This is a genomic window from Natronorubrum texcoconense (genome assembly GCF_900100335.1).
Lineage (GTDB): Archaea > Halobacteriota > Halobacteria > Halobacteriales > Natrialbaceae > Natronorubrum > Natronorubrum texcoconense.
This window is the reverse complement of record NZ_FNFE01000003.1, coordinates 1-112,263: the sequence shown is the minus strand read 5'-3', so window position 1 is coordinate 112,263 and position 112,263 is coordinate 1. Positions and strand designations below refer to the sequence as shown.

Genomic DNA, 112,263 nt, shown 5'->3' with positions numbered 1-112,263 from the left:
GATCGCTCGGCGGCGAGGTCCGCGTCGGTCCACCGGTTCGTGATGCCGACGAAGACCCCGTGTTCGTTGTATCCGATCCAGGTGCCGCCGGCTTCGACGTCCTGCGGGGCGACGATCGACGGCTCCTCGCGATAGAGATCCGGAGGGAGAGAATCCCGGTCGATCGACTCGTCCCTGTTCGCGGCGACGGCGACCGGCGCGTCGTCGAAGACCTGCCAGGCGAGGGTGAGTGTACACACGCTCTCTACTAGCAGCGCGACCGTCTTAACTCCGGTTCTGACGGCTACAGTCGCCGTTATAGTAACAACTGAAACGATTTACACACTGATCGCAACGCAGTCCAGCGATCAGGTGTGCATTGACTTTCAGTGGCTACTATAGCCGATCAGGACAGCTCCGAGACGTCCGTCCCAGACTCGAGCAACCGATCCCGGACCGCCTCACGATCGACCGTCCCCGACGCCGTCCGCGGGAGCGAGTCGGCGACCCTGATCGTCTTCGGTCGTTTGAACCCGGCGAGGCGCGTCTCGCAGTGCTCGAGCAGCGACTCGAGGTCGATCGTCCTCGGATCGGCTGACTCACCACCGGCGTCTGCGGGCACGACGAGCGCCGCCACGCGCTCGCCCCACTCGGGGTCCTCGAGGCCGACGACGGCGGCGTCCTCGACGGACGAATGCGACCGCAACGCTTCGATCACCGCGCCGGGATCGACGTTTTCGCCCCCGGTGACGATCCGGTCGCTTCGCCGGTTGAGCACCCACAGTCGGCCGTTTACGTCCCTATAGCCGATATCGCCGGTGTGCAACCCGTACTCGCCGAACGCCGCTTCCGTCTGCGCCTCGGTGAGATAGCCCGGCGTCACCGTCGGTCCGGAGACGACCAGTTCGCCGGTCTCGCCGGCCGGAACCCGCTCGCCGGCGTCGTCGACGACCGTTACGTCCGTACAGACGAGGGGCTGGCCGACCGTTCCCTCGTGGGTCGCAGTCTCCCCCGGAGTGGCCGTCGCGATCTGAGAGGCCGTCTCGGTCATCCCGTAGGTCGGGTAGACGGGCACGTCGGCCGCCCGACAGCGCTCGAGAAACTCGCTCGTCGCCGGCGCGCCGCCGAGCAGAACGAATCGCAACGAATCCGCCGGATTCCAGCCGGCGTCGAGCAGCCGTTTGCACATCGTGGGGACGAGCGAGACGCCCGTAATATCGAACTCCCCCATCACGCGAGCGGTTTTCTCGGGATCGAACGCCCGCTGGATCACGACGGGTGTGCCGTACAGCATCGAGCGGACGACCGGGGCCAGCCCGCCCATGTGGTACATCGGCAGACAGCAGAGCCACCGATCGGCGGGCGTGACGCCGAGGCGGAACGCCGACGCGGTCGCGCTCGCGACGAGGTTGCCGACCGTCAGTCGAACGCCCTTCGGGGTGCCAGAGGTCCCCGACGTGAACATGAGCAGGTGGGTCCGGTCGCGCTCGAGCGGAACTGGTGTCGCGTTCGCATCGGCCGCCGACTCGAGCGAGGAGAGCGAACGAACGCCGTCGCGGCCGGACTCGTCGACGGAGAGGATCGGGCAGTCCGCGACCTCGAGCGCCAACGCCTCCGTCCCCGACTCGCAGACGATCGCGTCGAGATCGGTCCGATTTGCTTTCGACTCGAGTTCGGTGACCGTCTCGCGGACGTTCAGCGGCACGACCGTCACCCCGCGGCGCATCGCGGCGAGGTAGACCTCGGCGAACGCGACTCGCGTCTCCATCAGCACGCCGAGTCGTCGCTCGGTATCGGCCGTCCCACTCTCGGGATCGGAGAGAACCGTCTCGAGCCGTTTCGCGACGACGCCGACCCGCTGGTCGAACTCCCCGAACGTCCACGACTCGTCCGCATCGGCGTCGATTACGGCCGTCGCGTCCGGCGTCGTCGAGGCGCGGTGGGACAGCAGGTCCCGCGTCGGCCACTCGACCGGGGAGCCGGTCACTCCTGCCACACCCCCTCGACGCCGAGTCCCTTCGCCTGCGGGACGACGGCCGAGCCCTTCTCGAGGAGGACGGGATCTCGCCCGAGATCCTCGGCCAGCAACTCCGCCGTAGCCACGCCGCAGGCCGGCACGTCCGGAATTGACGCCGCGAGGTGAACTGCACCGGTCCTCGCGACGACGGCATCGATCGTCGTCGTCACGATGGGGGTAACCTCGAGCATTCCAACCCAGGCCGCGACTTTCCGGGCGACGTCGACGCCGCCGAGCGCCATCGGCTTGAGCACGAGCACGTCGGCCGCCTCCGCGTCGCAGATCGCGTCGACGCCGTGCTCGAGCAGCCCTTCGTCCAGCGCGATCGCGACGCCGTCGTCGCCCGTCCGTCGCCTGAGATCGGCGTGGCCCTCGAGCGCCCCCGCCGGCAGCGGTTGCTCGAGAATCGCGACGTCGAGGTCGGCGAACGCCTCGAGCGCGGTCGTCGCCTCGTCGTAGGTCCAGGCCTCGTTCGCGTCGGCCCGCAGTTCGACGTCCGGACCGACGGCCTCGCGCGTGCGTCTCACGCGCTCGATGTCCGTTTCGAGGTCCCTGCGACCGACCTTCAGCTTACAGCAATTGAACCCGCGGCCGACGGCAGCGGCCGCCTCGCTCGCGGTTTCGGTCGGCGAACCGTCGCCGACGGTCGCGTTCACCGGCACCCGGCCGACCATCGGCCCCTTGCCGATGTACCGGTACAGCGGGGTCGACTCGCGGGTCGCTTGCAGATCCGTGAGCGCGAGCGTGATGGCGTGGCGAGCCGCGACCTGGTCTTCGACCGCCTCGAGGGCGGCGTCGGGAGTGGTTCCGATCGCCTCGCTGGCCCGTTCGAGGGCGGCCTCGCAGTCCGCGCGGGACTCCGTCCAGCCGGGAAGCGGCGTCGCCTCGCCGTAGCCGACCACCGGGTCGCCGTCGTCGGGCGTCGTGTCTAGAATGCGAACGAGAAAACCGTCCCGTGTTTCGATCGTCCCGTCGGCCGTCTCGAGCGGGCTGGAAAGCGACAGCGAGAACGGCCGGTACTCGAGTTCGAGGTCTCGAGCGTAATCGCAGTCGTTGCTCACAGCACCACCCCCGCGGCGAACAGAGCCGCGTAGATCGCCAGCAGTTTCCCGGTGCCCTCGAGCGCCGGATTGAGCGCCTCGCCGTCGGTTCGCGTACAGACGGTTCGGGCGATCACGGCCGCGTAGGGCAGCGTGACCAGCGGGAGCAACACGCCGGGACCGAAGCCCTCGCCGAGCCAGAGCCAGACGGGCGTGACGTAGCCGAGCCCGATCATGACCACGTACTCGGCGCGACTCCACCGGTAGCCGAGCCGAACCGCGAGCGTGCGCTTGCCCGTCTCCGCGTCGGTCTCGAGATCCCGAACGTTGTTCACCACCAGAATCGCCGTCGAAATCCCGGCGACCGGAAGACTCGCGAGGAACGCCTCGCGGGTTACCGTTCCGTCCGGAATTCCCACGGCGAGCGGTTCCGCGAGCGTCGCCGCGGCCTGGACGTAGAACGTGCCCATCACGGCGACGATACCGAAGAAGACGAAGACGAACAGATCCCCGAGACCGTGGTAGCCGAGCGGGTAGGGACCGCCGGTGTACGCCCAGCCGCAGAAGACGCTCACCAGTCCAACGACGAGGATCGGGACGCCGCCAATATAGACGAGATACGTTCCGGTGACGATCGCCAGCGCGAACGTGACGATCGTCGCCAGTTTGACCCGTTCGGGTTCGATGATTCCCGCCTGCGTAACCCGCGTAAAGCCCTCTCGGTCGTCCGTGTCGGCACCCTTGATCGCGTCGTAGTAATCGTTCGCGAAATTGGTGCCGACCTGGATCAGTGCCGCCCCGACGAACGCCATCACCGCCGGCAACAGGGCGAACACGCCCTCGTGGATCGCGAGTCCCGTGGCGACGATTATCGGCGCCGCCGCCGCGGGCAAGGTCTGGGGGCGTGCAGCCATCAGCCACGCCTTCGTCCGTGAAATGTCGACCTCCGCCGTACTCATTGCTCGAGAGTCCGACTCGCGGGAGTGTCAACGTTGGCATTGCAGCCGACCAACTCGATCCGGTCAGAGTCGCGACGTTCGATCCAATAGGCGTAGCTGGCGGAATTCCGACGCTCGAGAGCAGTACGGCCTATCGACGCCCGAACCAGAACAGCGCCGCGACGATCGCGGCCACCGCCAGTAGCGCCGTGAATCCGGGAATCGTGTCGTCTCCGTCGGCGTCCGATTCGCCGCCGTCACCGATCGTGATGGTCGCGTCTCGCTCGAGCGACGCCTGCGGATAGCCGGTGACGAGGGTCGCCTCCGCGTCGGTGATCTCGAGGGTCGTCGTCGACGGCGCGTCCTCGGCGACCTCGAGCGTGATGGTCGCCGCCGTGTCCGTCCCGATGGCGCCGTCACTCGAGGGCTCGCGCTGCTGTTCGATCGTCACCGTTCCGTGCTCGTCGTCGATATCGACCGAGCCGTCGACGGTGGCTGAACCTCCGCCGTCGGTCGCGTCGTCGCCATTGGTCACGTCGCCGTTAGCCGAGCCGTTCGCGTCAGCGCCCCCGTTCTCGGCCGCCAGCATCGGGCCGTGTTCGACGTCGGTGACGGTCAACGCATCCGAATCGTACGCGAGATCCATCGACAGTTGGTCGATCCCTTCGCCGCCGTAGCCGCCGTGCGTGCTCGCCACGAGGTCGAGGGTCACGGTCTCACCCGGCTCCGCCTCGAGTTCGTGCGGATCGAACTGAAACGTCGTCGCGTTGTCTCCGGCGGTGACGACCACCGGCGCGAGCAGGACGCCGACGAGTGCGCACGCGACGATCACCGCGAGCGCGGCCGTCCGGCGTGGCGTCGGTGGTTCGGTCATCGTCGCTACGGCACTCGCAACTCGATCGGCGGCATCTCGAGAAACGCCGTCTCGTACCCCTGATGGCGAGCCACCTGCGGCGGCGACTCGATCTGGATCGCCACCGAATCACCCGATCGGACGTCGGCGAGCGACGTCCCGTAGTGCAGATCGTACTCGCCGTCGATCGTCTGCTCGAGTGTCGCGTCGTCCGTGACCGTCTCGCCATCGCGCTCGACCGCCGCCCGCAGAGACATATCCGCGAGCGGGACCCGATTGTACGGCGTTCGCGGTGAGACGAGCACGTAGTAGTCCTCGCCGTCAGCTAAACGGGAGTCGGACTCGAGGAGCGTCGCGACGAACGCCGCGTCGCCGCTTCGCGGAAGGTCGTCCGCCTCGGGGCCGCCGTCGTCGCGCGAACTAGATTCATTGGAGTCGTCGACCGGCTCGAGGTGGGTCCCCGGATACGCTTCCGCCGGCGGAAGCGCGGAATAGGGAATTGCGGCGTGGTGGTCGTGGTCACCGTGATCGTGCTCGTCGCCGTGGCCGTCCCCATCGTGGTCGTGATCGCCGTCGTCTCCATCGCCATCGCCGTGTTCGTCGTCCGCGTGCGCTCCGTGGGCCATCGGTTCGAGCGCGCCGGGTTCGCCCCACTCCGCTTCGTCGAGATACTCGACGCCGTCGGTCACCTCGAGCATGAACTCCCGGTCGTACTCGAACTCGAACGTCGCGGTCGCCGACTCGGTGAATCGGCCCTCGAGATCGCCTGTGGTTCGGACCGAAAGCGGCGGAATCTCGACCTCGATGGCGTAGGTGCCCTCCTCCTCGAGCGGGACGTTGTCACCGAAGTGAAACCCCATCTCCTGTGAGATCATCGGCCACGCGGATTGGGGCGAGCCGACCCGCTCGCCGTCCAGCGAGACCGCGATCTCGGCGCCGGTGTCGACGGGGAGGACGACGTTCGTCTCCTCGTCCCAGACGACGAACATCAGGTGGACGCCGCCGCTCTGCTCGGGGTCGACGCGCTGAACACCATCTTCGCCGCCGCTGCCGGTTACGAGCCAGAACGGGTGCGGGTAGGAGAGCATCGGCGCGAGGGTGTAGTCGCCGGCTTCGACCGGCTCGAGGACTCGCATCGACTCCCTGTGCGTCGGGAGGTAGACCGCGTCCGGCGGGTCCTCGACCTCTGGGAATGCCGGCGTCGGCAGTTCGTCGTCGCCGGTCGAATCGTCGGCTCCGTTTTCGTCGGAGTCATCGGCACCGAATCCCGCACAGCCCGCCAGCGCGAGCGCTCCGGCTGTCGCACCTGTCGATCGAACGAACGTCCGCCGGTCGATATCGCGTTCGTGCATTGTGTATTCGTGGTTTCGCTGTCCGATCGTCACGCTTCATCGGGCGCCGCCGCCGGAAGCGCTCGCAGCGACCGGGGTGGGACCAGGTAGTTGCCGCGCTGATTCGGAAAGATGTAGCTCCGAATCCCGTTGTTCGCGTTTGGTGCGTCGAGGTCGTCGCCCTCCATCGCCTCGCGGACGCGGACGAACTCCTCGATGCCGGCCTGCAGCGAGAGGAAGTGGAGTCCCGGCGTGTCGCCGTCGACGGTGTTGAAGTCCCGGCGGAGCAAGAGCGGATCGCCGTCCTCCCTCGCTCGAGCGGCCTTCTGGGCGTGGCCGACGACGCCGCCGCGAGCGTCGGACTCGGTCGCCTCGATCCGTTCGTCGGTCAGCCCGCTCGAGCCACCAAGCGCCTCGCCGATGTCGCCGGTCAGGTCCTCGTCGGCGTGCTCCGGGCTAAACATCTTCGCGACCCGCTGGTAGTGGCTGTCCTGCTCGAGCCAGGTCCGGAGCTGGATGGTCATCGATTCGACGTGTTGGGTCGTCGCACCAGCGAACGGGCCGTCCTCGATCGTCACCCGGTCCTCGGTGGCCTGGCTCTCCGCGAAGCCGGACCGAAAGCCCATGAAGAACGGGGCGTCCTCCGGCACGGAGTCGGGAACGCCCGAGATGTCGGTATGCTCCGCGGGGAGTCCCGGGCCGACGAAGCCGGTTCGGCGGTGGTCGTCGACGCGCTCGAAGACGTCCATTAAATCGGTTTCGATCTCTTGGCCGTTGAACTCGTCAGCCTCGCCGAACAGTCCCTCTTCGGCCTCGAGGACGACCTGCGAGTGATCGCTCGCGAGGTGGAGGAGGGCGTCGAACTCGTCGAACGCGTCGACATGGCCGATGACCGCCCTCGGCTCCGGGAGGTCGACTTCGTCGGGTAACGAGCCGTCGAACCGGTCGAAGTACGCCGGCGTGTAGCCCAGCGTAAAGAGCAGCCCCTCGTTGCTCCACTCGTAAGCGCGCTCGAGTTCCTGCAGGGCGGCTTCGACCCGCTCTCGAGCCTCGTCGGTCGGGTCGTCGACCAGCGAGAGCGCGACCAGGACGTGGTGTTCCGGCGGCCGGACGTTGCCGTCGTCGTCCCGCGTGAGGGCGTCGTTCCAGGCGTGCTGGCGCTCGGGGAGCGAGTCCGGGTCGTCCGTTCCCGAGGGAATTTCGACATCGTCGCCCTCGGAGGTACAGGCGGCGAGCGCGCTCGCGCCGCCGACGGCGACCAGCGACCGGAGGTAGTCCCGACGGGATAGCGCGGACCGATCGGGGAGTGTCACTGGCTGCGTGTCGGTGCTGGAAGACCCAAAGCGTTACTCTTCCTGACGATGCTACCGCGATCGTGCCGAAGGTATAGAGCGGGCGTGCTCGAATGCAACGGCGGGCAGTACTGGAGAAGGAAGTTGCCTGGATCGGTCAAACACTCTGCGGTGGCGCGCGCTGTCGTTCCGACCGAGCGACGGCGAGGTCGGATGACGATACTGCGCGAGGGATGAACGAGCAACGCGAGTGAGTCGGTTGGGGAGGGCGTGGTACTCACTGTCGCCAGCATGAGCAGTACGCTCGAGGAGACGTCCCTCAAGAGGGGACAGACACTCGCTACAAAAACTGACCCAGAATGTTCACAACCGAACGCGACGGTGACCGATCAAATCGCTACGCTCAGTAGTGCCACGGGTAGTCGTCGAACTCGGGATCACGGCCCTCGACGAACGCGTCCCGGCCCTCCTTCGCCTCGTCGGTCATGTAGCCCAGTCGCGTCGCCTCGCCGGCGAACACCTGCTGGCCAACCATCCCGTCGTCGGTCATGTTAAACGCGTACTTGAGCATCCGCATCGCCGTCGGACTCTTCGCATTGATGCGCTCGCCCCACTCGAGTGCCGTCGCCTCTAACTCCTCGTGTGGAACCGCCTCGTTGACCATCCCCATCTCTGCGGCCTCTGCGGCTGAGTAGGTTTTCCCGAGGAAGAACACCTCTCGAGCCTTTTTCTGGCCGATCTGCTTGGCGAGGTAGGCCGAGCCGAAGCCGGCGTCGTAGCTGGCCACGTCGGGGTCGGTCTGGAGGAACTTCGCGTGTTCCGCGCTCGCGAGCGTGAGGTCACAGACGACGTGCAGCGAGTGGCCGCCGCCGACGGCCCAGCCGGGGACGACGCAGACGACGACTTTCGGAATGTGTCGAATCAGGCGTTGCACCTCGAGAATGTGCAGCCGTCCCTGCTCCGACGCCCGTTCCTCGTCGCCCTCGTACTGATAGCCGTCCTCGCCGCGAATCGTCTGATCCCCGCCGGAACAGAAGGCCCAGCCGCCGTCTTTCGGCGACGGGCCGTTTCCGGTCAACAGGATACAGCCGACGTCGGTCTGGCGCTTGGCGTGGTCCAGCGCGTCGTACAGTTCGTCGACCGTTCCCGGACGGAAGGCGTTGCGCACCGCGGGTCGATCGAAGGCGATCCGGACCGTGCCGGCGTCGACCGCTCGGTGATAGGTGATGTCCTCGAGCTCGTCGTTCAGGTCGGCGACCGGCTCCCACTGTTCCTCATCGAAGAGTTCCGAAACCATTGCTCGTGTTTGGTGGGCAGCGCGTGAAATAGGTTCGCGTCGTGCCTCGAGGCCGGTCGAGGGCGTGGGCGGACGAACGGTTTGGGGTGTCGAGACGCTGCGATGGGAACGGAACCACCGTGAACGCCATATCCGTCGGTGTCGTGTAGCACGGACGATGACAGCCGATCAATCCGACACCGACGAGCGGACGACGATCCGCGCCGGTCGTAACTTCGAACGGGAATACCGCCTCGACGCGAGCGACGCCGGCGAGTTCCTGATCGCGCTCGGCGAACAGCTCCGCGACGAAGAGGAACTCACGATCGGCGACGACGAGTGGGTGCTCCCGTTCGCGTTCGGCGGCCCGGTCGCACTCGAGATCGACTTCGACGGGATGGACGAGCCGGAACTCGAGATCGAACTCGAGCTTCCCGGTCGGACCGACGAGACGGGTCCCCGGATCGAATAGGCGATATTCGACCCGCTCCGCAGCGATGGCCGGTCTGTCGTACGCCGGTAGCCGTCTCGCTTCGAGAGTGACGACAGTCTCTCCATCCTGGGTTGCCGTTCCACTGGTGAGAGAGATGGTTTAGGCAGTACGAAAAAATATTTGTAAATTGAAAAGTTATAAGAGGTGAGAGAACCGACTATGAGCTGTGATGAACACGCAAAAGACCATCCGACAGCCCGCAGATACCGTCGAAGCGAACGCCCTTCGGCTCGACACCGAAAAGGCAGCACAGATCGTCGACGCGCTCAACACCGACCTCGCCGACGCGTACGTCCTCTACCACCAACTCCACAAGCACCACTGGAACGTCGAAGGGGCCGAGTTCCTCGAGATCCACGTCTTCCTCCAGGAGGTCTACGAGGACGTCGAAGATGCGGCCGACGAACTCGCCGAACGACTGCAGGCGCTCGGCGGCGTCCCACACGCCAGTATGACGACCCTCGCGGCCAACGCGACGGTCGAACCCGAAGACGAAGACGTCTACGACGTCCGGACCTCGCTCGCCAACGACCTCGAGATGATGGGCGATATCATCGAGAGCTACCGACAGCACATCGAACTCGCGGAGGGACTCGGCGACTACGCGACCGGAGAGATGCTTCGTGAGCAACTCGAAACCATCGAGGAGCACACCCACCACATCGAACACTACCTCGAAGACGACACGCTGGTCCTCGAGTCCGCGACGAAGTAGCACGGACGCCTCGGACGGAGGCCGTGCCTCGAGTGGTGTCCCGTCGGTTCGCCTCGAGCGTTTCAGCTTAAGTATCGATTTTTCGCCGTAGAAGTCCGCCGGAGTCAGAACTCACCGAGTGACGTCCACGATACGGCTGCTCGAGATCCATCCCTCGGTGTTCCCGGATTCGATGAACACCAGCGTGTCGGGGCCGCTTTCACAGACTGCGATCTCGGGTCCGTGGTTCGGAGCCGGTTCGGAGTCAGGGTCGCCATCCGAACGAGTACCGGTTGCCATTGCCATTGTTTAGGTAGACCTAAAACAAAAAGCGTGTGGTTTGGCTCGGACCGACGGTACCGGTTGGACCGCGGTGCACGCGAGCCGCTACCGGGAGTCCGAGAGGGCGGACGGAAGCGACGCCCGTGTCTCTCCGGACGAATCGCCGACGGTGAGAAGCGTCGACTCGAGACGGTCGATGACCGTTGGACTGACCGCTCCCGCGAGTTCCATCGCCTCGCGCTCGTACTCCTCGAGTTCGAGCACGTCGCGAAAGAACCGCGAGAGTGTCTCGTAGGCCTCGTACAGCTCTGCAGCGGTGGCTCGTCCCTCGTCGGTGAGCGTCGCTCCGTCGTACGGCTCGTAGGTCACGAGCCCTCTCGATTCGAGTCGTTGGAGCATCTCCGTCGTCGCTGCGGGCGACCGACCGAGCGCATCCGCGACGGCGCCGGACGAGACCGGCGGGCCGTCCCGTCGTTCGACGAGGAAGACCACGAGGAGGTACTGGGGGCCACCGGTCATCTGTCACTGGATCGGCTCCGGATGATCTCCCGACCATCCGACACCCGACGTATAGACGCGAGCGTTCCTCACCGCCGAGAACGGGTGGACGACTGGATCGAGGTCGTCCGGCGTTTCGAGAGCCGACGATTCGATGGTGGGCGTGATGCTACTCGCCTCCCATTTCGCGTTCGGCGTCGATCTCGCGCGCCGCCTCGAGGATCAACTCGTCCTCGATGTGCTCGAGCAGCCGCCTGTGACCGTGCTCGATCCGCCGTTCGATTTCGTCGTCGGAGAGATAGGTCGCGAGCCGGCGGTCGATCTCCTGTTCACGTATCTCCTCGAGTCGCGCCTCCTCGAGGTCGTGATCGTCGGGGAGTTGGGTGTCGACGTACTCCCGCCATCGGCTCCGATCGCGCCACTCGTCGTCGAGTTCCCGCTCCCGACGCATCCAGTCGTAGTGATTCGCCAGGGGTTCGGGTAAGCCCCGTTCTCGTCGAACGTCTTCGACGAGGGTTATCCCGACCCGCGTGCCGTGTCCGGCGGCCATGCTCGCCTGATAGCCGGTGTCCCCGTACGGCGACGCGATGAACAGGTCATCGACCGGCGTCCTCCCGTCGCTTTCGGCGTAGCTCTTGTCGAAATGCTCGTGTTCCTCGCCGTCGTGGTCGTGGGTCTCGAACATCGCCGCCTCGTCGTCGAGACCGCGCATGTACTCGCCGTCGTAGCGCGTGGCCGCAACCACCCGCCGGGCGGTGACCGACTCTCCCTCCTGTGGAGTCACGACGAACCCCTCGCCGCTCTCGACGCGTTCGAGCGACTCGACGAGGTCGGGAACGATCTCACAGCCCGCCGTCTCGGCGTGGTCGTGCATCAGTCCGTACAGCGTCTCGATGTCGATCCCCGCTGGGAAGCCGAGGTAGTTCTCGAGGTAGGCACAGCGCTGAATCGAGGAGCGTCCGCGGTCGAAGATCGCCGTGTCCAGGCCGGACCGAGCCGTGAAGACGCCCGCCGCACAGCCTGCGGGACCGCCGCCGACCACGACGACGTCGTGATCGAACGCCGTCTCCGCCCCCGTGGACTCGAGCGCGCTCATTGGTCGATCTCCCCGTTGATGATGTCCGCAACCCGTTGGCGGTCGAACAGCCGTTCGTCTGCTGGAACGTCGGGGAAGTTCTCCGGATCGAACGTGCCAAACTCGTCCGGATACAGCAGTCGTGCGGTCAGCTCCGTCTGGAAGAGGTTGACGATCGGCCCCTGCTGGAAGTGTGCACCCGGATAGATATTTCGCGCTGCAACCGCGGTGAGCTGACTGCCTACCGCGTCGGCTTCCATCGGCGCGACGAACTGCTCGTGGAACGCTGACGCGTCGTACTCGCCGTCGTCGTCCGTGAGCCGAACCCCGCCGTGAACGATGAGAATCTCGGGATCGATCTCGAGCATCGACTCGTAGTCGAGCTCACCCTGGTCGGCCGTGAAGGTGCTCTCCACCTCGAGGTTGCGGTAGGTCTTCATCTCGACGCCTTCCCCCTCGGTCGTCATCGGAGCAAACGTTCCCTCGCTCGGCGCGGATCCGAAGTTCACGAGCCCGACTTCGGGCCGTTCGCTTCCGGCGGGGAGCCGCGAGTCGATCTCCGCCAGCATCTCGTCGTGGATACTGGCGAACGCCTCGTAGCGCTCGCGCTCCTGAAAGAGGTCGGCCAGTCGGTCGAACGCCTCGTACAGCGAGGGGAGTTCGTAGGTGTGAAACTCCCGCCGCCGCACGATGTTGTTCCCGAAGAAGGGTGCGACGGTGTCGACGAGTTCCTGCGTATCGGATTCGTCCCACGAGCCGTCGAAGCCCGACCCGTGGAAGTAGTTCGGATCGCAGAGAATAACCTCCGGATCGAGTTCGTAGAACAGTTCCTTGTCCCAGCCGTTCGAGAGGGGCGACGGAACGTCCGACGGCATCGACACGCCGACGCGATCGAAGAAGTACGATGGCGCGTACCACCCAGCGGGCTTGAATCCGTCACGCTGACCGAGTGCGATCGCCATATCGGCCCAGGGTCCGGTGATGGCCATCCACGTCTCGGGGACGTCCTCGAAGGAGAGACAGCCGACGGGCTCGAGGCACGCCTCGTACGATCCGCCCGTGTCAGTCCGTTCGGTGGTATCCTCCTGTCCGACCAGCTCCGAACAGCCGGCCAGGACGCTCCCCGTAAGTATCGTTCCGCCGTACTTCAGCGTCTCTCTGCGTGTCAGTATCGCTGTCGCGTTCTCAGTAGCGTCTCTCATGGTTCGGTGGGTCCGTTGGTGCTGTTTCCAGCCTGCTGTCGGTCGACTCGTTGTTCGCCTTCGTGCAGTCGTGAGAGCCGTCTTTCAGGTGTCGTGTCGGTGGTGGCGTCGATCATGGGTTGTCGTTATCGTCTGACTGTCACTGGTCGATCGGCGGCGATGAACGGCTCCTCGTCCCCGTCGGCGAACGCCAGCCCGCCACACTTGTTGCGACGAACTCGCCACGACGGTAGGTCGGGGATGTCGTAGTCCGCTGGCACGCGGAAGGATCCCGCAATCGCCCACTCTCGAGCGCGCATTCACCGATCACCCGTGATGATGTCCGCAACCCGCTGGCGGTCGAACAGCCGTTCGTCGCCGGTCACGTCGCCGAACTCCTCGGGAAACAGTTGCTTCGCCGCTCGCTCGGTCAGGAAGAAGTTGTGAATTGGTCCCTGATTGAGGTAGCCGCCGCGATACACGCGTCCGTTCTGGACGGCGGTAAGTTCGCTCCCGACGGGATGACTCTGCATGTACTCGAGAACGGTGTTGCGGAACTCCGTAGCGGACTTTCGCTCGTGCCCGCGGACGAGAATTACGTCGGGGTCGACCTCGAGCAGGTTCTCGTAATCGAGTTTGCCGCGGTTCGTGGTGCTGAGATTCTCGGTGCCCGTCCCCGCAAGCGCGTCGTGGACGCCGAGGTCGCGCCACTGTTTCTTGCTCGTTCCCCCGTCGTCGAGTCGATACGGCGAGAACGCTTCCGGCTCGTCGGCCCCCTCGAACGTGAGGAACGCGGTCGGCCGTTCGTCACTCGGCGGGAGCCGCTCCTGTATCGCCGCGATGTACTCGGTGTGCAGTTCGCTGAACGCCTCGTAGCGCGCTTGCTGTTGGAACACCTCGGCCACTTTCTCGAAGGCTTCGTACAGCGTGTAGTAGCGGTAGTCGTGCCACTCGTCGGAGCGCCGGAAGATCAGATTCCCGACGAACGGCGCGACGTTCGACGCGATTTCCTCGACGTCGTCATCGTCCCAATCGAACCAGTTGACGAGCATCTGGGGATCGTACAGGTGGACGTCGCTCTCGAGTTCGTAGAACTCCTCTTTGGTTCGGACTTCCGGATACTGCTCGAGGACGTCCCGGTCGACGGTCACGCCGGGGAGCTCGTCGTAGACGGCGGTGTAGTATCGATCCGCGCCACCGATACCCGCCAGACCGGCTGCCTGCCCCAGTGCGACGGCCATATCGGCGTAGCCGCCGTCGTACGCGATCCAGCGTTCGGGCACCCGGTCGAACGCAACGCTCCCCATCGGTTCCATCGACACCGAGTACGATTCGCCCCCGGTCGTCTCAGCCGCCTCGTCTCCGTCCTGTCCGACTAACTCCGAACAGCCCGCGAGGGCGGCACCGGTTGCGAGCGCCCCGCCGTATTTCAGCGTGTCTCTGCGCGTCGGCGTCTCGTGTGTCGTGTTGGTGGTGTCGTCGCTCATGTTCAGAACTCCCCGGTGATGATATCCGCGACCCGCTGGTGATCGAACAGTCGTTCGTCGGGACCGAACGCCGGGTAGACATCGCCATCCTCGTACCCCGGCCACGTGCCGAACTGCTCCGGGTACAGTTGCTTTGCGGTCATCTCCAACTGAAAGAGGTTCATCAGCGGTCCCTGCCACCGCGTTCCTTGGACGTACACCCGATCGTTCTGTACCGCGGTTAGCTCGCTTGCGACGGGATCGTCTCGCAGGTTCCGGACCAGCTGTTCGAAGTCGACTGTCTCCGTGACCGTCCAGAGTGCGAGTATCACGTCCGGGTCAGACTCCAACAGCGCCTCCGAATCGACTTCGATGAACGGCCCGTCGAACTCCTGCTCGCCGAAGGCGTCGACGGCACCGAGCGGCCTGGTGTGGGTGTTCCAGTATCCTGGAGCGTTCAGCGGGAGCACGTGGATCGCGGACAGGTCCGTCTCGAGAGAGAGGTACGCGACGGTCGGTCGTTCAGACTCCGGCGGAAGCCGGTCTTCGATGGTCTCGAGGAGGTCGTCGTGAACGGCTGCGAACGCTTCGTACCGCGACCGTTCGCCGTACAGGCTGGCGACGCCGTCGAACAGTTCCCACAGTGTATTGTACTCGTAGCCGTCGGCCCACTCCTCGGGCGGCGTGGCGTGATTGGAGCTGTAGTAGTTCCCAAACCACGGTCCGACGTTGGTTGCGATCTCGTCGACGTCAGCTCGTGTCCAGTTGTCCTGTGTCGTCACCCAGGCGGGGTCCACGAGGTGGAGGTCGCTGTCGAGTTCGTACAGCTGTTCTTTCGTGAACCCGTACGCTCCCGGTTCGTCTCTCCACGCAATTTCGACGCCGTCCATTCCGGCGGTGAAGTACTCGAGGGCCGCCGCGGTTCCATCCCACCAGAGATAGTTGACGCTCTCGCCGCGACCGAGTGCGGTGGTCATGTCCGGGAACCACGGGAAGTGAGTGAACACGCTCGTCGGCGGCGTTTCGAGCGTCACGGTACCGACCGGCGCGAGCGTCGCGGTGTAGGAGCCGTCGTCCGTCTCCGTCGTCGACTCCGATTCGTTCTGATTGACGATGTCCGAACAGCCGGCCAGTAATCCGCTACCGATGGCCGTGCTGCCGTACGCGACGAACGCCCGCCGCGTCGATTCCCCGCGTGCCGGTTTCTCTCTACCCATGGATTTAGGCCCACCTAAAACATAATAAACGCTCCGATTTTTAGGTTGGCCTAAAAGTGATCGGTCGCCGTCGATCGTCCCGTGAGTGACGGTATCGACGAACGTCTCGGGCAAATCGTCGATCTCGCCGGTTTGTACGCCCCACAAATTGGCGTACAGGCCGTCCCCCGCGAGCAGTTCCTCGTGGGTACCGCGCTCGACCGCCTCTCGATCCGCGTCAGTGACGGTCTCGAAAAAGCCTCGATGGAGATAGCGGCCGTGATCGACGAGCCCCTCGACGGTGATACTGCTGTGCGACGTCCTCTCCCGGGAGAGGGTGCGTCCCATTTAGATCTCACCCATATTCTGCTGTTTTCGCATCAAGTAGAGGAAGTACGGACCACCGATGAGTCCGGTGACGATGCCGACGGGGATCTGAGTGGGACTCAACGCCAGTCGCGCGCCCACGTCGGCACTGACCATCAACGCCGGACCGACGAACAGACAGCCGACGATCAACTTCTTGGAGTCGCTTCCGACGAGGTTCCGGACCATGTGGGGGACGATAAGGCCGACGAACCCGACGATGCCGGCGACGGCGATGCTCGCCGCCGCTGCGAGGACGGCGACCCCGGACAGCGCAAAGCGGACTTTCTCGATCGACATTCCCAGGGATTTCGCGGTCTGCTCGCCCAACAGAAGGACGTTCATCTGGCGCGAGCCGGCGATAGAGAGGACGACGACTGCAATCGTCCACGGGAGCACGATTCGAACCTGCTCCCAATCGGTGCCGGTGAGCGAACCGGTGGTCCACGCGATAGCCGACTGAACGACGCCGATGTCGTCCGCGAAGAAAAACAGCCCCGTCTGCAGCGATCCGAAAACCGTACCGACGATGACGCCGGCCAGAACCAGTCGAACCGGTGACGTCCCGTTTTTCCAGGCGATAACGTAGACGATGAGAAACGAGATGGCTCCGCCGAGCGCAGCGATCAGCGGCAGAAACGTCGTTAGACTTCCGAACACGACGAGCGTGAGCAAGATCATGAGCCCCGCGCCGGAGGAGACGCCGAGAATGAACGGACTCGCGAGTTCGTTCCGGGTGACCGCCTGGAAGATCGCCCCCGACACGGCGAGGTTCATGCCGACCAGCACCGCGACGAACACCCTCGGAAGACGGATATTCCAGACGATGAGGCTCTCGGTGCTCATGTCTGGCATCGGTTCGCCGAGCAAAAACGCGTCCCACGCCTGCGGATTGAACAACACGTTCGGGTTGAACACCGCCCGCCACGCCTCGGCGAACGTCATCGAGTACGCGCCGTAGCTCACCTGAATCAGCGCGCCGACGAAGACGACGACGAGGCTCCCGAACACCACCGTGAGGAGTTTCGGATCGAAGAGCCACCGGAACCGCGTGCCGTCCGATACCGACCGCTCGGCCTGATCCGTCTCGAGATCCGGTTGCGTTCCACTCATCGCGGACTCACATCGACTGAGTCGATCAGGATAGTATCCACGGAGCTGCCGAGCGGACCGATCGGTGGCTCGTGACGCGCTCCAGCGGGTTCCGAACGTCGCGGAAGCGATACGTCGCCAATCGTTTCGGAGATCCTGCACTCTCGTCGAACCAACACGTCGATTTCACGGAGTTCGTCCGCCATATTGGTTTAGGCCAACCTAAAAGATAAAACGGTTCCGATTTTTAGGTCGGCCTAAGACCGTCATCACATCAGCGGGGACCACCACATCGCGGACAGATCGGCGGCCCCGCCTCGGGCAGCAACTGCCCGCAGTGGGGGCATTCGTCGCCGTCAGGGCTGGTAATAGCATCGACGATCTCGTCAGTTCGATCGCGAATGCCGTCGACCGTCCCGATTCCGCCGGAGCCGATGTCGATCGACTCCTCCTCGCTCGCGTGCGTCGCGAACCGAACACGGTCACGGAGGAACTGTTCGGCCTCGTCGTCCGCGTTCGAACTCACGTCCGGCTCTACGGCTCGAGTGACGTCCGGTACCGACACAGTGGCATCTGAGCGGGCGAGCAGACCGAACGCCTCGACCGCCCGTCCCCGCACGAAGTGGCTCTCGTCGTCCAGTCGATCAGCCAGGGCGGTGGTACACTCCGACACTACGTCCGGATACGTAGAGCCGATCGCAACGAGGGCGGTACAGAGGTGGTACCGAACGAGTTCGTTCGAATCGTCGAGGTGCCGAGTCAGGTCCGAGACGTGGTGACGGAGTCGACGCTGGTCGGCCAGCGCCAGGTACTCGAGCGCTTTCGCCAGTTTCTCCCGCACCTCGGGTTCGTCGAACGACAGCCCGATTCGTAGATCCGCCAGCACTTCGTGCGAGGCGACTGCATCCGGCGCTTCCAGCGCGACGTAACCCAACGCCTCCGCCGAACGGGCCCGCACGTAGTAGAACTCGTCCTCGTCAGCCAGCCGGGCGGCGAGCACCGGAACGAGCGACGAGGCCGCTTCCGGTTCAGTTTCGGCAGCGGTCACGAACAGTTTCGCGGTCGTCAGACGGATCGATCGCTCCTCGTCGGTAAGAAACGGCGTGAGCGCGCTCAGTACGGGCTCGAGTCCGTCTGGCCTCGTTTCGGCACCCGTACGCAACGCTCGAAGCGCCGTCTTCCGCGTCTCGGCATCGGCTGTGGTGAGCCGTTCGAGGGACGCAACGGCTTCCTCGTGGCTGTCAGCCTCGAGGAGCGCATCGAACTGATCGGCCGGTAGTGGCTGTGTCGAATCGTCCATTGGTGTGACGGACCGTATTCGTCGAATCCGCCACAGCGACTGATAAAATCCACCGTCGACGGTGTCCGCTGGCGGTTCGACGTACTCCGAAAGCGGGGGCACGCTAGACACCATTCCATATAGCAATATACAGTTCATTTGGCGGAGCAGAGTCAGTCGACGAACTGAGAAACAACCGCTCGAGTGGGAGCGAAGAGCCGCAATCAGGTGAATCACCGTGTTCGGAGAGCAAACAGATTAATTGACAATGGGTCAATCAGTGATGTTTTTTGACTGGGCTCCGAACTCCACCGCACTCGATGGGGCAGACGTACTACGATATCCTCGAGGTCGACCCCGACGCGACCCGCGCCGAGATTCAGACGGCCTATCGCGAGCGCGTCCTCGAGACCCATCCTGATCACAACGACGCCCCCGACGCCGCCGCCCAGTTCAAACGCGTCTCGACGGCCAGATCCGTCCTTACTGACGGCACCGAACGAGCGCGGTACGACCGCCTCGGCCACGACGCCTACGTTCGCCTCGCCGAGCGCTCGAGCGGGGCGAGTTCTCCGGACTCGAGTGCGTCCGACGGAACTGGCGACAGTACCAGGGAGCCAGACTCTAGTTCGGAGACCGAAACGACATCGTCGACCCGTTCGGGGTCCACCTCGCGAGGGAGCACCGGTGGGGGGTCTGACGGCCGTAATCGACGCGGGGACGGGCGACGCGGAAGTCACCACGCCCGCCAGCGCGCGAGACGTCAGCGGAAGACGGCCCAACAGCGAGCCGGTGGCGGATGGACGTTCGTGACCGAGGGCGGCGGCGACTCGAGTCGCGAGTCGTCCGCGAATAACGGCTCGGCTGCCAGCAACACGGCGTCCGCGGCCGGTGCGTCAGGAGCGACCAGCGCCGGAGCGACTGCCGGTACCCGGGCGGCCGATGCTTCCGGGTCGACGAGTGGCGCAGGGATGTCCGCGGGATCGAACGCGTCCGACGCCGACGCTTCCTCGGGCTTTCGGTACACCGTCCACGACTGGGAGGGGGAGGTCGACCTCGAGTGGGAGGGGCAGGCGATGCCGCAGACGACGGCGGTGACGATCGGCTGTCTCTGGCTGCTGTACCCGCTGTTCGTCGCGGCGAGCGTGACGCCGCTGTTTCCGCTCGCGATCAACGCCATCGTCGCCGCCTGCACGTTCGCCTTCGTCGGCTATCTGCTCACGAGACCGCGTATCGCGACCGCGGTGTTCGGGTTCTGGAGCGTGTTGTTCCCGCTCGGGATCGATCAGTTGGCGTCCGTTTCGGCGTTCTCGATCACCGGACTGGTCGCGCTCGGCTTCGCCTGGGTTCCCTTCGGCTACGCGGTCGCGCTCTGGTGGGCGCTTCGGCCATGAATGGGTGCGAGACCTGGATCGGTTTTTGACCAAATCAAGTGTCCTGCCCACGCTGGCGGCGATGATTTCCACGTCCTCCCCAGCCGATTCACTCGCTACGCTCGTTCATCCCTCGCACGTCAGTATCGTCCGCCCTCGCTTTCGCTCACGGTTCACTCCGTTCACCGTTCTCCTTCCGAGGTTCTCACTCCGCTCGAACCTCGTTTCGCTCGGACGGCCGACAGCGCGCGCCACTGCACCAATTCGGCGGCTCGAGTACCACGTAGAGAACCGCGGTTGGCACTTGCCGGAAAATTCGACTGCCCTGTAACGAGCGTTATTCGCTCTTACGTCGAACTTCGTCACGAACCCGATCCTCGAGCGCCTCCCGCCGTCGATGGCTCGCTTCCGAGTCGAACTCGAGGGCGAGCACTTGCGTTCCGTCGCGCTCGAGCGAGTCGCAATAGGCGTCGACGAAATCGACGGGGTCGACGCGCTCGTACTCGAGGCCGTAGAGCTCGGTCAGGTGTTCGAACTCGAGGCCGTGGGGGGTCTTGAACTGGTCCGTAAACGGCGGCTCGAACTCCTCGATGGGGAGTTTGTGGAAGATCCCGCCGCCGTCGTTGTCCAGCAGGACGATTGTGGCGTCGACGTCGCAGCGTTCGACCGCGAGCAGGCCGTTCGAATCGTGGTAGAATGCCAGATCGCCGGTGACGAGGACGAGCGGGTCGTCGGTCGCGCTCCCGGCACCCAGCGCCGTGCTCGCGATGCCGTCGATCCCGCTCGCACCCCGATTCGCGAGCACCGTCAGCTCCGCCGCTCGCGGCTGCCCGAACCGATCCGCGTCCCGGATCGGCATGCTGTTCGAGACGAAGACGGTAGCCGGGTCTGGCGCGTGCGCGAACACCGACGCGAGGATCCCACCTTCGAAGGGGTCGATCTCGAGTGCGTCCGCCGTGAGCGCGTCGTCGCAGACGTCCCAGTGACGACGTTCGGCGGTCTCGAACCGAGTGTGCCAGTCGTCGTTCGGTGCGGGTGTGGCTCCGTGGTCGCCGTCGTCGGATTCGGATGCGAGTCGGTCGCACAGCCCCTCGAACACGCTCCCGGGCGACGCCGTGAGCAGGTCGGTCGCGGTGAACGTCGCCTCGCGCCACGCGCCCGCAGGATCGAGCAGGAACTGCCGGGCCCCGCTGTCGCGCAGGGCGTGGCGAAGCGGTTTCGAGGTCGGCGACGCGCCGAAGCGGACGACGACGTCCGGCGACGGGAGATCGGTGATATAGCCGTCGTACCCGCCGTAGACGGGCCCACTGCTGGCGGTCCCCGGGACGTGATCGCCGAATCGAAGGCTCGAGAGCGGATCCGCGAGGATCGGCGCGCCGACGCGTTCGGCGACGGCGACGACCGCGTCGGGATCGAGTTCGGGCAGGTCGACCGGATCGGCCGGGCCAGCGACGATCAGCGGGCGGTCGGCCTCCTCGAGCGCCGCTACAAGCGGTCGGTACTGGCCGTCCTCGAGCGTCACCGTCCCGGAACTCGTCTCGACGAACGCGCCGTCTCGTCCCTTGCCGGCCAGCGTCTCCGAAAAGGAATTCGGGACCGCGTCGGCTACCTCGAGCGGCTCGAGCGGCTTTCGAAACGGACAGTTCAAGTGGACGGGGCCGGGATCGGTTCCGCCCGTCTCGGACAAGGCTCGCGCTGCGGTCGTCCGAAGGCTTCGGACTTTTCGCTCCTCGGCTTCGGGCTCCGGTAGTTCCGCGTCCCACCGAACCGCGTCGCCGTAGAGGCCGACCTGATCGACGGTCTGGTTCGCGCCGCTGTCGCGGAGTTCGTGGGGTCGATCGGCCGTGAGCACGAGCATCGGGACGCGAGCCCGATCGGCCTCCATCACGGCGGGATGAAAGTTCGCCGCCGCGGTTCCGGAGGTGCAGACGAGCGCCGTCGGCTCGCCGGTTCGCCTCGCGCGCCCGAGCGCGAAGTAACTCGCGGAGCGCTCGTCGAGGTGTGAAAAGACGCGAACGTCGGGGTGATCGGCGAACGCAACCGTCAACGGCGTCGATCGACTCCCGGGGGCGATACAGACGGCCTCGAGGCCGCCCTTCGCGAGTTCGTCGACGAGGACGCGGCCCCACAGCGTCGCGCGATTCGGTGCGGTCACTGGATCACCTGTACGTACATTGTCTCACCGCAACTCGTCGAGGATCGGGCGGAACTTCAGCTGTACTTCGTCCCACTCGTCGTCGGGGTCGCTGTCGGCGACGATGCCGTTGCCCGCAAAGAGCGTGACCGTCTCCTCGGTCGCGATCCCCGAGCGAATGCCGACGGCGAACTCGCCGTCGCCGTCGCCGTCGAACCAGCCGACCGGGGCCGCATACCAGCCGCGATCGAACGTCTCGGCGTCGCGAATCGTCTCCCAGGCCGCCGCCGGCGGAACCCCGCCGACGGCCGGCGTCGGATGCAGCGCTTCGACGATCTCGAGGACGTGTCGATCCCCCTCGAGCGTCGCCGAGATCGGCGTCTGGAGGTGCTGGATGTTCGCCAGTCGCCTGATCGTCTGGTCGCCAATTCGGAGCGCCGACGCAAGCGGTTCGAGCTGGTCGCGGATCGCTTCGACGACGAGTCCGTGCTCGCGCTGTACCTTCTCGCTGTCGCGCATCTGATCCGCGTACGCCTCGTCCTCTTCGGGGGCGTCGCTTCGGGGCACCGAACCCGCGAGGGCTTCGGTCTCGACCCGAGCGCCGCGTTTGGAGACGAGCCGCTCGGGCGGCGCGCCGAAGAACGTTCCACCGACCTCGTGGCCGATCAGGAACCGATAGCAGTTCGGATACCGCCGACGCAAGCGCTCGAGCGTACCGGGGATATCGACCGGCTCGTCGAGCTCGACCGACAGCGCCTGCGCGAGCACGACCTTCGTGAGCGCGCCGCGTTCGATGCGTTCGAGTGCGGTTTCGACCTGCTCGGTCCAGATCTCGCGGGAAGTCGTCCGTTTCGTCGAGTCGATGCCGGGCGCCGTCCCGCTGGGTTGCATCGTCGGCATCTCGTCCAATCGCTCGGTCCAGTGCTCGAGGCGAGCCGTCGCCTCGTCGGCATCGTCTCCGACGGTCGTTAGCCAAGTGCCCTCGTCGCTGCGGACGACGAGCGTCCGCGGGACGACGAACGAAGCGGCACCGAACCCGGTCCACGGCGGGCCGGACTCGTGTCCGTCGTGAAACGAAACGCCGCCGAACGCACGGGGTCGCGCGACCGCAGGGCCACCGTGATCGAGCGCGTCGAACACCCGAGCGGTCTGCGCTCGGATCCGGTCGAAACGCTCCGGCCCGCTGGCGGTGACTCGAGCGGCGACACCGCGACCGACGACTTCCAGTCCGTCCGGCGTGGCCCACAGAATACGTGAGTCGGTGGTGGTGCCGACGATCGCGCCGAACGACACGTCCTCGAGTTCGCGACTCCGGCTGGTGAGGGTGGTCGGACCGTCGGCTGGCCTGGTCCCCGTCTCACCCGCCAGTCGACGCTCACCCGACGATTGGTCCATCGAACACAGTTCGGGACTGCCGTGCCTTCAGCCTAACTATCCCGGTCACTGTGTGGGGGTTGACAGGAACGTACGGTGTATCCGATCGACAGAAACGGACGGCGGCGTGGGGGCGAACGGGTATCGATCAGCTGTATCGCTCTTCCTGCCACGGGTCCGCCGTCTGAGAGTAGCCGCGTTTCTCCCAGTAGCCGCGTTCGGTCTCGGTGAGGAACTCGATGCCGTCGACCCACTTCGCCCCCTTGTAGGCGTACTTGTGGGGCGTGACGACCCGAAGCGGGCCCCCGTGATCCGGCGGGAGCGACTCGCCGTCGTACGCCCACGCGAAGAGAGCCTCCTCGCGCAGGCAGTCCTCGAGCGCGAGGTCGGTCGTGTAGCCGTCCAGCGCGGAGAACATCACGTGGACGGCCTGACCGGACTCCGTCGGGTTGCCCGACGACCCTCGCTCGTCGACGTCGTCGATGACCCCCGCTCGCTCGGCGAGCACCGGGAACGGGACGCCCGTGAACTCGCAGTCGAACTTGCTCCAGCCGGTGACGCAGTGAAAGTCCTGTCGCTGCGTCTCACTGGGGAGCGCCTGAAACTCCTCCCAGGAGAAGGACAGTTCCTCCTCGACCGCACCGGTGACGGTGAACTCCCACGTTTCGGGGTCCCAGTCGGGCGTGGGGCCCTTCGAGAGGACGGGAAACGCCTCGGTCTCGCGCTGGCCGGACGGGAGTCGGTCGTCGCCGAACTCCCGGTACAGCTCCGTGACGTCGGTGACGTCGTTAGTCATACGCGTGTGTTAGTGCCGACTGACGTAGATGTGACGCTCGACGACGACCGGTCTCCGCGGTCGTGTTGGGCGGCGCGACGTTCGATCACCGCTCCCGCCCGCTCGAGCCGCGTGCTCGGTGACACCCGACTCGAGTGATACGATCGTCGACACGTAACTCCGGTTTTCGGGGACGGCGCCGCGGTTGGAACGGAGTGGAACAGTCGAGTCGACATCACAATTCACGCCCTTCCTCTCGAAACCCTCGCCACCCCTTAGTACAGTCTCGACCACCCTCACAGTGTATGGCGAGCAGACAACAGCTATCCGAACGGGACGTAAGCGAACAGACAGCAGAAGAAGTCAGCGAAGAGGCCATGGGCCCCGCATTCATCGCGTCGGCCGCGTCGGTCGGGCTCTCGCTCTACTACTTCTTCATCCGCGGAGAGCGCCAGCTCGGCGCCTTCATCGGCCTCTGGCCGCCGACCATCCTCGCGTTCGCGAGCTACTTCAACCAGCGAAAGATGCGCAACCAGCTCGAGACGGTCACTCAGCCGGGTACGTCGCTCAAGAACGCGTTCGACTCGATGATGGGCAACAAGTAAGACGATACCGACGCCGATCGCGCCGCTTCGATCGTGGCACCGAGACGCAATCACCGGCCCACGTACCGACTGACGACCCCCGGTTTTCTCCGTTGATTTCACTCGAGCGATACTGACACGTTCGTAGATCGGTGTTCCGATGGTCCCCACAGTGGCGGTAACACACCCAACACGGGCAGTACATTCTGTACAACGACGACGATTCGCCGGCCAGCCGAGAGCCACCGCGGTGGCCCAATTCCGGACACCGTACAGTCCCCGTCAAACCTAAATACCCCCTCGCCGAAAGCCGAATCAGATGCCGAAAGTAGAGATCACCATACCGGAACACCTCGAGATGCAGATCGCCCAGATGGTCGAACGCGGCGAGTTCGTCAATCGCGAAGAGGCGATCGAGGACCTCCTGTCGACCGGTATTAAAGCCTACAAGACCAGTGGACCGATGGACGAAGACGAGGGTGGCCCTGGCGGCCTCGAAGACGACGGTATGATGGGTCACGACGACGAGTACGTCTTCTAACGACCACGTTTCCGCACCGCGTTCTGTCTTAGGGAGCGACGGCGATCAGTGGAACCCCGAACGCGATAGCGACGCCGATCAACACGATCACGAAGCCGATACCCGCTTCGCGTGCGGTAAACTCACTCATCGGAGCGGTCGTCCGTTCGGCCTCGAGGTCGTGGCCGACGTCGGCGGCCGTATCCGGTTCGTCTGCTGGGTCCGTGTCGTCTGCCATACCCGTCCGTTAGCGTCTCGACCCCTTAAAAACACCTACACGGAGCCAGCGTCGGGTCGCCAGGTCGTCGGTTGGTCCATCTCCGTCGCTTCAACAGGAAATATTTACCAATAGGCCAACAACTGGGGTGTAATGCCCTCCAACGGGACGATCTCTCGCAGGCGGATTCTTGCCACTACCAGCGGCGCTCTCGGGGCGGTACTCGCCGGCTGTGCCGACGAGAGCGAAGGCGAAAGCAGTTCGACGACCGAGTTCGACGAAAGTGATGGAGCCAGGGACAGATCGAGCCACGAGTACGAGGTACTGACGGTACGCTCGAGCGACGATGAACATTTCATTCACCCGAGCGAAGACGAGGCCTCGGCGGCTGAAGACGACGATGACGGGCTTCCCTCACGGTACAGGCGGACGCTACAGTTGGTGCTCGACGAGGACGACGCTGACGCGCTCTGGATCGAGGGCGACAGCGACGACGGACGAGAGCTTCGGGAGTTCGTCGATGCGACCGACTTCGACACCCAGACGATCGTCGTCGACCAGCGAACTATCGAGGACTGCTACGAACGCCGCGTCCGAGGCATTCTGGCCGAGAGCGACAGTCTCCGGACACGTTACTGCCAGCACCTCAAACCCCCCGACGCGCCCTGTGAAGCAGATAAATCGGTGATGGAAGCGGTCGTCTTCAGAGTCAACCGGCGGTACGAGGAGTCGCCCTCGAGTCGCGGCAGTTCCGAAGGAATGTCGTGTCACGGGCCGGGCGTAGCCACTCGTTCCGATGCTGGCGCTGATGCCGATGTCGACTCTGACGTCAACGAGGGGAGCGAATAATGAGGGAATCTGACGAGCGAGGCGGACACGAACGAGACGACACAGGATCCCACCGCCGTCAGTTCCTCGCCGGCGTCGGCGCAGTCACCGGCGTCGCCGTCGCCGGCTGTAGCGACCTCCCCCTGATCGGCGACGAGACCGCCACGACGTTCCCTGCCGGCGAGGTCGGCACCATCCTGCGTGAGGAGGAGCCACCGATCGAGTGGCCGGTTCCGGTCCAGCCCGATTCGAGCGCACTCGAGGGCGAACTCGAGCGCGTCGACGAACTGCTGGCCGCGGTCCCGGAATCGATCGGCCGCGAGGACGTTCCGAACGGCGTCGTCCGGGAGACGATCGAGGAGCAGCGAACCGAATCAGCGACCGCCCGCGGGGAAGCCGCCGAAGCGGAGCGGACGGAGCGCTATCACGCACTTCGAGAGCTACGAGACGTCCGCGAGACAGCCCGCACAGCCGCAGTCACGTGGCTCGCTGTCGACGCGGACACGGAGCAACTCGGTGGCGAACTCCGGGACGAACGCGACGCGGTTCGGTCGGCGATCGCCGATCGACTCGAGGGGGTCGAGTACCGCGGCGCTGATACCGACGAGAGACGGCTCCGGGGGGCGCTGTATTTCTACCAACGCGAGGCGGATCTCGAGCACGCCGAGCGGAGCCTCGGCCGAGCGGGTGCAGACCAGCGCGATACCGTCCTCGATATCGGCGAGTCGGCGGGGACCCTCGAGTTCGGCGCGGCGACGGCCGGTGTCTGGGAGCAGTTCGACGAGCGCTACGACGCGGCGTTCGACGACGGAGTCGCGCTCGAATCCGCCTTCGAAACGGCTCTCGAGCGATCGATCGACCGTACCGAGACCGTCGACTTCCCGGCACAGGACGGCGAGGAGTGGTACGAGGCGGTCGGCGTCGGAGAGTTAGAAGACGAGCAACTGGAGTGGACACTTTGGCAGGCCGGCAGGGACGTGTTGAACGCCCAAGACCGGATGCGCGATGCCGTAGACGGGGGCAACCTGGGAACGGGACTCTACGGTGCCGTCCAGTTCGAACAGCAGTTCCGGGCGTTCGAGCGACTTCGTGACCGGATCGCGGACGGGGCGGTGGCCACGCCGGAGACCGTCGCCGAGATTCGGGAGGAACGTGAGCGAGCGCTCGAGGCTGCGACCACCGCACGCGAGCAGCTTTCGCAGCCGTCCCTCGGCGCGTACGCACTCGCCGAAACGCTGCAGTCGCTCGCGTGGATCGACGACGGCGTTCACCGTGCCGCCGATACCGATCCCGAAGCGAGCGTCTCGATCCAGGACGAGTACGGCGACTACGCTTGTCGGGAAGCAGAACTCGCCGTCCTCCCTGACGCGATCGATGCGTTTCGGGCGCGGTTCACGGACTGATCGGGGCGGCCCGGTCGGAATTGTTCGATGCAGACGCCTTTACTATCCTCGGTGCGAACGGTCGGCTAACGACTACATGTTGACCAAGCGCATCATCCCGTGTATCGACGTAGATTTAGACGAGGACGGGAACCCGGCGGTCTACACCGGCGTTCACTTCGAGGACCTGCAATACACCGGCGACCCGGTCGAGATGGCCAAGGCGTACAACGAGTCCGGGGCCGACGAGTTCGTCTTCCTCGACATTACCGCCTCCGCGGAGGGACGAGAAACCATGCTCGACGTCGTCAACGACGTCGCCGACGAGGTCTTTATTCCCCTCACTGTCGGCGGCGGCATCCGCACCACCGACGACATCAAGGAGACGCTTCGCGCGGGCGCGGACAAGGTCTCGATCACGACCGGCGCGCTCGAGCGACCCGAACTCATCAACGACGGCGCGAAGGCCTTCGGCAGCCAGTGTATCGTCATCAGCGTCGACGCCAGACGGCGCTTCGACGAGGCTGGTGAGCACTACGTCGAGATCGACGGCGAGTCCTGCTGGTTCGAGTGTACGAAGAAAGGCGGCCGCGAGGGGACGGGGATCGACGTCCTCGAGTGGGCCAGCGAGGCCGAGTCCCGCGGTGCGGGCGAACTGTTCGTCAACTCGATCGACAAGGACGGCACGAAAGACGGCTACGACCTCCCGCTGACGAAGGCCGTCTGTGACGCCGTGGATACGCCGGTCATCGCCTCCTCGGGCTGTGGCGGTCCCGAAGACATGTACGACGTGTTCACCGAGGCCGGTGCCGACGCCGGGCTCGCGGCGTCGATCTTCCACTTCGACGAGTACTCGATCGAGGAAACCAAACGATATCTGGACGAGCGAGGCGTGCCGGTCCGACTCTGACTTCGATACCAACCGGTTTGAGGGTGGTCAGCGGCCAATTTTGAGGGACTCCGCGTCTCGAGGCCACGGTTCCTTTCACTCCATCCGTTTCGGCTTCCAATACGCTTATATCTACCCGGTCGTGCTCTACTACCAGTGAAGTGGCGGTGTACGTGGTGTGGGAAACCACACGAGTCGAACGATCCGCCCTGCGATAGCTGCGGCCACAACACGTTCGAGGAGGCGGTCGTCCGCGAACAGGAGTTCGAGACCGTCGACACCGGCACGCAGTACATGTGGGTCTGTTCGAACTGCGGTCGCCAGCACATGAAGAACAACCCGCCCTGCTCGCGCTGTGGCGACCACGATCTGGAGAAGACCGAGCAGCGATACAGCGACGTCGACGGGGACCTCGAGGTCCCGAGCTGGTTCGAGGTCGCCAAACCCTACGCGCCGATCGTCGTCGGCTTCGCCCTGATCGTCGCCCTGTTCGCGACGGGGATCGTCTCGACGTCGATCATCCCCGGTATCGGAACGCCGTCGCCGCCGGACGCGCCCGGCGAGGGAACGGAGGCTGCCGGAATCGATCTCGAGGCGACCGAAGGCGAGGTTCACGATCGACTCGAGGCAGAACGGGACGCGGACGAGTCGCGGTCCTACGACGACGGACTAGCGGCGTACGCAGAATACGTAAACCGCGCGGACGTGGCCAGAACGTACGAGAACGCGAATCCGGATTCGGTGGATGGGAGTGACTTTGGCGTAGAATGTCGCAACGATCTCGTCGGCGGGAGCGTGCCGATCTCCGGGTCGATCGACGACTACGACGACGAGGCTGCGCTCGCCGAGACTGTTGTCGAAGCGGTAGTAGCGAGCGACCGTCTGAACGAGTCCGGACTCGAGTCCGAAGGACTCGACCTCCACGTCGGTCCCGACGGCGCGCTCTACGGCGTCTATCTGACGTGTTGAACGAGAAGTGCGAGACGCGTCGGCGATCGGTCCTGCTTAGGCGGCCGCTTCGAACGCGTCGCGGAACGCCGTCGTTTTCCCGCGGACGTCGGCGGCAGCCTCCTCGAGCGCCTCGAGAGGATCGACACCTTCGACTGTTTTGATGGTCAGAATCGGCTCCGTCTGGCCACCAGACTGTTCGGGGTTGACGTCGTAGGTGGCGGCCGTGATGTCGTCGTGCTCGAGCAGCGTCCCCTTCAGGACGTTCATAAACGTGTGATCCTCGCCGGCGATCTCGATCGAGAGTTCGTTCTCGGTGCTCTCGGTGACCCGCAGTTCCATGTCGATGAGTCCGGTCGTCGGCCGCTTGTACCTTTCTGTTCGGACTGGAGCGGTCAGCGAGACGCGGCGACAGTGGCTCGTCTGCAGTTGTTCGAACGTCCCGGCACCCGTTTGCGGTGGTTGGGAGTCTCTGAGCACCCCTGCTCACACTGGCCGTTCTCCCCGGCAGATCGGTTCTCACGGGCACTGCGGAACGGCTTTGCCGTCGTCTCACGGGCGCTCTATGCCCGTCTGCTCGCGACGCGAGGCGCCGTTACCTCGCAGCCAGCACGCGCCACAGTACGCGGTTCGATCGACTCACGAGCGTCGTGAAACCAGTCGAACCGACCGTCACAGAAGTAAATCCATATACACGCTCGCTCGAACGTCTGGATATGCCCTCGCTCGAGACCGTCCAGTGGGTCCTCCTGACGGTCGTCCTCCCGATCATCACGGTGGCCACGGTGCTCCTCTCCGTCGCGGTCGTCAGTCGACTCCATCGAGCCGACGCTCGGTGGGGCGACGTAGCCCGCTCGAGACTCGTGATGGGCGTCCCGTGGGGGTCGCTGATCGTCATCGCGCTCGTCTGGTGTGTCTACCTGTTCGTCCAGGACGGAATCACGGCGTTCGACGATCCCGTGACGATCCCCTACCGGGCGTACTCGTACTTCTATCCGCTGGGGATGCTGACGGCGTCGTTCTCGCACGCCGGACCGAACCACATCCTCGGAAACCTCGCTGCTGCCGTCGTCGTCGCGCCCATCGCGGAGTACGCCTGGGGACACTACCCCGACGAACGCGGCGCTGAGTCGTCCGACTCGTGGCGAACCGACCCGTGGTTCCGCGCGCTCTTGCTCTTTCCGCTCGTCGTCGTCGCGATCACGATCATCACGAGCCTGTTCGCGCTCGGGCCCGTGATCGGCTTCTCGGGGGTCGTCTTCGCCTTCGCCGCGTTCGCCCTCGTTCACTACCCCATCGTGACGATCGTCGGCGTCCTCGGCGTCCAGGGCGTGTTGCTGACGCTCTACCGCGCGCTCCGGAATCCGATCGGGATCTACGTCGCCGAATCGAGTCCCCCCTCCGCACCGTCGTGGGCCGGCATCGCCATTCAGGGCCACGCGCTCGGATTTTTCATCGGTCTCGTACTCGGAATCGCACTGCTTCGACGACGCGGACACCGCCCCGACGCGCTTCGAATCTGGATCGCGATCCTCATCTTCGGCTTCGCACAGGGGCTCTGGCAGATCTACTGGTTCGGCGGCGGGAACGTCTTCTACCTCTTCCAGGGTCCCGGCGTGTTGATCGTCACGGTGCTCGCGCTCGTGGTTACCGTCGCGATCACGGCCACCGAGCGACCGCTCGTCCCGGAACGCATCAGCCGGCGATTCACTCGGGTCCGCGGGCCCCCGTCCGAATCAGCCGTCGCCCGCCCGCTCGAACTCGCTCGAAACAGCGATGATCGGTCCGAAACCAGTACCGACGCGACAGCCCTGACTGCTCCCCTCGAGCGAATCAGCGAACTCGCCGCCACGCCTAACTCTCGCGACTCGAGCCGGCTCTCGAGTATCGGACAGCGACAGGCCGCGTTCACGCTCGTGCTCGTGGTTCTCGCCGTCCTTGCGGGCATGGCGATCCCGGTCAACTTCTTCGTGCTGGACGACGCGAACGTCTCCTCGGACGCGGCCGTCGAGATCGAGGACTACACGATTCAGTACGCCGAGGACGTCGAGTACGAACTCGTCTCACCCGTCAGGGTCGGGCCGCTGTCCGACGCCGTCGCCCTCGATGCCAGCGGCGTGATCGTCACGAGCGAGGAGCGACAGCTCTGGGCGGAGGTGGTCCCGGCCCGGCAACTCGAGTTCTCGAGCGAGGAGTCGATCGCCGTCGGCGGACCCGGCTGGCGCGAGACCGTCCACGTCGAGCGGATCGGCTGGGAGCCGGTCGGCAACGACAGCGTCTACCAGGTCGAAATCTGGGCCGAAGGTGACGATCCACAGCTCGCCCACGAGTCGAACGGGTCGCGTGCGGACGTCCGGATCGACGACCAGAACGTGACGATGTCGTCCGTGGACGGCGAGTTCACCCTCGAGGTCGAGTCGATCGAGACCGGAGAGGTCGAGACGACGACGGTGCCGGAGTCGAACGAGTCCACTACAGCGGGCGGACTCGCCTTCGAGCGGGAGGACGACACCATCTACGCCGCCGCCGACGGAACGCGGATCGCCATCGCGAACGAGGAGTAGCCGCTCCCGATTTCGCAACCGAGTACGAGTCTGCCGACGGATGCGACGGCCTGAACTCCGTATGCCGTCCGTTCGTGACAGCGATCGATCCGGTTCGGAAGAGCGAGTGCGATGGGATGAAACCGGGCGTGCTGGTGCTTCTATCGCGAATTAGACCGCGGTTTCGCTCAGTTGATGCCAACAGAAACGGCTAGTCGAGCGAGACAGTCAGTATTACAACGACGTTTCGCCAGACAGGCCTCCGATCGACGCTGGCGAACCAGTCGAAACTCGAGACCGTCGCGTACCGATTACTGTGGTGGCTGAGAACCAGTTTGGCGGTTTCGATCGAGTCGTTAACGGCTACGTGGCCGAGAGAAGCCGGAGAGAAACAATATCCGGCTCCGACGTTCGTTCGATCGAGTTGAACTTTGGACCGATGAGCAACCACGCACTGCGGCAGACGACCGCCTCGGACGACGACTCGAGTACCGACGACGTCGAATCGCCGACGGCCGTTCGGCTCGAGTCCGTCACCCACGAGTACGGGGCGAACGGCGGCCGAGGCCGCTCGGGCGACGATCGAACCGTGACCGCCCTGCGGAACGTCTCGTTCGACGTGCGGGCGGGCGACATCGTCGGTCTCGAGGGACCGAGCGGAAGCGGCAAGTCGACGATCCTCCACGCGGTTTCGGGACTGCTGGTTCCCTCCGACGGCGCCGTCGAACTGCTGGACACCGATCTCACGGCCTGCTCGAACCGGGAACGAACCCGGTTGCGACGTCGACACGTCGGGATCGTCTTCCAGCGCTTTCATCTGCTCCCGTCGCTCTCGGCCCGCGCGAACGTCGCCTTACCGCTCGTGCAGGCTGGAATTCCTCGAGCGAAGCGACGCGAGCGCGCCGAAACGCTGCTCGAGAAGGTCGGCCTCGGCGACCGGATTCACCACCTTCCGGGCGAACTGAGCGGGGGTGAACGACAGCGCGTCGCGATCGCGCGGGCGCTCGTCACCGACCCGGACGTGATCGTCGCCGACGAGCCGACGGGCGAACTCGACACGGCGACGGGGGAGGACGTGCTCGACCTCCTGATGGATATCGGCCGCGATCGGGCCCTGCTGGTCGCCTCGCACGACGAGTCGACGCTCGCCGTCGCCGACCGCGTGGTCACCCTTCGCGATGGACGGGTGGTCTCGGATGGAGGCTGACGACGAGTTCGACGCCGCGCGCGACGGCTCCCGCCGAACGCGCTGGCGCGGCCTCGTCGGTATTTCGGTCGTCAGACTGTGGAAGCGTACGGTTCGAACGCGCTCGAGTCGCGTCGTGGCGACGGTCGGTGCCGTCGCCCTGACGATCGCCCTGCTGGTGGTCGTGACCGGAGTCGCGCTCGGGCTCGCCGGCGGCGGCGCGGTCGACGACACCGACGCCGACGTCCAGATCGTTCCCGAAGAGAGCGGTGCGCTGTCGGCCGTCGACGGCGTGGAGGGGCCGCGACTCGGCGACGCGAACGAGCGTGCGGAATCGATTCGCTCGAGCGACGACGTCGACCACGCCTCGCCGGTACTGGTTGAACCGGTGAAACTCGAATCCGCGGGCGACGACGAACCGAAGACCGTCCTCCTCGTCGGCGTCGTCCCCGACGACGAGCCTCGGACCGTTGGCGGGCTTCCGACCGACGCCCTCGAGCCGGGCGATCCACACTACGCCAACGGGTCGTACGACGGCCCGCGCGAGGGCGAACTCGTGCTCTCCGAGGCGGCCGCAGAACGGCTCGAGGCGGAGACCGACGACGAGCTGACCGTGGGTGGGTCGCAGGTGCCGGAGAACGCGTCCGCGCCGACGGTGACGGCCACTGCCGTCGAGGAGGCCGGTGACGGTGACGACGAGACGCCGGTCGCGCTCGTCCATCTGAGTGAACTCCAGACGCTTTCGGGCGCGGATAACGACCAGCTGGCCGACCAGGTGCTGATCTGGGGCGACACCGACGCGGCGGAGTCGGCCGCCGCAGACGAGTATCCCGACGCCGCGATCGAATCCCACGACGGAACCGATCCGTCTGCGCTGTTCGGCGACGGGCTGGCGTTCGCGACGAGCCTGCTCGCGTTCGTCGTCGGCATCGCCATCTGCGCTTCGTTCGTCGCGACCACCGCGGGGATGACCGTCACCGAAGACCGACGAACCCTCGCCGTCCTCGAGGCCGTCGGCTACCCCGCGCGGAGTCGGCTCTCGATCGTCGCCGTCTCGACGCTGCTGACGACCCTCGCGGGCGCACTGGTGGGGATCGTCCTCGGCGTCGGCGGCATCTACGCCGTCAACGCGCTGGCCAGCGCGACCGTCGCGCCGGGTGCCGTCGCGGTCGTCCACCCGATACTCGTCCCCTACGCGCTCGCCGTCGCGCTCGTCTCGGGGCTCGTCGCCATCCCCTACCCGCTCGCCGTCGCCGCGCGAACCTCCGTCCTCGAGGAGGTGGGTCGATGACCTCGACGCTCCGTCGAGCGGGCCGCCGGCTACGAGCCGTCGTCGGACTGGCGGTCGCACAGCTTCGGCGTTCGCCCGGACGGACCGCACTCACCGTGTTCGCGGTCGCGCTCGCGGTGCTGTCCGTGACGCTGCTCGCGAGTCTCGGCGTCGGCGTCGTCCAGACCGGCGAGGACGGACTCGACAACGCCGATCGGGATATCTGGGTCTCGAGCGACCCGATCGATCCCTCGGCCAGCGGCACGGCAAACCCGATCGTCGGCTCCCACGCCCTCGCCGCCGAGATGAGCGAGCGCGACGACGTCAGTTCGGCCGCGCCGATCGCCATGCACGATATCTACGTCGGGACCGAGAGCGACGAGCTCGAGCGAACGTCCGCGGTCGGGGTCCACGAGACCCACGACGGCTTCGGCTTCGAGGAGGGAGGCGGGTTCGAGACGGAGATGAACCACTCCTCGGGCGAGTACGCCGACGGCGAACGGCCCAGCGAACCTGAGAACGAGGAGATCGTGCTCGATCCCGATACCGCCGAGGCGCACGACATCGACGTGGGCGATACGGTCTACGTCGGGACCAGTCGAGAGTCAGCGGCGAACCACGAGTTCACCGTCGTCGGGATCTCCGCGTACTACTCGCAGTATCTGGGCTCGGACACGGAGACGATCCCGCTGACGGATCTCCAGGCCATCGCTGGGACGACCGGAACGGATCGGGCGACGTTCATCACCGCCAGCGTCGAGGACGACGCCGATCGCGACGTCGTCGTCGCGGAACTGGACGAGGAGTACGCGGCCTACGACGTCCGGACCAGCGACGAGCAGATCGGTGCGATGTTCGAAGAACAGCCGCTCGTCCTCGCCAGCGGCGCGACGCTGATCGGCCTCGCCGTCGTCGGCGGGATCGTCCTGACGGTCAACCTGTTCGCCCTCGTCGCCTACCAGCAGCGGGACGAACTCGCCGCCCTCCGGGCGATCGGGCTCTCGCGGTGGGTGCTCGCGGGAACGATCGCCGTCCAGGGGCTCGTCATCGGCGTTCTCGGCGGAATCCTCGGGCTCGTCCTGACACCCCTGCTCGCGGCCGGGCTGAACTACCTCGCGTCGTCGGTTATCGGGTTCGGGAAACTGCTCCAGACGCCGCTCGAGGTCTACCTGCTCGGACTCGCGCTGGCCATCGTCGTCGGAACGGTCGTCGCGCTCGTCACCGGTTGGCGGGCGAGTCGCTACGCGCGAATTCAACATCTCAGCGGCTAATAGAGTCTCCGGAGCCACCCCCGCGCTCGAGCCGTCCACACGAACCCGGCCGATCACTGCCACTCGATACGGAACACTTCCGCCTCGAGCGTTCGCTCGGCGTCGGTGTGGAACTCGAACCGGTTGGCGATGGGGAACTCGGCCCGGAACGCGTGTGTCACGTCGCCGCCTTCGTCCGCGGCGAACGATTCGACGAACTCCTGGCTCCCCTCGTTGTGGATCGTGTAGGAGACATCGGCGATCGATCGGGCCGTCTCGAGGAACTCGCGGTCGGCGTGTCGATTGCCGCGTTGGGCGCCGAACGGCGGGTTCGAGACGACCGTCACGTTGGTATCGCCCACCGAGAGCGGCGGTCGAGTCGCGTCGCCGCGGACCCACTCGAGGAGTCCGTTACGCCCCGCCTCGTCGATCCGTGCGGCGTTCGCCTCGGCCAGTGCGAGCGCGTCGGAATCGACGTCGACGCCGACGACGCGTTCGGCCCCCGCGAGCGAGGCCCCGATCGCGAGCATCCCGGTTCCGGTGCCGAGATCGACGACCCACCCCGACAGATCGTCCTGCATCCGCGCCTGGTGACAGACGTGGGCGGCGATCTCCGGCGGCGTGAGATACTGCTCGAGCGCGGCTGACGGATCGGAAAAGTCGGCGAGCGCTTCGAGCGCTCGAGCGAGGGTACGTCGCGACGGGCCGGACATTACCGCGTCGTTAGGAGTCGAGCGTGATAGCCCCGTCGAGTTCGAGCGCGAGTCCCTCGCGCTCGGCGCGTTCGGCACAGGCGGCCAGCGCGGGACGCACTTTCTCCGGATCGGCGATATCGTCGATCTCGAGCGTGACGGTTCCGACGCCGAGGAAGGCACCGGCCCGCACGTACCCTCGCACGCGGTCGATCTCCTCCTGGGTCGCGAGCGAGCAGTCCTCGTCGAAACAGGCGTCGACGGCCAGCTCCGCCGGAATCAGCCCGTCCGCGGTCAGGTCGCGCTTCAGATCCCGGAGGTAGCCGGGCGCCGTCGACTCGAGCGTCGGCGCCTCGAGCGTGACGGGCGTCACGTCGGCGGGTCGACAGTCGCTGATCGTCCGATCGGCTTCGGGGGTCGGTGACGTACTCATTGCAACCACATACATGAGTCGCATACAAAAACCTTTGTAAATGCTCAGTAGTAATATGGCGCGTGAAGTACCTCGGATCGGTCGCGTCGCTCGAACGATTCGAGTGTGCCGGCTTCATGACAAATGTGGATAGAGTTAAGGAGAGACCGTGTGAGAGATAGGTATGGACTGTCCACGGTGCCAGGGGTCGCTGGAGGAATACTCGCTGGGTGACGCCTCGACGGTAACCTGTCCACACTGTGATTTCGCGGACGTCCCGGTCGACCACGTCCAAGAGGGGGAAGAGACGGAGTCCTGGCGAGACGCGTTCAATCGATTTTACGAGCAGTGAGCGACCGGTGCCAACGGGGCGGCGGCTGCTGACGGCTGACTGGGCGACGCTGCCGACTGATTCTCTCGCGATCGAACGCGGCTACGCAGTGATGACTCTCACGAGAGGCTGAGGAGACGGAAAAACCGGGTCGCTTACTCGGCTTCCGCTTCGACTTCTTCGTCGTCCGCGCCGGTGTCGTGGTCAACGTCCTCGTCGGAACGCGCAGCGACGAGGCCACCGCGTGCGACGCTGTACAGCGGCTCGTTGGCGTGTGAGACGCCGCTGATCGAGAACGGAATGTTCGCGTCCTCTAAGTGGTCACGGAACAGCGCCTCGAAACCGCTTGGGCTCGAGGTGCCGCCGGTGACGACGACGGGAACGTCGAGTCCTTCCTCGACGTCCTCCTCGTCGACCTCCTTGACGATGTTCTCGATGACGTAGTCGAGCAAGTTCTCGTAGTAGATCGAGAGCGCACCCTCGACGCCGCCGACGTCCGTCGTGAAGTCCAGTTCGAAGTCGTCCTCCTTGATGGAGGTGACCTTGTCGACGGGCGTGCCCGTCGCGCGGGCGGCCTGCTCGTCGACCCAGTCGCCACCGCGGGCGACGGAGAACTTCATGACCGGCACCGCGTAGTACGCCAGACAGACGTTCGTCATCCCGGCACCGAACGAGATGCCGAGTCCGGTGAAGTTGTTGTCCGCGAGTTCGCTGTAGATGACGGACATCCCTTCGTTGATCGGTTCGGAGTCGTATCCCATATCGTCGAGGAACGACTCGATCGTCTTCTGGTGGTACAGCGTCGAGAGATCCGAGTCGATCGGATCCGCGGGCGAGGAGAAGTACAGTTTCTCGTCCGGATACGCGGGCTCGCCGACGACCTGCTCGATGATGAGCTTCATCATCGGGATCGCGCTCTTCTCGTCGTTCGAGAGGATCCCGTGTTTCATCGGGCGCCGCGTTTCCTTGTTGAAAATGTTCGCAAAGTTGAGGGCGTCGTCGCCGACGACGTACACCTTATCGTCCTTACGAATGTGAAGCACTTCGCTTCGAGAGAGCATCTGCTCGGCCATATCCGAGTATTCGATCTCTACGAAGGAGTTACGCTGTTGCACGAAAACCGTATCGTTCCCATCCTGCTGTGCTGACAGGATGTTCATCGTTCCAACGTCTAGGCCTTTCGCCATAGTTTGGCAAGGCGGCCGATGGATTATAAATCTATGTGAATAACTTACAGCTCAGACTGCTAGACAATAAGAATGGTTTAACGCAGGGCAGCAGCCGATTACTTTCGGCCGAAAAGCTCTCGAAGCCGATCGAGCAGACCAGAGAGCGGTGAGCCGTCGTCCTCGGCCGTCGCCAGCTCCTCCGCTTGCTGTTGTTCGCGCAGTTCCTTGAGTTTCGCCGTCTGATCGTCGACCGTCGATTGGGAGGTCGTAGTCTTCGTCTCGCCGCCTTTCAGTCCCTTGAGTCCCGCGACCTGCGCGTCGACGCCCGTCGAACGTGCCGTCTTCGTTCCGGCGTCCGTGTTGACCGACACCGCGTCGAACTCGTCCTCGGAAAAGCTGAGACGCTTGTGCTCGGTCTTTTCGACGCCACCCCAGGAGAGTTCGACGTCCTCCATCGCCTCGTCGATGTCCTTGCGGACGTCCGCATCGGAGAGTTCGTCTTCCTCGTCGGTTTCGTCGTCCGGGTCGACGGTCCGGACCTGCTGGGCCATATCCAGATAGTGGGCGATCAGCGCCGCCCCCGTGGACGCGGTGATGCCGGCGAGACCGACGGCGTAGGTCGCGACGACTTCGACTGTGTAATCGTTTCCGTAGCCGTTCCAGTCGTCCGGGTACGCACCGATGAAACCGATGATCGCACCGATCGTGATCGCGACGCCGGCGATCGACGTGTACAGCATCCGCCGTTCCGACGGCAACAACACCACGACCCCGAGCATGAACACGGGGAGTGAAATCATTACGAGCGCGTACGCGGGTTGTACCCAGGCGATGTACGATGCGGACCGAGTCTCGAAAGTCCCGCTCCACACGAAGAGTAACAGAGCGACGATCGCGAGTCCGATTCCGCCGAGAAACAGGCTGAACCCGACGTAGACGTCGGTTCGGTCCTCCGGTTCGCCGATGTATCGACGATAGATATCGAAGAGATACCCGTCTGCAGGCTGTTCCGCTGGCATTGCTACCGGGTTTATACTCCAGTACTATGACTGTTGGGTCGCGCTACCAGTTCGATAGTACCGCCGTCGTGGCGTGATAGCTACCGCCGTCAAATTGGGTCACTTCGAACCGTGCGGTCGGATACGGTCCGCTCGAGTCAGACGCGAATTCAGCCGATACGGCGTCCAGTCTGCCGTATTCCTCACAGCGTGCAGTATTTACGTCCGTGGTCGTTAAGACGGTCAATGAGTCAAGAGTCGGAGTACACCGAAGGTGACCTCCGAAACACCGGGATGCGGTTGAAGCACGATCGGGAGTGGGACTACGAACTCGAGCAGATCGTCGACGCCATCGAGGAGCGAGACGCGACGAAGGTCGGCCTGCAGTTTCCCGAGGGACTGAAGCGACGCGGTCCCGCGGTCGCCGACGACCTCCGAGAGCTCACGGACGGCGTGACGTTCATGCTCTCGGGGCAGCCGTGTTACGGCGCCTGCGACCTCGACACCTACCTGATGAAACGCACCGACGTCTTCGTCCACTTCGGCCACTCGCCGATGAAGGATACGGACAAGGTGATCTACGTGCCGCTGTTCTCGAACGTCGAGGTGCTCCCCATCATGGAGGAAGCGCTCGACACCTTAGAGCCGCCCGAGGAGACCGAGGGCGTCGGTCTCGTCACGACCGCCCAGCACATGAACCGCTACGAGGAGATGTGCGAGTTCTTAGAAGAACAGGGCTACGACGTCCAGAGCCGCCGCGGCGACGAACGATTGACCCACGAGGGACAGGTGCTCGGTTGTAACTACGCGAGCGCGGACGTACCCGCGGACCAGGTGCTCTACGTCGGCGGCGGGAAGTTCCACCCGCTCGGCCTGGCGATGGAACACCCCGACAAACACGTCGTCATCGCGGATCCGGTCAACAACGTCGTCACACCAGCGGACACGGACAAATTCATGAAGCAGCGCTACGGCGCCGTCCACCGCGCGATGGACGCCGAGAAGTGGGGCGTCATCTTCTGTACCAAGATCGGCCAGGGCCGCTGGGAGATCGCCCAGGACATCATCGACGACAACGAGAACGCCTACCTCATCACCATGGACGAGGTGACGCCGGATCGACTGCGAAACTTCGATATGGACGCCTTCGTCAACACCGGCTGTCCGCGGATCACCACCGACGACGGGCCGCAGTTCCACAAACCGATGCTCACTCCCGGCGAGTACCGGATCGCGGTTGGCGACGAGCCGCTCGACAGCCTCTCGTTCGACACCTTCCACGGCACCTGGTAACGACTGCGGGCTCCCGTCGGCCTCGGAAAAAGATTGAATCAGTCGACTCGGCGGTGCTACGTTCCTTCTGCGTCTCCGTGCTCGAGATCCGTTGGCCCGTCGTCAGCCTCGGGAGTGGGCTCGGCTTCGTCGTCGGGCAGCCCGCCCTCGTCAGCCGCGGGTTCCGACGGCCCGTCCTCGGACTCCGTTTCCTCGTCGGCCCCGCGTGCGCCCGTAAGTACTTCATATCGCCGGGATACGTCCGCCCAGTCGACGACGTTCCACCACTCCTCGACGTAGGCCTCGCGGTCGTTCTCGTACTGGAGGTAGTAGGCGTGCTCCCAGACGTCAAGCGCGAGGATCGGAATCGCTCGCTGGTGGGCCAGTTCGTTCTGGCCTTCGACCTGGCCGATCACGAGCGCGTCCACGAGCGGCTCGTAGAACAGCATCGCCCAGCCGTCGCCCTCGACGGCGTTCGCCGTCGCCGTGAACTCGTCCTGGAAGTTCGTGAACGAGCCGAACTGCTCGTCGATCGTGGCCGCGAGGTCCCCGTCGGGCTCGCCGCCGCCGTCGGGACTCATGTTCTCCCAGAAGATCGTATGGTTGACGTGGCCCGAAAGGTTGAACGAATAATCGCGCTTTGCGGCGCGAATTCCGTCGAACTCCCCGGTCTCACGCATCGTCTCGAACTCGTCGAGCGCCTCGTTCGCGCCATCGACGTAGGCCTGATGGTGCTCGCTGTGGTGTAACTCCATGATCCGTTCGTCGATGTGAGGCTCGAGTGCGTCATACTCGTACGGCAGTTCCGGGAGTCGATACCGGGCTCGTTGCCCGTCTCCGGTGTCGGCATCGTGTTCGTCCGCCGCGACCGTCGTCGCACCGGTTCCGAGCAGTGCGACGCCCGCCGCACCGCCGAGCGTCTGGAGGAGCTGTCGCCGTCGAGGACTCGAGCCCAGTAGTTTGTTCGACATACAGTAGAACGCACGTGTCGGCAATCGTCTCAACGTTGCCCCAGCGAGCAAATGCGTCGGAAGCAGTGGACCAATGCGACGTCAGTCGAGAGACGGATACATCGAGGAGAAGCGTCGATGGCGGACTCTGTTGGATACGGCGATCGGTATTATCCGGCCCGTATTTTTCTCGAAATACACGGCTACCGTTCACGGAATATTGAATTTATTCGGGAGAAGGTCACCATTCAATTAGTAATTTCGGACTGATTCCAAACTGATTTGGAGCAGTTCTTTTGCCCGATAGCCACCGATCAGTAGTCGATGAGTAATCCCGACGTCAGCGACCGGTCGCCGCGATCTCGAGAAGAGGTCTTCGACGCGCTCGCAAACAGCACTCGGCGCGAAATAATCCGTATTATCCACGAGCGATCGTCGGATGAAATCCCGAAATCGGATCTTGCCTTTCGGCTGGCCGCAGTAACCACCGATACCCCACTGGCGTCGGTGTCCGACGAGGACCACCAGCGAGCGCTCCTCGGCTGCGAGCACAAGTACCTGCCCGCGCTGATCGACGCCGGACTCGTCGTGGAGTCCGACGACGGTTCGCTCGCGACGACCGACCACTGGGCGTTCGACGACCCAGAGATCGAAGCCGTCGTCACCGGCCGGACCAACGGAGATGCCGACCTCGACGCGCTGTTCGGCGCCCTCGCCGACTCGCGTCGTCGAACGATCCTTGCCGTTCTCGCGAACCAGTACCACCCGATATCGACCGAGACACTGGCTCGGGACGTCGCGGCTCGCGAGGCGGGGATCGCCGAGCGTGACGTGTCTCGGGAACGCCTCGAAACGGTACTGACGTCGCTCGTCCACGTCCACCTGCCGAGACTGAACGACGCCGATCTCGTCGGCTACGATTCCGAGACGAGCAGCGTCTCCTACGAGGGCCACCCGGAACTGCGTGTCGAGTGGCTCGGGGACGAATCCGACCGCGTGGAGTCGGCCACCGAGTCGACGTCCGGCGAGTCGGTGTCCGACTCGAGCGACGACGTCCGAACGCTTCGTGGACGCGAGTCGATCGTCACGGCCGGCCAGTCGCTCTGCGAGCGGGCGGAGGACGAACTGTTTATGATGTTCACGACGACGGGGCTGCTCGAGGAGGGCTGTTTCCGTCGGGTCGAAGACGCGATCGATCGCGGGGTCGACGTCTACGTCGGGTCGCGGGATCCGCGCGTTCGCGAGATCGTTCGCGACCGCGCCCCGGAGGCCGTCCTCTGGGAACCGCAACAAAACTGGCTCGATCTGCCACCGAACGGCGAGTCCGTGGGCCGGCTGGTGTTTGCGGACCGCGAAGCGGTTCTGCTCGGGACGCTCGGGACGCCGGCAGCCGACGGCGAGTACGACGAGACCGCACTGCTCGGTGAGGGGGCGGACAACGGTTTCGTCGTGCTCATGCGACAGTTGCTCGGCTCGAGACTCGACCAACTGGACGTCCCGATCGAAACCGGGCAGTCAGAAATTCCGCTGTAACGCGCCGGACGGTCGCGACGGCCGATCGCACACTGACCGACACGGGATTGGATTACTCACGATCCCCGTTGCTTCGGCCCTCCCCTCGTTTCTCGCGGCACTCGTCTCACCTCCTTGGACTTTCACTCGTCCAGCCGTTGGCACCCACGGTCCGTCGAGACAACAACACTTACGCAGTCGGTCCTCGCACGAACGCACATGATCCAGAGTGACTGGGGAGACTGGCTCGTTCGTGACATCGAAGACGCTTCGCCCGACGGAGTCGCAGTCTGGTACCTCGGCTGTAACGGCTTCGTTCTCAAGGGAAACGAGGGAACGACCGTCTACATCGATCCCTACCTCGGGCTGGGCGATCCGCCGCGAACCGTCCGGATGATTCCCGTTCCGTTCGATCCCGAAGACGTCGCCGAAGCCGACGCCGTTCTCGCGACGCACGAACACACCGACCACGTTCACGGCGCGAGTCAGGCGCCGATTCTCGAGCAGACCGGGGCCACCTTCTACGCACCCGACGACAGCCTCGCCGTCGCCCGAGACGACGAGGAGTGGACCGCAGAGTGGGATCTCGCGGACGATCAGTTCACCGAGGTCGGCGAGGGCGACACCGTCGAAATCGGCGAGTTCACCGTCCACGTTGAGGACGCCAACGATCCCGACGCGACCCACCCCGTGAGCTACGTCTTCGAACACGACGCCGGGACCGTTTTCCACGGCGGCGATACGAAGCCGTCCGACGAGTTCGAACGGCTCGGTGACGAGTACGATATCGACCTCGGCGTCCTCGCCTTCGGCACCGTCGGTCGAATTCCGGACAAGGAGACCCGCGAGCCCAAACGAACCCGCTGGTACAACGACGAGAATCAGATCGTCGAAGCCGCGTCGGCGCTGCAACTCGAGCGACTCCTCCCAAGTCACTGGGATATGTGGCGCGGACTGACCTCGGACCCGAAGGTGCTCCACCACCACGCGAAGAGCTTCGAGTACCCGACGCGACTCGATCTGGTCGAGATCGGCGATCGAGTCGACCTCTAGTCTCGCTACGTGAACCAGATCTGATACTGTCCGTATCATTTATAGTAATGGTGTGGTAACGTTGGCCTCATGAGTAGCACCGCCGACACGGACGACGTGATCGAGGTCGATGCTGACGGGTTATCCGTCCGGAAAACGTTCGCGGCGGACGAGTTTCCCGTACCTGCGATCCGCTTCGAGATCGAATCTGAACGTGACGAACAGGTTGTATTTCGACTCTCCGAATCGATCCCCGAATCGTTCCCGATGGACAAAGTCGGGTTCCACCCCGAGTACAACAGCGACGACTGGACCGCCTTTCAGGACAACCACGTCGAGTTCACCGGCACGCTCGAGCCCGACGAAGAACTCGTTACGGTCTACGGCATCCGTATCGACGACGAGAGCGATGCCGATCAGTTCCTGACCGAGCCGGAGATCGTCGAGGTCAGTTCCGACGGCGACGATGGCGGAACGGAGGCCGAAGAGGTCGCCGACGACGTCATCGGAAACATCGTCTCGGAGGACCGAAATCAGGCCGTCAAGGATATGATCGCCGGCGAATCCGAGTCCGTTCCGGGCCTCGAGGACGACGAATCGGCCGAAGCCGACGGAGACGACGGCGACGTCGAGGCCGCTGACGACGCGGACGAACTCGAGGACGAAGCCGGCGGACTCGATCTCGACCTCGGCGACGTCGATCCCGAACCGGAGCCGGTCGAGGACGAGACCGACACGGACGAAGACGATACGCCGGACATCGATCTCGGTTTCGAAGAGGACGAGATTCCGGAACCCGACGACGCTGACGACGAGGAGACCGATCTCGAGATCGATCTCGGTGTCGACGATGAAGACGACGCGACGGACGAACTCGACCTCGAGGACGAGGAGGAGACGGACGCCGAACCCGAGATCGAACTCGATCTCGAAGCCGCTGCAGCCACCGTCGAGGACGACGACTTGGAGATCGACGACGGTGTAGACGAAGCGGACGACGACGGTGCAGACGAAGACGAACCGCCGCTGGCTGAGTCGAGCGAGGACGTCGAGACCGATGTCGACACGCCGTCGACCGACGATGGCGACCTCGCCGACACGGAGCCCGACTCGTCCGTCGACGAACCCGAACTCGAGGACGACGAATCGACGACCGAAGAGACGGACGTCGACGAGCCATCGACCGCCGTCGACGAATCGGCCGTCGATGCCGAGGCGGACACCGTAGACGCCGCAGCCGACGGTCAAGACGGCGAAACGGGCGCGACTGATGCGACCGACGCCGACTCTGGGACGGACAGCTCAGAAACGGCGTTCGACGGCTCCGTCGCTGGCCGACTCGCGACGGAAATTCGCGAGGGAGACGTCGACGACGACGATCTCGAGGCGCTCCGCGCCGAACTCGACCTCGAGCCGTCGGGTCCGGATATTGCCAAAGTCGACCACCTGCAGCGCCGCGTCGAGGAGGTCGCCGCCTACACCGACGCACTCGAGCAGTTCTTAGCGGAGAACGGGACCGGGAAACAGCTCATCGAGGAGCTCACTGCCGATATCAGTAGCCTCGAAGACGAGTTCTCGGCCATGGACGACCGACTCGACGAGACGGCAGCGACCGTCGACGACGTCGAAGCCGACGTGAGCGATCTCTCCGACTGGAACGCCGACCTCGAAAGCGGGATCGGCGCCGTCGAAACGGACGTCGACGAACTCGGGGACGACCTCGACGACGTCACGGAGGACGTTTTGGCTATCGAAGCAGACGTCGGGACGGTCGCGGACGACGTCACCGATCTCGAGGAAGACCTCGACGACGTCGAAGCCGACGTTGCAGACGTGGCCGAGGATCTCGACGATGTGGTCGACGACGTCGAAGACGTGGAGGACGACGTCGAAGCGATCGAAGGTGACCTCGAGGACGTTCAGGCCGACGTTTCCGACATTCAGGAGTGGCGCGATCAGCTCGGCTCGATGTTCACGGACTGAGATGGGCTACTGTTCCTGGATATCGGTGTGACCGCAGGACGGTTCGCGGTCTTCAGAACTGACTGTCAATTGTCAACACGAACGACGCCGTTTTTCGAGGACGGTCTCGACCCGAATTCTCACTCTCGTTTTCGAAACGCAACGCGTTTATCCGTCGCCGGTCGAGGATTCGTCGATGGGCGAGACGATACCGATCGCTGTTCCACGCAAGGGGCGACCGCTCGAGTCGGTGCTCGACCGATTCGCGCGTCGACTCGACGTGGCCGATCTCGCGGACGATATCACGTCGACGCTTCGTCACGAGAAGGCACTCACGAAGGGGACGGTCGACCCCGAAGACGACGCCGAGGAACACGTCTACCATCGTCTCGCCGACTACAGCACCGTCGAGGATCCCACCGAGCCCGAGTACACGCTCCTGCGAGACGATCGGGCCGGTAAACCCCGACGGATCGTCTTCGACAGCGTCACGATCCCGCTCGAAGGGATCGACGGCGTCCCGGACGAGACGGAGATCCAGCTCGTCGGTCGTGAGGAACCGTTTCGAGCCCTGCGGACCCACGAGTTCGCGCTCGGATTCGATAGCGCCGATCTCGTCTTAGAGGAGGTCGTCGAACTCCGTCCGGAACCGCTCGACCGGATCGCCGACATCAACGCCCGAATCGATCCGTCCGATACCGACGTTCGCGTCGTCACCGGCCTCGGCGACACCGTCTATCACACGTTGATGGCCACCCCTGCGGTGTCACCATCGACGGGACCGCTCGACCGGGATTTCCTCGAGTCCTACGAAGGTCCGCTCTGCATCGAACCGCGATACGAACGGCTCGTGCAGGCCGTTCTCGGAACCCGAACGCTCGACGGCGTCGACTTCACGTATCCCGAGGAGGGCCGCGAGGAGGAGGCCGCGATCGCCGACGCCGGGCTCGGTGTCTACCTGACGGTGACGGGATCGACGGCTCGAGAACACGGGCTGTTGCTGGGCGAACAACTGTTCCCGAGCGAGACCGTGCTCTTGGAGAGTACGCCGGAAGTGAGCGAGACGGTCGACGGCGTGCGCGCGCTGTTGAACGGAGCCGACCTCGAGACGGCGCTCGCGGTCGAACAGTAGAACACGCCTCGGAACTGCCCTTTCCGCGAAGAGCGGTTAATTCCACTCAGCTGACACCGCCGACGAGTCACGTACTCCAAACGTCGGTACACGCCACCTCCGTTATTCGTCGAGAAGCTACCAGAGTGGCCCCTATCGTCCGATTTCGAACACTCGAGCGTCGAACAGCTCACCATCAATTAGATATAGCGATATGCAATTTATTAGGCTGTTTTCGACCGTGGTCAAATACTACAGTAGTAGTAAATAATGAAACTGGTACAGTCGATCGGCCGAGAATTGTCGCGAGAGAGTCTGGGCTTCGGTGACGCTTACGGGCTACGCCGCGGTCGGTCGATAGCGCTCTCCGCGATTTATCGGCTGACGGAGTAAATGTGCTCGAGGTACGTCTCTCGAACGCGATCACCCCAGTTGTGGGTGTAGGTATCGATCACGTCACCGGCGACGTCTCCTCGGAGATACTGGACGATACCTCGATCGCCCGTCCGATCTCGGAGGTGAGTCGTGAAGAAGTGTCGGAAGTAGTGGGGAGTGACGTTCTCCTGTGTCCCGCCACCCGTGCGATACCAGCCGCGTTCTCGAGCGTGTTTCTCGACGATATAGCGCACGTCCGACGGCGTCAGGCGCTCACCCCACGATTCGCCGGTATCGAGAAAGAGCGGGTCGGCGTCCGAAACTGGGTCCGGGCGGATCGCCAGCCACTCGAGGAGCGCCCGCCGGAGTTCGTCGTCGACGGGAACGACCGTATCCCGCTTGCGTTTGTTCGACGCCGTTCGCTCCTCGCCGTTGACGGTCGCACCACGAGCGGGCGCCGCGGCGACGAACACCGACGAGGGTCGCCGCTCGAGGCCGACGCGGGGGTCCCACTCGCGTTCGATTTCCGGCATCTCGAGGTTCAGATCCTGCAAATCGAGGTTACAGCACTCGCCGACGCGCATCCCCGTTTTCAACAGCGTGACGACGACGGCCCGCTCGAGCGGGTGGTCGATTTCGTCGACGAACTCGCGCATCTCCGGAACCGAAATGTCCCGTCTCGTCGGGTTCGTATCGATCGATTCGGACAGCTCCTCCATCACCAGGGCCATCGGATTGTCGTCGAAGACGCCGACCCGGTTCATGTAGTCGTAAAACCGGTTGAGATACGAGGCGTAGGTCGCGATCGTGCTCGGTTCGAACCCCCCTCGAAGGGAGTGGATCCAGGCCATACACTCCCGTCGCTGGGCCGATCCCACCCGATCGACGTCGAAGCGCTCGCTCACGAACGCCTCGAACCGCCGAAGGACGCGCTCGTAGGCCTCGAGTGTCCGTTCGCTCTTGCCGTGATAGCGCTGGTCCTCGAGGAAGTACGCGATCGGATCCGTCACGTCCGCCGGGACGTCGGTTCCGCGTTCAGTCGCCATCGACACCACCGTCGACGGCGGTGTATCCGCCGTGGCGTCCGCTGTATCGAACCCGGTTGTTCGCCTGGAGATTTTCGAGCGTTTCGTCGAGTCGCGATTCGATGTCGTCCGACACCGCTTCCAGCAACTCGTCCCACGAATACGTGTCAGACTCGAGTAGTTTGAGGACCCGTGTTTCGAGGCCGTTACCCCCAGGGTCTGAGTCCGGAGAATGGGGTTCCTCTCGGTCGCCATCGAACCCCGATCGACCGGCCTGCACCATCGTCCGAACGAACTCGGCCTGACTCATCCCCAGATCGTCGGCGTGAGACTGCCATTCAGATTTCTGGTAGGACGGGACGTAGGTCTTGACGGTGGTTCGTTCGGTGTCCGCCGAATCGCTCATACGGCACCAATCAAACGCGGTGATAATCAATCTACCCATTATTCGGGCTAAGTGTTTTTATCTCTTCTCGCGGGCCGAGTTTTGCGCCAAATGCGGGCCCACCTTTTCGGATTGGATCTTGAAAGAGGATACGGTTTGAGATTGAAATCGGGTGATTTTGGGGCCACAGTTTGAGATATCAGATGTAGTTGCGGCAGTTGAAGTTGGCTATTGGGCGAGCAAACTCGAGAATAGACGCCTGATTAGCGCGCCAAAATAACTATCATACATATGGTAGCTCGTGTGTTTTCGAGCGATAAATGCACGTGAACATCCGTGAAAATTACCACATTATTCCAAGTATGGATGTGAGAAAATATTCTCGGATTCGTCTCTCGATCAAGCGAGAACGGTGGGGTGTTTTCGCGGTGAATTTCGGCGAGCGATCGCGACCCAATTCAGCCCGCTGATGGGGCCGGAATCTCACTCGAGATTTCGAGACCGTCACTGAACCGACACCAGGGAGACCACTTGTCAAGGACTTCGTCGTGACGGGCCGATATCGTCACGGCCGGGGCCGCCACATCCGCCGCTCGGTCGGTCGTGGCGCTCGAGGGCTTTCGGTTCACGAGAGTCACTCGAACGAGACTGAGCCGGTTCGACGCTCGGGAGGCGTCGATCAGCCTATGCTCGGGCGGCCGGAGCCAACTCGAGTCGTATCTCCAACCCGTAGCGAACCGGCGGTGTCGGTCCACGACGTTACGCGGTAGATGTGGTGTACATTCCTGGCTCGGGACGACCCATTTCACTTCGATCGGCGGGGGCTGACTGCGACTTGGCCTCAGCTGAGCCCGTTCTCGAGGTTACGTAGGGCGTCGAAACGCAGTTCCACACCCCACAGGTTCGGAGATCGATAAAATCGCCTCAGCGGCCATATAGCGACGTTAGGAGTGACTGGTGCGATACAGCACCGATACGAGACGGCAGATCGCGTACTCTGGTGGTGTTCGAGAATCAATTCCATCTTCATCGGTGGCTCCGTCGAACCGGCGGAGCACGCTGAGATCATCGCGGAATCAAGCAGGGTCGCGTTCCGCTGACTTTCCGAAGTGGTGTTCTGAACGCCTCGAGGCGTCCTCGGCGATTGTCCACCACTACTGACGGGGAACGGGTTCACGGACGAACAGACGCGGGCTCGAGCCGTCTGGAACGGGATCTCCCCTACCGACTGTGAGGCCAACGAAACAGTTCGTCGACCGAACACCGTCACGATCTCCGTGAAATATTTACTTTCCTCGCGAGCAGACGGCAGTAGTTCGTGTGATAACAAGGTAGGGAACGCGATAGGCGAGTGCGACCAGTGAGCCAGTGTCGGTCGTTTCAATATCGGTCTCGGCTCGGGTCTCGAGAAGAGCAATAGTGCCACCGTGATTCTGGTTCCGTACCACGTATCCGGACGAGATCTTTCCACCGTGTCCCGACGTGGTATAGTGCGCTTCAGGGAGAGAGCCACAGTATCGGTAGCAGCCCGTTCGTGTACGGATGTGGTCCGGACTGGTGTACTATCGCCACTACCTGTTCTGCTGTCGGCTGCCAGAAACCGTCTTCTGTATCGTGGCAATCGTTCCTGGAATACAGTCCGTCTCTGACGGCCGATACCGGCATCGATTGCGTTATGTTACCATTTCATTCTTCTTGTGCCAGACGGTAGCTACACGTCTAATAAACCATATAATGCTATATCGAAACAAGCCCCGGTAGCCTAACTGGAACACCCACAGGGATCGAAAAACGGATTCACTCCCGGAGTAACGATGGGGACCGACAGCCTCCGTTTTACAGGCCCTCCGATTAGCGGACGATAGCTGGCCTACTGACGAGATGGGGGTTTCAACCCAAACTAAATAGTATTCCTTGTGGTTTGATAGCATAGCACCGATATGTCTCTTCCTTATCTAGCACTCCAGTGGACGCCCCATACGCCGGTACTCTTCGCGTCGTTTGTGATCTGTAGCGCCCTCGCGATCGCTGGCTGGTGGTACCGCGATCAGCCGGCCACACGCCCGTTTGCGATTATGATGTCCGGCTGTGCGTTCTACGCCGGGACGACCGTCATCGAGTACTCGATCGTCGCTCTCGAACCGAGCCTGTTCTGGTGGCGCGTCCAGTATCTCGGCTGGGTGCTCATTCCGCCGGCGACGCTCGTGTTCGTCCTCGAGTACACCGGACGAAACCGCTGGATAACGCCGAAACTGCTCGTCGCCCTGGCGATCGTCCCGACGATCACGCTCGTGCTCGCGTTCACTCCGCTGGCTCCCGATCTCATCGTCCAGAACCCGCAGTTGGTCGACGAGGGTGGTATCGCATACATGGATTACGACGTCGGTCCGTGGTACACCATCGACGGACTGTACGGTGACGCCGTGATCACGGTCGGCTTGCTCCTCCTGGTGCGAACGTACCTTCGGACCACAATGGGACAGCGGAGTCAGATCGGGGCTCTCGTGATCGCTCTCGCACCGTACGCAACGCTCGTACCCTTTTATTACTACGTCGGGCCGGCCGTGTTCGACTTCGGAGCGACGTACGAACTCGAGCCGTTCCTGTACGCGTTCACCGGCTCCATCTTCGCGTGGGCCCTGTTCAAGTACCGATTTCTCGACACCGTCCCTGTCCCGTTCGACATGATGCTCGAGACGACGCCGAACGGGGTCTTAATCGTCGGGACGGAGCGTCACGTCGTAGAGTGCAACCGGACTGCGCGCGAGTACTTAGACGTAACCGGCCCGATCGCCGGACGACCGCTGAGAACGCTCTCCGAAGCGGCCGAATGGGTCGACGCCATCGTTGCGAACGGGGGAGAGTCGGAGTTGTGGATCGACGATAACGTGTACGCCGTCTCGACGACGCGACTCGTTGACCTCCGGGGTGTCGAGTACGGATACCACGTGGTCATCCAGGACGTTACCAAGCGCGTCCAGTACGACCAGCTCCTGGAGCGTCACAACGAACAGCTCGAGACGCTAAACCAGATGCTCCGTCACGATATCCGGAACGACACGATGGTCGCGCTCGGCTGGACCGAAATTCTCGACGAAATGGTCGAAGAGTCGTCGCTCGAAGCGGACGCGGCACCCATTCTCGACCGTATCGATACCTCCGTCAGGCACATCGCAGACCTCACGGAGATCGCGTCGGAGCTGTCACAACCGCTCGAGCAGCCGGGTGAGGACTGGACCCACTCGATATTGCTCCAACGGGTACTCCGAGAGGAGGTCGAGAAGGCGGCCGAGGCGTTTCCGCACGCAGAGTTCACGCTCGAGGAACCACCGGACGTCGAGGTCACCGCGGACAGGGCGCTCGCGTCCGCGGTCAGCAACGTGCTTCGAAACGCGGTACTGCACAACGACAAGGAGGTTCCGACGGTCCACATCTCCGTCGCCATCGACGACGGTCGTGCGTGCGTTCGAATCGCGGACAACGGCCCCGGAATTCCAGCGGCGTTACAGGATCAAGTCTTCGACCGAGGCGTAAAGGGCGAACACAGCGGCGGCAGCGGACTGGGATTGCATCTGGTACAGACGTTTCTGAGTTGGTACGGCGGATCGGTCGAGATGGAGGACAACGATCCGGAGGGAACAGTATTCAAGATCGAGCTCCCGATCGCCGCGTAACCGGGTTCGTCACGCGCGCGATGCCGTGTCACCGCGAGTATCCCTCGCTCAGTTTCGGGTCGCCTCGCGTCGGTACCGAGCTGTTCCGTGGGGAGTTAACAGCAACCGTCCAGATAGGGGAGTATGGCTTCGCCATCACTCGTCGACGTCGATTTCGCCGAGGGAATTGCGACCGTCACGCTGAACCGTCCGGAGAAGCTCAACGCCGTCACCCTCGAGTCACTCTCCGCCGTGCGAGACGCGCTCGTCGACCTCCCCGAAGACGAGATCGGTGGACTCGTCATCACGGGTGCCGGCGACGTGACCTGTGCCGGAATGGACCGGGAGATCGTCGCCGACCCCGCCTACGACGAGACGTACGCGGACGAGATCGGTTCGTTGACCGCCGAAATCTACGAGTTCCTCGTCTCGAGACCGTATCCGACCGCTGTCGCGGCCCGCGGTGCCCTCATCGGGATCGGGTTCATCCTCTCCCTGCGGTGTGACTTCCTCGTGCTCGGGGAGGAGACCAAACTCGCGCTGCCGGAGGTGCAGTTCGGTATCGCACCAACGGAATCGATTCCGTACCTCGAGGCGGTTGCGGGAACCAGAGTCGCAAAAGAGATCGCGCTTACGGGCGAGCCGGTCGCCCCCGAACGAGCGCGAGAACTGGGTATCGCCAACCGGGTCGTTCCGAACGACGAGGTCGAAGCGGGAGCGCGGAAACTCGTCGGCAAAATTGCCGAGAACGATGCTGACGCCGTCCGAAAGCTCAAGAGTGCAACGTCGAGTCCCGAGTAGCACGTGCACGCCGGCACAACGAGTCGACCGACGTTCAGAGAACGTTTCGAGACCGCAGGAACGATACCTGTCTGTACATCCGGCAGCCGAGACAGAATCCGGTCGTTGCCGCAAGCCCCGCGAGGAGTGCGACCAGCGCGGCGATCGCGTAGCCGACCGTCGGGAATCCGACTACGAGAAGCACCGACGCAACGCCGGCGCCGACGGCGCCGAGCAGTTTTGCGAACCGGTGCGGTGCTGCGGGTTCGGGTTCGTCCGGCCGGCCCAGCACGGGGATCACGACGTGCTTCCAGCACAGGTGGTAGGGATCGAGTCGCCACCGCGAGACCGCTGCGAATCCGAGAATCCCTGCCACGGCGTAGACGAACACCGGTTGCGTAAACACGACGCCAATCAGCAACAGCGTCGCCGTGATCGATTGGCCGAACCGCGGTGCTCGCGGGTCGACGGACGCGGTACTCGAGTTCGACGACTGTGAGTCCGTCGTCTCGTTCGAGGAGTTAGATGAGTGTTCGGTCGCCATATCTCGCATATGGGCTCAGAGCGCAAGAACGTGTGGGGCAGGAAGCACGTGTGGTCACGACCACGCTCGGTCGAAACCCGACTCGAACGGAACCCTTCGTCTTCGATCAGTGAGTCGCTGCTCGGACGTCGTCGACGCGATACAGGTCCTCTTGCAGTCCGTCGCCCTCACACTCCTCGTTCGGGCACTCGAAGTGCCACCCGTCCTGAGTCGCATCGCCTTCCCGGAACCGGTCGCCACATACCTGGCAGAAAAGCTGTCCCTTTTTGCACGTATCGCGGTGTAGTTCGAGGGCGAGCTCCGTCTGGAAGGACTGGTTGCAGTTGCGACAGGTGTGCATATTTCGTCTGACGCGAGCATCCATCAAAACTGCTTGGGTTTGTTTCTTGCGTCCGAAACGGACGTGATTCGGCTTCACTGTGCCGATTTACCCGAGGTAGTCCGGGAAGAAAGAACGACCAATCGACCTGTTTACTCAGTCTCGGGTACTCCGTTTCCTGTCACGTCTACGCACAGCAACGTCGTGTGACTCGGTTACACGACACAGTATCAGAAATGTGCCAGCTTCGAATTATACGAAGGAAATCAGTCCCGAAATATCGGCTCAGGTAGCGACTCGAGTCAGTCGTCCTGACCGAGAATGCCGCGCTCGGTCATCTTTCGGGGGTCGAGGACCTCGTCGGCTTCCGCTTCGCTGAGGTAGCCCTTCTCGAGGACGACCTCGCGAACCGTCTTGTCCTCCTTGAGTGCGGTTTTCGCGACTTCGCTGGCCTTGTCGTAGCCGATGTGGACGTTCAGCGAGGTGGCCATCGCCATCGACTGCTCGACGCGCTCTTCGCAGTACTCCGCGTTGGCCTCGAGCGGATCGACGAAGCGCTCGGCGAAGACCTGGCTCGAGTTCGAAATGAGCTCCGCCGACTCGAGGAAGTTGTGCGCGAGGACGGGCTTGTAGAGGTTGAGGTCGATCTGACCCTCCGCTGCGCCCGCTGCGACGGCGGCGTCGTTGCCGACGACCTGCTTGTGAACCTGATTAACGGCTTCGGCGACGACCGGGTTGATCTTGCCGGGCATGATCGACGAGCCGGGCTGGTTCTCGGGCTGTTCGATCTCGCCGAGCCCGTTTCGCGGACCGGAGGCCAGCAGTCGCAGGTCGTTGGCGATCTTGTTCAGCGAGCCCGCAATCACGCGGAGCGCGCCGTGGGCCTCGCTCATCGCGTCGTGGGCGGCCTGGGCCTCGAAGTGGTCGTCGGCCTCGCGGAACTGGACGCCGGTCTCTTTGGTGATGTACTCGGCGGCGCGGCCGGGGAACTCCTCGTGCGTATTGAGGCCGGTCCCCGTCGCGGTTCCGCCCAGCGCGAGTTCCGCGAGGTGTTCGCGGACGTTGTCCACGCGGCCAAGTCCTTTCTCGACCTGCGTGCGGTAGCCGCCGAACTCTTGGCCGAGCGTGACCGGCGTCGCGTCCTGCAGGTGCGTGCGGCCGGTTTTGACGACGTCGTCGAACTCCTCCTCTTTGCGCTCGAGCGCCTCGCGGAGCGTGTCGAGTGCCGGAATGACGTCCTTCTCGACGGCCTCGAGGGAGGCGACGTGCATCGCGGTGGGGATGACGTCGTTGGACGACTGGCCGTAGTTAACGTGGTCGTTGGGGTGGACGACGCGGTCGCCGATCTCGCTGCCCATGAGCTCTGCGGCGCGGTTGGCGATAACCTCGTTGGCGTTCATGTTCGAGGAGGTCCCAGAGCCGGTCTGGAAGACGTCGACCGGGAACTGGTCGTCGTGTTCGCCGGCGATGACCTCGTCGGCGGCCTCGATGATCGCTTCGGCGACGTCGTCCTCGATCAGGTCGAGGTCGCGGTTAGCCTGTGCGGCCCCCTTCTTGACGACGCCGAGCGCGCGGACGAATCGTCGACTGAAGGAGATGCCCGAAATGGGGAAGTTCTGGATGGCCCGCTGGGTCTGTGCGCCCCAGTAGGCGTCCTTGGGAACCTGCATCTCGCCGAGACTGTCCTCCTCGATACGGTAGTCCGTGTCTTCGTCTCCCATAGGGAGTGCGTCGCTGTGAGCGTGGTAAAATCCACCGAAACGACGCCGGCGACGGGTGGGAAAACGAGACCGCGTCAGGTGAAGTCTACCGACAGTCCCAGATCGTCGTCGCGAGCGCGTTCGCGGAGCGCCGACTGCAGGCGTTTGCGACTGGCCTGTTGGACGCCGCGTGCGTCCTCGAGGTCGACGTCGTAGATCGTCGGCGTCGCCCAGAAGAACGTCCGCGAACTCGCGGTGTCGACGACCAGCGACGCCAGTCCGAGCCGGCGCTGGAAGATGGAGCGCTGCGTCGAGACCGTCTGGATTCGGTAGTAGGGGATCACGGTGGTTCGGCGACTCCAGAAGCCGCGGCGGATGACGAGGTGATCCTCGCCGACGTAGTAGCCGAGGTGGACGTACTTCAGGTGCGCCGCGGGGGGCACCGCCGCGAAGACGACTGCGGCGAGGTACCAGCGCTCGAGGCCGGTCACCTGCGCGATACCGAAGAAAATCGCGACGATACCGGCGGCGATCATCGAGTACCGGGCGAGATAGCGGCGGCGAGCCATCGTCGGTGGACTCCGGAATTTCGGCGTCTCTACGTCGGTCAGATTTTCGGTAAATCGGTGGACGCGACCCTGTTTGGCCAGCGGCACGGCCGACTGACTGCCGCCGTTGCTGTCGGGCCCGTAGCCGGCCGTCTCGACCCAGAGCCCGGCGTAGCCGATGAGCCGCTGAAGCGGGTTGGCCGTCACCGTCACCGACTGGACCTTCTCGACGGGGATCGAGCCGCTGTAGCGCTGGAGAAGCCCCCGTTCGTAGACGAAGTCCTCGTCGGCGCGGCCGAGCTGGAAGTCGTAGTAGGTGGCGAACGTGTAGGCGACGCTCAGCATGTACGTGATGATGATCCCGTTGATCATCGAGACGAGCGTCAGAATGCCGTAGTTGGTGGTCGTCCCCTCGCCGATCGATTCGGGACCGCCGACCGGCTGAGCGATCGCCACGAGCAACTGGAGGAACGTGTCCGTCGCGATGAAGAACAGTCCCAGCACGGCCGCCGCGGCCGCCGGTCGGAACGACGTAAACGAGTAGAGCAAGAGCTCTCGCGACTCGAGGTCGAACAGCTTTCGGCGACGCGGTTGTTCGTACGCTGGCGCGCGATCCCGTCGACTCTCGGTCGGATCCGACGACGGATCGGTCGAATCCGAATCGACGGAACGCTCCGTCTCAGACGTCTCCGTCTCGTCGCCCTCACCAACCATTTCGCCGGTTTCGTCGATCGATTCTCGACCGTCAGCAGTCGACGACTCGCGCTTGCGTCGACGGTCTTTCGCGTCCGCCGTTCGGCGACGAATCTGCTCCTGAAGCCGGTTCGCTTCGGACTCGCTGACGAAGTTCAACGTGGCTTCGGTGGCGCCGCCGCCGGCGGTTTCGATCGAGAGGGTCGCAAGGCCGAACAGCCGCTGGAAGACGCCCTGTCGAACGTCGACGTTCTGAATGCGGCCGTACGGAATCTCCCTGGACCGGCGCGCGAAGACGCCCGAGGCGACGTCGAACGTGTCCGGCGTGATGCCGTACTCGAACCGGTAGTAGTAGCCGACTCCGTAGGCGACGCCGGCGGCGAAGCCGAGCGGTGCGGCCACGGGGAACCAGGTCGGACTGATTGGATCGATGATCCCGCCGAGAACGAGGACGAGCACCATCGGGACCCACAGCCAGATGAAGCCGTACTGGAGGCCGTACGCGACCGCGCTCAGTGGATGAAGTCGATTCATGGTCGGTCAGACCGCGTCGTCGGCTTCGCTCTCGACGGCGAGTTCGCGAAGCGTATCCTGCAGATCCCGGGCACGATCGGGCGTCAGTCCCGGGATCCGGACGTCTGCATTGCGGGAACCCGCGGTGTAGACGACGACGCTCGAGAGGCCGAGCGCGCGTTCGATCGGTCCGAACTGCGTATCGACGTGCTGGACGCGGACGAACGGAACCGCGGTCTCGACGAACGTGATGACGCCGCGCTCCAAATAGAGCGCGTCGTTCTGGAGTTCGAACTTCCAGACCTGATAGAGGCGGACGGCGTAGACGATCCCGAGTAGCAGTGCGAGCGCGGCGACGCCGGCGATGGCGACCGTGGGAACGTCCGTGATCCACTGGTCGACGAGCGCGAGGACGACGCCGAGGACGACTGCCGTGATCGCTCCCTGCGCGATCCAGAGCAGCCTGATGCGGGGGTGAAGCGATTCCATACGCATATCCTATCAGGTAGGGAGGATAAAGCTGCGGTTCCGACCGCAGTGAGTGCAGCGGTGACTCACCGCCCGAGATCCCCCGTTCACCCTTCGTACTCGTCGTACTCCTCGGGCGTGTACGTCGAGAGCTCGAGGGCGTGGATGTCGGTCGTCATGTGGTCGCCGAGGGCGTCGTAGACCTGCTGGTGTTGCTGGACCAGCGGGACGCCGTCGAACGCCGGCGAGATCACGGTCGCCGCGAGGTGATCGTCGTCGTGCTTGTCGCGTGCGTGCGTGACCGTGACGTCTGCGTCCTCGAGGTTCGATTCGATGAGCTCCTCGATATCGTCCAGTTCCATACTCGAGGGTTGGGCGCTCGAGGCAAAAACGCCGCGGTCCGTCTTCCCCGACCCACATCGGCCCGCTGGCGTCGTCGAATTTATAGTGACGTGGTTCGCTCCCTGTGGTATGTCACTGGCAGCCGAGACTCGCCGTGCCGCCGACGGGCATCCTGTTCTTCGCACAGCACTGCGAGCGGGGATCGTGAACTACACCGCCGCTGCCCGGTTTCTCGAGATCGACGGCGAGGTCGACGCGGTCGCGACGGCGCTGCGGCGGTACGCCGAGGAACTGCCGGCGTACGAACGCGACGCTCGCGACGTACGGGTCAGGATGGAGAGCGGGATCGGTTCGGTCGACCCCGGATCGAACGATGCACTGATCGCCGTCGGCGGGACGTCGTTCGGTCCCAGCGGCGGCGATCGGACGGCGATCGTCGCGATGGGGGCCGTCGACGCGGCCGCCCTCGCTGCGGTCCTGCAGGGACTGAACCTCGAGGAGATTACCCCTGCTGCAGCCGCCGTGGGGGACGATTCGATCGTCGTCATCGTCGACCGACTCGAGGGGGCGAACGCGTTGCGAGCGGTCGAGGACGCGCTCGAGGCAGTGCCCATCGAGTGATCGCTCGTCGCGTAGTTGTTCGTCGCTCGTACGCGAGTCGCGGGCGACTCGCAGTCGACCGAGCACGGACTTCACTCGAGGAGCCGGACGTGTCGTCGAGTTCGATCGTACGAGAGCACTCCGGTATCCTCGAGCCGCGGAAGGTCGCTGTGATGCAGTCGAATTCGAATCCGTTCGACGTCGGCGGCTGGCTCCAGCGCCAGCAGTTCGTCGGCGAGTCGGTCGACCGGTACCGCTCCCGAGAGCGAGTCGAGGCAGTCGAGGATCCGCTGGTACCGAGCCAGTAGCTCGGGTTCGGGGGGCGATTTGAACGGCAATGCAGTATTGGCCATGGATACGACGGTCGCGTCGTGTCGGATCATCTCGTTCGGGACGTGACAACCGATAGAAAAAGCGGTTCTGACCACTCCGTCCAAGAATCGGCCGATCGCCGGGGACGGCCGATCGCCGGGGACGGACGTCAGTCGGCGACGTTCGACGGAGAGTCGGAGTCCGCGGTCTCTTCCTGGGCCACCGGCGGTGGCGTCCGTTCTCGGATCGCCAAGGCGGCCCGGGCATCCGGCGTGAGTCGATTGCGGACGGATCGGCCGTCGCGTTCGCGTTCGACGAGATCCGCGTCCTCGAGCCGGCTCAGGTGGTGTGTGATCGTGCTCGGATCTCGCTCGAGTTCGTCGGCGAGCTCCGAGCCGGTCGCCGGTTCGCAGTCGGCGAGTTCCTCGAGGACTGCGGCTGTCGATTCGTCCCGAATCGACGCCGTAAGTTCGTGGTTCTCCGCGGTAACGAGGTAGTACCGGCGCTTGCCGCGGATTTTGGACGTGACGACGAGGTTTTCGTGCTCGAGGATCCGCAGGTGGTAGCGTGCGGTCGAGCGCGAGATGCCGCTCTCCTCGCTCAGTTCGGTGAGATTGATCCCCGGCGATGCCTCGATCGTGTCGTGCAGGGCCGCTCGTTTCTCGTGCTCGAGCGGGTCGGTGTCGTCGTACCGGCTGTAGCCGAACAGACCGAACGCCCACAACAGGTGGCGAAGCCAGCGGCGGATCGCGGCGAACAGCGTCCGAAGCTGGAGCGTCACGGTCGTTGCAGAGGTGCCGACGAACGCCGTTGACGCGGTGGCGAACGATCGACCCGCCACGATCCCGCCGAGTAGCAACAGCCCCGCGAGACCGGTCGCAGTGCCGTCCGGCAACGGTATGTCGCTCCCAGACGGTTCGTCGGCGGGTGCGAAAGCGGAGCCGCCGTCGTCAGTCGGTGCCGAACCGGCTCCCGGGTCGTCGGTGGACAGCGGGGAAGCGATCGTCCCGATGTCGGGATCCCCCGACCGGTCGGCCGCCGCACCGTCTCGCTCCGCGGGTGACCCGATGAATTCGCTCGGTGTGGCCCCGTAGGCAGAGGCGCCGTCGCCACTTCCGGTGACAGTGGCCGACTCACCGGACGGTGCTGTCGCTTCGGGCGAGGTGGTGGTCCCATGGCTGGGAGACGACGGAGCAGCCTCGAGGAACGGAGAGCCGACCGCCGAGTCGGCCGTCGGACCGATCGATACCGCGTCCGCCATCGGACCGGCCGATACCGTGCCCGCCATCGGGTCGATCGGCGACGGATCGTCGGACGGACCGAGAGGAGCGATCCCAGCGACGGGGTCGGAAACCGTCGTCGTCAGGATCGGGGCGTCTCCGCCGATGAACGGGGTGCTCGGTACCACGGCCAGACTGCCATCGGTCGTCGGCTGAATATCTGCCATCTCGGAGAGATCAACTCCCTCGACTGTCGCAGTCGGGTCGCTTCGATCAGTGATTTGTGGGACTCCAGCGCTCGGTTCGGATATCGTCGGTCCCGCCGACGACTGGCCGATGGGCGTTTCGACGGTGATGAGCTGGGGTGACGAACCGGCGGGATCAATCGTTACGCCCACTACGTCGCCGATTCGAACATCGGCAATCGGCTCGTCTCCGAGGCGGATGTCCGCGATCGACGCGTCGCCAACTCGAGCGTCGAGAAGTGCCCCGTCTCCGTGACCGGACGGTGGATCGATCGCACGCTCGAGAAGACCACCGGGATCGGTCGCGACGCTGATCGGCGACTCGGTGACAGGAAGGTCGGCCGTCGTCGAGAGGCTGCCGTCAGCGCTATCCGCCGTTATCCGGAGTTCGTCGACGGGTTCGAGACCCGTCGCGGTGATCGAGGTTGACGACTCGAGACCGGGACCGATTCGATCGCTCGAGTTCGGAGCCGCGAGCCCGGTTGTCGCGTTCGACTCGAGAGTCAGTCCGAGACCGTCGTCGCCCGTCGCGACAGTAGTTCGGAGATCGAGACCGTCGTCGCCCGTCGCGACAGTAGTTCGGAGATCGAGACCGTCGGTCGCCCCCGCGGAGAGTCCGACCGTAGTCTCGCCGATCGTGTCGAGAGCCGCGTCAACGGAGCGTCCGTCGGTTGTTTCAGCACCGACGGTGACGGTAGAATCACCCACCGCGTCCGCGTCGAGGTCAGCGCGAACGCCGTCGGAGACGTTGGCAGTGGTCCCGAACGACGTCTCACCAACCGTTTCGCCGGAGAGGTCGACTGTCACTCCGTCGGCCGTCTCGGTTCCGATTCCGAGGCTAGTGTCGCCGACCGTCGTGCCATCGATGTCGAGGGGCGTCTCGCCGGTCGGCTCAGCGCCGATTCCGAGGCTGGTATCGCCGACCGTTTCGGCTGTCGTTCCGACGGTCAATCCGTCACCCGTCCCCGCTGTCACGCCGATACGGGTGTCGTCACCAGCCGTTGCGGTCAGGTTCCTCTCGCCGATCGTCTCCGTGACCGGGTCGGAACCCGTCTCGATGGGGTCGACGACCGTCTCGACGGCTTCCACGACATCGTCGGACTCGTCGAGCGGTTCGGTCACGGGCAATTCTGTTTCGGTCGAGTTCGGTTCCGCCTCGAGCGACCCGACCGGTCCATCGAGGGTCTCGTCGACGGTCGACCGGGACGAGTCGAGCACGGTCACCGAGGGGACGTCGTCGGAGTCGGGCGTCTCGGTCGTTTCCGGAGGCGACTCGGCGGCATCGTCGACCGCTACCTCGACTCCGTCTTCGGTTACACCTCCGATGGGTGTCTCGGTAGCTCCGTTGATGACGGACACGCCGCCGTCATCGATAGCCGACCCGTCGACACCATCACTGGCCGCTTCGGCACCGTCTTCGACGACGGTCTCGAGTCCGTCGTCGGTAGTGACGAGGGACTCGTCGACGGGGAGGCTCTCCGGGCCGATAGTGAGAGAGTCACTCGAGTCGGGGTCGACGAGTTCGGTAGCAGTGTCGGCAGTCGCTCCCACGGAATCGTTCACGATAGCCGGAGGTGCAACGTCGTCGCTCGAGTCGCCGAGATCGGGCGTCTCCTCACGGTCGGATGGATCGGTAGTCGAGCCGATTGCTTCAGTCGCGTTGCTGCCGTCCGTCTCGTCGATCGCTTCGATTTCGGCGATGTCTGGTTCGGCGGCGGGCACCGTCTCCATCGTCGTCCGCGCCGCACCGTCGACTGCTTCGGTCTCGTTCTCGCCCGGAATTTCGACGGAGTCATCGCTCTGGGGACCGCCTACGGCGTCGTCTCGGTCCGTGGGATCGACAGGCTCGGTTACGTCCGTCGGCGACGCGAGGATACCGCCCTCGCTCCGGAGATCATCCTCTCCGACGGCATCCGTCGCTTCAGGTCGCTCGCTCGAGGGCGTCGATTCCGACCCATTGTCGGTGTCGTCAGCGTCGATAACCGATCCGTTCGTCGTCGCCGGCTCGGTCTCTTCGAAGCCGTCGGCGGACGCGTCGGACACGATGGGTATCTCTCCGTCGTCTTCGATGGGTTCAGAACCGGTTTCGGTCGTGTCTTCGTCCGTTCCGTCGGAGCCATTCGTGACTCCCGGCGAATTCCCGAGAGCCGGGGAATGCTCGTCGATATTTCTATCTGATTCGTCTGCTTCGCTGTCGAGTACCGCATTGGATCCGTCGATTTCCCTATCGGGTAGCACGCCGGATCCGTCGTTACCAGCAGTTTCCGCTGTCTCTTCGCCGTCATCGATATCGTCCGGCTGGCCGGATGAATCCGCTCCCGGTTCGTCATCGGTGGACGATTCCTCCTCACTTACGGCGGACGGCTCGTGGTCAGTGTCGGGAGCGGGGTCCCCGTGCGCGAGGGTCGTCTCGTCGGACTGTTCGGCGCCCGGTGTTTCGGTTTCGTCGCTCGGTGCGGGCTGCGTCTCATCGGCGGGATCCGTTTCGCCAGTCGGGTCCGGATCGGCCTGTTCCGTCTCGGTAGATTCGTCGGAGGACGCGTCCTGCGTCAGCGGCTTCGAAACTCGTTCAACCGGTTCTTCGGCGGGACCCCGATCCGCTCTCTCGGTCTCGTCGTCGACTGACTCGTCAGCGGGGGTCGCCTCGGCAGGGTCCGGCGTCGTTCGTTCGTCGGTATCGTCGGGCGTCTCGCCTTCGCCGTCGAACTCGTCGCCAGAATCGTCCACAGCGTCCGGCTCAGCGGATCGATCCGAATCAGGTTCATCGGGCTCGGCGTCGACCGCCGCCCGATCATCGGAGTCGGCGTCAGCACGCTCCGGCGTACTCGGCTCGGAATCGTGCGTTTCGTCCGCGTCCACCGGCTCCGGATCCGCTGCTGGTTTCGTTTCATCGGGTGCTGACGATGCAGGCCCGTCCGGTTCGCTACCGGTCTCGGCGTCTGGATCGTCAGCGACTACTGCCGACTCTGTGGCTTCATCACCGTCACTACTATCGTCGTTATCGGTGTCGTCACCGCTGCTGTCGGGATCATCATCGCTGTTGTCGCTGTCGACATCGTCGGAACCGTCATCGGACGGCGTATCGTCGTTCGGTTCGGCTTCCGACCCGTCCTCCGCGTCGGTCGACGTACCGTCGTCGCTGTCGGCGACCGACTCGAGATCATCGGTCTCACCGATTGAGCCGTCGTCCGGTAGCTCGTCGTTCGAGTCGACGACGGTCGCGGCCGCTGTCGCGCTCGCGGTACAGGCCAATAGCGCGACGAACAGAATTACTATCGCCGTTTGTAACCGTCGACGATGCATCACTCTGGGCGGCGGAGATAACGTGGTGTTAGTTCGATACCCGGTCGTTCGTCAGCTCTGGAGTCCGTTGGTAATCCTCTCATACGTGATCGCCTCGAGACGGTCCCCGGTGTGAAACAGCGTGTTATGTCACGCATCTGTGGGCTGCGGTCGAAATGCCGTCCGAATTCTCACCGGAGTCGAAAATCCGTACCGAGCAACCCGGCATAAACGTAGCAAGCCATTTCGACTATTTCACTCGAGTTTTGCCCGGGTGACGGGGAGTCGCTGAGCTGATCGAAACAGTAAAATTCGATTACCGAGAGAGACGTATAATCTGCGCGAACACCGATCAGAATAATTGTCTATTACTCGATGTCCGTCCGCCGTCGTTCCGCCAGCGACGGCTGACAGGCGACCCCGATCGAGAGCCCCAACGGCGGGCGTCGTTCGGCGCCCGACGTCGCCGAGTCGCTGTCGAAGCCCATCACACGCTTTAACTTTCGGCCGCGGGAAGTGAGCGTCATGACCCTGCACGTGACGAACACGTTAACGGGCGACCGCGAGCCGTTCGAGCCACAGGATCCGGAGAACGTTCTCCTCTACTACTGTGGCCTGACGGTTTCGGATCCGCCACACCTGGGCCACGCCCGCTCGTGGGTCCACGTCGACGTCATGCACCGCTGGCTCGAGTTCCTCGGGTACGACGTGCGTCACGTCGAGAACTTCACCGACGTCAACGAGAAGATCGTCGCCCGCGTGGGCGAAGACGACCTCGGCGAAGACGAAGCGTCGGTCGCGGAGAGCTACATCGAGCACACGCTCGCAGATATGCGCTCGCTCAATTTGCTCCGCGCGGAGGTCTATCCCCGCGTCTCCGAGCACGTCCCCGAAATCGTCGACCTCGTCGAGACGTTGATCGAGAAGGGGTACGCCTACGAGTCGAACGGCTCGGTCTACTTCGACGTCACCAGTTTCGACGAGTACGGCAAACTCTCGAACCAGAAACTCGACGAGATCGAGTCCCAGGGCGACCCCGACGAGCGGACCGAGAAGCGCCACCCCGCGGACTTCGCACTTTGGAAGGCCGGAAGCGTCGACGAAAACGCCGTCCACGAACACCGGCACGAGGGTGTCGACCACTGCGATCACACCCCCGAGGGACAGACCTGGGAGTCCCCGTGGGGCGAGGGCCGCCCTGGCTGGCACATCGAGTGCTCGGCGATGAGTATGACCCACCTCGACGAGACGCTGGACCTCCACGTCGGCGGCCGGGACCTCGTCTTCCCCCACCACGAAAACGAGATCGCCCAATCGGAGGCCGCGACCGACCAGCAGTTCGCGAACTACTGGCTCCACTGCGAGCTGTTCCAGATGGACGACGAGAAGATGTCCTCGAGTCTGGGCAACTTCGTCACCGTCGACGAGGCCGTCGACCGGTGGGGGACGAACGTGTTACGGACCTTCCTCACCGCGGGATCGTACAACAGCAAACAGCTCTACTCCGACGAGACGATCGCCGAAGCCGAGGAGCGCTGGGACCGACTCGAGCGCGCCTACGACGCGGCCGTCGAGGCGGTGGATTCGACCGCTGCGCGGACGAAAGTCGACGACGAGTCGTTGCGGACGGCCGTCGACGACGCTCGCGACTCGTTCGTCGAGGCGATGAACGACGACTTCAACACGCGAGAAGCGCAGTCCGCCTTACTGTCCGTCGCGACGGCGGTCAACTCCCACCTCGAGGATCGTTCGGAGTTCGACTATCGCGGGCTTCGACGAGCCGTCGACACCCTCGAGGAACTCGGGGCCGTCCTCGGACTCTCCTTCGTCGGCGAGACGACGGGGACGGCCGACCTCGCAGGCGACGTCGTCGATCTCGTTCTCGACGTCCGCGAGCAGGAGCGGGCGGACGGGAACTACGACCGGGCCGACGAGTTGCGCGACGAGCTCGAGGCGCTCGGCATCGAGGTACAGGATACCGACGACGGGGCGAGCTATCGACTCCCGTCCGGAGAGTAGCGAGGGCCGTCTCGTCGCGGCCCTCGCGGCGCCATCGGACGGCGTCGTTCACCGTCTCGTCGAACACGGTCGTAGAGGCCCTGAAACGCCCGAAATATGGGCCTCCCGTACCGTGACGATGACCACGAGCTTTTTGTCCGAGAACAAGGTCGACCCGACTAGTATGAATCGACGACAGTTCGTTGCCGCGGCTGCGGTCGGTGTCGCGGGCGTCTCTGCGGGTTGTGTGAGCGATATTCTCAACGACGTCACGTCGTTCGAGGCGTCGCCGATCCGCGTCTCGGCGGACGCCGCAGACGACGCCGGGTACGAGTATCGAGGCACCGAAGAGCGGGTCGAAGAGCGGGAGTTCGGCGGCGAGAACGTCGAAACGACGAACTACATCAGTCAGTACGTCCGGACCATCGACGTGCCGTTCGCGGGCCTCAGTTCCGAGGTTGATGCCGGCGTCTTCGCGCTCGTCTCGACCCCACAGGTCGCCGTCGCGGGAGAGAGCTTCAACCCAGTCGGCGACATGAGCGAAGCGGAGCTCGCCGAGTACGTCCAGGAGGAGTACGACGAACTCGAGATCGACAGCAACGTCGGCGGGCGAGCGATCGAAGCGGAGGAGCTCGAGTCGACGCTCTCGCTCGAGACGTACGACGGGACGGCGACGCTACAGGGCGAAACGGGCGTCGACGTCTACGTCGACGTCGCCCAGCTCAGTTACGACGAAGATCACCTGGTGGTCATCGGTGTCTATCCCGACGACGACGACGTCCCGCTGGACGACGAGCGAGAACGCGTCGATACCATGGTCGCCGGCATCGAGCACGGCGACGACGTCGAGGTTGATATCGTCGAGAGCGATGCCGACGGCCACGATACCGAATCAGATGACGGTGGTGAAGACGATGCTGAAACAGACGATAGCGACGGAAACGATGACGAGGCCGACGATGCCGATGAAGACGATGCTGGTGCGGACGACACTGACGAGGACGATGCGGACGAGGATGGCGAGGACGAATAGCTCGAGACGACCAACGCACACAGTTCAACGCGCGTCGGTTCACTATCGGACTGATTCTGCTCCGGTTCCAGTCGATCATCGCGAAAAAACGGCTTACAGCCCGAACGCTGTGGCGAGCGAGAGCCCGCTCGCGAGCGCCCCGAGCAGGTAGCCCCCGATCGCGCCGCCGTTGAGCAGCGGGAGTCCCGCGTGTGGTCGGCCCTTGAGGACCATGTACATGAGGACGAGAAGGCCGGCGATGGTGCCGACCAGCGCGCCGAGGGCAGGAACGTTCAGCGCGATGCCGGGGACGTCGATCGTGCCGACGTCGAGGAAGTATGCGGCACTCGCGACGAGAATCGTCGGGATGACTGCGTCGCCGAGCCCGATAAAGAGCGCGTCGCGTTCCTGTTCTTCTTCGGATAGCTCGTCGGTATCGGTGTCGCTGTCCTCGAGGTTCGAGGTCGCATCGTCTGCGCTCGACTCGTTGACGGCGTCGGCGTTCGATCCGTCTGCCCGGGTCGAGCCATCGCTGCCGTCGCCGTCGTCATCCTCGAGAACGCCGTCCGTGCTGCCCGCGGCGAGATACGAGTAGGAGAGGCTCGTCGGGATGACGAGCACGACGGGGATCTTGAGGTCCATCACGCCCTCGGCCAGATCGAGCATGTGTTCGGTTCGGTAGACGCTGATGGCGTCGTAGACGGCGAGGACGGCGAGCAGCAAGATCGCCGGCAGGAGGCCGAAACTGATCCCGAAGAGCGCGGCGGCACCGGCCCCCATGACGACCCCGGTGGTGTCGATGACGTACCACTCCGGGTAGAACAGGAGGGCCGCGCCGACGACGAGCGCGGCGAGGGCCGCGAGGGCGTTGACCCCGCCGACGGTGACGGCCGGCGGCACGAGTTCGGCGAAGACGAACCAGGCGAGCATCACGCTGACGCCGACGATCAGGGCCTTGATCAGCCACTGCACGTCGTACTTGAACGTCACGAGCATGAGCGCGGTCGCACCGAGGATGATGCCGAAGTAGACCGCGCTGTTCGTCGGATCGTCGGGATCTTCGACGGCCTGATGGCCGGCCTCCTGGAAGGGCTCGACGAGCGCCAGCGCACCGAGTTGGACGCCGAGAAAGAGCGCCACGGTGAACGCGACGGCGAGGTAGACGCGTGTCCGATGGTTCATGAAGCGGCGTTTACACCCTGCTCCTATGGGTGTTTTCGTTTCCGCTCGAGGCGGACGAATCGATCCGTACGGAGCCGGAAGAGGGGCAGGACGGAACCGAGGCGGCGGAGCGGTAAGCCTCGAGCCGGAACTACAACCTGTCGGGCCTATCGAGCGTAGAGCGTCGAACCGACCAGCGACGGCAGGTGAACGCCGCTGTCCGGCGTCACCGCGATGTACGGGCGGTCGACGGGACCGAAGACGTCGACGACGCGACCGACCGTCTCGAGCGAGTCGTTCAGCACCATCGTGCCGATTTCGTTCCGAATGGCGTCGCTCGAGTCGGATGCGTCGCCGTCGGTGCCGTCCGTCCGCAACACGGCGAGACCCTGTGCGGTACGGACGACGGAGCCAACCCGGCGCATTAGTCTCGCATCGCGGCGACGTACGCCGCCACGGCCTGGACGAGGTCGTTCTTCGTCGAGTCGTCGGCCCCCCTGACGACGACCCGACCCCGGTCGGCCCAGTGCTCCCGGGAGTAGGCCTTGTCCCGCTCGATCGTGGCGTCGTACCCGATCTGCTGGACGGACTTGGCGATTTCGTCGACCGTCGGCTCTTCGACTGCGAGATCCTGGGACACGCGCCGGCCCTCGGTTCGTGAGAGGCCCGCATCGAGATAGGCGGGCCAGATGACGTTCTCGACCATACGTTCGTCTCGAACAGCCGACGAGTAAACACTTTTCAAAACGAGACGGCAGCGAGAGGGTTATCGACGGCGCAGGAGGAAGCCGGCGACGGCGAGCACTGCGGCGACCGCAACGGGGATCCCGAAGCCGGGGATCGTGTCATCGCCGTCGTCGCTCGCGTCCGCGTCGTCCGCGTCGTCGTCCTCGCCGTTTGCGTCGTCACCGACTCCGTGCGCTTCGTCGACGGCCGCGAGGTCGGACTCGATCTCGTCGTACACGTCGGGGTGGACGGTCTCGACGAGCGATTCGACCACGTAGACGATGTCCGGAGCGGGCTGACTTACTGCGTTATCGTCGACCGCGTGGATGTTATCCTCCTGGAAGGCGGTCGTCTCTTCCAGACTGTCCGCGGACGGTGGGGCGTCCTCACGGTCGGGGTAGACGACCCACTCCGGATCCTCGTCGACGACGGTCTCCGGACTCATCATCACCCAGCCCTCCTCACCGACTTCGGCGGCCAGATTGTCGAGTCCGCCCGCCGTCAGCACGTCGTGCTGGAAGGTCTCCGCACCGAAGGTCGCGCCGTCGTCGCCGCTGTCGTAGTACGCGAGCGGCGCCTCCTCGTCCTCGAGTGCGTCCGCGAAGACCTCGAGTCGGTCGTCCATCCACTCGATCGTCTCCTCGGCGCTCTCGCACTCGCCGGTCACTTCGCCGGTGGTGCGGACGTTGTCGTGGACGTCGTCGATCGAATTCGCCGTGTCAAGCACGACGACCGTAATGTCGGCGTCCTCGAGCGTTTCGAGGAGGTCCTCTTGGCTGAGTGCGATATTTGCGGCCAGCACGACGTCGGGGTCGAGCGCGACGATCTCTTCGGCGTTCGGTGTCACGCCGTCGTCTTCGCTGATATCGGTTCGGTCGCCGGCGTCGAGCGAGTCGGTGTACTGGCCGACCGGCATGCCGACGACCTTGTCTTCGGCGCCGATGGAGTAGGCGAGCTGTGCGTCACCCGGATAGAGCGTCACGATCGACTCGGGTTCGTCGTCGATGGTGACCTCCTCGCCGGACGCGTCGGTGATCGTGAGGGGGTACTCACACTGTGTCTCCGAATCCTGTACCGCGGCTCCCGTCGTCGCGCCGGTCGCACCCGCGATAGGGGCGACGACAGAAATCGCGAGTACAACGGCCACGAGAACGGTCAGTTGTTGTCGCATCGTCCGTACGTCACCCGCTACTTCAACAAATATTTGCCTACTCCAATCGAGATTGTGATGTATGGAGCGATCGGTCCGAACCGCCGCGTGGTCGGTGGGGCTCTCGGCCCTGCTCGTCGCCGTCGTCGTGGGGAGCGCCGCCCTCGGCTCGGTCAGGATCGATCCGCTAACGGTCGCGATGGCCACGCTGAACGCCGTCGTGATTCCCTCGAGTGTCGTACTGAGCGAAACCACCGTTCCGTGGGTCGGCATCACCGTCCCCGTCCCCGGGTTCGCGTACACCTCGGTTTTCGCGTTCGACGTGCCGGGGGGCCACCAGTACATCGTCGAGAACATCCGTCTGCCCCGAATCGCGCTCGCAGCGACGGTCGGCTTCTCTCTCGCGGCCGCGGGGACGGTCATGCAGGGGTTCTTTCGGAACCCGCTCGCGGATCCGTCGATCATCGGCGTCTCCTCGGGCGCGGCAGCAGGCGCCGTCGCGGCGATTGCGTTTCCGGCCCTGATTCCGTTCGGCGGCCTCCACCTCTCGGCGTTCGTCGGCGCGCTCGGGACCGCGTTTCTCGTCTACGCGATCGCGACGGAGGGCGGGCGAACGCCCGTCGCCACGTTGCTGCTGGCCGGCGTCGCCATCCAGGCGTTCCTCGGCGCGATGATCTCCTACATGCTCGTCCACAGCGGTGACGACCTCCGACAGGCCGTCATCTGGATGATGGGGCACCTCGCCAACAGCACCTGGAGCGACGTCCGGTTCGCGCTGCCGGTGACCCTCGTCGGCGTGGCCGTCCTGCTCACCTACACGCGCGAAATGAACGTCCTGTTGCTGGGCGAGGAGGACGCCCACCACCTCGGAGTCGACGTCGAGCGGACCAAACTCCTCCTGCTCGCGCTCGCGAGCATCGTCACCGCCGCGGGCGTCGCCGTCGCAGGCGTCATCGGCTTCGTCGGTCTCGTCGTTCCCCATATCATGCGACTGCTCGTCGGCCCCGACCACCGAATCCTTCTGCCGACCAGCGCGCTTGCGGGCGCCTCGTTTCTCGTCGCGACCGATACGATTGCCCGCCTCGGAACGCTCTCGTTTCCCTTCGGTCTCGAGGTCTCGACGCCCATCGTTCCGGTCGGCATCATCACGGCCGCACTCGGCGCGCCCTTTTTCCTGTTCCTGCTCACTCGCCGGGAGGTGCATTCGGTATGAGCCGATTCCGGGCCGGAGCCGACGGTGACGATGTCACGAGCGAGTACAACCCGGCGCCCGAGCGAGCGGCGATCACCGTCGAAGACGTCTCGCTGTCCTTCGGCGATCTCTCGGTGCTCGAGGACGTCTCGCTGACGATCGAGTCCGGCGAGTTCGTCGGCTTCGTCGGACCGAACGGCGCGGGGAAGACGACGCTGCTCCGGGCGATCAGCGGCGCGCTCGAGCCGGATTCGGGAACGGTGACGATCGGCGACACCGACGTTCATCGGGCGTCCGCGAAGGCCTCGAGTCGGCTGGTCTCGGTCGTCCCACAGGATACGACGCTATCGTTTTCGTTCCCCATTCGGGACGTCGTCGAGATGGGGCGACATCCCCACCGCTCGCGCTTTTCGTCCCCGACGCTCGAGGACCGAGAGGCCGTCGAGCAGGCCCTCGAGCGGACGCGAACAGTCGATCTCGCGGACCGACCGATCGACGAAGTGAGTGGCGGCCAGCGCCAGCGCGTGGTGCTCGCGCGCGCGATCGCCCAGGAGACGCCGGCCATGCTGCTCGACGAACCGACCGGGAGTCTCGACGTGAACCACCAGATCGAGACGCTCCAGTTGGTTCGGGAGTTAGTCGAGGAGGGACGGGCCGTCTGTGCGGCGATCCACGACCTCGATCTGGCGGCGCGGTACTGTGACCGGCTCGTGATGCTCGCCGACGGCCAACTCTTCCGGAGTGGCACGCCGGCTAACGTCCTCACCGGAGCGTCGCTATCGGACGTCTTCGACGCGACGGCGACGGTTACGACGAACCCGATCACGGGAACGGAGACCGTGACGGCGCTCCCGAAAGTCGACGGATCCGACAGCCGAGATTCGGGCGACGGGAGCGCCGTCCGGGTTCACGTCCTCGGAACTGGATCGCTCGCCTCGAGTGTACTCGCTCGCCTCGAGACGGCGACCGCGGAACTCGATCTTTCCGTCGGTCCCGTTACGGCCGGCGATACGGCGGCCGAAACGGCTCGATCGCTCGATCTCGAGCGACTCGAGATACCGCCGTTCGAGTCGCTCTCGCCGACCGACCTGACAGCGTTCGAGGACCGCATTCGGGAGAGCGATCTGACGGTGGTCATCGAGAGCGTGGTCAAATCCGGCGGTGTCGGGTCGCGGCAACTCGTCGAGACGGTCGACTCGGTCGCCGACTCGGTCGTGTTCGTGACGGAAGCGGACGGCGATCAGTCTGAAGAGGACAGCGACGTACTGCCGAACTACGACCGCAGCCGGATGATCGAGGCGACGCCGGAGACGATTCTCGAGTCGGTTGACGACGCGCTCGAGAACGGATCGCAATCGGCGTACTCGCGATCCGATTCCGGCTCTTCGGAGACCGGGTCGTCGTCGGACGGCGACTCGAGTACGGGTGTTTCGGCCGAGTCCTCGGGCGACTGAGTCAGTAGCCGAGGAGCCGAAGAATGATTCCGAGGATGATCCCCGAGATACCGACGAGGATGCCGACGCCGGGAATAATGGGGATCGGGATGAGACCGATGCCGAGGATAATCGCGAGAACGATGACGATCGTCGAAATCCGGACCATAGGAGAACGTGCCGGTAACCGCGTGTAGCCGTTGTGCTTGCTTGTGCACCAGTGACAGAAACGGACGGGCAACGGTAGAAACGGGCGACGGGCGGCGGTCGGTGCGAACGCGGTCGATTGTGACGCGATCCGTCGTCACACTGGATAGGTGGCGCACCTGATTACCGGAGGTGTTTTATGGCGAGAGGAGAGAAACCCGGTAGGCGGCACGGTCAGGCAGCCACCTTTCGACTACGCGTGGTTTCCACGTGTACTCACGTTGACTGACCTACCCCGTCTCTCTAATACCTTCGAGCGATTGCTGTCCGCTCGGGAACCGCCGAGCTAACGATGACAGCCGCCGGTCTGAACAGCCGAATCAACGATAACGGATGCGACAGCAATGTGACTGAGACAGTTCCAGCGTGGCGGAGCGAACGCATCGCCGGTCCGACCGCAACTGGACGGTTTTTTACCCCTCCGCCTCCGAGTGCCCGCCAATGAGCGAGTACGATTACGACGAGCTCGGACTCGTCGCCGGGCTGGAGATCCACCAGCAACTCGACACGGCGACGAAGCTGTTCTGCCAGTGTCCGACCGAGCTTCGCGAACCCGAGGAGTCGACGCGGACGTTCACGCGCTATCTACACCCCACGCGCAGCGAACTCGGCGAGATCGACCAGGCCGCACTCGAGGAGAGCAAGGTTGATCGGGAGTTCGAGTACCTCGCGTACGACTCGACCTGTCTGGTCGAGGAGGACGACGAGCCGCCACACGAGTTGGACGAGGAGGCGCTCGAGACGGTCCTCGAGATCGCCCAGCTGATGGATATGAAGCCGGTCGATCAGGCCAACGTCATGCGAAAGCTCGTCGTCGACGGCTCGAACACGTCGGGCTTCCAGCGCTCGACGCTGATCGCGACCGAAGGCGAGATCGAGACCGACGACGGCGCGGTGGGGATCGAGGACCTCCTGCTCGAGGAGGAAAGCGCCCAGCGCGTCGCAGAGACCGACGACGGGGTTCGATACAGTCTGGATCGGCTCGGCATTCCGCTGGTCGAGATCGGCACGAAGCCGGATATCTCGAGCCCCGAGCAGGCGCTCGAAGCCGCCGAACGGATCGGGATGCTCCTTCGCTCGACGGGGAAGGTCAAGCGCGGACTCGGAACGATCCGCCAGGACGTCAACGTCTCCATCGCGGACGGCGCTCGCGTCGAGATCAAGGGCGTCCAGAGCCTCGACGACATCGACGACATCGTGCGCAACGAGGTCGCTCGGCAGGCCAAACTCGTCGAGATTCGCGAGGAACTCGCGGAGCGCGAGGCGTCGATCGGCGAGACGCAGGACGTGACCGAGGTCTTCGAGGGGACGGACAGCGGCGTCATCGGCGGGGCGCTCGGTTCCGGCGGCTCCGTGATGGCCGTCCCGCTGTACGGCTTCGACGGCATCGTCGGTCGCGAGGTCGCGCCGGACCGCCGGCTCGGTACCGAGTTCTCTGACTACGCGAAACGCCACGGCGCGGGCGGGATCTTCCACACGGACGAGCTTCCGGCCTACGGGGTCACCGAAGACGAGGTTGCGGACCTGCGAGAAGCGGTTGGGGCTGGATCCGAGGACGCCGTCGCGATCGTCGCCGCCGACACCGACGTCGCCGAGGGCTCGATCGAGGCCGTCGCCGAGCGCGCCGGCGTCGCACTCGAGGGCGTCCCCGAAGAGACTCGCGGAGCGAACGACGACGGGACGACGCGCTACCTGCGGCCGCTGCCCGGTGCGGCGCGGATGTACCCCGAGACGGACGTGCCGCCCGTCGAACCCGATCCGAGCGAGGTGCCGGAGCCGGAGCTGCTGACGGAGAAGGTCGAGCGGTATCAAGACGAGTACGACCTCAGCGCCGGGCTGGCGGAGCAGGTCGCCTACGGCCGACGGATGCCCCTGTTCGAAGAACTCGTTGCAGAGGGCATCGACCCGACGCTTGCGGCATCGACGCTCGAGTCGACGCTGACCGAACTCCGCCGTGATGATGTGGCTGTCGAGGTGCTCACTGAGACGCATCTCCGAGACGTTCTGGGGATGGTCGACGATGGCGACCTGCCAAACGAGGGTGTCGGGGACCTCCTCACGGCGTTGGCCGAAGATCCCGATCGAACCGCAGCGGAGGCGGCCGACGCGGAAGACCTCGGCGGGGCCGACGACGAAGCGGTCCGCGAAGCGATCGCCGAAGTCGTCGAGCGAAACGAAGCACAGGTCGAGGAGGAGGGGATGCAGGCGTTCTCCGGGCTGATGGGCGAGTGTATGGGCGCGCTGCGCGGGAAGGCGGACGGCGATCTCGTGAGCGAGTTACTGCGTGAGGAGATCCAGAAGCGATCCTGACTCGACTCGTTTCGATCGGACTCTTCAGCTCGTTCGGTTCGGCTCTCTCCCCTCTCAATTTTCGTTCGCGGGTTCCCGTATTCAGCCCGGTTCCGACTGTCTTCGTCTCGAGATCGCCCCCGTCAACTAGCCGTCGGCCAGTTCTTCGAGCAGCGTCTCGAGGCTGTAGCTCTGGAGCGCGTCGCGCTCTTCGACCGCCGAGATGACGAACGTCGAGTCGGTCCGGTCGACGCCCTCGAGTTGCTCGAACTCGGCGATCAGGCGCTCGACCATCTCGCTGCTGCTCAGTCGCGCGATGACGATGAAGTCGGTCTTCCCCATCGTGAAGTAGACGTTCGTGACGCCCTCGACGGTCAGTAGGCGGTCGGAAAACGTCTCGTAGGAGCCCTGGTAATCCGCGTGGACTTCGACGAGGACGGTCACGCCGAGCCCGAGTTCCTCGAGATCGACCTCGTAGCGATCGTTCGTGATGATCCCTTCCTCCCGCAGGTTGCTCAGTCGGTAGTGAATCGTCGAGACGGGAATGCCGGTCGCTTCGTGAAGCCGTTCCGGACTTCCGGTCTCGAGTTCGGAGATCGCCTTGAGGAGTCGCACGTCGCGTTCGTCCATGCACGACCGGTCGGCCGCGCCTGGAATATATCCTTCGTCTGATGTACTTGAAGCCATCTACAAGATTACTGTTCAGTATAGTGGCCAATTCGGATTAGATCCATATGTGTGGTTTTGCGTTCGTCCGTTCGTCATCTTTTGTAGAAGAGTCTAAATAGGACTATCCGTTTCGAACTGAAAATGACTGCACTCGTGCCTCTTCGATCTGAGTACCGTGAACTGGTTCTCTTTTCGATGCTTGCACTCTGCTGGGGAAGCTCGTTCGTCGCGATCGAGATCGGTCTCGAGTACGTGCCGCCGCTCCTGTTCGCCGGACTCCGATACGCGCTGGCCGGCGCGATCGTTCTCGGATACGCGGCCGTCGTGACCGACCGAATTCGACCGTCTGGGCTGTCGGAATGGCTCGTGATCGGCGTCGCTGGCGTCTTCGTCTTCGCGCTCTATCACGGCCTGTTGTACCTCGGAGAGCTGTACGTCTCCGGCGCGGTCGCGGCGACGATCGTCAGCACGGCGCCGATCCTGACCGTCGCGTTCGCCGGCGTGTTGCTCCCGAGCGAACGGCTCAACCTCCTCGGCGTCGTCGGCTTCGTCCTCGGTCTGGTCGGCGTCGTGCTCGTCGTCCAGCCCTCTTCGGCGGCGCTCGGCGGCAATATGGTGTTCGGCGCGATGCTGGTCTTCGCCTCCGCCGTCGCGTTCGCGCTCGGCAGCGTGCTCGTCCGTCCGATCGAATCGAACCTGCCGCTCGAGACGCTTCAGGCCTGGTCGATGCTGCTCGGCTCCGGCGTGTTGCTCGGCTGGGCGTTCCTGCGGGGCGAGTCGATGGCTGCGATCCAGCTGACCACGACGGCGCTGGCGTCGTATCTCTACTTGACGCTCGTCTCCGGCGTCTTCGCGTTCCTGCTCTACTTCGAACTGCTCGACCGCAGCGGGGCGATTCAGGTGAACCTCGTCGGCTACGCCGAGCCGGCGGTCGCGATCGGCGTGAGTTGGATCGTCCTCGGCTCGGTGGTCGACTCGCTCACCGTCGTCGGGCTGTTGACGATCCTCGCCGGCTTCGTCGTCATCAAGCGAGCGGCGTTCCGCGCGCTGCTCCGGTCGCGACTCGAGGGACGAGGTGCGCCGACGCTATCGTTGGACCGCCGGTCCACCGCGAGAACGGACGGCGGAACCGACCGCACCGAGGTGAGAACTGATGGCGGGACCGATTGTGTCGATGCGAGAACGAGCGACGGCAACGAGGGCTCCCGTCGAAACGGAACGGAGTAACAACGTCGAATCGGAACCGAGTAGCGATGGACCTCGATTCTCGCCGGTTCGACGCCGACCGACTGCTGCTCCCCGTCGCCGTCGCGTGCCACGATATGACTTGCCAAAAACATTTATATCGGAGACCGTGGCCCGAATACATGATTCAATGACAGCACCCACAACCACGACGTCGACCGACGTGACGGCCGTCTGCCACGTGCGCGCACCGCTGTTGCTTGAGCCGGTCGACAGACAGATCGAAACCCTCCAGGCCTGTGACTCCGAGGGGACGATCGACGATCTGTTGCTCCGTAGCTGGCCGAAAGAGATCGCACTGACGGACACCAGCCCCTATCAAGAGGCCCTCGAGAGCTTCGAGCGATTCGAGACGTGGGCTGCCGATCGGGGTGTGAGCATTCGACCGCCGTTCCAGGAGCGCACCACGACGTCACAGGTGACCGGTGAGACGACTGATCTCCTCGTAACGCCGCTGCTCTGTCTCGAACTCTACGCGGACGACGAACTGGTCGGCGTCTTCCCCCACACCGACGAGGAAACCGAGGAGACGCTCACGACGGACGAGGTGATCGCCTCGCTTCGGACGGGCGAACTTCCGACGCCGCTGGGTGGTACTCAGGAGCACGATTCGTCGTGGACCGCGACGACTACCGACGCGAGCGATTGCCCCGACTGCGGCGAATCGCTGATCGACGGCCAGGGACTGTTCGCGTGTCCCGACTGCGACTGGACCGGTACCGTCTCCGAGACGGGTCAGTTCGTCTCGCGGGCTGCAGATTCTCGATCGGTCGAGCGCGAGGTCGCGCCACTGAACACGGAGTAATCGTCTCAGCCGCGTTAGCCTTCTCAGGAACAGTACGACAGTTCCCTGCTGAAAAACCGGTTCGCGATTCGTGTTCGCCCCAGCAATCAGCGATCGATTCTCGCCCGCATGCTACGTCGAATCTTCGGGTTCGGCTCGGATGACGTGTCGGTCAGTTCGTTCGATCAGGCCAAGTCACCGCCATATTCGGCCTCGAGCGACACCGTTGTTCCGTCTCGAGTCACCTCGAGCGAGTCGGCGTCGGTGCCGAGCGACGACTCGAGTCGGTCGACGTCGACCTGGTCGTCATCGGTGTGCATAACGACGGCACCGGTGCTGGCGTCACTGCCGGCGACCGACAGCTGTTGGTGGACGCCGAACGCACCTCCGAACGCGCCGAACTCGAACTCGAGCGCCTCGGCGTCGTCTTCCGGCTGGTCGTCCGCGAGTGCATCGGCGGCGAACTCGTCGTCTGCGGTATACAATCCGAGCGTGATTCCGGTCGATTTGCCGGCGCGAAGGAGCGCCTCGAACTCGTCGTCGGTCGCGTGTTTCGGCGATCGATTACCGCTTGCGGTCTCGACCGTCCGTTCGACGGCTGCGACCGCGTCGAACTCGTCGTCGTCGGGATTCGGATAGGAGAAGGCGTACACCTCGTCGGTGATCCCGATCGCTTCGCCGGTCTCCACGTCGGTGTAGACCGCGTACGACTCCTCGGCAGTTTCGCGACGGTATCCTTCGTCCTCGAGGTCGATTGCGAGACCGTCGAGGTCGTACTCGCCGACCAGCGTGTAGACGCCGTCGGCGAAGACGAGTTCGCCTTCTCCGCTGGAGGTCTCGTCATTGGCGCTGTAGGCGGCCGCTGCACGGGAGTTGGCGAGCTGTGAGAGGCCGAACGAACACAACAGCGCGACGACGATGGGGTTCCCAATTAACGGATCCGCAGGCTCGTCGCCCGCTTCGGCACCCTCGTCGTCGATGATCGTCGACATCGTCTCGACATCGATCGCACCGTAAAAGTAGGTCGGCCGGTCACGTTCGGAGAGTATCGAGGCGTACGACGGAAGATCGCCGTCCAGTTCGATCGTCTCTTCCATCCCGTCGCTGCCGTCGTTCCCATCGTCGGTTCCACCGTCGTCTGACGATTCCGAACAGCCTGCGAGCGCTGCCATTCCCGCACCGGCGAGAGACAGTGTCCGTCGTCGGGTGAGCTTAGCCATTCTGTAGTGCTGTCCACTGTGAGTATATGATCGTGGTGGCCGAGAGCCGTTTTTCTCGTACGTATTCGTCGGTGAACCTACAGCCTCCGGTTGCTCTTCAGTTCCTGGCATTCCGGCCGTTGCTATCGTTTCAGCCGCTGCTGTCGTCGCGGCCGTTACTGTCGTTCCGGTCGCTCCGTCGCTCGACGGAGCAGTCCGAGGAGCGTGTTGGCCTCACCCTCGGTTAGATCCGCCCGTCCGTAGACGCGTCGAAGCATTCGCATCGTCTTCTCGCGCTTCTCTTCGGGGTGGTTGAGCTCCTCGAGGAGCGCCGCCCACTGGTCGTAGACGCGATCGATGGTCGGCTCGGCGGCCCGGGATCGCTCGAGATCGGGGAGCTGCGTCTCCGCGTCGGAGAGCGTGAGCGACCGGAGTTCGTAGAGCGTGATCGTCGCGGCCTGCCCGAGGTTGAGGACGGGGTACTCCGCGCTGGCCGGAATCGAGCAGATTTCGTCGATCCGGGCGAGTTCCTCGTTGGTCAGTCCGACGCGTTCGCGGCCGAAGACGAGCGCTGTCTGCGCTTCGACGGTCGCCAGCCGATCGGTGAGTTCGGCGGGCGTGGAGAACGGGAACCGAACGTGGCTGTGATCGTCCTCGTTGGTCACTGCGGTACAGCCGACCGTGTGGTAGTTCTCGACGAGGTGATCGAACGTGATTTCGGTCGCGTTCGGGAGGATGTCCTCGCGAGCGTGGCCCGCGTACCCGTAGGCCTCGCCATCGGGATCGAGTTCGGGCGGATCGACCAGCAGGAGATCCTCGAAGCCGAAGTTCTTCATCGCTCGAGCGATGGTGCCGACGTTCCCCGGCGTCTGGGCATCGACGACGGCGACTGCTGGTGGCGTGCGGCGACTAACACTGTTGGGTTCGGACGACTCCTCGCTCATACGCTGTCGGCGGATATCGACTCGAGAGACGGGTTATCCTTTCGGTTCCGCGTTCGGCAGTTCGGATCATTCAGTTCCACAGTCTGCCCGGTTCCGGCTGAGTTCAGGGAAGCTCTCGAGTATCGACATCCGAGAATCGATGCGGCGAAGTCGCGAGTCTGCCGAACGTAGAGCGAATCGCGGTTCAGTCGGTCGATTGGGAAAGTCGAGAGACGAACTCGAGAAAGACGGGCAACGCGAGAGTCGGACGAGCGGGATGGCGGGCGAACGAGCGAGAGGCGACGAAACAGAACGGTCCAGGAGAAACAACGGTTATCGACCGCTTTTACTCACTTCTCTACTCTGTGCTAGTTCTAGACTAGACAACTAGTCTAGGGGTAGTGTGGAAACTGTAGAAAGCATGCTGCGTGGAAGACTTTCTCGGTCACGAGTGGAGTGTGGAGTGACGGATTCCGCCGAATAATCTCCCAGTTCGTGTCGAGAGTTGCTGTAGCCGCCGTTTCGCTGTTTCTCTCGAGACGAAACCCATATAATGGGAGGAGGGACACACCCCCTTCGCGTTTGTAAGCCCGTCCACGTGTGGGGGGTCTGTATTGTGACACACCTTCTCCGCGGATGTAAAAACAGGGCGAGTTGGTGCTAAAAAAGACCAAATCGAGTGATTAGCTCGACCCCCACCCACCCATTCGGCGTTACATACGCGACGGGGGTGTGTGTCCCGATAACTGGTCATCTCGGCGTCAGACGCTTCGATATCGCTTCGAACCGTCGGCTTTTGCTGTGGGAGAACGGACGTTTTTCGACTGCGTTCGTTCGTCCGCACATCTGACTGCGTCGATCGTCCGTAATCTCAAGATGCCCCAATACGTGATCGGAGGGGTGTTCTCGAGCAAGGCCGCGGCCGAATCGAACGATGGCAGCGCCGCTTGCGGATCGTTGACTGACAGCTAGCGCTACTCTCGAATCGTTGAACGACCGCGCGCTCGGTGGCTTCCTCCCGTCGGCACGTTACATACGCGAGGGGGGTGGGGGTGTTTCGCATTCCCGGATCCTCATCGCGCGTGGGTTAGATACGCGATGCCGGCAAAGCAGACGGTTCTCACTACACGCCCGTATATCCGCTTTCGGGTCCCTGAGTCGTCGTATTTACATCCGCGAGCGAAGTCCATAGCTTTATTTCAATCCAGTCGGAAGAGTCCGGGTATTGCAATGTCCGCCAACGACGATCGTGATCCCCTCTTTCGGTACGACGATCCGGTCTTTGCCGACGAGCGGTTGCTCGAGATCACGCACCTTCCCGGGCCGGACCGGATCGTCGGCCGGGACGAGCAGATGCAGCGGGTTGCGGACGCCCTGAACCCGGCTATCTTCGGGAGCGAACCCAATCACCTGTTCATCTTCGGCAAGACCGGAACCGGCAAATCACTCATCTCGCGGTCGGTGACTCAGCGGGTCATCTCGGAGGCCCAGCGCGACGACACCACCGTCAAGTACGCGTTCATCGACTGCGGCGAGCAGAACACCGAGGCGTCGATCATCAAGACGATCGCCCAACTCGTCAACGAGCCCGACGAGAGCGGCGTGAGCGTCCCCGACCGCGGTCTCGGCACCGGCGACTACTACAAGCGCCTCTGGCAGGCCGTCGATCACTGTACCGACGTAACCATCGTCATCTTGGACGAGATCGACATGCTCGAGGACGACGAAGTGCTCCGCAAACTCTCGCGGGCGGGCGAGAACCGGCGTATCTCGGACTCGAGCATCGGCATCATCGGCATCTCGAACAAGATCGACTTCCCGGATCACCTCTCCGAGCGGGTGAAATCGAGCCTCTCGCGGGACGAACTCGTCTTCTCGCCGTACGACGCCAACCAGCTCGTCGAGATCCTCGAGAAACGGCGCGACGCGTTCCACGACGGGGTACTCTCCGACGACGTGATTCCCCTCACGGCTGCACTCGCGGCACAGGAACACGGCGACGCGCGCAAGGCGATCGACATCCTCCGGAACGCCGGTCGCATCGCGAAGAAACAGGACGCGACGCGCGTCACCGCGGATCACGTGCGCGACGCCAAGGAGAAGACCGAAGCCGACCGATTCAACGAACTGATCGAGGGCTCGCCACAGCAAGCCAAGGCAATTCTTTACTCGCTGACGCTGCTCACCGAGAACAGTTCGGAGAAGGAGTTCCCGACGAAGATCATCTACAACCAGTACAAGTCGATCGCTCGCCAGCTCGACTTCGACGTGCTCTCGGAACGTCGGGTCCAGGAGATCCTCCAGGAGCAGAACTTCCTCAACGTGATCCAGTCCGAACGCGAGGGGCGCGGACGCGGACGCGGTGCCCACGCCAAACACCGACTGCTCGAGAACCCCTCGATCGTCAGGAAGGTACTCCTGCGAGATTCGCGGCTGGCCGTCCTCGAAGCGGACGACCAGGAGGAGTAGTTGACTACGGACGCTCGAGGAAACAGCTCGTCGCTTCGATATCGAAGTCCGGAACCCGTTTTCAGTCGCTCCGACACCGAGAGCCGGATCGCGACTTCGGTCGTTTCAACGACGAATGTGGCGCACGATCGATCCATCTCGGATATTCTAGGACATATTCACACATCAACTTGTGAATCATACTCTTATACGATAGCGGGAGAACAGTTAACACTCGTTGACTATCTTCGGATACTATGTCAAATATTACGAGCCAGCTACAGGACACGGTGATGAAAAACCAATCGTCAGTGGCCATCTCCGGTAGCGATCCGACGACGTTTTCGAAGCTCTGGTCGCAGACCGATGCGTTCGCCGGTGGTCTCCAGGACCGCGATATCGCTGCCGGCGACGCCGTCGCGATTCGTCTCTCGAATCCTCGAGCGCTCCTCGTCGCGTTCTACGGGACGCTCAGAAACGGTTGTGTTCCGGTGACGATACCGACCGAGTACGGCAGTCCCGATATTACCACCGTCCTGCGGGAAACGGAGGCGAACGCGTACGTCACCGACGAAACGCCGTTTCTGGGTATTCTGAACCGAGTCGAGACGGTACGCGTCGCGATCACGGTCGATATCGACGCTCGAATGGGAATCGACCTTCCGTCGTTTCTCGACAACGACGGGATGAACAGCGCGGGGTCACGAACCGGCATCGACGTCGTCCGTCAGTCGGACGACGATAGCGGGCTGATCGCCTACGTCGGATACGACGGCGGTGAGCCACTCGGCGTGGCCTACAGTCACTCGGCGCTGACCGCCGCTGCCGACCTCGGCGGATCGATCGTCGAGGAAGACGCTACACCTCGTCATCTCGGACTGCTCCCGCTGTCGAACCCGATCGAACTCATGTACGGTGCGAACGCCGCGATACTCGAGGGCGGACAGTACCACCCGCACACGGATCGGGATCCCGAAACGGCTCGCTCGTTGCTGGCCACCGACGATGCAGATCGAGCGTTCTGCTCGCCTCGACAGTACGAGACACTTCGCGAACTCGAGGCCGATGTCGACGACTCCGTCGCCGTTCTCGAGACGACGGGAGCATCGCTGACGCGACCGGGTGAGGCCGTCGACGACCGGATGGGGACGGCAGTCCGATACCGGGGATGTCCGGAAACGGGGCTGACACACCTGATCGACGCTGATGCAGACGACTCTGACACGGTCAGTGAGGTGTTGCCGGGGATCGAGACGCGGGTGCTCGAGGACCAGTTCGACGGCGAACTGTCGGTTAGCGGTCCGACGACGATGGACGAGTACGTCGCCCGACCGGCGCTGACCGACGAAACGATCGCGTCGGTCGACGGGACGCGGTGGATTCGAACCGGCGCCTTCGACGGCGACGAGACCGGAGTGAGTCGGGTCGGTGATCAGGCGAAATCGATCTACGGTCGTTCGAAAACGTACCGACAGTAGCACCGAGCGTCGATGTGGACGGGTTCCGCAATCGCGGTACCTATCAGGCTTCACTCCTCAGTCCGCGTATGAACAGTGTCGACGCGGCGGGGCTGGGGATCGGTGACGACTACCCGCCCCGGATTATGGGCGTGTTGAACGTCAGCGAGGAGTCCCCGTACGATCCGAGCGTCTTCGACGACCCCGGCGACGCCGCTCGATACGTCGACGAGGAACTCATCGATCAGGGGGCCGACATCGTCGACATCGGTCTCGAGTCGGCGAACAAGCGGTTCGACGTCCTCTCGGCCGAGGAGGAACTCGAGCGACTCCACGTCGCGTGCGAGACGATCGAGAGCGTCTCCGGGGACGCGATTTATTCGATCGAAACTCGGTACGCGGAGGTAGCTGACGAGGCACTTTCCCGGGGGTTCGATATGGTCAACGACATCGCGGGCTTCGCCGATCCCGAGATGCCCGTCGTCTGCGAGGAGTACGACGTCGCCGTCGCGAAGATGGCGAGTCCGCCGGATCTCGAGCGCCCGGGTGCGGTCGAGGAGACCGACTGGGCGGCCCGAAAGTCGCCCGAGTGGACGACAAACGCCGACTACGTCGATCAGGTGTACGAGTCCCTGAAACAGAACGGGCTGACGGAGAAGACGATCGTCGACCCGGCGTTCGGCGGCTGGAGCGAGGCCCAGACGCTCGAGGACGATCGGGAGACGTTCCGCCGACTGCGCGAGTTCCGAGCACTCGGACGGCCCGTGTTGGTCTCGATCAATCGGAAAAATTTCCTCGGCGAACTCGCGGGACGCGAGACCGAGGACCGACTGCCGGTTAGTCTCGCGGCGACGTCGCTGGCCGTCGAACGCGGCGCACACGTGATCCGGACCCACGACGTCGCCGAAACGCGCGACGCGGCGCTGATCGGAAACGCGTTCACCGAACGCTCGAGAGACAGCCGCGGTGAGCTGTCGGTCTCTCGGCTGGACGTCCACTCGAGTCGCGATCTTCGGGCCCACCTGGCGGAGCGCGATATCGAATCGACGGTCGCCGACGACTGGTCGGCACTGGCCATCGAGATCACCGGACTCGGTGCCGACGATCACGTTCGATTCACGTCGCTCGCCGCCGAGTCCAACGCCGATGTGTACGGTGTTGACAATGATCGATTGCTGGTTCTGGGATCGACGACCGCAATTTCAGACGTATCAGACCGTCTACGCGACGAAAACGGCGACCTGAGCGCTCTAGCCGGCTCGCTAGCGGCGATGCTGAGGTAAGAGAAAGCTTATGCCGGAGGCTTCGAAAAGGGGTACTGGACGCCGGGCGGCCTCCCGGGTAGGGGTACTTTGGAGGCGACCCCCGGCCCACAACACGGAATTATTGTGGAACTTCGACGACGAGTGACAACTCGAGCGCAGTAGCCGTGAGTTTTCCAGCGCCTTCGTACGCGACAGCGGTCGCTCGAGCGAATCCCGAATACAGATACGACTCCCCACCGCATCTCGAGTATGGAGTTCGACGAGTGGGAGCCAGTGTACGAGGCGATCCTGGCCGATTTCGGGTACGATCGTACCGGCGACGAACGAGCGCGCGACGTGTTGGCCTCGCTGACCGACGGATTCGACCTCGAGCGACTTTCTGCCGCTCGCGACGCGACGGTCGCGGTCGCCGGCGCCGGGCCCTCACTCGAGGACGAGGCGTCGCTCGAGCGAGCACGCAACGCCGACGTCGTCTTCGCAGCCTCGACGGCGGTCGACACGCTCGCCAGCCGCGGAATCGACGTCGACTGCATGGTGACCGACCTCGACAAGAATCCCGACACCGTCCGTCGACTGACCGACTCGGGGGTTCCGGTTGCAGTCCACGCACACGGCGACAACGTTCCGGCGGTTCGTGACATCGTTCCCGACTGCAGCGACGAGTTCGTACTTCCCACGACGCAGGCGGCACCCCGGAGTTCCGTCGAAAATTTCGGCGGGTTCACCGACGGCGATCGGGCAGCCTTCCTCGCCGACCACCTTGGCGCGTCTCGCCTCGTCTTCGTCGGCTGGGACCTCGACGATCCCACCGTCGATCCGGCGAAAGCCCGAAAGCTCGAGTGGGCCGAACGATTGCTCTACTGGCTCGAGTCCCGTCGGGACGAGCGCGTTACGGTGCTGGACGGTCGACGGGACGCGATCGAGACCAGTGTACTCCCGCTCGAGTGACGAACCGCTCGATCGACGGCGCCGCGGGTCGGATACGACGCCGTTCGAGGCGATGAGGGACGCGACGTCACTCGAGGTGATACTTCACGATATCGTCGCGGCCACAGGCCGGACAGCTCGGGCCGCCGGTCTCGAGCGTCGTTCCGCACCGCCGGCACTCCTCGATGACCGTTCGCCCCTCGCTCCGGAGGAGGACCGACTCGAGTGCGCGCCGCATTCGTGACGATGTCGATGCCCGGTTCGAGTGTCTCTCACTTCGCATATCCAATCAGTCGCTCATATTGGGTTTCGTTATACTCTCCATACCATGAATGACGTTAAATTTGATAATTATGCTCTGTCGACGCTACCGAGTAAGACCGTCGTAATGAGGCGATTACGGCGTGCCGTCCGTGGTATTGGATCGGCAGCTATCGAGATACAACGTCTCGTTTCAGTTCCGATAGCAGTGTCTGACGGACTGATAACTGCTCGGATCAGTTCCGATTTGGCCGACGATCTCGTTCCGCTCGAGGTGCCGACAGCGGGCGGCCGCCTCACCGCTACCGAACGCGGCCTGGATTCCCTCGGCATCACCCAACAGGTCGACGCCGAGTCGCCACAGTGTCGCTAACCCGACGGACACTCCCTCGTAGCATTCGACCGCTTCGGTACCCCGTGAGGACCCCGCTCGGTGGTCGTCTCGGCTGACGGAACGATGATAGCCCATCGCATATATGTCTGTTGGATGGTAATAACGATTAAGACGAACAGGTGGCCACCGTAGTACGTGGATATTCGACTCATCGTGACGGTGCCCGTTGTGGCGTACTTCACCGTACTGGGACTGTTCGCCGTAGCTCAGTCGACGGTGGGGGCGACGTTTACGGAAGGGCAGCCCGCGTTTCTGCTCGTCGTCGGCCTGCTCGGCCCGCTCCTCGCGTTTGCCCTGATCTGGCTCAAGAACTACGTCTACGGAGCACCCGTGCTCGTCGCGACGCTGGTCCCCAACGCCTGGTTCGTCTGCTACTTCTTTCTCGTCCACGACAACCCGGCGAACGTGTTCGCGGCCTCCGGCGACGGTGCCGCGGCCTATCTGGCGTCGGTCGTCGGGGTCGTCGCCAACTCGATCATCCTCGCCGGCGTCGGCTGCTGGCTCTGGTACCGAGAGAGCCCGCAGTTCCGCGATGCCGTCGATCGGATCGTTCGCCCACCGACGTCCGAGAACTGAGGAAATCGACGAACGCGAATTGCGGTCGGTTCAAAAGAGCGCGTCGAGTTCGCCGCCCGTGTCGACGAGCGACGCGAACTCGTCTTCGGCGCTGGCCCGGACCTCCTCGGTCGTCTCCTTGGCTTCGATTCCGACCTGCTGGAGCTGATCGATACGGGGGACGTCCGTCACACCTGAGAGGAGAACGATCGCACCAACCTCGTTGCCGCCGGTAATCGGGTAGTCGCCGCCGCGGATCTCCATGCTCCCCGTTTCGTCCTCGAGCCACTGCCGGCCGCGTTCGACGCCCTTGCGGTTTAATTTCCGGGGCGGTCCGGTCGCGACGACCAGGCCGCGATCCGCGCTGCTGACGTCACACGAGAGGGTGAGTCGCCCCAACGTCGCCTTGCGGACGAGACTGGTCAGTCGATTGGTTGCGCTACCGTCGTCGAAGCCGTCGTCGCTCCCGGTGAACGACGAGAGGAGGCCGCTGCCGTCCGTTTCGACGGTCTCGGTCGCGTAGCCGATCGTCGAAATGCCGCCGCCCGAGAGCGTGTTGATGATCTCGGAAGAGTCGACGACGCTTTCGGCGACGTGGTCGCCGTGGCCGACCTCGCCGGCGGCGAACAACAGGCCGAACCGTTCGACGATCTCGCGGTTGATCCGGTCGTAACCGCCCTCGACGGACTCGCCGGCGCTGCGCCAGACCTCGTTGTCGAAGACGAGCAGGTTGTCGACCTCGCGGACGAACGTCCGGAACGAGCGGGCGGCGTTGAGCGTGTAGATGCCGCCCTCGTCCGTCGCCGGCAGGACGCCGAGCCCGTAAACGGGCTGCGTGTAGATTCGCTTGAGGTGTTTCGCGAGGACCGGTGCGCCTCCGGAACCGGTGCCGCCGCCCATGCCGGCGACGACGAGGAACGCGTCGACCTCGTGGTTCGGAATCCGATCGATCGCGTGCTGAATCTCGTCGATATCCGTCTCCGCGACCTCGGCACCGAGTTCGTTGTCCGCACCGACGCCGTGGCCGTTGACGCGCGCCTGCCCGATGCAGACGCGGTGACTCTGGGGGACGTGCTCGAGACCTTGCAGGTCCGTCGTCGCGGTGTTGACCGCGAGTCCGCTCTCGACGAAGCCGCCGTCGATCGCGTCGTCGTACGCCAGAAAGTGGTCGACTACTTTCCCGCCTGCCTGACCGAATCCGATGAGTGCGAGTTTCATAGCTGTCTCTCGTGGCCGTTCCTCGAGACGCGACCGATCGATCCAGCCAGACCAGTCGACCGCGATGTGGGAACGGAAGCCACGTGCGGTTCGATACCACGACACCTGATTGTTATGGTCGGCATACACGGGAATAAAAGACAATCAGGATCTCGTTACTATCTTGGTCACGTACACCTCTGCCGGTGTTTGTTTGGTACTTTTTCCGGTTACCCGGTGAGTGGCCGTCAACAGTCACGATACGCCGTCCGCGGGACGGAATCCACCGAACCCCGCCGGCAAACGTCCGATCAGGTGGCCGACTCGGCTCAGGGCCGACGCGTCCGGTTTCTGGTACTCGCTGATCGATCCTACGTCTTCCCTCGGGTCGCAGTCGGTTGATCCGTCCGATCGAGACAGCCGTTCGTCAAGATGTCGTTTCGAGAGTAAGTCCTATACGCTGTGGTGGCGTAGCCCGGGGCGTATGGAAGACGTCGCTCCGTCGACGACCCGACGGGGACTCCTCGCAGGCGGTGGTGTCGCCGCCGTGAGTTCTCTCGCTGGCTGTTTCGATCGACTCTGGTCGCAGGCGGAAACCCCCGGTCCCGACCAGATTTCGATGTCGATCAAAGCCGTGCCGGCGGACGACGATCCGATCGCTGCGACGATCGCGAGCAGGCTCCGGGAGAACTACAGCGACGCAGGTATCGACGCGTCTCACGAACCCGTCGCCAAAGCCGAACTGTATCGGGATGTCCTGCTCGAGGGAGAGTACGACGTATTCGTTGCCAGACACCCCGGGTACGACGATCCGGATGACCTGTACGGACTGTTGCACTCGCGATTCGTCGGGGAACAAGGGTGGCAAAACCCCTTTCGGTTCACCGAGTTGGCGGCTGACAACCACCTCGAAACCCAGCGGGAAGCGACCGAGGACGACCGGCCCGCAGAACTCGTCGAACTGCTCGACCACCTGCTGCAGTCGGTGCCGTTTACGGCCGTTGCACATCCGTACCGAATAACCGGGGCCCGCGAGAGCTTCGAGGTCCCGTCCCCGCCGCGGGATGCGTTAGGATACGTCGAACTCTGCGCTCACGCGGCCAACGGACCGCGGGACGGACCGCTAGAGGTTGGCGTGTTCGGCGAAGGGCTCACCGAGCGGCTGAACCCGCTGGCCGTCGATCGGAACCGAATCGAGGGGCTCTTGGATCTGCTGTACGATCCGCTGGCACGGCGAATCGACGGATCGTACGTCCCCTGGTTGGCCGAGAGCGCCGAGTGGGACGAAGGGGGCGGACTTCGAGCACGTATTACCCTCCGAGAGGGACTCGAGTGGCACGACGGCGAACCGATCGACGCCGACGACGTGGCGTTTACGTTCGAGCTCATCGAGGACACGTCCCTGGGTGAGGTCGAGGGCGGGATTCCTGCACCGCGGTTCCGTGGACAGCAAACCCTCGTCGAATCGACCGATGTCGTCGACTCGCGGACGATCGAACTCTACTTCGTCAACACGACGCGGGCGGTCGCCGCGCGAGCCCTGACGATTCCGCTCTTTCCCGAGCACATCTGGGCCGAGCGGTCGGAACTGCTCACCGACCGGCAGACGGTGGCGGTCACCGACGACAACGAGAACCCGGTCGGCTCCGGACTGTTCGCGTTTGCGGACGCTTCGACGGACGAAGAGGTCGTCCTCGAGCCGTTCGACGCCCACGCCCTCCGCGGGACGTCGGACAGGCCGTCGGTGCTCGAGGGGTTCTCACGATTCGAAGGGATTCGGTTTCAGGTCGCGCCGAACTCGGGTGCGATGCGGGACTTGCTCATCGACGGCGATATCGACGTGACGGCGAGTGAGATCCCGCCGGGGAGCGTCGAAGAGATCAGGGATGCATCCGATGTCTCGACAACGATGGAGACGACCGATGCGTTCTACATGGTCGGCTTCAACAGCCAGCACGCCGAACTCGGCAACCCGAACTTTCGACGCGTCTGTGCGAGATTGATCGACCGCCAACATGTCGTCTCCGAGATCTTCGAGGGGTTCGCGACGCAAGCGAAGGGAACGCCGTCACTCGTCGGTATCCATGACGACGCATGGGAGTACGACGACGACGAGTTCGCCGATCCCGATCCCGACATTCTGTCGTTTCCCGGCACGGACGGATCGGTCGACACGTCACAGAGCCAGCCGCTGTTTCAGGACATCGGCTACAACTACGACGGCGGTCAACTGCTCAAGTGACTCGCCCAGCCGATAACGATCTCCACCACACCGTAGCGATCGGACCGTCGATCCTCGGATCGCAGCGGTAGGTCAACGGCTGTAGGCTCTCCACTCAGTACCGGTGACACCGCGTGGAACGTCGACAGAACCGCCGTACTGAAGTCGATATTTTCGACATTCGAACGGTGTGTGGATAACTGTGAAAGAGTTAATGGCTCGGGGCCAATACTCTCTATAAGTATACTGAATGGCTCTCATCGACGTCTTGCTCGAGCTCACACTGGTCGTAGTGACGATGCTCGTCACCGCGACGCTCGTCATCGTCGGACCGCGAAACGCGGTCACCGCGCTGCGGGAGTTTCGATGGCGACTCGAGACCTGTCTCCTGTCGTTTGCGGCGCTCGCCGTCGTGCTCCTCTTGCGGTGGTCGACACAGGACGTCGTGCAGCGACTCGAGCGAAACGTGCTTCGAAACAACATCACGTCGTACCTGTTCGAGTTCGACCGGGCGCTGTTCGGGACGGATCCGGTCGTCGTCCTCCAGTCGTTCCAGACCGACGTTCTGACGTCGTTTTTCGTCTTTATCTACATCTACGGCTACGCGTTCTTGCTGCTGTTCCCGTTTGTCGCGTACTTCGCGCTCGACGAGATGGAGGAGCTGTCGATGCTGGTGCTCGCGTTCACCGCGAACTACGCGATCGGACTCCTCTTCTATACCCTCTTTATTGCGTTCGGGCCGCGAAACGTCGATCCGCTGCTGTTCGAGGGGCTGCTGTACGAGGCGTTTCCACAGTCCCGGACGCTGACCAACGAGATCAACCAGAACACGAACGTCTTCCCGTCGCTGCACACGTCCCTCGCGATGACCGTCTTCTTCCTGGCGTGGGTGACCCGAGAAAAGTATCCGGTGTGGGTGCCGGTCTCCGGGTTCCTCGCCATCAGCGTCTCGCTCTCGACGATGTATCTGGGCATTCACTGGTTCGCCGACGTGGTCGCCGGAACCCTGCTCGCACTCGTCAGCGTCTACATCGGCGTCAATTACACGATCGACGGGATCGTCGCATCGGCCCGCCGGTTCTTCGGGGCGCGATTCGAGTCGCCTAACACCGACAAGGAGTAGCCGGCTGGCAGTGATTCTGCGGCCACGTTGGCCTCGATCGACGCGAGCGACGGCAGTCCCGGGTCGCCGCAATCCGGATACTTTCGATGCTCGCTGTCCCGAGTACGGTATGGCCGTTTACTGGCACCGTCGCGATCTTCGCGGAGTCGACAACCGCGGACTCGCCCGCGCCGTCACCGTCGACGACGGACCGGTCGTTCCCGTCTTCGTCTTCGACCCGACCGTCCTCGAACACGCCTCGTCGATCAGGGTCGCGTGTCTGCTCGAGGCGCTCGAAGGGCTCCGAGCGTGGTACCGCGAGCGAGACGCCGATCTGCTCGTCGCTCGGGGTGAATCGAGCGACGCGATTCCGCGGCTCGCAGCCGAACACGAGGCCGAGACGGTCGTCTGGTGCGAGGGGTACAGCGGCCTCGCGGCCGATCGCGACCGAGCGACCACGGCGGCGCTCGAGGACGATGGCGTTAGCTGTGAGACCGTCCACGACGCGATCCATCACGAACCGGGATCGATCACGCCGAACGAGGGCGACCACTACTCCGTGTTTTCGTACTTCTGGAAGAAGTGGCGCGACCGGGAGAAACGCGATCCGGTAGCCCCACCGACTGCGAACGATCTGGCGACCGTCTCGGGCGAGCCGTTACCCTCGCTGACGGAACTCGGCTTCGAGAAACCGAACGCCGGGTCGACGACGAACTCGGATCAGGAGCCGACGCTCCAACTCCCGACGGTGACGCAGGACGCAGCACGCGATCGACTCGAGTCGTTCTGTGCGGACGATATCTATCGGTACGAGGACGAGCGAGACGTCCCCGCCGCAGACGCCACCTCGCGGCTCTCCGTACACCTGAAGTGGGGGACGATCGGAATTCGGGAGGTGTACGCGGCGACGGAACGGGCTCGAGAACGCGCGGAGACGGACGACCAGCGAGCGAACGTGACGGCGTTTCAGCGCCAACTCGCCTGGCGGGAGTTCTACGCGCACGTCCTCGCGTTCAACCCCGAAACCGTCACCGAAAATTTCAGCGGCTACGAGAACGAGATCCCGTGGCGAAACGATCCGGACGAACTCGCGGCCTGGAAAGCCGGCGAAACGGGGTTCCCCATCGTCGACGCGGGGATGCGCCAACTGCTGGCGGAGGGGTGGATGCACAACCGCGTCCGGATGCTCGTCGCCGCCTTTCTGACGAAGGACCTGCTGATCGACTGGCGAGAGGGGTACGACTGGTTCCGCCGAACGCTGGTCGATCACGACACGGCGAACGACGTGGGCGGCTGGCAGTGGGCGGCGTCGACCGGTACCGACGCGCAGCCGTACTTCCGGGTGTTCAACCCCACGACGCAAGGACGCGAGTACGATCCGGACGCCGAGTACATCCGGGAGTACGTTCCCGAACTCGCCGACGCGAGCGCCGACGAGATTCACGGCTGGCAGGACCTCGAGCCGGCCGATCGCGAACGCGTTGCGCCGGCGTACCCGGCACCGATCGTCGACCACGCCGATCGTCGGGAGGAGGCTATCGAGGCGTTCGAACGAGCGCGCGAGACGAGCGCTGAGTGATCCCATCGGATGACGCATCGAATACAGATACGCCCGTAATCCGTCGGTACGGTGGCTACCGGACGCCTTTTTCACGTGGCTACGTTCGACACTAGCCTTATCCGCTCGAGCGAGGATGCTACGGGTATGTCCTCCGCATCCGATCCGCCGTCGCCGCCGGAGCGCGAGTCGGTGCCGACCCAGGCCGTCATCGAAGCGATCGCCGCCCGCGAAGGAGTGGACGTGACCGACGTCGAGCCGCCGGCGTACGAGCCGCTGTACACTGTCGTCGACCCCGCGGCGCTAGACAGGCTGTTTCGGACGCCGTCGGCGATCTGTCCCGACGCGCGCGTTAGTTTCGAGTACGAGGGGTACGAGGTCGTCGTTCACAGCGACGGGCGCGTCGACGTTTCCGAGCGATCGGCCACCGGCGAGACGGATTTCTCGATCGACCGGTCGCTCGAGGAGTAACGCTCCCGTCTCGCTCACTCCGCCCAGTAGGCCTCGCCGGGCTGTTCCCGGAACACCGCCCGCTCGAGGAGATCGACGGCTTTCTCGAGCCCCTCGCGCGAACTCGTCAGCGAGTCCTCGTGCTCGATGCTGAGCGCGCCGTCGTAGCCGACCATCCGCAGCGTCGAGACGATGTCTTTCCAGTGTGATTCGCCGTGGCCGTACCCAACTGACCGAAAGAGCCACGACCGATTCGGCTCGTCGTCGTACGCCGTGGTGTCGAGGACGCCCTTTTCGCGGGCCTGTTCCTCGTAAATCTTCGTATCTTTGGCGTGAAAGTGATGAATCGCGTCGCGCTCGCCGAGATACCGGATCGCGTCGGTGATCGTGATCCCCTGCCAGTAGAGGTGGGAGGGATCGAAGTTCGCGCCGATCCGATCGCCAGTTTCCTCGCGCAGCCGGGCCATTCCGTGGGGTTCGTAGACCAGCATGTTCGGGTGCATCTCGATGGCGATATCGACGCCGTGGTCGTCGGCGTGGTCGGCTATTTCCGTCCAGTAGTCGATAGCCTGCTCCCACTGGTACTCGTGAGCGTCGGCGTGTTCGGGCGGCCAGGGCGCCGTGATCCAGTTCGGGACCTCGTCGTCGGGACCGCCGGCGGGCAGTCCGGAGAAACAGGTGACGACGCCGACGTCGAGCTGATCGGCTAACTCGATCGCCTCGCGGAGTTCGGTATCGGCCTCCTTAGCCCGCTCCTCGTCCGGGTGTAACGGGTTGTTGTGGATCGCGAGCGCGCTGATTCGCATGTCGTACTCCTCGAGCAGGTTCCTGACCTCCTGTTGGGCACTGTCGTCGTCGAGGTGCTCCGCTCTCGGCAGATGGTCCTGCCCGGGGTGACCGCCGACGCCGGGTTCGATCGCGTCGACGCCGATTTCGGAGAGATACGAGAGCGCTCCCTCGAGCGATTCGTCGGCCAACGGTGGCGTGTGGACGCCGATATCCATACGGACCGACAGTCAACGGGCGGTGAAATAAAACGAGGGCCGGCGAACGTGTGCGGGCGACGGCCTCTCGACGCGGCTCGGTTCAGCTTCTGCGTCAGTCGCCGTCGGGCTACAGCAGCGGGGGACCGGACCGTCGTGGCCGTTGGCCCGTCGACGAACGCGGCATCGCTCGCACGAGCGACGCTGCCGGCTCGTAGGAGACGCGCTCGGTCGGGGACTTCCTTGCGACCAGCTTCCAGAAGCCGGGCGAGTGGAACGTAATCTCACACCGGCCCCGAGCGTCGGTTCGTTCGCGTTTCGAGCCCGCTTCGATGACTGCCCCTTCGATCGGCCGATTCCCGCTGTCGCGGACGCGAACGGTGATCGGTCGCCCGACCGAAACCTCATGACGGCTGATCTCGAGAACGAGCGGCCGTTTGACTCTCATGTCGGCCACTACCACGGGAACGGCGAAAAGCGTGTACTTGCAAGTGAGTACCGCTCGAATCGGTCGAACACGTCCGAGAAGAGGGTGCGTTACTCGCCGACGGTAATCGTGTGTCCCTCGTCGCTCGAGCGATAGATCGCGTCGATAATCTGCTGGACGGCGAGGGCTTGCTCGACGCTCCGGTCGTCCGGATCGTCGCGCTCGATGCGTTCGAAAAAGACCTCCTGTTCTCGCGAGTGGGTGTCGATCTCGCGCGTCTCGACCGAGGTGTCTTCGAGGTGATCGGGCCCGACGTTGCTCGCGGAGTGAAACGTGAGATCGCCCTCGAGGAGATCGAACCGCGCAGCCGACTTCGTGCCGCGAACGACGAACTCGTGGGTCGGCGGGCGATTTGTCGCCCACGCGACCTCGAGCGAGACCGTTCGATCCTCCTTACACCGCATGAACGCGCTGGCGGAGTCGTCGACGTCGAACCCCGCCGGACCGGCGTCCTCGCCCCACATCTCGAGGTAGGCGTACGCTTCGTCCGAGCCGAACTCTCCACGGGCGACGCCGTTTACCTCGTTTACGTCGGGGTAGTCGAGCAAGAAGAGGGCGAGGTCGATCGCGTGGACGCCCAGATCGATGAGTGCGCCGCCGCCGGCGATCTGTCGCCGAGTGAACCAGGAGCCTCGGCCCGGAATCCCGCGGCGCCGGACGTAGTTCGCCTCGATGTGGGTGACCTCGCCCAGATCGCCCTGCTCGATCCGGTTGCGAACGATCTGGACCGTGTTGGCGAACCGGTTGTTGAAGCCGACCATGCAGTGGCCCCCGGAGTCGTTCGCGGCGTCGGCGATCCGCGTCGCGCTTTCGAAGGAGTGAGCGAGCGGTTTCTCGAGGAGGACGTGGAGGTCGCGGTCGAAGGCGTCGACGGCGTACTCCTCGTGGTACTTGTTCGGCGTCGTGATGATCACGGCGTCGATGGTGTCGTACAGTTCGTGATGGTCCTCGTAGACGTCGACGTCGTACCGGCGAGCGAATCGCGACCGCGCCTCGGCGGCGACGTCCATCCCCCCCACGAGCGAGACGCCGTGGTCGACGAGTCGCTCCGCGTGGTACTGGCCGATGTTTCCCAACCCGACGATACCCGTTCTGATGTCGTTTCGATTCGGTTTCATTTGAGTCCGGTCACCACAGTCGTCGTCTGTTCTCGTACTGATACAGGTAATGCCGCTATATCGAATTGGGGGCTGGGTCCCCTTTGTTCCGTCGCCAAACGCCGCTCAGTGCGAGTCGGTCGGTTCGAAGAGATTGTGCACTCGAGAGAGCGTAACGACGGAAATTAGCTGTCCGCCTCCGTCGCGGTCGTTCCCGGCTCCCGTTCGGACTGATCGGTGATGTCGTGTGTGAGCGCGTCGCCGGTCTCCGTGTCGAAGAGGTGGATCTTCGATCGATCGAGGACGACGTCGACGTCCTGTTCCGCCTCGATATCGGTATCTGGCGTGACGCTCATCAACAACTGGCCGGACGACGACGCTGGGTCTTCGTCCATCGTTCGCTCCGCGTCCTCCGCGAGCAGCAGATAGACGAACACCTCGTCACCCATCGGCTCGAGGACGTCGCTTCGGGCGTCGATCGGTGCCGTCGGCTGGTTCAGCGAGTCGGCGTACGCCGAGAGGTGGACGTCCTCGGGCCGTACGCCGAGGGTGACCGCGTCGCCGACCGACGCGTTCGGCACGGTTGCGGGATCCAGTTCGATGTGGAAGTTCGGCGTCTGGACGCCGTTTTCGTCGAGTTCTCCCTCCGCGAAGTTCATCGAGGGCGAGCCGATGAAGCCCGCGACGAACAGGTTCGTCGGCTCGTTGTAACAGACCAGCGGCGGGGCGATCTGCTGGAGTTTGCCGTCGTTGAGGACGGCGATCCGGTTCGACATCGTCATCGCCTCGGCCTGGTCGTGGGTGACGTAGATGATCGTCGCGTTGAGCTCCCGGTGGAGCCGCTGGAGCTCCGTTCGCATGTGCACTCTGAGCTTCGCGTCCAGATTGGCGAGTGGCTCGTCCATCAGGAACACGTCCGGGTTCCGAACGATCGCGCGGGCGATCCCGACGCGCTGTTGCTGGCCGCCGGACATCTCCGCGGGCATTCGGTCTAACATCCCCTCGAGCTGGACGATGTCGGCGGCCTGCTCGACGCGACGCCGGACCTCCTCGTCGTCGTACTTTCGGAGTCGGAGCCCGAAGGAGATGTTCTCGTAGACGTCCATGTGCGGGAACAGCGCGATGTTCTGGAAGACCATCGCGACCCCGCGATCTTTCGGGGCGAGTTTGGTGACCTTGTCGTCGCCGATGTAGACGTCGCCCTCACTGGGCTGGGTCAACCCCGCGACCGTCTCCATCGTGGTCGACTTGCCACAGCCCGAGGGCCCGACGAAGGTGACGAACTCGCCGTCTTCGACCTCGAGGCTGATCCCGTCGACTGCCGTTTCCTCTCCGTACCGTTTCGTGATGTTTTCGAGTCGTACTCGTGCCATTGTTATTCCTTGAGTGCTCCTGCGGTGAGTCCGCTGACGATCTTTTCTTGGGCGACGACCACGAGAATCGCGACGGGGATGACCCCGATGATACTCGCGGCCGCCATCAGATTGTACATCACTTCGTACTGGCCCTGGTAGGCGAGAATGCCCTCGAGGATCGGGGCCCAGTTCTGGGGCTGGCCGTCGGTCATCAGGAACGAGAAGAAGAACTCGTTGTAGACCGCGATGAAGGTCAACACGCCCGCGGTCGCGACGCCGGGTGCCGACAGCGGGATGATAACCCGGAACAGCGCCCCGAGACGGGTCGTCCCCTCGACGCGGGCCGCGTCCTCTAACCCGTCGGGGATCTGGGCGTAGAACGTCGTCAGGATGAAGATCGCCAGCGGCATGAAGATGGCCGACAGCGGCAACACCATCGCTCCCGGCGTGTTGTAGAGTGTGCCGTCGCCGGTGATCGGCTCGAGCATGAAGAAGCTGGTGTTGAACAGGTCGTTCAGCGGGATGAAGAATGCGGCTGGCGGGAAGAAGGAAATCACCAACACGAGCAGTAGCAGGGGCGTCTTGCCCGGGAACTCGAGTCGTCCGAAGGCGTAGCCCGCGAGGCTCCCGACGACCAGGACGAGGATCGTCGAGGCCGTCGCGATGACGAAGCTGTTGAAGACGTACCAGTGGAACGGGATCACCTGGAACACCTCGATGAAGGCGCCGGGGTTGAACCCGTTCGGCGTGAAGATGATGTCCTGTAACTGACCTTCCGGCGTCAGTGCGACCATGAGCAGCCAGTAGAACGGGAACAGCGTCGTAAAGAGGAAGAAGATCGCCGCGACGTAGAACATCCCCCTGTAGACGCGCTCGGGGTTCTCGATCGAGTTCGCGGCCCACTGCTGGAACGGGCCGCGATCGAGTTCCGCGTCCTGACTCCCCTCGAAGATGGCCGCTCGGTCGCTTTCAGTCGTCTCGCGACCGCCGTCGGCGCGGAGTCCCGACGAGGACCGGAACCGCTCGGCCCGCGAATCGGTTGCTGTCGTTCGATCCTCCCGTCCGTTACTGTCGTCCGACTGTGGGCTATCTCGAGTGTCCGTCATTAGTACAGTCCCCCCTCGGTGTCGCGGAAGAACACCACGTACAGCGAGATGATGAGGCCGATGACCAGCGCGGTCGCGAACGCGACGGCGGCCGCGGTCGCGTAGATGCGGGTCCCGCCGAACATCGCCTCGACGACGAGACAGGTTAGCGACGGCACGGTGGTACAGCCGGCGGTCGATTCGATCAGGCCGTAGACGCGCATCGCGTCCATCGTCCGGAACAACATCGCGACCAGCAGGGCCGGCATCACGAGCGGGAGCGTGATCATCTTGAACCGCTGCCACGGCGACGCCCCGGCGACCCGGGCGACGTCGTACAGGCTTCGGTCGACGCTCTGCAGACCGGCCAGGATCAACAGCGCCATGAACGCCGAGGACTTCCAGATGTCGGCGACCAGGATGATGATGAACGCGTCCTGACTGTCGGCGAGCGGGTTCGCCCCGAAGATTCCGAGCCACTGCATGAGGTCGCTGCCGAAGCCGACCTCGGGCTGGAACATCAGGAAGAAGATCATCCCCTGGATGACGATGGGCACGGCCCAGGGCAGGATGATCGCGACCCGAACCCAGCGCCGACCGCGGAACTCCTGATCTAAGACGTAGGCCTGCCCGAAGCCGATGATGGTCTCGAAGAGGACGCTGATGACCGCAAAGGCGATCGTGACGAACAGCGCCTGCTGGAGGAACGGCGTCCCCATCTCGAGAAACGGGAACGACCCCGACACCGTCACGTCGAGGAACTGCCTCGCGAGTCGCGCGTTCCCGGTGAGGATGTCGACGTAGTTGTCGATGCCGACGAAGCCGCCGAGCGGCTCAGCCCCTCGCGTCTGATCCTCGCGCAGCGACGTGATGAACGTCGAGATGAGCGGGTAGAACGCGATCAACGTCAGGAGGGCGAACGCTGGGATCAACAGCAGGTAGGCGTAGGCCGCCTCGCTCAGGTTCTCCATCCAGTTGATAACGGCGTTCCCGGACCGATCCCTGTCGGTCGGAGTCTCGCCGCCGGTGATGGCGTCGGTGTCAGTCGCCATTTTGTGCTGCCACCTCCCGTTCGCTGCCCTCGAGACGGTCCGCGAGGTCACCCATCGCCTCGTCGGGCGCTTTCGCGCCGCGGAACGCCGCGTTCACTTCCTGATAGATCAGTGCCGACTGCTCGGGCCAGACGTCGGTGACCGGACGCGGGATCGCGGTCTCGCTGGCCCGTTCGATCTGGTCCGTGTACCGTGCCATCGGTCCGATCTCGTCCTCGTCGGCCGCCGTCACCAGTTCGGTGATCGGCGGCAGGAAGCCGGCGAGTTCCAGGATCGTCAGCATCACCTCCTCGTCGGTGAACGCCTCGAGGACCTGCACGGCTTCCTCGCGGCGATCCGTGTACGGACTCAGCACGAGGTTCCAGCCGCCGAGTGCAGAGGTCGTTCCGCCGACACCGTCGAACTCGGCGTCGTCGTCCGAGACCGCGTACGGCATCGTCGTCACGCCGAGGTCCTCGCCGAACGCCTCCTCGGAGCCGGTCTCGGCCATCGCGAACGTCCAGTTCCGGTGGGCGACCGCGTTGCCGCCCTGGAAGGGTCCGAGCGACTCCTGTTCGGACCACTGGACGATCGCGGACGGGCAGATTTCGTCGTACTCCTCGAGGGCGTTCGGATCGTCCTCGTCGATGAACGTCCGCATCATCCGAATCGCGTCCACCACGTGGTCGTCGTCGACGGTGATCGGCCGGTCGCCGGCGACGAACAGGTTGTCGGCCCCGCCGAAGTACGCGCCGCCCCAGGAGGTCATCACCTCGTTGAACGAACAACAGGACAGTCCCTCGTAGGCGTCCGCCTGCGTCGTAAAGCCGTAGTCGACGTCGCCTTCGGCCATCGCGTCGCTGACGGCCGTCGAGAACTCCTCCCACGAGGGCGGTTCGTCGGCCCAGTCGTCGGTATCGTGGCCGGCGTCCTCGATGAGGTCCTGTCGATACAGCATAAATCCGAGGTCCGGGAACATCGGGAGCGCGTGTAGTTCGTCCGTCTCCGGGTGTCTGGCCGTCTCGACGATGGCCTGGAGGTACTCGTTCTCGACCCGTTCTATGACGTCGTCCGAGAGCTGTTCGTCCAGATTGGTCGTCTGTTCCCGAAGGATGAACGGAATCGTCCAGCCGCTGTCCATCATGTGGATGTCGGGCGGGGCACGACCCGCCTGCAGCGCGGACTGGGCCCCTTGCATCCGCTGGTCGGAGTCGCTGACGACCGTCTGGATCTCGACGTGAATGTCCTCGTCCAACCCGGCGTCCCAGAGCGCCTGCTGGACCGAGGGTTCGTCTCCGTCACTGTACATGATCTCCTCCACGTCCGTGGCGGCGGTCATCACCACGGTCCCCGGTTCGCGAGCCCCACCGAGGCAGCCGGCGATGGCGACCGCCCCGGTCGCACTCGTCGCTGACGCGGCCTTCAGAAACGACCGACGTCTCAGGCGGGAACGATCTGATCGACCGGCGGTATCGCGTCCCATGACCAGTGATCCGTCCACGTTATCGGACTTATATATTGGCAATAAATGGTGTAATAAAGCGTGAGTGTCGGGATCTCGTTTCGGTTACGACGCCCTTGTTACTGACACTGAAAAATCACGATTTTCGGATCGACGGGCCGTCGGCGTCGACGGGTTCCCAATCGGCCATTGGTGTGCGACGGCCGGCGAGGACTGTCGAACAGTCGAACTCCACCTCGCGTGACGTCGCCCGCCGATGAGTGGAGAGCCATCGGACGACGGTGACCGACGGACGGAGAATCGCTGTACGGTGATCGACGGCTGAAGGTCCCAACACGTCGGCTTCCGTCGCCGGACGACCGCAAACTGGCGTCGAGCGGGTCGACGACTGCCGAACGCCGGTGGAAGGCGGGTCACTCCCGATACCGTTCGGTCGACTGACCGGCCGTGACGACCGCGTTGGCTGTCGCTACTCGGCTCGGTCACCCTCACCCGTATCCCCGAGAACTCAGTATTCGCAGATTGGCCACCGCCAGCACCTCCTGGAACGCTGCTATCTCGCCGTTACTAGCACCTGACTGACAGCTCTTTCGACCGCGGCCATCGCGGTCGGCATTGGCACGATCGACCGCGAGCGATCACTCGTCATCGATCGCCGGCGGTTCGTTGCGGCCGATGTGGATCTCGTGGGCCTCGACGTCCTCTAAGGCGGCGACGCGCCCGCCGACGGTGACCTCCTCGCCCGACTCGGTCTCGAGCGTGAGCGCCGCGACCTCCTCGCTGACCTCGAAGGAGACGTCGAGGATCCGTCCGCGGACGACGCGCGGGCCGCCGACTTCGACGTCTCGACCCTCGATCGTCGCGTAGAACTCGCCGCCCTCGTCGATGACGTCCTTGACGCAGCGTCGGATCGAGGCGTACTTGCGGGGGTAGTGTCGCGCGGTCCCGTCCTCGCCGAGGGTCCGTTCGGCCGTCGTCCAGAGGACGGTGCCGAAGAAGCCCGAGACCAGGAAGCCGAGCGCCGAGCGGTTGAAGATGACGCCGTAGCGGTCCTGGTCGTCGCGCAGCGCGTCCTGGGTCGCGTACATCGAATAGTTGCCGTCCGCGACGGCGACGACAGGGGTGGTGATCCCGCGTCGTGCTCGAGCCGTCGTCGCGACCTCGAGGTAGTCGAACTCGTCGGGATCGGGCGCCTCCCGCCCCGGCGTGACGATCAGATCGACGCTGACGCCCTCCTCGACGGCCCCCTTCAGGTCGTCCTCGAACCGCGTCAGCAGGTCCGGCGTCAGCGAGAGGGAGAGTTCGTAGTCGGCGTCGGCGATAACCTCCTCGAGATAGCGCAGGATCGTCGACCGCGATTTCACGAGGGAGACGGCCTCCGTGTCGCGAGCGGGGGCCGTGTAGCGGGCCTCGAGTTCGTCGATCATCTCCGCCAAGGAGTTTTGGACGTTCTCGAAGGCCTCGTCGGGATCGATCGCGACGACCTTCATCGGGCGCGACTCGCGCAGTTCGACTAGCCCGCGGTCGCTCAAACTACGGACGGTGTCGTAGACGCGGGGCTGTGGAATGTCGGTTCGATCGGCGATCTCGCTGGCCGTGAGCTGTCCCTGCTCTAAGACGGTCAGGTAGGCGTCGATCTCGTACTCGCCGAGATTGAACCGGTCGCCGACCTGCTCGACGGTCGAGCGAAGTTCGTCTGGTGCCATAGTTGTCCGTATGCTGCCGACGACTAAATGATTTATTATACTCTGAGTAGCACCTATTTTCGAAATCGGGTTGTTTTAGCTGCGGCGAGCTACCGTCTCTCACGACGTGTGTGAAGGTCAGAACCCTTAACCACTCCGCGACTGAGTGTGTTGCCATGCGCGGGGGACTGCAGATGAACGAGAGTACGGCGACCGAGGAGGTCCAGCGCATCCTCCCGTACGAACCTCCCGATCTCGTCGTTCAGTTCGTCCTCGCGGCGTTCGTATTGGTCGTCGGCTGGTACCTCTCGAAACTCGTCGTCCGCGTCGCGGGGCGGACCATCGCCCGTCGGATCGAGCGACCCAGCGTCACTCGGACCGTCCTGCGCGGTGTCAGAATATCCGTCCTGCTCGTCGCAGCGATCATCGCTGCCGGCATCCTCGGGGTCGGCGACACGCAGATTCTCCTCTCCGTGACCGTCATCTCGGCCGTGATCGCGGTCGTCCTCGCGCCGCTCGTGGGGAGCCTGGTCAACGGGTTCTTCGTCCTTGCCGATCGACCATACGAAATCGGCGACATGATCGAGGTCACCGACGAGGGTCACAAGGGGTTCGTCGAGGACATCACGATTCGCTACACCAAGATATTCACCCTCCAGAACACGTTCATCGTCATTCCGAACTCCGAAATCCACGAACGCGATGTGATCAACTACTCCGCGGAGGACGAACGAACGCGGATCTCCGTCGCGTTCGAGATCACGTACGACAGCGATCTCGAGGCCGCACGACGACAGGCCGAACGAGCCGCTCGCTCCGTCGACACCGTCATCTCGGGCGGGCCGGACATTCGGATCGGCAGCGCGCGGTACGGGGCGGCACCGCTCTGTACGATCGAAGCGTACGGCGACGACGGCGTCGCACTCGAACTGCGGTTCTGGGTTCAACACCCCTACAAACAGAGCGTCGCCCAGTCGGACGTGCAAGCGGCGCTCTACAAGCGATTCGCCGACATGGACGTCGAGTTCGCGTACCCACACCGACACCACGTCTTCGACGAACACAGCGGTGTCGGCCGTCTGGCCGTCGACGGACCCGACACCGACTGGCTGGAGTCGGCCGCCGACTCGGCGGAGTCGCCCGAGGAAGCGGCCGAGCCCGACGGCGGAGACGAGATCGACCAGTAACGGTCGTGTGGTGCTCGCCGTTTCCTGAGGTTCGATCGCGTTTCCTCGTCGCTCGACGGCGGTTCCGTGCCCCGTCCTCCCACTACTCGAGATCGTGGGGACCCTTTATCTGAACTCCTCGCGAAGTCCAACGACAGGAACAGATGTACGACGATATCCTCATTCCGACGGACGGGAGCGAGACGATCGACGAGACGCTGGCTCACGGATTACCCATCGCGGCGGACAACGACGCGACGGTCCACGGCCTGTACGTCGTCGACAGCCGGATCACCGCCGCGGCCACCGACGAGACCGGTCCCGACCTCGAGCGATCGCTCGAGGAAGAGGGTCAAGACGCCGTCGCCACCGTCACGGAGCAGGCGTCGGATCGCGGTCTCGAGACTGAAGCCGACGTCAGAAAGGGGACGCCGTCGAAGACGATCCTCGAGTACGCCGACGAGCGCGGGATCGATCTGATCGTGATCGGAACCCGTGGGAAGAGCGCTCGGGAGAAAGTCACCTCGCTCGGCAGCGTCTCGGAGCGGGTGGTCGACAACGCCTCGATCCCGGTGTTCGTGGTGCGGGACGCCGGGAGAACGTCGTAAGTGACCCGACCTCGCGGTCAGGCAGTCGCGCTCTCGACCGTGATGACTTCGCAGTCGAGATGGGTCCGGAGATACTGATCGATATTCGGATTGTCGGTGAACCGCCGGAAGATCCGGCGCAGTCGGCTCGCTTGCTGGCTGCCGATGACGACGGCGTCGGCGCCCTCCGCCGCGACCTCGTCGAGAATGCTCTCCTCGACGAGAAAGCCGGTTCGGACGACGTATCGAACGTTCTCGAGTCGGCCGAACACGTTCTCCACGGCGGTTTTCAGGTCGATTCGCGTCACTTTCTTCCCGTTCTGGTACAGATCGACGTGCAGGACCGTCAACGGCGCGTCACGCTCGCGCGCGACCTCGATCGCGCGCTCGAGCGTTCGACGAGAGTGCTTCGACAACGGATACCGAACGGGAACCACGACCAACGACATTAGTCGAACGAACGATTCCCTGCCGGGTAAACCTTTCAGTTAGGACAGTCACCACTGTGAACACATACCACATTTCGATTGCGATCGGTCGCTCGGACTGCTTTCGCGGCCGCTGCGGCGGCGCAGTCGGTTTGCGGACGTTGCGGCGGGATAGACCGTCCACGGCGGGACAGACAATCATTTATTACGTGCGCGGGTACACGCGTGCATGCAAACACTGTCCACCGACGACGGCGCGACCGTCTACGTTTCGGAGACGGACGGCGACCGGGGCTCGAAGGGTCCGTTTCTCGTGGCATACGAGTCTCGAGACGCCGAAAGTCGGTACGGCTGGTTCTGTTCGAACTGCGAGAGCTTCGACAACGCGATGGACTCGATGGGGCGCATCAAGTGCAACCAGTGTGGGAACTTCCGCAAGCCGACCGAGTGGGACGCCGCCCACGAATAGCGGCGCCGGATACCGACCGCGGCGCCCGCACCGAGATCCACCAGTTCACCCTGCGTTTCGGGCATTTTGCTGCGTTCTCACTCGCGCCGGCAAACCAGTGTGTATCGCTAGTAACAGCCTGTTTCCGTCCACTAATCTGCTGATCCACTGATCGATCGTTTCGTCTCGTCGCGGAATACGTCCAGTTAGTTGGGAAGAACGGGCAACTTCTTGTGACGCACCAACATTTATCATGGATGCCGTTGTAGGTAGCTATGAATGGGTCCTGTTAACATGCGACTCGTCGAGCAGGCCAGGTCGATCTTCGCAGAGCTTGGGTACACCGTCGAAGGCAACGGCCCGACGTTCCGCGCCGAACGCGAGTGGAAGGCCGTGCAGGTAAACACCGTCCTCGAGACAGGAGAGCTTCCGTCCCAATCGGGACAGTTCCACTGTTTCGTCGCCCAGCCGGAGGACGCCGACGAAATCGAGAACAAGCTCAACAGCGTGGATCCGGACTACGAGTGGGCCATCATCGTCGTCGACGGGGACGACTATCAGGTTGAACGAGCCCCGCCAGGACCACGAATTTCGGCGTAACGAGCGAAAAAGCGTTCCGTTCCAGTTTTTATAGTGCGTCTCGAGTCGCCGACACGCCGGCACCGGGATCGACGTCCGCACCCATCGATTCGAGCACGTCACCCAGCGCCGTCACCACGTAGATGACGTTCTCCGGACGGGCCGAGTAGCCCATACAGCCGATCCGGAAGATCTCGCCGTCCAGATCGCCCAGGCCGCTCGCGACCTCGAGATCGTAGCGCTCGAGCAGTTCGGCACAGACCTCGCCGTCGTCGATCCCGTCGGGGACGCGGACGGCGTTGAGGCTCGGCAGCCAGTACTCGTCGGGGGCGTTCATCTCGAGGCCCATCCCCTCCATCCCGGCTTTCAGCGCGCCGGCGAGTCGTTCGTGGCGGTCCCAGCGGGCTTCGATGCCCTCCTCGGCGACCAGTCGCAGCGCCTCGCGAATCGCGTAGACGTTCGTGATCGGCGCGGTGTGGTGGTAGGATCGATCGTCGCCCCAGTAGCCCTCGAGCAGGGAGAGGTCGAGATACCACGAGCGGGGCTCTTCTTCCCGCGAGAGGACTTTCTCCATCGCGGTGTCCGAGAGCGTCAGCGGGCTGGCTCCCGGCGGGCAGGAGAGACACTTCTGGGGGCCCGCGTAGGCGACGTCGATGTCCCACTCGTCGACGCGCAACTCGACCCCGCCGATCGAGGTCACGGTGTCGGCGATGACGAGCGCGTCGTGGTCGTGGGCCGCCGCCGTGAGTTCGGGAACGTCGGGCTGGAGTACGCCCGTACTCGTCTCGGCGTGGACGAAGCCGAAGACGTCCGGATCGTGTTCTGCGAGGGCATCGGAGACGTCGGCCGGCTCGAGCGGTTCGCCCCACGGGGCGTCGACCTCGACGACCTCGCCGCCGGCTCGGCGCGCCATCGAGGCCATTCGGCCGCCGAAGTAGCCGTTCGTCGGGACGAGCATGGTGTCGCCCGGCTCGACGACGTTGCCGATCGCGGCTTCCATGGCGGCGGAGCCGGTTCCCGAGACGGGAATCGTCCACTGGTTGTCGGTCCGGAACGTATAGCGCAGCAACTCCTGGACCTCGTTCATGATCTCGACGAACGACGGGTCGAGGTGGCCCACGAGCGGCGTGGACATCGCCCGCAGCACTCGAGGGTTGACGTCGCTCGGTCCGGGTCCCATTAGCGTCCGATCCGGCGGCGTCAGTTCACCGATCTCCGACACGTCGATCGAACCGTCTGCGTTTGACATAGAGGAGTGTGGGACCGGAACCCTCAAAAACGTTCACGCATCGGCACGTAACTCCTCGGCAGCCGACAGCTTCCGTCGACGCGGGCGGATTCGATCGGCCTCCTCTCGATCCGCGGGTCGGCACCAACCGATCGTTCCGCCGTTGCTCGTATCAAAAACAGTGCGAATTGGTATCACTAGCCATACATTGAAGGGGATACGGAGCGTACCCCTACGGGCAATGGTCTTCAAGAAGATCACCCTGATCGGAACGAGTACGGAGAGTTTCGACGCCGCGGCCGACGACGCGATCGACCGCGCCGAGTCGACCCTCGAGAACGTCCACTGGATCGAAGTCGACGAGCTGGGGGTGGAGGTCGCGAGCGCCGACGACCGGGAGTATCAGGCGGAAGTCACCGTCGCGTTCCGGCTCGAAGACTGAGTCCCGTTTCGGCTCACTGCTCGAGTCGAGAACTCGGTTCTGATTCGATTCGAGCAGGCGCTCGACTTCCTCGAGACGATTCCACTCGCCTCGGAGACGTTCACCGTTTTTCGAGCGGGACGCAACACTGTGCCAGATTGTCTGCAAAAGAATCGATGGACGGCGAACGGTGACGAGAACCGACGTTACGTTCGGAACGATTCGCCACAGCCACACTCGCTGACGACGTTCGGGTTCTCCACGTGGAACCCTTCCGCCTGCAGTCCGCTCTCGAAGTCGAGGATGCTGCCTTCGATGTACTTCAGGCTGGCCGGGTCGACGAAAACGCGCAGATCGTGGTGGTTGTAGATCGTATCGTCACCGTCCGGTGAATCGTCGAAGCGCATGCCGTAGGAGAGTCCCGCACAGCCACCCTGCTGGACGAAGAGCCGAAGCCCCGCTTCGGTCGCGTCGAGTCCTTCGCTATCGAGCAAGTCGAGCGCCTGTTCGGCCGCCTCTTCGGTTACTTCGATCTGCGGGCGCGTCTCCGCGTCGCCACCATCCATGCTGTCCGTGCTCATGCGTATCCCTTCTGTCGCAACGGTGTTAACTGTGACGCCATCGGTCACCTCAGTGACTCACCGAACATACCCCTCCCACGACCCATCGAACGGCGTTCGTTACGCCGTTACTCACCGTACGCGTTCGCGTGCCGCTGTACCGACTGATAGTACGTCCCGAACTGTCGCTTGTCGTTTCGTGACAGTTCGATATCGTACTCCGCGAGCAGTTTGAGCATCCGCTTTGGCTCGCACTCGTACCACATCGAGAGCAGTCGCACGTTCTTTTGTGCGTAATCGTAGTTTCGCTCGAGGATGCGCCTATCGGTGGGGTCGACCACTGGCTCACTCTCGGGCTCACGCCGTGGCATTACTACGGTTCCTTCTACGCCGAGTACCGTAAAACTAGGTTGTAGATTCCGTGAGTATCCGCTCTCACGATGGGTCTGCACTACGTATCGTCCAGTTTCTCGAGTCGCCGGCGGACGCTCGCGGCGTGGGCCTCGAGTCCCTCGGCGTCCGCGAGCGTCGTGACCGTCTCGCCGATGTCCGCCAATCCCTCGCCGGAGAGTCGCTGAACCGTCGTCGATCGCAGGAAGGTTTCAACCGAGAGCCCACCGGTGACGCGCGCGCCGCCGTTGGTCGGGAGCACGTGGTTCGTCCCGCTGGCGTAATCGCCCGCCGCGACCGGCGTGTTCGGTCCCAGGAAGACACTGCCCGCGCTGTCGATCCGCTCGAGGAGCGACTCGTCGTCCTCGGCGACGATTACGAGGTGCTCGGGTGCGTACTCCTCGGTGAAGAGGATCGCCTCGCTCATCGATCGTGCCAGAAGCACGCCGCTCGCATCGTTCTCGAGTGCATCACGAATCACATCTTCGCGCTCGCGCGCGCCGGCCTGTTCGTCGACGGCCGTGGCGATTGCCTCGGCAGTGCCTTCGTCCGCCGTGACGGCGACGACCGACGCGTTCGGATCGTGTTCGGCCTGCGCGACGAGTTCCGTCGCGACGAGTTCCGGCTCTGCGGTCTCGTCGGCGACGACGACGACCTCGCTCGGCCCCGCGAGGAAGTCGATTTCGACGTCTCCTCGCACGGCGGCCTTCGCCGCCGTGACCCACTTGTTTCCGGGACCGACGATCTTCTGGACGCGCGTGATCGTCTCGGTTCCGTAGGCGAGTCCGGCGATCGCCTGCGCGCCACCGACGCTGTAGACCGCGTCGGCACCCGCAGCGTGGATCGCTCCCAGCGTGGCCGGGTTCATCTCGTCGGCCGGCGGCGTCACGACCGAGACGTGATCGACGCCCGCGACGACCGCCGGGACGATGCCCATGATCGCACTCGAGGGGTAGGCCGCTGACCCACCGGGGACGTAGACGCCGACGCGATCGATGGGACGGAATCGGCGGCCGAGCTCCCGCCCGGGACCGAACTCGTCGCGCCAGTCCTCGGGGCGTTGTGCCTCGTGAAACTCCCTGACGTTCGTCGCGGCCGTTTCGATCGCATCACGGAGGTCGTCCTTGAGGTCGTCGTACGCGCGCTCGCACGTGTCCGTGATGTCGATATTCCCGAGTTCGACGCCGTCGAACTCGCTCGTGAACTCGCGGACGGCGACGTCTCCCTCCTCGCGAACGCGGTCGACGATCTCGGCTACGTCTCCGCTGACCGCCTCGATGCCGGCGTCCCGATCGAAAAAGGCAGCGCGGTCGGCCGGTCCGAGGTCGGGGAGTGGCCGCACGGGTACTGTCATACCCTCGCGTTCGTTCGGTGTGCGAAAAACGGTTTCCTTCCGTGTCTCGAGATGGCTACCGGTCTCCGGCGTTACGCCTCGCTGCTCTCGACTTCCCAGATACCCACGAAGTCGAGCGTCGCCCTGATGAATAGGTAGACGACGATACAGAAGCCGGCGACCGCAAAGGGTGCTTGCAACATCTCTGCAACGTCTCGACCGAGGGCGAGCTGACTGAACCCGCGAACGAAGAAGCTCAACACCACGAGCCCGATCCCGATGACTGAGAGTTTGACGAACCCTTCTCGATCCATACCCGCATATTCGACGCTCGCCGCTAAATCGTGTCGGTCGCGCCTCGTTCAAAACGGCCCGTTCGGATTCAACCGAACGTAATATCCGTATTGCGACGACGGCGACGAGGGGTAACCGACTGCTACCACGTCGAACCGTTTTCGTTTTACTGCGGTGTGTGTTACCGCTGTCCGAACCGTTCGCGAACTGGACTCCGCGTCTGGTGTACGCAACCGGTCTTCGTCTCGGGCTATCACGCAGCAGGATCGGCGACAAGCGCTGCATAACTATCCACCGCCCACCGCACGTCCGGTGTATGTGGCCATGGGAACACGCGATCATGGGCTATCTCGTCTACTCGCTGTTTTGTCACGTAATCTATCGGGACTCGCCCGGTGGACTCGAGGCGCTTACTGTCGTGTTTGCGTCCGTCCTGCCGGACATCATCGACAAGCCGCTGGCGTGGGAGTACGGCGTCTTTGACGCCGGATACGCGCTCGGTCACTCGATTTTCTTCGCGGTTCCGCTCTCGATCCTCGTCGGACTCGTCGCTCGCTCGGCGGGCCGACCGCGCACCGGCATCGCGTTCGGCCTCGGCTACCTGCTTCACTTGCCGTCCGACGTACTCGACGCCTACGTTCGAGAGGGTGTCTACCAGCCGGAAATCATGCTCTGGCCCGTCGAGACGGTCAGCGAGGGGGGACACGAACACGGGTTCGTCGATCAGTTTTTCCTACTGTTCAATCGCTATTCGAGCGAACTCCTCGCGGGAGATCTGTCGACCTATCTCTGGATACAGGTCGGGATGGCCGGCTTCGCGTTCCTCCTCTGGCTCTACGACGGAGCACCCGTCCTTCGAGAACTGCTGGTCGGCTGCAAGCGACTGCTCTTCGGTCTCGCCGGCATCGGTAGGTCGTCGGATCGGGCCTCGGAACGGCGATAGTCGGTTGAGCCGAATCGCCAGGCTCGGGTGAATCGAGAGACGGAGTAACGTGGGACAAACAGCACTCGAGACGACGCCCTTATGTACGAACCCGGGCTTCGAATATAATGCGAACGACGTGGCGCATCTCGCCGCGTTCCCTCCGGCCGTTTCCCGGCACGGAGGTAGGTACACTATCCGTCTCTCGTCGGAGCCTATCAGTCGAACTGATAGGCTTCCGTACGGGGTATTCGAATCGAACGCGATTGACGCCGATGAACCGGCGCAACAGTACGATGTCCTTATATACTCAGGACACCTACTGTGTGATACGCAAAAACCTCCGCCGGATGCGGTTTCCGGCGGTGGTTTCGATCCGATGCCCTTAAGTGTACGAGGGAATTCGGATAGTATGTGTTCGACGGGACGTTGGATTCGTCTCGTCGTCTCGGATCACTCGTAGTCCGAAGGGGTTATGTACCCCAGATGGCCTACGAATAGATCCGAAGGAAATGAGGATCCTTCCCCTGCGGTCCGCCGTACAGAAGGGATCTGATGTTAGCCTTGGTAGTTCGGTGACGCTCGACCGGTCGCGGTCTGGGGTCATCGAACGTGGACCCATTTATGTGTGAGTGTGTACAAGAATTTACATTCACCGCCAAATGAACCCTCCCGACCATTGGGTCGGGAGTATATAGCATTCCGGTTGATCCTGCCGGAGGTCATTGCTATTGGAGTCCGATTTAGCCATGCTAGTTGTACGAGTTTAGACTCGTAGCAGATAGCTCAGTAACACGTGGCCAAACTACCCTATGGATCAGAACAACCTCGGG

At 63.9% G+C, this 112,263-nt stretch carries 107 protein-coding genes and 1 rRNA gene (1 of these 108 only partly in view); 46 read left to right on the top strand and 62 right to left on the bottom strand.

Annotation, left to right across the window (positions count from 1 at the left end; all coding sequences use genetic code 11):
* The 8 genes from BLT08_RS11030 to BLT08_RS10995 form a co-directional block, all read right to left on the bottom strand.
* A protein-coding gene (locus BLT08_RS11030) for an NRDE family protein (RefSeq protein ID WP_090306475.1) crosses the window boundary here: on the bottom strand, positions 1 to 239 show its 5' end (the start). Its footprint begins 559 nt before the window's first position; the window shows 239 of its 798 coding nt (coding positions 1–239); the start codon lies at positions 237 to 239; its stop codon lies beyond the left edge, outside the window.
* Positions 240 to 385: 146 nt separating this feature from the next.
* On the bottom strand, positions 386 to 1,966 hold the full coding sequence (locus tag BLT08_RS11025; protein ID WP_090306471.1) for a class I adenylate-forming enzyme family protein: 1,581 nt from the start codon (positions 1,964 to 1,966) through the stop codon (positions 386 to 388).
* Positions 1,963 to 3,057, bottom strand: a complete 1,095-nt coding sequence (locus BLT08_RS11020; RefSeq protein WP_090306467.1) for a mandelate racemase/muconate lactonizing enzyme family protein — start codon at positions 3,055 to 3,057, stop codon at positions 1,963 to 1,965. Before BLT08_RS11020 ends, BLT08_RS11025 begins: the two co-directional genes overlap by 4 nt.
* A complete protein-coding gene (locus BLT08_RS11015) occupies positions 3,054 to 3,995 on the bottom strand; it encodes a 1,4-dihydroxy-2-naphthoate polyprenyltransferase (protein ID WP_090306460.1) in 942 nt (313 codons plus the stop codon). Before BLT08_RS11015 ends, BLT08_RS11020 begins: the two co-directional genes overlap by 4 nt.
* Before the next feature lie 130 nt (positions 3,996 to 4,125).
* Positions 4,126 to 4,848: a PGF-CTERM sorting domain-containing protein gene (locus BLT08_RS11010; RefSeq protein ID WP_090306454.1), complete on the bottom strand. Its 723-nt coding sequence runs from the start codon at positions 4,846 to 4,848 to the stop codon at positions 4,126 to 4,128.
* 5 nt (positions 4,849 to 4,853) lie between these two features.
* Positions 4,854 to 6,179 carry a DUF7350 domain-containing protein gene (locus BLT08_RS11005; RefSeq protein ID WP_090306452.1) on the bottom strand — a complete coding sequence of 442 codons (1,326 nt, stop codon included), beginning with the start codon at positions 6,177 to 6,179 and terminating at the stop codon, positions 4,854 to 4,856.
* A gap of 29 nt (positions 6,180 to 6,208) precedes the next feature.
* On the bottom strand, positions 6,209 to 7,471 hold the full coding sequence (locus tag BLT08_RS11000; protein WP_090306449.1) for a DUF7405 family protein: 1,263 nt from the start codon (positions 7,469 to 7,471) through the stop codon (positions 6,209 to 6,211).
* Between the two features lie 382 nt (positions 7,472 to 7,853).
* Complete coding sequence (locus BLT08_RS10995; RefSeq protein WP_090306446.1) at positions 7,854 to 8,747, bottom strand: 1,4-dihydroxy-2-naphthoyl-CoA synthase; 894 nt, start codon at positions 8,745 to 8,747, stop codon at positions 7,854 to 7,856.
* Positions 8,748 to 8,904: 157 nt separating this feature from the next.
* Here BLT08_RS10995 and BLT08_RS10990 point away from each other — a divergent pair, with 157 nt between their 5' ends.
* Positions 8,905 to 9,198 carry an amphi-Trp domain-containing protein gene (locus BLT08_RS10990; RefSeq protein WP_090306443.1) on the top strand — a complete coding sequence of 98 codons (294 nt, stop codon included), beginning with the start codon at positions 8,905 to 8,907 and terminating at the stop codon, positions 9,196 to 9,198.
* Positions 9,199 to 9,388: 190 nt separating this feature from the next.
* Positions 9,389 to 9,934, top strand: coding sequence for a DNA starvation/stationary phase protection protein DpsA (gene dpsA / locus BLT08_RS10985; protein ID WP_090306439.1), 546 nt, complete (start codon positions 9,389 to 9,391; stop codon positions 9,932 to 9,934).
* Positions 9,935 to 10,045: 111 nt separating this feature from the next.
* Here the strand turns inward: dpsA and BLT08_RS22990 are convergent, their stop codons facing one another.
* From BLT08_RS22990 to BLT08_RS10945, 9 genes are all read right to left on the bottom strand, one after another.
* Entirely contained in the window at positions 10,046 to 10,213 is a 168-nt protein-coding gene (locus BLT08_RS22990; protein WP_175529286.1) for a hypothetical protein, read from the bottom strand.
* Positions 10,214 to 10,300: 87 nt separating this feature from the next.
* Positions 10,301 to 10,714, bottom strand: a complete 414-nt coding sequence (locus BLT08_RS10980; RefSeq protein WP_090306437.1) for a metal-dependent transcriptional regulator — start codon at positions 10,712 to 10,714, stop codon at positions 10,301 to 10,303.
* Positions 10,715 to 10,862: 148 nt separating this feature from the next.
* Positions 10,863 to 11,789, bottom strand: a complete 927-nt coding sequence (locus tag BLT08_RS10975) for an FAD-dependent oxidoreductase (protein ID WP_090306434.1) — start codon at positions 11,787 to 11,789, stop codon at positions 10,863 to 10,865.
* The gene (locus BLT08_RS10970) at positions 11,786 to 12,970 is read right to left on the bottom strand and encodes an ABC transporter substrate-binding protein (protein WP_090306432.1); all 1,185 of its coding nucleotides are present in this window, start codon (positions 12,968 to 12,970) and stop codon (positions 11,786 to 11,788) included. The genes BLT08_RS10975 and BLT08_RS10970 overlap by 4 nt, the downstream gene beginning before the upstream one ends.
* A 125-nt stretch (positions 12,971 to 13,095) precedes the next feature.
* Complete coding sequence (locus BLT08_RS22985; protein WP_175529285.1) at positions 13,096 to 13,269, bottom strand: hypothetical protein; 174 nt, start codon at positions 13,267 to 13,269, stop codon at positions 13,096 to 13,098.
* Entirely contained in the window at positions 13,270 to 14,436 is a 1,167-nt protein-coding gene (locus tag BLT08_RS10965) for an ABC transporter substrate-binding protein (RefSeq protein WP_090306429.1), read from the bottom strand.
* 2 nt (positions 14,437 to 14,438) lie between these two features.
* Positions 14,439 to 15,632, bottom strand: a complete 1,194-nt coding sequence (locus tag BLT08_RS10960; protein ID WP_090307673.1) for an ABC transporter substrate-binding protein — start codon at positions 15,630 to 15,632, stop codon at positions 14,439 to 14,441.
* 327 nt (positions 15,633 to 15,959) lie between these two features.
* Positions 15,960 to 17,090: a FecCD family ABC transporter permease gene (locus BLT08_RS10955; RefSeq protein ID WP_090306426.1), complete on the bottom strand. Its 1,131-nt coding sequence runs from the start codon at positions 17,088 to 17,090 to the stop codon at positions 15,960 to 15,962.
* A 253-nt stretch (positions 17,091 to 17,343) separates the two neighbouring features.
* Positions 17,344 to 18,369: a HEAT repeat domain-containing protein gene (locus BLT08_RS10945; RefSeq protein WP_090306420.1), complete on the bottom strand. Its 1,026-nt coding sequence runs from the start codon at positions 18,367 to 18,369 to the stop codon at positions 17,344 to 17,346.
* Between the two features lie 299 nt (positions 18,370 to 18,668).
* Between BLT08_RS10945 and BLT08_RS10940 the strand changes: the two genes are divergently transcribed.
* Positions 18,669 to 19,742: a J domain-containing protein gene (locus tag BLT08_RS10940; protein ID WP_090306417.1), complete on the top strand. Its 1,074-nt coding sequence runs from the start codon at positions 18,669 to 18,671 to the stop codon at positions 19,740 to 19,742.
* A gap of 316 nt (positions 19,743 to 20,058) precedes the next feature.
* Here the strand turns inward: BLT08_RS10940 and menD are convergent, their stop codons facing one another.
* The 3 genes from menD to BLT08_RS10925 all read right to left on the bottom strand — a co-directional run bounded on the left by menD (position 20,059) and on the right by BLT08_RS10925 (position 24,025).
* Positions 20,059 to 21,876 (bottom strand): 2-succinyl-5-enolpyruvyl-6-hydroxy-3-cyclohexene-1-carboxylic-acid synthase, encoded by a 1,818-nt coding sequence (gene menD, locus BLT08_RS10935; RefSeq protein WP_090306414.1) that lies wholly within the window; start codon positions 21,874 to 21,876, stop codon positions 20,059 to 20,061.
* A 24-nt stretch (positions 21,877 to 21,900) separates the two neighbouring features.
* Positions 21,901 to 23,250: an isochorismate synthase gene (locus BLT08_RS10930; protein WP_090306411.1), complete on the bottom strand. Its 1,350-nt coding sequence runs from the start codon at positions 23,248 to 23,250 to the stop codon at positions 21,901 to 21,903.
* A gap of 127 nt (positions 23,251 to 23,377) precedes the next feature.
* Positions 23,378 to 24,025 (bottom strand): sulfite oxidase-like oxidoreductase, encoded by a 648-nt coding sequence (locus tag BLT08_RS10925; RefSeq protein ID WP_090306408.1) that lies wholly within the window; start codon positions 24,023 to 24,025, stop codon positions 23,378 to 23,380.
* A 284-nt stretch (positions 24,026 to 24,309) separates the two neighbouring features.
* On the opposite strand from BLT08_RS10925, the gene BLT08_RS10915 reads away from it, so the two are divergent.
* Both BLT08_RS10915 and BLT08_RS10910 read left to right on the top strand, forming a co-directional pair.
* Complete coding sequence (locus tag BLT08_RS10915) at positions 24,310 to 24,609, top strand: hypothetical protein (protein WP_090306405.1); 300 nt, start codon at positions 24,310 to 24,312, stop codon at positions 24,607 to 24,609.
* A 298-nt stretch (positions 24,610 to 24,907) separates the two neighbouring features.
* Positions 24,908 to 25,129 carry a ribbon-helix-helix domain-containing protein gene (locus BLT08_RS10910; RefSeq protein WP_006091440.1) on the top strand — a complete coding sequence of 74 codons (222 nt, stop codon included), beginning with the start codon at positions 24,908 to 24,910 and terminating at the stop codon, positions 25,127 to 25,129.
* A gap of 28 nt (positions 25,130 to 25,157) precedes the next feature.
* Here BLT08_RS10910 and BLT08_RS10905 read toward each other — a convergent pair whose 3' ends face one another.
* A complete protein-coding gene (locus tag BLT08_RS10905) occupies positions 25,158 to 25,346 on the bottom strand; it encodes a DUF7550 family protein (protein WP_090306402.1) in 189 nt (62 codons plus the stop codon).
* A gap of 132 nt (positions 25,347 to 25,478) precedes the next feature.
* On the opposite strand from BLT08_RS10905, the gene BLT08_RS10900 reads away from it, so the two are divergent.
* The 4 genes from BLT08_RS10900 to BLT08_RS10885 all read left to right on the top strand — a co-directional run bounded on the left by BLT08_RS10900 (position 25,479) and on the right by BLT08_RS10885 (position 29,393).
* Complete coding sequence (locus BLT08_RS10900; RefSeq protein ID WP_090306399.1) at positions 25,479 to 26,174, top strand: hypothetical protein; 696 nt, start codon at positions 25,479 to 25,481, stop codon at positions 26,172 to 26,174.
* Complete coding sequence (locus BLT08_RS10895) at positions 26,174 to 27,556, top strand: hypothetical protein (RefSeq protein ID WP_090306396.1); 1,383 nt, start codon at positions 26,174 to 26,176, stop codon at positions 27,554 to 27,556. The genes BLT08_RS10900 and BLT08_RS10895 overlap by 1 nt, the downstream gene beginning before the upstream one ends.
* 76 nt (positions 27,557 to 27,632) lie before the next feature.
* Positions 27,633 to 28,445, top strand: a complete 813-nt coding sequence (gene hisF / locus BLT08_RS10890) for an imidazole glycerol phosphate synthase subunit HisF (protein WP_090306393.1) — start codon at positions 27,633 to 27,635, stop codon at positions 28,443 to 28,445.
* A gap of 135 nt (positions 28,446 to 28,580) precedes the next feature.
* Entirely contained in the window at positions 28,581 to 29,393 is an 813-nt protein-coding gene (locus tag BLT08_RS10885; protein ID WP_090306390.1) for a hypothetical protein, read from the top strand.
* A gap of 36 nt (positions 29,394 to 29,429) precedes the next feature.
* Here the strand turns inward: BLT08_RS10885 and BLT08_RS10880 are convergent, their stop codons facing one another.
* Positions 29,430 to 29,714 carry a DNA-directed RNA polymerase subunit L gene (locus BLT08_RS10880; protein WP_090307668.1) on the bottom strand — a complete coding sequence of 95 codons (285 nt, stop codon included), beginning with the start codon at positions 29,712 to 29,714 and terminating at the stop codon, positions 29,430 to 29,432.
* A 374-nt stretch (positions 29,715 to 30,088) separates the two neighbouring features.
* Here BLT08_RS10880 and BLT08_RS10875 point away from each other — a divergent pair, with 374 nt between their 5' ends.
* From BLT08_RS10875 to BLT08_RS10860, 4 genes are all read left to right on the top strand, one after another.
* Positions 30,089 to 31,936: a rhomboid family intramembrane serine protease gene (locus BLT08_RS10875; protein WP_090306387.1), complete on the top strand. Its 1,848-nt coding sequence runs from the start codon at positions 30,089 to 30,091 to the stop codon at positions 31,934 to 31,936.
* Positions 31,937 to 32,354: 418 nt separating this feature from the next.
* Complete coding sequence (locus BLT08_RS10870; RefSeq protein ID WP_090307665.1) at positions 32,355 to 33,122, top strand: ABC transporter ATP-binding protein; 768 nt, start codon at positions 32,355 to 32,357, stop codon at positions 33,120 to 33,122.
* A complete protein-coding gene (locus tag BLT08_RS10865) occupies positions 33,112 to 34,392 on the top strand; it encodes an ABC transporter permease (RefSeq protein WP_090306383.1) in 1,281 nt (426 codons plus the stop codon). Before BLT08_RS10870 ends, BLT08_RS10865 begins: the two co-directional genes overlap by 11 nt.
* Positions 34,389 to 35,642, top strand: coding sequence for an ABC transporter permease (locus tag BLT08_RS10860; protein ID WP_090306379.1), 1,254 nt, complete (start codon positions 34,389 to 34,391; stop codon positions 35,640 to 35,642). Before BLT08_RS10865 ends, BLT08_RS10860 begins: the two co-directional genes overlap by 4 nt.
* Before the next feature lie 53 nt (positions 35,643 to 35,695).
* Here the strand turns inward: BLT08_RS10860 and BLT08_RS10855 are convergent, their stop codons facing one another.
* Positions 35,696 to 36,334 carry an METTL5 family protein gene (locus BLT08_RS10855; RefSeq protein WP_090306376.1) on the bottom strand — a complete coding sequence of 213 codons (639 nt, stop codon included), beginning with the start codon at positions 36,332 to 36,334 and terminating at the stop codon, positions 35,696 to 35,698.
* Positions 36,335 to 36,344: 10 nt separating this feature from the next.
* A complete protein-coding gene (locus BLT08_RS10850) occupies positions 36,345 to 36,746 on the bottom strand; it encodes a DUF7961 family protein (RefSeq protein ID WP_090306372.1) in 402 nt (133 codons plus the stop codon).
* 163 nt (positions 36,747 to 36,909) lie between these two features.
* Here BLT08_RS10850 and BLT08_RS22555 point away from each other — a divergent pair, with 163 nt between their 5' ends.
* Positions 36,910 to 37,077: a zinc finger domain-containing protein gene (locus BLT08_RS22555; RefSeq protein ID WP_139171298.1), complete on the top strand. Its 168-nt coding sequence runs from the start codon at positions 36,910 to 36,912 to the stop codon at positions 37,075 to 37,077.
* A gap of 134 nt (positions 37,078 to 37,211) precedes the next feature.
* Here the strand turns inward: BLT08_RS22555 and BLT08_RS10845 are convergent, their stop codons facing one another.
* A complete protein-coding gene (locus BLT08_RS10845; RefSeq protein WP_006091426.1) occupies positions 37,212 to 38,243 on the bottom strand; it encodes a disk-shape morphogenesis protein volactin in 1,032 nt (343 codons plus the stop codon).
* Between the two features lie 98 nt (positions 38,244 to 38,341).
* Positions 38,342 to 39,244: a cell division protein CdpA domain-containing protein gene (locus BLT08_RS10840; protein WP_090306370.1), complete on the bottom strand. Its 903-nt coding sequence runs from the start codon at positions 39,242 to 39,244 to the stop codon at positions 38,342 to 38,344.
* 225 nt (positions 39,245 to 39,469) lie between these two features.
* On the opposite strand from BLT08_RS10840, the gene dph2 reads away from it, so the two are divergent.
* Positions 39,470 to 40,516, top strand: coding sequence for a diphthamide biosynthesis enzyme Dph2 (gene dph2 / locus BLT08_RS10835; RefSeq protein WP_090306367.1), 1,047 nt, complete (start codon positions 39,470 to 39,472; stop codon positions 40,514 to 40,516).
* 56 nt (positions 40,517 to 40,572) lie between these two features.
* Here the strand turns inward: dph2 and BLT08_RS10830 are convergent, their stop codons facing one another.
* Positions 40,573 to 41,466 carry a superoxide dismutase gene (locus tag BLT08_RS10830; protein ID WP_090306364.1) on the bottom strand — a complete coding sequence of 298 codons (894 nt, stop codon included), beginning with the start codon at positions 41,464 to 41,466 and terminating at the stop codon, positions 40,573 to 40,575.
* Between the two features lie 303 nt (positions 41,467 to 41,769).
* On the opposite strand from BLT08_RS10830, the gene BLT08_RS10825 reads away from it, so the two are divergent.
* From BLT08_RS10825 to BLT08_RS10810, 4 genes are all read left to right on the top strand, one after another.
* Complete coding sequence (locus BLT08_RS10825) at positions 41,770 to 42,978, top strand: DUF7344 domain-containing protein (RefSeq protein WP_090306361.1); 1,209 nt, start codon at positions 41,770 to 41,772, stop codon at positions 42,976 to 42,978.
* Positions 42,979 to 43,176: 198 nt separating this feature from the next.
* Positions 43,177 to 44,010 carry an MBL fold metallo-hydrolase gene (locus tag BLT08_RS10820; protein WP_090306358.1) on the top strand — a complete coding sequence of 278 codons (834 nt, stop codon included), beginning with the start codon at positions 43,177 to 43,179 and terminating at the stop codon, positions 44,008 to 44,010.
* 69 nt (positions 44,011 to 44,079) lie between these two features.
* Positions 44,080 to 45,972, top strand: coding sequence for a midas domain-containing protein (locus tag BLT08_RS10815; RefSeq protein ID WP_090306355.1), 1,893 nt, complete (start codon positions 44,080 to 44,082; stop codon positions 45,970 to 45,972).
* 175 nt (positions 45,973 to 46,147) lie between these two features.
* The gene (locus tag BLT08_RS10810; protein WP_090306353.1) at positions 46,148 to 47,083 is read left to right on the top strand and encodes a phosphoribosyltransferase HisG-related protein; all 936 of its coding nucleotides are present in this window, start codon (positions 46,148 to 46,150) and stop codon (positions 47,081 to 47,083) included.
* A 353-nt stretch (positions 47,084 to 47,436) separates the two neighbouring features.
* On the opposite strand, the gene BLT08_RS10805 is transcribed toward BLT08_RS10810, so the two are convergent.
* Positions 47,437 to 48,483, bottom strand: coding sequence for a tyrosine-type recombinase/integrase (locus tag BLT08_RS10805; RefSeq protein ID WP_090306350.1), 1,047 nt, complete (start codon positions 48,481 to 48,483; stop codon positions 47,437 to 47,439).
* Positions 48,473 to 48,868, bottom strand: a complete 396-nt coding sequence (locus BLT08_RS10800) for a DUF5805 domain-containing protein (RefSeq protein ID WP_090306348.1) — start codon at positions 48,866 to 48,868, stop codon at positions 48,473 to 48,475. Before BLT08_RS10800 ends, BLT08_RS10805 begins: the two co-directional genes overlap by 11 nt.
* Positions 48,869 to 50,787: 1,919 nt before the next feature.
* On the opposite strand from BLT08_RS10800, the gene BLT08_RS10795 reads away from it, so the two are divergent.
* On the top strand, positions 50,788 to 52,521 hold the full coding sequence (locus BLT08_RS10795) for a sensor histidine kinase (protein ID WP_090306346.1): 1,734 nt from the start codon (positions 50,788 to 50,790) through the stop codon (positions 52,519 to 52,521).
* A 123-nt stretch (positions 52,522 to 52,644) separates the two neighbouring features.
* Positions 52,645 to 53,301 carry an enoyl-CoA hydratase/isomerase family protein gene (locus tag BLT08_RS10790; protein WP_090306343.1) on the top strand — a complete coding sequence of 219 codons (657 nt, stop codon included), beginning with the start codon at positions 52,645 to 52,647 and terminating at the stop codon, positions 53,299 to 53,301.
* 34 nt (positions 53,302 to 53,335) lie between these two features.
* Here the strand turns inward: BLT08_RS10790 and BLT08_RS10785 are convergent, their stop codons facing one another.
* The 6 genes from BLT08_RS10785 to BLT08_RS10760 all read right to left on the bottom strand — a co-directional run bounded on the left by BLT08_RS10785 (position 53,336) and on the right by BLT08_RS10760 (position 58,427).
* The gene (locus BLT08_RS10785; RefSeq protein ID WP_175529284.1) at positions 53,336 to 53,824 is read right to left on the bottom strand and encodes a DUF4395 domain-containing protein; all 489 of its coding nucleotides are present in this window, start codon (positions 53,822 to 53,824) and stop codon (positions 53,336 to 53,338) included.
* A gap of 106 nt (positions 53,825 to 53,930) precedes the next feature.
* Entirely contained in the window at positions 53,931 to 54,164 is a 234-nt protein-coding gene (locus tag BLT08_RS10780) for a transcriptional regulator (RefSeq protein WP_090306337.1), read from the bottom strand.
* Between the two features lie 281 nt (positions 54,165 to 54,445).
* A complete protein-coding gene (locus BLT08_RS10775; RefSeq protein WP_090306334.1) occupies positions 54,446 to 55,864 on the bottom strand; it encodes a class II fumarate hydratase in 1,419 nt (472 codons plus the stop codon).
* Positions 55,865 to 55,938: 74 nt separating this feature from the next.
* A complete protein-coding gene (locus BLT08_RS10770) occupies positions 55,939 to 57,618 on the bottom strand; it encodes a PH domain-containing protein (RefSeq protein WP_090306331.1) in 1,680 nt (559 codons plus the stop codon).
* A 6-nt stretch (positions 57,619 to 57,624) separates the two neighbouring features.
* On the bottom strand, positions 57,625 to 58,086 hold the full coding sequence (locus BLT08_RS10765) for a PH domain-containing protein (protein WP_090307661.1): 462 nt from the start codon (positions 58,084 to 58,086) through the stop codon (positions 57,625 to 57,627).
* Positions 58,087 to 58,172: 86 nt separating this feature from the next.
* Positions 58,173 to 58,427 (bottom strand): BolA family protein, encoded by a 255-nt coding sequence (locus tag BLT08_RS10760; RefSeq protein ID WP_090306328.1) that lies wholly within the window; start codon positions 58,425 to 58,427, stop codon positions 58,173 to 58,175.
* A gap of 109 nt (positions 58,428 to 58,536) precedes the next feature.
* On the opposite strand from BLT08_RS10760, the gene BLT08_RS10755 reads away from it, so the two are divergent.
* The gene (locus tag BLT08_RS10755) at positions 58,537 to 59,028 is read left to right on the top strand and encodes a DUF7523 family protein (protein WP_090306324.1); all 492 of its coding nucleotides are present in this window, start codon (positions 58,537 to 58,539) and stop codon (positions 59,026 to 59,028) included.
* Between the two features lie 71 nt (positions 59,029 to 59,099).
* Here BLT08_RS10755 and BLT08_RS10750 read toward each other — a convergent pair whose 3' ends face one another.
* The 3 genes from BLT08_RS10750 to BLT08_RS23595 all read right to left on the bottom strand — a co-directional run bounded on the left by BLT08_RS10750 (position 59,100) and on the right by BLT08_RS23595 (position 64,557).
* Positions 59,100 to 59,360, bottom strand: a complete 261-nt coding sequence (locus tag BLT08_RS10750; protein ID WP_139171297.1) for a DUF7344 domain-containing protein — start codon at positions 59,358 to 59,360, stop codon at positions 59,100 to 59,102.
* A gap of 128 nt (positions 59,361 to 59,488) precedes the next feature.
* Positions 59,489 to 64,087, bottom strand: coding sequence for a helix-turn-helix domain-containing protein (locus BLT08_RS10745; protein ID WP_090306318.1), 4,599 nt, complete (start codon positions 64,085 to 64,087; stop codon positions 59,489 to 59,491).
* Positions 64,088 to 64,434: 347 nt separating this feature from the next.
* Positions 64,435 to 64,557: a hypothetical protein gene (locus BLT08_RS23595; protein WP_281245263.1), complete on the bottom strand. Its 123-nt coding sequence runs from the start codon at positions 64,555 to 64,557 to the stop codon at positions 64,435 to 64,437.
* A gap of 34 nt (positions 64,558 to 64,591) precedes the next feature.
* Here BLT08_RS23595 and cysS point away from each other — a divergent pair, with 34 nt between their 5' ends.
* Both cysS and BLT08_RS10735 read left to right on the top strand, forming a co-directional pair.
* Positions 64,592 to 66,085, top strand: a complete 1,494-nt coding sequence (gene cysS / locus BLT08_RS10740) for a cysteine--tRNA ligase (protein ID WP_090307656.1) — start codon at positions 64,592 to 64,594, stop codon at positions 66,083 to 66,085.
* A gap of 163 nt (positions 66,086 to 66,248) precedes the next feature.
* Positions 66,249 to 67,097: a DUF6517 family protein gene (locus BLT08_RS10735; RefSeq protein WP_342707650.1), complete on the top strand. Its 849-nt coding sequence runs from the start codon at positions 66,249 to 66,251 to the stop codon at positions 67,095 to 67,097.
* A 93-nt stretch (positions 67,098 to 67,190) separates the two neighbouring features.
* On the opposite strand, the gene BLT08_RS10730 is transcribed toward BLT08_RS10735, so the two are convergent.
* The 4 genes from BLT08_RS10730 to BLT08_RS10715 form a co-directional block, all read right to left on the bottom strand.
* Positions 67,191 to 68,258: a presenilin family intramembrane aspartyl protease PSH gene (locus BLT08_RS10730; RefSeq protein WP_090306314.1), complete on the bottom strand. Its 1,068-nt coding sequence runs from the start codon at positions 68,256 to 68,258 to the stop codon at positions 67,191 to 67,193.
* A 146-nt stretch (positions 68,259 to 68,404) separates the two neighbouring features.
* On the bottom strand, positions 68,405 to 68,662 hold the full coding sequence (locus BLT08_RS10725; RefSeq protein ID WP_090306311.1) for an H/ACA ribonucleoprotein complex subunit GAR1: 258 nt from the start codon (positions 68,660 to 68,662) through the stop codon (positions 68,405 to 68,407).
* Positions 68,662 to 68,943: a signal recognition particle subunit SRP19 gene (srp19, locus tag BLT08_RS10720; protein ID WP_090306308.1), complete on the bottom strand. Its 282-nt coding sequence runs from the start codon at positions 68,941 to 68,943 to the stop codon at positions 68,662 to 68,664. The genes BLT08_RS10725 and srp19 overlap by 1 nt, the downstream gene beginning before the upstream one ends.
* A 60-nt stretch (positions 68,944 to 69,003) precedes the next feature.
* Positions 69,004 to 70,134: a PGF-CTERM-anchored ABC transporter substrate-binding protein gene (locus BLT08_RS10715; protein WP_090306305.1), complete on the bottom strand. Its 1,131-nt coding sequence runs from the start codon at positions 70,132 to 70,134 to the stop codon at positions 69,004 to 69,006.
* A 61-nt stretch (positions 70,135 to 70,195) separates the two neighbouring features.
* Here BLT08_RS10715 and btuC point away from each other — a divergent pair, with 61 nt between their 5' ends.
* The gene (btuC, locus tag BLT08_RS10710; RefSeq protein ID WP_090306302.1) at positions 70,196 to 71,326 is read left to right on the top strand and encodes a vitamin B12 ABC transporter permease BtuC; all 1,131 of its coding nucleotides are present in this window, start codon (positions 70,196 to 70,198) and stop codon (positions 71,324 to 71,326) included.
* Entirely contained in the window at positions 71,323 to 72,759 is a 1,437-nt protein-coding gene (locus tag BLT08_RS10705) for a heme ABC transporter ATP-binding protein (RefSeq protein ID WP_090306299.1), read from the top strand. The genes btuC and BLT08_RS10705 overlap by 4 nt, the downstream gene beginning before the upstream one ends.
* A 1-nt stretch (position 72,760) precedes the next feature.
* On the opposite strand, the gene BLT08_RS22970 is transcribed toward BLT08_RS10705, so the two are convergent.
* Positions 72,761 to 72,907 (bottom strand): hypothetical protein, encoded by a 147-nt coding sequence (locus BLT08_RS22970; protein WP_019991519.1) that lies wholly within the window; start codon positions 72,905 to 72,907, stop codon positions 72,761 to 72,763.
* Between the two features lie 479 nt (positions 72,908 to 73,386).
* On the opposite strand from BLT08_RS22970, the gene gatE reads away from it, so the two are divergent.
* Positions 73,387 to 75,255, top strand: a complete 1,869-nt coding sequence (gatE, locus tag BLT08_RS10700) for a Glu-tRNA(Gln) amidotransferase subunit GatE (RefSeq protein ID WP_090306294.1) — start codon at positions 73,387 to 73,389, stop codon at positions 75,253 to 75,255.
* A 126-nt stretch (positions 75,256 to 75,381) separates the two neighbouring features.
* Here gatE and BLT08_RS10695 read toward each other — a convergent pair whose 3' ends face one another.
* A complete protein-coding gene (locus tag BLT08_RS10695; protein ID WP_090306291.1) occupies positions 75,382 to 75,864 on the bottom strand; it encodes an Lrp/AsnC family transcriptional regulator in 483 nt (160 codons plus the stop codon).
* A gap of 180 nt (positions 75,865 to 76,044) precedes the next feature.
* On the opposite strand from BLT08_RS10695, the gene BLT08_RS10690 reads away from it, so the two are divergent.
* On the top strand, positions 76,045 to 77,130 hold the full coding sequence (locus BLT08_RS10690) for a DMT family transporter (protein WP_090306288.1): 1,086 nt from the start codon (positions 76,045 to 76,047) through the stop codon (positions 77,128 to 77,130).
* A gap of 148 nt (positions 77,131 to 77,278) precedes the next feature.
* Positions 77,279 to 77,953, top strand: a complete 675-nt coding sequence (locus BLT08_RS10685; protein WP_090306285.1) for an HTH domain-containing protein — start codon at positions 77,279 to 77,281, stop codon at positions 77,951 to 77,953.
* A gap of 164 nt (positions 77,954 to 78,117) precedes the next feature.
* On the opposite strand, the gene BLT08_RS10680 is transcribed toward BLT08_RS10685, so the two are convergent.
* Complete coding sequence (locus BLT08_RS10680; protein ID WP_090306283.1) at positions 78,118 to 79,152, bottom strand: hypothetical protein; 1,035 nt, start codon at positions 79,150 to 79,152, stop codon at positions 78,118 to 78,120.
* A 155-nt stretch (positions 79,153 to 79,307) separates the two neighbouring features.
* On the bottom strand, positions 79,308 to 80,075 hold the full coding sequence (locus BLT08_RS10675) for an RNA methyltransferase (protein ID WP_090306280.1): 768 nt from the start codon (positions 80,073 to 80,075) through the stop codon (positions 79,308 to 79,310).
* A gap of 1,209 nt (positions 80,076 to 81,284) precedes the next feature.
* Here BLT08_RS10675 and BLT08_RS10670 point away from each other — a divergent pair.
* From BLT08_RS10670 to BLT08_RS10655, 4 genes are all read left to right on the top strand, one after another.
* Positions 81,285 to 82,523 (top strand): Cdc6/Cdc18 family protein, encoded by a 1,239-nt coding sequence (locus tag BLT08_RS10670; protein ID WP_090306277.1) that lies wholly within the window; start codon positions 81,285 to 81,287, stop codon positions 82,521 to 82,523.
* A gap of 236 nt (positions 82,524 to 82,759) precedes the next feature.
* Positions 82,760 to 83,980 (top strand): AMP-binding protein, encoded by a 1,221-nt coding sequence (locus BLT08_RS10665; RefSeq protein ID WP_090306273.1) that lies wholly within the window; start codon positions 82,760 to 82,762, stop codon positions 83,978 to 83,980.
* Positions 83,981 to 84,048: 68 nt separating this feature from the next.
* Complete coding sequence (folP, locus tag BLT08_RS10660) at positions 84,049 to 85,242, top strand: dihydropteroate synthase (protein ID WP_090307652.1); 1,194 nt, start codon at positions 84,049 to 84,051, stop codon at positions 85,240 to 85,242.
* A 231-nt stretch (positions 85,243 to 85,473) separates the two neighbouring features.
* On the top strand, positions 85,474 to 86,172 hold the full coding sequence (locus tag BLT08_RS10655; protein WP_090306270.1) for a 6-hydroxymethylpterin diphosphokinase MptE-like protein: 699 nt from the start codon (positions 85,474 to 85,476) through the stop codon (positions 86,170 to 86,172).
* Between the two features lie 67 nt (positions 86,173 to 86,239).
* Here the strand turns inward: BLT08_RS10655 and BLT08_RS22965 are convergent, their stop codons facing one another.
* The gene (locus BLT08_RS22965; RefSeq protein ID WP_175529283.1) at positions 86,240 to 86,389 is read right to left on the bottom strand and encodes a hypothetical protein; all 150 of its coding nucleotides are present in this window, start codon (positions 86,387 to 86,389) and stop codon (positions 86,240 to 86,242) included.
* Positions 86,390 to 86,620: 231 nt separating this feature from the next.
* Here BLT08_RS22965 and BLT08_RS22960 point away from each other — a divergent pair, with 231 nt between their 5' ends.
* Both BLT08_RS22960 and BLT08_RS10645 read left to right on the top strand, forming a co-directional pair.
* Positions 86,621 to 86,785 carry a hypothetical protein gene (locus tag BLT08_RS22960; RefSeq protein WP_175529282.1) on the top strand — a complete coding sequence of 55 codons (165 nt, stop codon included), beginning with the start codon at positions 86,621 to 86,623 and terminating at the stop codon, positions 86,783 to 86,785.
* Positions 86,786 to 86,941: 156 nt separating this feature from the next.
* The gene (locus BLT08_RS10645) at positions 86,942 to 87,382 is read left to right on the top strand and encodes a hypothetical protein (RefSeq protein ID WP_090306264.1); all 441 of its coding nucleotides are present in this window, start codon (positions 86,942 to 86,944) and stop codon (positions 87,380 to 87,382) included.
* A 30-nt stretch (positions 87,383 to 87,412) separates the two neighbouring features.
* On the opposite strand, the gene BLT08_RS10640 is transcribed toward BLT08_RS10645, so the two are convergent.
* Positions 87,413 to 88,579 (bottom strand): tubulin/FtsZ family protein, encoded by a 1,167-nt coding sequence (locus BLT08_RS10640; protein ID WP_090306261.1) that lies wholly within the window; start codon positions 88,577 to 88,579, stop codon positions 87,413 to 87,415.
* A 463-nt stretch (positions 88,580 to 89,042) separates the two neighbouring features.
* Here BLT08_RS10640 and BLT08_RS10635 point away from each other — a divergent pair, with 463 nt between their 5' ends.
* The 4 genes from BLT08_RS10635 to BLT08_RS10620 all read left to right on the top strand — a co-directional run bounded on the left by BLT08_RS10635 (position 89,043) and on the right by BLT08_RS10620 (position 93,910).
* Entirely contained in the window at positions 89,043 to 90,800 is a 1,758-nt protein-coding gene (locus tag BLT08_RS10635; protein WP_090306258.1) for an ABC transporter substrate-binding protein, read from the top strand.
* Between the two features lie 229 nt (positions 90,801 to 91,029).
* The gene (locus tag BLT08_RS10630; RefSeq protein ID WP_090306256.1) at positions 91,030 to 91,902 is read left to right on the top strand and encodes a phosphatase PAP2 family protein; all 873 of its coding nucleotides are present in this window, start codon (positions 91,030 to 91,032) and stop codon (positions 91,900 to 91,902) included.
* A gap of 109 nt (positions 91,903 to 92,011) precedes the next feature.
* Positions 92,012 to 93,460 (top strand): cryptochrome/photolyase family protein, encoded by a 1,449-nt coding sequence (locus BLT08_RS10625; RefSeq protein ID WP_090306253.1) that lies wholly within the window; start codon positions 92,012 to 92,014, stop codon positions 93,458 to 93,460.
* A 126-nt stretch (positions 93,461 to 93,586) separates the two neighbouring features.
* On the top strand, positions 93,587 to 93,910 hold the full coding sequence (locus BLT08_RS10620; RefSeq protein WP_090306248.1) for a HalOD1 output domain-containing protein: 324 nt from the start codon (positions 93,587 to 93,589) through the stop codon (positions 93,908 to 93,910).
* A 14-nt stretch (positions 93,911 to 93,924) separates the two neighbouring features.
* Here the strand turns inward: BLT08_RS10620 and BLT08_RS10615 are convergent, their stop codons facing one another.
* The 8 genes from BLT08_RS10615 to trmB form a co-directional block, all read right to left on the bottom strand.
* Positions 93,925 to 94,893, bottom strand: a complete 969-nt coding sequence (locus BLT08_RS10615) for a sugar phosphate isomerase/epimerase family protein (protein WP_090306245.1) — start codon at positions 94,891 to 94,893, stop codon at positions 93,925 to 93,927.
* A gap of 109 nt (positions 94,894 to 95,002) precedes the next feature.
* On the bottom strand, positions 95,003 to 95,320 hold the full coding sequence (locus BLT08_RS10610) for a carboxypeptidase-like regulatory domain-containing protein (RefSeq protein WP_090307649.1): 318 nt from the start codon (positions 95,318 to 95,320) through the stop codon (positions 95,003 to 95,005).
* Positions 95,321 to 95,409: 89 nt separating this feature from the next.
* Entirely contained in the window at positions 95,410 to 96,477 is a 1,068-nt protein-coding gene (locus BLT08_RS10605) for a Gfo/Idh/MocA family protein (protein ID WP_090306242.1), read from the bottom strand.
* A 164-nt stretch (positions 96,478 to 96,641) separates the two neighbouring features.
* Positions 96,642 to 97,829, bottom strand: a complete 1,188-nt coding sequence (locus BLT08_RS10600; protein ID WP_090306239.1) for an ABC transporter ATP-binding protein — start codon at positions 97,827 to 97,829, stop codon at positions 96,642 to 96,644.
* 2 nt (positions 97,830 to 97,831) lie between these two features.
* Positions 97,832 to 98,917, bottom strand: a complete 1,086-nt coding sequence (locus BLT08_RS10595) for a carbohydrate ABC transporter permease (RefSeq protein ID WP_090306236.1) — start codon at positions 98,915 to 98,917, stop codon at positions 97,832 to 97,834.
* The gene (locus BLT08_RS10590) at positions 98,917 to 99,948 is read right to left on the bottom strand and encodes a carbohydrate ABC transporter permease (RefSeq protein WP_090306232.1); all 1,032 of its coding nucleotides are present in this window, start codon (positions 99,946 to 99,948) and stop codon (positions 98,917 to 98,919) included. Before BLT08_RS10590 ends, BLT08_RS10595 begins: the two co-directional genes overlap by 1 nt.
* A complete protein-coding gene (locus BLT08_RS10585; RefSeq protein WP_090306230.1) occupies positions 99,938 to 101,410 on the bottom strand; it encodes an extracellular solute-binding protein in 1,473 nt (490 codons plus the stop codon). Before BLT08_RS10585 ends, BLT08_RS10590 begins: the two co-directional genes overlap by 11 nt.
* 617 nt (positions 101,411 to 102,027) lie before the next feature.
* A complete protein-coding gene (gene trmB / locus BLT08_RS10580; RefSeq protein ID WP_090306227.1) occupies positions 102,028 to 103,095 on the bottom strand; it encodes an HTH-type sugar sensing transcriptional regulator TrmB in 1,068 nt (355 codons plus the stop codon).
* A 155-nt stretch (positions 103,096 to 103,250) separates the two neighbouring features.
* Between trmB and BLT08_RS10575 the strand changes: the two genes are divergently transcribed.
* Complete coding sequence (locus BLT08_RS10575) at positions 103,251 to 104,261, top strand: mechanosensitive ion channel family protein (protein ID WP_090306224.1); 1,011 nt, start codon at positions 103,251 to 103,253, stop codon at positions 104,259 to 104,261.
* 143 nt (positions 104,262 to 104,404) lie between these two features.
* Entirely contained in the window at positions 104,405 to 104,848 is a 444-nt protein-coding gene (locus tag BLT08_RS10570; protein WP_090306221.1) for a universal stress protein, read from the top strand.
* Positions 104,849 to 104,865: 17 nt separating this feature from the next.
* On the opposite strand, the gene BLT08_RS10565 is transcribed toward BLT08_RS10570, so the two are convergent.
* Entirely contained in the window at positions 104,866 to 105,276 is a 411-nt protein-coding gene (locus BLT08_RS10565) for a universal stress protein (RefSeq protein WP_090306219.1), read from the bottom strand.
* Between the two features lie 208 nt (positions 105,277 to 105,484).
* On the opposite strand from BLT08_RS10565, the gene BLT08_RS10560 reads away from it, so the two are divergent.
* Both BLT08_RS10560 and BLT08_RS10555 read left to right on the top strand, forming a co-directional pair.
* Positions 105,485 to 105,724 (top strand): DUF5816 domain-containing protein, encoded by a 240-nt coding sequence (locus tag BLT08_RS10560; RefSeq protein ID WP_090306216.1) that lies wholly within the window; start codon positions 105,485 to 105,487, stop codon positions 105,722 to 105,724.
* Between the two features lie 273 nt (positions 105,725 to 105,997).
* The gene (locus BLT08_RS10555) at positions 105,998 to 106,303 is read left to right on the top strand and encodes a DUF7116 family protein (RefSeq protein WP_090306213.1); all 306 of its coding nucleotides are present in this window, start codon (positions 105,998 to 106,000) and stop codon (positions 106,301 to 106,303) included.
* 28 nt (positions 106,304 to 106,331) lie between these two features.
* On the opposite strand, the gene BLT08_RS10550 is transcribed toward BLT08_RS10555, so the two are convergent.
* The gene (locus BLT08_RS10550; protein WP_090306210.1) at positions 106,332 to 107,531 is read right to left on the bottom strand and encodes a pyridoxal-phosphate-dependent aminotransferase family protein; all 1,200 of its coding nucleotides are present in this window, start codon (positions 107,529 to 107,531) and stop codon (positions 106,332 to 106,334) included.
* Positions 107,532 to 107,751: 220 nt separating this feature from the next.
* On the opposite strand from BLT08_RS10550, the gene BLT08_RS10545 reads away from it, so the two are divergent.
* Complete coding sequence (locus BLT08_RS10545; RefSeq protein ID WP_090306207.1) at positions 107,752 to 107,952, top strand: dodecin; 201 nt, start codon at positions 107,752 to 107,754, stop codon at positions 107,950 to 107,952.
* 185 nt (positions 107,953 to 108,137) lie between these two features.
* Here the strand turns inward: BLT08_RS10545 and BLT08_RS10540 are convergent, their stop codons facing one another.
* From BLT08_RS10540 to BLT08_RS10525, 4 genes are all read right to left on the bottom strand, one after another.
* Positions 108,138 to 108,512, bottom strand: a complete 375-nt coding sequence (locus BLT08_RS10540; protein WP_090306204.1) for a HesB/IscA family protein — start codon at positions 108,510 to 108,512, stop codon at positions 108,138 to 108,140.
* Positions 108,513 to 108,619: 107 nt separating this feature from the next.
* A complete protein-coding gene (locus tag BLT08_RS10535) occupies positions 108,620 to 108,862 on the bottom strand; it encodes a hypothetical protein (RefSeq protein WP_175529281.1) in 243 nt (80 codons plus the stop codon).
* Between the two features lie 80 nt (positions 108,863 to 108,942).
* On the bottom strand, positions 108,943 to 110,235 hold the full coding sequence (gene hisD, locus BLT08_RS10530; protein WP_090306197.1) for a histidinol dehydrogenase: 1,293 nt from the start codon (positions 110,233 to 110,235) through the stop codon (positions 108,943 to 108,945).
* 71 nt (positions 110,236 to 110,306) lie between these two features.
* Positions 110,307 to 110,528, bottom strand: coding sequence for a hypothetical protein (locus tag BLT08_RS10525; protein WP_090306194.1), 222 nt, complete (start codon positions 110,526 to 110,528; stop codon positions 110,307 to 110,309).
* 296 nt (positions 110,529 to 110,824) lie between these two features.
* Here BLT08_RS10525 and BLT08_RS10520 point away from each other — a divergent pair, with 296 nt between their 5' ends.
* Positions 110,825 to 111,451 carry a metal-dependent hydrolase gene (locus BLT08_RS10520; RefSeq protein WP_090306190.1) on the top strand — a complete coding sequence of 209 codons (627 nt, stop codon included), beginning with the start codon at positions 110,825 to 110,827 and terminating at the stop codon, positions 111,449 to 111,451.
* A gap of 678 nt (positions 111,452 to 112,129) precedes the next feature.
* Positions 112,130 to 112,263: ribosomal RNA gene (locus BLT08_RS10515) — 16S ribosomal RNA — on the top strand; the annotation flags it as partial.

What these genes read in the sequence shown, in the direction of transcription:
- BLT08_RS10930 (WP_090306411.1), bottom strand. Translation starts at nt 23,250, where the DNA reads ATGGACCAATCGTCGGGTGAGCGTCGACTGGCGGGTGAGACGGGGACC.
- BLT08_RS10555 (WP_090306213.1), top strand. Translation starts at nt 105,998, where the DNA reads ATGCGACTCGTCGAGCAGGCCAGGTCGATCTTCGCAGAGCTTGGGTAC.
- BLT08_RS10765 (WP_090307661.1), bottom strand. Translation starts at nt 58,086, where the DNA reads ATGGAATCGCTTCACCCCCGCATCAGGCTGCTCTGGATCGCGCAGGGA.
- BLT08_RS10805 (WP_090306350.1), bottom strand. Translation starts at nt 48,483, where the DNA reads ATGGCGACTGAACGCGGAACCGACGTCCCGGCGGACGTGACGGATCCG.
- BLT08_RS10565 (WP_090306219.1), bottom strand. Translation starts at nt 105,276, where the DNA reads ATGTCGTTGGTCGTGGTTCCCGTTCGGTATCCGTTGTCGAAGCACTCT.
- BLT08_RS10615 (WP_090306245.1), bottom strand. Translation starts at nt 94,893, where the DNA reads ATGGATATCGGCGTCCACACGCCACCGTTGGCCGACGAATCGCTCGAG.
- BLT08_RS10975 (WP_090306434.1), bottom strand. Translation starts at nt 11,789, where the DNA reads ATGAGCGCGCTCGAGTCCACGGGGGCGGAGACGGCGTTCGATCACGAC.
- BLT08_RS10640 (WP_090306261.1), bottom strand. Translation starts at nt 88,579, where the DNA reads ATGAAACTCGCACTCATCGGATTCGGTCAGGCAGGCGGGAAAGTAGTC.
- hisF (WP_090306393.1), top strand. Translation starts at nt 27,633, where the DNA reads ATGTTGACCAAGCGCATCATCCCGTGTATCGACGTAGATTTAGACGAG.
- BLT08_RS10560 (WP_090306216.1), top strand. Translation starts at nt 105,485, where the DNA reads ATGCAAACACTGTCCACCGACGACGGCGCGACCGTCTACGTTTCGGAG.
- BLT08_RS10845 (WP_006091426.1), bottom strand. Translation starts at nt 38,243, where the DNA reads ATGGCGAAAGGCCTAGACGTTGGAACGATGAACATCCTGTCAGCACAG.
- BLT08_RS10635 (WP_090306258.1), top strand. Translation starts at nt 89,043, where the DNA reads ATGGAAGACGTCGCTCCGTCGACGACCCGACGGGGACTCCTCGCAGGC.
- BLT08_RS10810 (WP_090306353.1), top strand. Translation starts at nt 46,148, where the DNA reads ATGGGCGAGACGATACCGATCGCTGTTCCACGCAAGGGGCGACCGCTC.
- BLT08_RS10690 (WP_090306288.1), top strand. Translation starts at nt 76,045, where the DNA reads ATGACTGCACTCGTGCCTCTTCGATCTGAGTACCGTGAACTGGTTCTC.
- BLT08_RS10865 (WP_090306383.1), top strand. Translation starts at nt 33,112, where the DNA reads ATGGAGGCTGACGACGAGTTCGACGCCGCGCGCGACGGCTCCCGCCGA.
- BLT08_RS10685 (WP_090306285.1), top strand. Translation starts at nt 77,279, where the DNA reads ATGACAGCACCCACAACCACGACGTCGACCGACGTGACGGCCGTCTGC.
- BLT08_RS10980 (WP_090306437.1), bottom strand. Translation starts at nt 10,714, where the DNA reads ATGACCGGTGGCCCCCAGTACCTCCTCGTGGTCTTCCTCGTCGAACGA.
- BLT08_RS10620 (WP_090306248.1), top strand. Translation starts at nt 93,587, where the DNA reads ATGTCCTCCGCATCCGATCCGCCGTCGCCGCCGGAGCGCGAGTCGGTG.
- BLT08_RS10745 (WP_090306318.1), bottom strand. Translation starts at nt 64,087, where the DNA reads ATGCATCGTCGACGGTTACAAACGGCGATAGTAATTCTGTTCGTCGCG.
- BLT08_RS10675 (WP_090306280.1), bottom strand. Translation starts at nt 80,075, where the DNA reads ATGAGCGAGGAGTCGTCCGAACCCAACAGTGTTAGTCGCCGCACGCCA.
- BLT08_RS10965 (WP_090306429.1), bottom strand. Translation starts at nt 14,436, where the DNA reads ATGAGCGACGACACCACCAACACGACACACGAGACGCCGACGCGCAGA.
- BLT08_RS10610 (WP_090307649.1), bottom strand. Translation starts at nt 95,320, where the DNA reads ATGAGAGTCAAACGGCCGCTCGTTCTCGAGATCAGCCGTCATGAGGTT.
- BLT08_RS11005 (WP_090306452.1), bottom strand. Translation starts at nt 6,179, where the DNA reads ATGCACGAACGCGATATCGACCGGCGGACGTTCGTTCGATCGACAGGT.
- BLT08_RS10525 (WP_090306194.1), bottom strand. Translation starts at nt 110,528, where the DNA reads ATGGATCGAGAAGGGTTCGTCAAACTCTCAGTCATCGGGATCGGGCTC.
- BLT08_RS10655 (WP_090306270.1), top strand. Translation starts at nt 85,474, where the DNA reads ATGGAGTTCGACGAGTGGGAGCCAGTGTACGAGGCGATCCTGGCCGAT.
- BLT08_RS10860 (WP_090306379.1), top strand. Translation starts at nt 34,389, where the DNA reads ATGACCTCGACGCTCCGTCGAGCGGGCCGCCGGCTACGAGCCGTCGTC.
- BLT08_RS10665 (WP_090306273.1), top strand. Translation starts at nt 82,760, where the DNA reads ATGTCAAATATTACGAGCCAGCTACAGGACACGGTGATGAAAAACCAA.
- BLT08_RS10825 (WP_090306361.1), top strand. Translation starts at nt 41,770, where the DNA reads ATGAGTAATCCCGACGTCAGCGACCGGTCGCCGCGATCTCGAGAAGAG.
- BLT08_RS10875 (WP_090306387.1), top strand. Translation starts at nt 30,089, where the DNA reads ATGCCCTCGCTCGAGACCGTCCAGTGGGTCCTCCTGACGGTCGTCCTC.
- BLT08_RS22970 (WP_019991519.1), bottom strand. Translation starts at nt 72,907, where the DNA reads ATGGTCCGGATTTCGACGATCGTCATCGTTCTCGCGATTATCCTCGGC.
- BLT08_RS10600 (WP_090306239.1), bottom strand. Translation starts at nt 97,829, where the DNA reads ATGGCACGAGTACGACTCGAAAACATCACGAAACGGTACGGAGAGGAA.
- BLT08_RS10895 (WP_090306396.1), top strand. Translation starts at nt 26,174, where the DNA reads ATGAGGGAATCTGACGAGCGAGGCGGACACGAACGAGACGACACAGGA.
- BLT08_RS10815 (WP_090306355.1), top strand. Translation starts at nt 44,080, where the DNA reads ATGAGTAGCACCGCCGACACGGACGACGTGATCGAGGTCGATGCTGAC.
- BLT08_RS10705 (WP_090306299.1), top strand. Translation starts at nt 71,323, where the DNA reads ATGAGCCGATTCCGGGCCGGAGCCGACGGTGACGATGTCACGAGCGAG.
- BLT08_RS10960 (WP_090307673.1), bottom strand. Translation starts at nt 15,632, where the DNA reads ATGGGTAGAGAGAAACCGGCACGCGGGGAATCGACGCGGCGGGCGTTC.
- BLT08_RS10880 (WP_090307668.1), bottom strand. Translation starts at nt 29,714, where the DNA reads ATGGAACTGCGGGTCACCGAGAGCACCGAGAACGAACTCTCGATCGAG.
- BLT08_RS11015 (WP_090306460.1), bottom strand. Translation starts at nt 3,995, where the DNA reads ATGAGTACGGCGGAGGTCGACATTTCACGGACGAAGGCGTGGCTGATG.
- BLT08_RS10670 (WP_090306277.1), top strand. Translation starts at nt 81,285, where the DNA reads ATGTCCGCCAACGACGATCGTGATCCCCTCTTTCGGTACGACGATCCG.
- BLT08_RS10850 (WP_090306372.1), bottom strand. Translation starts at nt 36,746, where the DNA reads ATGAGTACGTCACCGACCCCCGAAGCCGATCGGACGATCAGCGACTGT.
- BLT08_RS10900 (WP_090306399.1), top strand. Translation starts at nt 25,479, where the DNA reads ATGCCCTCCAACGGGACGATCTCTCGCAGGCGGATTCTTGCCACTACC.
- BLT08_RS10820 (WP_090306358.1), top strand. Translation starts at nt 43,177, where the DNA reads ATGATCCAGAGTGACTGGGGAGACTGGCTCGTTCGTGACATCGAAGAC.
- BLT08_RS10730 (WP_090306314.1), bottom strand. Translation starts at nt 68,258, where the DNA reads ATGAACCATCGGACACGCGTCTACCTCGCCGTCGCGTTCACCGTGGCG.
- BLT08_RS10680 (WP_090306283.1), bottom strand. Translation starts at nt 79,152, where the DNA reads ATGGCTAAGCTCACCCGACGACGGACACTGTCTCTCGCCGGTGCGGGA.
- BLT08_RS22555 (WP_139171298.1), top strand. Translation starts at nt 36,910, where the DNA reads ATGGACTGTCCACGGTGCCAGGGGTCGCTGGAGGAATACTCGCTGGGT.
- BLT08_RS10790 (WP_090306343.1), top strand. Translation starts at nt 52,645, where the DNA reads ATGGCTTCGCCATCACTCGTCGACGTCGATTTCGCCGAGGGAATTGCG.
- BLT08_RS10925 (WP_090306408.1), bottom strand. Translation starts at nt 24,025, where the DNA reads ATGACTAACGACGTCACCGACGTCACGGAGCTGTACCGGGAGTTCGGC.
- trmB (WP_090306227.1), bottom strand. Translation starts at nt 103,095, where the DNA reads ATGGCACCAGACGAACTTCGCTCGACCGTCGAGCAGGTCGGCGACCGG.
- BLT08_RS10695 (WP_090306291.1), bottom strand. Translation starts at nt 75,864, where the DNA reads ATGGACGAACGCGACGTGCGACTCCTCAAGGCGATCTCCGAACTCGAG.
- BLT08_RS10775 (WP_090306334.1), bottom strand. Translation starts at nt 55,864, where the DNA reads ATGGGAGACGAAGACACGGACTACCGTATCGAGGAGGACAGTCTCGGC.
- BLT08_RS10760 (WP_090306328.1), bottom strand. Translation starts at nt 58,427, where the DNA reads ATGGAACTGGACGATATCGAGGAGCTCATCGAATCGAACCTCGAGGAC.
- srp19 (WP_090306308.1), bottom strand. Translation starts at nt 68,943, where the DNA reads ATGGTCGAGAACGTCATCTGGCCCGCCTATCTCGATGCGGGCCTCTCA.
- BLT08_RS10955 (WP_090306426.1), bottom strand. Translation starts at nt 17,090, where the DNA reads ATGAGTGGAACGCAACCGGATCTCGAGACGGATCAGGCCGAGCGGTCG.
- BLT08_RS10595 (WP_090306236.1), bottom strand. Translation starts at nt 98,917, where the DNA reads ATGACGGACACTCGAGATAGCCCACAGTCGGACGACAGTAACGGACGG.
- BLT08_RS10830 (WP_090306364.1), bottom strand. Translation starts at nt 41,466, where the DNA reads ATGTCGAACAAACTACTGGGCTCGAGTCCTCGACGGCGACAGCTCCTC.
- BLT08_RS10575 (WP_090306224.1), top strand. Translation starts at nt 103,251, where the DNA reads ATGCGCGGGGGACTGCAGATGAACGAGAGTACGGCGACCGAGGAGGTC.
- BLT08_RS10715 (WP_090306305.1), bottom strand. Translation starts at nt 70,134, where the DNA reads ATGCGACAACAACTGACCGTTCTCGTGGCCGTTGTACTCGCGATTTCT.
- BLT08_RS10800 (WP_090306348.1), bottom strand. Translation starts at nt 48,868, where the DNA reads ATGAGCGATTCGGCGGACACCGAACGAACCACCGTCAAGACCTACGTC.
- BLT08_RS22965 (WP_175529283.1), bottom strand. Translation starts at nt 86,389, where the DNA reads ATGCGGCGCGCACTCGAGTCGGTCCTCCTCCGGAGCGAGGGGCGAACG.
- BLT08_RS10910 (WP_006091440.1), top strand. Translation starts at nt 24,908, where the DNA reads ATGCCGAAAGTAGAGATCACCATACCGGAACACCTCGAGATGCAGATC.
- folP (WP_090307652.1), top strand. Translation starts at nt 84,049, where the DNA reads ATGAACAGTGTCGACGCGGCGGGGCTGGGGATCGGTGACGACTACCCG.
- dpsA (WP_090306439.1), top strand. Translation starts at nt 9,389, where the DNA reads ATGAACACGCAAAAGACCATCCGACAGCCCGCAGATACCGTCGAAGCG.
- BLT08_RS10755 (WP_090306324.1), top strand. Translation starts at nt 58,537, where the DNA reads ATGTCACTGGCAGCCGAGACTCGCCGTGCCGCCGACGGGCATCCTGTT.
- BLT08_RS22985 (WP_175529285.1), bottom strand. Translation starts at nt 13,269, where the DNA reads ATGCGCGCTCGAGAGTGGGCGATTGCGGGATCCTTCCGCGTGCCAGCG.
- BLT08_RS10945 (WP_090306420.1), bottom strand. Translation starts at nt 18,369, where the DNA reads ATGGACGATTCGACACAGCCACTACCGGCCGATCAGTTCGATGCGCTC.
- BLT08_RS10750 (WP_139171297.1), bottom strand. Translation starts at nt 59,360, where the DNA reads ATGGCCAATACTGCATTGCCGTTCAAATCGCCCCCCGAACCCGAGCTA.
- BLT08_RS10585 (WP_090306230.1), bottom strand. Translation starts at nt 101,410, where the DNA reads ATGGGACGCGATACCGCCGGTCGATCAGATCGTTCCCGCCTGAGACGT.
- BLT08_RS10625 (WP_090306253.1), top strand. Translation starts at nt 92,012, where the DNA reads ATGGCCGTTTACTGGCACCGTCGCGATCTTCGCGGAGTCGACAACCGC.
- BLT08_RS10915 (WP_090306405.1), top strand. Translation starts at nt 24,310, where the DNA reads ATGGCGAGCAGACAACAGCTATCCGAACGGGACGTAAGCGAACAGACA.
- BLT08_RS10545 (WP_090306207.1), top strand. Translation starts at nt 107,752, where the DNA reads ATGGTCTTCAAGAAGATCACCCTGATCGGAACGAGTACGGAGAGTTTC.
- BLT08_RS10630 (WP_090306256.1), top strand. Translation starts at nt 91,030, where the DNA reads ATGGCTCTCATCGACGTCTTGCTCGAGCTCACACTGGTCGTAGTGACG.
- BLT08_RS10725 (WP_090306311.1), bottom strand. Translation starts at nt 68,662, where the DNA reads ATGCGCCGGGTTGGCTCCGTCGTCCGTACCGCACAGGGTCTCGCCGTG.
- BLT08_RS10735 (WP_342707650.1), top strand. Translation starts at nt 66,249, where the DNA reads ATGAATCGACGACAGTTCGTTGCCGCGGCTGCGGTCGGTGTCGCGGGC.
- BLT08_RS10970 (WP_090306432.1), bottom strand. Translation starts at nt 12,970, where the DNA reads ATGAGAGACGCTACTGAGAACGCGACAGCGATACTGACACGCAGAGAG.
- BLT08_RS10795 (WP_090306346.1), top strand. Translation starts at nt 50,788, where the DNA reads ATGTCTCTTCCTTATCTAGCACTCCAGTGGACGCCCCATACGCCGGTA.
- BLT08_RS10590 (WP_090306232.1), bottom strand. Translation starts at nt 99,948, where the DNA reads ATGGCGACTGACACCGACGCCATCACCGGCGGCGAGACTCCGACCGAC.
- BLT08_RS10770 (WP_090306331.1), bottom strand. Translation starts at nt 57,618, where the DNA reads ATGAATCGACTTCATCCACTGAGCGCGGTCGCGTACGGCCTCCAGTAC.
- cysS (WP_090307656.1), top strand. Translation starts at nt 64,592, where the DNA reads ATGACCCTGCACGTGACGAACACGTTAACGGGCGACCGCGAGCCGTTC.
- BLT08_RS11010 (WP_090306454.1), bottom strand. Translation starts at nt 4,848, where the DNA reads ATGACCGAACCACCGACGCCACGCCGGACGGCCGCGCTCGCGGTGATC.
- BLT08_RS10855 (WP_090306376.1), bottom strand. Translation starts at nt 36,334, where the DNA reads ATGTCCGGCCCGTCGCGACGTACCCTCGCTCGAGCGCTCGAAGCGCTC.
- BLT08_RS10535 (WP_175529281.1), bottom strand. Translation starts at nt 108,862, where the DNA reads ATGCCACGGCGTGAGCCCGAGAGTGAGCCAGTGGTCGACCCCACCGAT.
- BLT08_RS22990 (WP_175529286.1), bottom strand. Translation starts at nt 10,213, where the DNA reads ATGGCAACCGGTACTCGTTCGGATGGCGACCCTGACTCCGAACCGGCT.
- BLT08_RS10540 (WP_090306204.1), bottom strand. Translation starts at nt 108,512, where the DNA reads ATGAGCACGGACAGCATGGATGGTGGCGACGCGGAGACGCGCCCGCAG.
- BLT08_RS10785 (WP_175529284.1), bottom strand. Translation starts at nt 53,824, where the DNA reads ATGGCGACCGAACACTCATCTAACTCCTCGAACGAGACGACGGACTCA.
- btuC (WP_090306302.1), top strand. Translation starts at nt 70,196, where the DNA reads ATGGAGCGATCGGTCCGAACCGCCGCGTGGTCGGTGGGGCTCTCGGCC.
- dph2 (WP_090306367.1), top strand. Translation starts at nt 39,470, where the DNA reads ATGAGTCAAGAGTCGGAGTACACCGAAGGTGACCTCCGAAACACCGGG.
- BLT08_RS10995 (WP_090306446.1), bottom strand. Translation starts at nt 8,747, where the DNA reads ATGGTTTCGGAACTCTTCGATGAGGAACAGTGGGAGCCGGTCGCCGAC.
- BLT08_RS10780 (WP_090306337.1), bottom strand. Translation starts at nt 54,164, where the DNA reads ATGCACACCTGTCGCAACTGCAACCAGTCCTTCCAGACGGAGCTCGCC.
- BLT08_RS10840 (WP_090306370.1), bottom strand. Translation starts at nt 39,244, where the DNA reads ATGCCAGCGGAACAGCCTGCAGACGGGTATCTCTTCGATATCTATCGT.
- BLT08_RS10940 (WP_090306417.1), top strand. Translation starts at nt 18,669, where the DNA reads ATGGGGCAGACGTACTACGATATCCTCGAGGTCGACCCCGACGCGACC.
- gatE (WP_090306294.1), top strand. Translation starts at nt 73,387, where the DNA reads ATGAGCGAGTACGATTACGACGAGCTCGGACTCGTCGCCGGGCTGGAG.
- BLT08_RS10605 (WP_090306242.1), bottom strand. Translation starts at nt 96,477, where the DNA reads ATGAAACCGAATCGAAACGACATCAGAACGGGTATCGTCGGGTTGGGA.
- hisD (WP_090306197.1), bottom strand. Translation starts at nt 110,235, where the DNA reads ATGACAGTACCCGTGCGGCCACTCCCCGACCTCGGACCGGCCGACCGC.
- BLT08_RS10570 (WP_090306221.1), top strand. Translation starts at nt 104,405, where the DNA reads ATGTACGACGATATCCTCATTCCGACGGACGGGAGCGAGACGATCGAC.
- BLT08_RS10550 (WP_090306210.1), bottom strand. Translation starts at nt 107,531, where the DNA reads ATGTCAAACGCAGACGGTTCGATCGACGTGTCGGAGATCGGTGAACTG.
- BLT08_RS10520 (WP_090306190.1), top strand. Translation starts at nt 110,825, where the DNA reads ATGTGGCCATGGGAACACGCGATCATGGGCTATCTCGTCTACTCGCTG.
- BLT08_RS10905 (WP_090306402.1), bottom strand. Translation starts at nt 25,346, where the DNA reads ATGGCAGACGACACGGACCCAGCAGACGAACCGGATACGGCCGCCGAC.
- BLT08_RS10990 (WP_090306443.1), top strand. Translation starts at nt 8,905, where the DNA reads ATGACAGCCGATCAATCCGACACCGACGAGCGGACGACGATCCGCGCC.
- BLT08_RS10870 (WP_090307665.1), top strand. Translation starts at nt 32,355, where the DNA reads ATGAGCAACCACGCACTGCGGCAGACGACCGCCTCGGACGACGACTCG.